Genomic DNA, 115,343 nt, shown 5'->3' on the forward strand with positions numbered 1-115,343 from the left:
GCAAGATAATATTGCATAAAGTGAAATGTATATGGATTTTCGCAGTCTACAGCTCTTCAATCACTTGGCTACCAGTCTACACTTCGGCGTTACCGCTGAGGCCATGTATGTATCGCCATCTACGTTAAGCCGTGTAATTCAGCGCCTTGAAGACGAGTTAGGCTGTACTTTGTTCAAACGAGATAACCGTAAAGTCGCGCTCACCCATAGCGGGCACAAGCTACTGTCCTTCTCAAAACAAGCGCTAGCTGATTGGCAGCAATTAAAAATTGATTTAAAAGAAGATAGCGATGCACTTCAGGGGGAATTAAGCGTATTTTGCTCGGTAACGGCTAGTCAAAGCCATTTGCCCGCCATGCTAAGGCAGTTTAGGCAGCAACACCCTGGGGTTGATATACGCCTAATAACCGGTGACCCTGCCCTCGCTATTGAAAAAGTCAAAAGCAAGCAATGCGACCTATCTATTGCTATTTACACCCCTGACATGCCAACAGACCTGCATTTCACCGCCCTAGATAACGTACCTTTGGTTCTTATTGCGCCAAGGGAATGGCGACTGACTCAACTAAGTCAGCTAGATTGGACCAAGCATCAGGTGATAATGCCTGAAACAGGGCCGACGCGACGTACCGCTTATCACTGGTTTGCCGAGCACGGTATTCGCCCTAACGTGTATGCCTATGTAGGTGGTAACGAAGCTATTGTAAGTATGGTTGCGCTAGAATGCGGCGTGGGCTTTGTGCCAAAGGTGGTGCTCGATCACTCCAGTATGGCCAATGCGGTAACCCAAATTCAGGTTGAAGATATCGAGCCTTACGCGCTTGGTCTGTGCTGCTTGCAAGATAAGCAAAACGAGCCGCTTATTAACGCCTTTATGCAGCTAAATTTGCAGTCTCACGCTTAAGTTATATTATTAGTTGCACCTAGCTAGCGCTGAGCTGCTTTATAAGGTTATCGAGGGCACGGTAGCCCAGCGCTTCTGCGATATGAGCCCTAGATACGGCTTTTTCCTCTTCAAGATCGGCAATGGTTCTCGCCACTTTTAGCGTGCGGTGAAATACGCGCATGGATAAATTGAGTTGTTTCGCTGCTGCCTGCAAAAAATTAAGGTCTGCGTCATCTAGCAAACAAATGTCGGCAAGTTCACCTGCATGTAGTGCACCATTTGGTTTGCCTTGCCGAAGCCCTTGTTTATGACGTGCCGCAATGACTCTCTCTCGCGTTGCATGTAACGAGTCGTCAGGCCTATTACCCCGCTCTGGTAAGTCGTAGTCTGGAAGTCGAGGCACCTCGACTTGTATATCTATTCTATCTAACAGCGGGCCAGATAAACGGTTTAAGTAGTTAAGCTGCTGCTGAGGTGTTAGACGGTTGTCGTCAATATCCCCAGTAGGGCTTGGGTTCATGGCGGCTACGAGCTGAAAATTTGCGGGGTAGGTTGCACTTCCTGATGCACGGGATAAATGCACGTCGCCAGTTTCAAGTGGTTCGCGCAATACATCAAGCGCTTTTCGGCCAAATTCGGGGAGTTCGTCTAAAAACAAAATACCGTTGTGGGCCAGCGAAATTTCACCTGGCACAGGGTTAGAACCACCGCCGGTAAGCGCCACAGCAGAGCTGGTATGATGGGGCGAGCGCAAGTGACGTGTTAGAAACCGTTCAGCATTTAGTTTTTCGCCTTTCACCGAGTGAATGGCAGCAACTTCCAAGGCTTCTTCTTCACTCATATCCGGTAATAGCGACAGCATTCGGCTGGCAAGCAAGCTTTTACCTGTGCCGGGCGGGCCTACCATCAATAAATTGTGAGCCCCACTAGCTGCAATAATTAAGGCCCGTTTTGCTTGTTCTTGACCGATAATATCATCCCAACCAGTTGGAGAGTTGCGTGATGAATGCGAAGTAAAAGGCTGACCTTTGGCGAGCTTTTTGTTACCTGTAAGGTGTTCGTAAACAGATAAAAGATCAAAGGCGGGAAAGCGTGTGGCGTGGGAAACCAAGGCAGCCTCTACGTCATTGTCCCCCGGATACACTAGAGCAATATCTTCGTTCGCTGCCGTCATCACCACCGGAATCAGCCCGTTAACCGGTTTAATCTCACCGTTTAGCGCTAACTCGCCCACAAAGGCAATATTAAGTAAGCTAATATCAGATATATAGCCCGAGGCTGCTAATATACCAACGGCAATAGGAAGGTCGAACCGGCCGCCAAACTTTGGGATATCCGCCGGCGCTAAATTAACCGTTATACGTTTGGCAGGAAACTCAAAACCACTGTTAATTAGCGCGCTGCGTACCCGCTCACGGGCTTCTTTAACACTGGTTTCCGCCATACCGACCAGTTGAAAGGCAGGTAGGCCATTAGCCAAGTGAATTTCTACACTTACCTCTGGTGCAGACACCCCCTGCCCTGCAAAGGTTTTAACAACAGCCATTCCCATATTGTGAACACCCTCCCTTCTTACGTACTCATTATTCGCCTAATTGAAATTTCAAAACTCAGGTGCGGCCAAACAGTTAACGCACTAGGCATAAACTCTAGAGAGAGTGGCATGAAGATGTAACTGTACTAACGACGGGATTTATCGCCAATACTCACCGAGCTAGGCCATTGATTACCTTGCTCGGCAATGAAGGTTAGATGCTAATGATGATCGTTGTAAAATACAGGTAGCTGCCAATGCCAGCGCATGGCGCCTAGCCTAAACAATACGGTGGTTGCAAGGGCTGCAATACCGCACCATTGGGTAGCAAGGTCAAATTCAAGCGCAATGCCATATACAATTCCACCAGCAATACAGGTCATCGCATAAAGCTCGCCATTTAGTACTAACGGTACCTCGCGGCAGATAACGTCTCGTAATAACCCACCAAATACGCCTGTAATGGTTCCCATTGCAACCGCCACTGCCATGCTGGTGTCGTTGGCTAGGGCTTTCTCTATGCCTACTACATTAAAAAGCGCAAGCCCAAAAGCATCGGCAATTAACAGATAGTGAAAAGGAAAACGTGGGCTTATTCGCAGCCAAATAATGGGGATAAAAGCGGCAATTAGCGTGGTGTACAAGTAATCGGTATCGGCAATCCAAAACACGGGTACATCTAGCATCACATCTCGAAGCGTACCGCCGCCAATGGCTGTAGCACTGGCAAGTACTACCACGCCAAATCCATCCATGCGTTTTTGATAAGCCATAAGGGTGCCTGAAATTGCACACACGGCAACGCCTGCTAGGTTTAACCAGTGAAACCAATCGAACATGCTTTCTACCCTTCTACTGCTCTTAATAACTCGCTATTTCTACCGCAAAAAACTTGATCAAACTGTGTGTTTCATGCTATTTCTTTGCGCAATACCAATTCGCGATTTGCCGCGCATTGCGTTAAGGGGTAAAGCCATAACCCCTAACGAACAACATTTCATTTTTATAATGCCAAAGGAATACGGCATTGTAAGTCAAAGATATCATATAAAACAAAGCGCTACTGGTCTGTGAGCAGTTAGGCTTTGTCGCCCTTCGCTTGAACGACCTAAGATGATTTAATACATCATCAGTATGACATGCAATTTTGAGTAAAACAGCGCGTATTGGAATACAAGCCAAAGCATTACTGGTTTACCATTGTTTTTAAGTTTCACATAAAGGTCTAGCATTACACCCTAGCACCTAAAATTAACGGGAAGGATTTATGCCCAAGTTACGTTCTGCAACTACCACACAAGGTAGAAATATGGCCGGCGCTCGTGCGCTATGGCGTGCAACAGGAATGAAAGATTCTGATTTCGGCAAGCCTATTATTGCTATTGCTAACTCATTTACGCAGTTTGTACCTGGGCACGTTCACCTTAAAGACCTCGGTCAACTAGTGGCGCGCAGCGTGGAAGAAGCCGGCGGTGTCGCCAAAGAGTTCAATACTATTGCGGTAGATGATGGTATCGCTATGGGTCACAGCGGTATGCTTTACAGCCTTCCGTCTCGCGAAATCATCGCGGATGCAGTGGAGTACATGGTGAACGCACACTGTGCTGATGCCATTGTATGTATCTCTAACTGCGACAAGATCACCCCAGGAATGTTGATGGCGTCTATGCGCCTAAACGTGCCGGTTATTTTCGTATCTGGCGGCCCAATGGAAGCGGGTAAAACCAAGCTTTCAGACCAGCTGATTAAACTTGATTTGGTCGACGCCATGGTAGCGGCTGCTGATGACAAAGTGAGCGATGCAGATACTGATGAGATTGAGCGCTCTGCCTGCCCAACCTGTGGGTCGTGTTCGGGTATGTTTACTGCAAACTCAATGAACTGTTTAACCGAAGCGTTAGGTTTATCACTGCCTGGCAACGGCTCTATGCTAGCCACTCACGCCGACCGTGAAGGCTTGTTTAAGCAAGCCGGCAGGCAAATTGTTGAGCTTTGTAAGCGCTATTACGGCGATGATGATGAAAGTGTATTGCCGCGTAACATTGCTAACTTTAAAGCGTTTGAAAACGCCATGAGCCTAGACATTGCCATGGGTGGTTCAACCAATACCATTTTGCACTTGTTAGCGGCAGCAATGGAAGGTGAAGTGCCTTTTACTATGGATGATATCGACCGTTTGTCTCGCAAAGTGCCTCACTTATGTAAAGTGGCACCGTCTACACCTAAATATCATATGGAAGATGTTCACCGTGCCGGTGGCGTACTGGGTATTTTGAACGAGCTAAATAAAGCGGGCTTACTAAATACCGATGTTAATCACGTCTTAGGCAAGCAGCTTACTGACGTAATCAGCGACTGGGACATCACTAACCCTGAAAACAAAGACGCCATAACCTTTTTCCGCGCAGGCCCTGCGGGTATTCGTACTACTAAAGCCTTTAGCCAAGACTGCCGTTGGGATGACGCGGACGATGACCGTGAAAACGGCTGTATTCGCTCTATCGAGAATGCGTTTAGCCAAGAAGGCGGCTTAGCGGTGCTTTACGGTAATTTGGCCGAAGATGGCTGTATTGTAAAAACCGCTGGCGTGGATGAATCTATTCTAAAATTCAACGGTACTGCCCGTATCTACGAGAGCCAAGATGATGCAGTGGCAGGCATATTGGGCGATGAAGTAAAAGCCGGTGACGTCGTGTTTATTCGCTATGAAGGCCCTCGCGGTGGTCCAGGTATGCAAGAAATGCTGTACCCAACGTCGTATTTGAAATCTAAAGGTTTAGGCAAGCACTGCGCGCTAGTCACCGACGGACGTTTCAGTGGTGGGACAAGCGGCTTGTCTATCGGACACTGTTCCCCGGAGGCTGCCAGCGGTGGCGGTATCGGTTTAGTTGAAGACGGGGACAAGATTGAAATAGATATCCCTAACCGAAGCATCAACATCGTTATTTCTGATGAAGCACTTGCCGAGCGCCGTGCAAAAATGGAAGCAAGCGATAAGCCTTGGAAACCGAAAAATCGCGTGCGCGAAGTGTCTACATCACTTAAGACCTTTGCCGCGCTGGCAACCAGTGCCGACAAAGGTGCAGTGCGCGATGTCAGTAAGTTGGAAGACTTGTAATGGAAAACGAGCACGTTAGCGACCACGAGTATCTGAAAAAGATATTACTCGCTCCCGTTTACGATGTGGCGGTGGCCAGTGAACTGTCTTATATGTCTTTGCTTTCAGCGGAGCTTGGCAACGAGATCTTTTTGAAACGAGAAGATCAGCAGCCGGTAAAAAGCTTTAAGCTACGCGGTGCCTACAACCGTATTTGTTCGTTAAGTGAAGCACAGCTGCAAGCGGGCGTAATTGGCGCATCGGCGGGTAATCATGCCCAAGGCTTAGCATACAGTGCAAAAATGAAGGGCATTCAAGCAACTATCGTGATGCCCGAAACCACCCCTGACATTAAAGTGGACGCTGTACGTCGTTTCGGTGGTGATAACGTAAATGTAGTCTTGCATGGCACGAGCTTCGACCAGGCAAGCAACCATGCCAAAGCATTGTGTGATACCCACGGGTATACCTTTGTTCCGCCCTTCGATAACCCCGATGTAATCGCCGGACAAGGTACTGTTGCACGAGAACTGTTAGAGCAAAACCCAAACCTTGATATTTTGTTCATAGCTGTAGGCGGTGGTGGTTTAGCCGCAGGTATTGCGGTTTACCTAAAGCAGTTAAAACCGAGCATAAAAATTGTTGCGGTTGAGTCGGAAGAATCGGCCTGTTTTATTAAAGCAAGAGCGCAAGGCGAACCTACCGAGCTTGAGAGTGTAGGCATTTTTGCAGATGGCGTTGCCGTTAAAATCATGGGTCAGGAAACCTTCCGCCTGTGTAACCGTTTAGTTGATGAAACCATTACGGTTACCAATGATGAAATTTGCGGGGCAATTAAGGATATTTTCGATGATACCCGTGTTATCGCTGAACCTGCCGGTGCATTATCTGTAGCGGCAATTCGTAAATATGCCAAGCAACACGATCTTAAAGGTAAAAAGCTTGGCGGTATTTTATGTGGCGCAAACATCAATTTTCATACCCTGCGCTATGTTTCTGAACGCTGTGAATTAGGCGAGCAGAAAGAAGCCGTTTTTGCCGTTAAAATTCCTGAAACTAAAGGTGCGTTTAAACAGTTTTGCGAGTGCGTTGGGGCAAAAGCGATTACTGAATTCAACTATCGCTACGCAAGTGAGAGCGAAGCGCATATTTTTGTTGGGGTTAAGCTAAAAGGCGGTCAACAAGAATTTGCGACGCTTCAAAGCGATCTTGAAAGTAAAGGATATGATTGCGTTAACCTAACTGACAACGAGTTAGCAAAGCTTCATGTTCGGCATATGGTAGGTGGCCGTCCGCCGACCATTTTGAACGAGCAAGTGTTCAGCTTTGAATTTCCGGAACGCCCAGGTGCACTACTGAACTTCTTGAACACGTTAGGTGAACAGTGGAACATTACTTTGTTCCACTATCGTAACCATGGGGCTGCGGAAGGCTTGGTACTGGCTGGCTTTGATATTGCGCCAGAAAGCCGGGATGACTTTAACCAGCACGTTGCCGAGCTTGGCTACAAGGTAGAAGAAGTAACGGATAATCCGGCATATCGTTTTTTCTTGTCGCAACCCGTCAAAAAATAAAGCTGAGCAAGCGCGCTTGGCAAACCAGTTATCGCTTTGTATTGTTTCTCGTTAAGCTAAGGTTTACCGGGGAGCGCTGCAAAGCGGCATTTCTTCAAGCTTGATAGTTACTAACTCAATCAAAGCGTACGCTGACTTTTTATCGTGACTTTGAAAAATTAAGCTGTATAAAAAAGCCCATGCAACAGCATGGGCTTTTTGTTCTTTAAAAGAAAAACTAGCGATACAAAGAAGCTAATCGGCTGCTCTGTTGAGCGCAACGTTCTCAAGATGCTGCATCATTTCAGGCCATATTAATGCCATAACATCTTGGCGCAGAGCCTCGCACTCTTCGGAATACTTAAGGCTGCCATCCTTTTCAGAATCTAACCAGTGGTTTTCCTTAAGCGCACTAATAAAGCTAGATAGTACGTTTTTGTCGTAAAACTCGGGTGAGCTTAGCCCGTAAAGAACCGACAAACGCTCTGCAACTTGCTTACTTTCTCGCTCTAGTGCCCCGCGGCTGATAACCTTTTCTTTATCGAGGATAGTTAGCACCACGGCATAGCGCTGCAATGTTTCCTGCATACAGCGGCTTAATAGCCATGCTGAGTGGAATTGCTTGCAGTGCGCATCTGGCGGAAGCAGTTCCCCATCTTTTTGACGCAGTAGACCATTATCTAGCAAGGCGGTAATTAAAGCATCGGTATGGGCAAGCGCTTCATCTTGGGTTAAATGTAAAAAAAGCTCTTTTTGCAGCAATGGATAAAGTGCCGCAATGAGTTGAAGCATTTCGTTTTTCGTTGTGCCTTTTTTTGCGAATACAGAGGCCATTATCAAACCTGGAATCGCAAATAAGTGTAAAATATTATTTCGATAGTAAGTAAGGTAAACAGCCGACTTAGGTTGAGGGCCAATCAGCCTCCCGTAGTCGTCTTCTTTAACATCGAAACGATCAAGTTTAAGCGTATCACGCAATAATTCTTCAGCCGAGGAGTCCGGAATGGTGGCATCTTCACTAAACGGAACAGCTTTAAATAGGTCTATAAAGTCACCAATTGCTTGTTTTAGCTCAGCTTCGCTCATGGTTTGAGTTTTTGAAGATAGTAAACACAATGACGTTAGCGCCATACCATTTAATGCCGCGGCACGATTAATACGAGTCATCACATTGTTGGCAAGTTCATTAACCGCAGGTGTCAGCCACGCAGGCTTTTTCTCCGGTTCTGCATCGCGACAGTCACGCCAGTTCGGTACATGGGTCTCTAGGAACTGGTTAAGCGCAATAGGCTCTCCAAAGTTCACATAGCCGTGGCCGTAATTTTTAAGCTTACGAATAGCCGAGAAAACCTGAAGGTTTGACTCTTTTTTCTTTTTAGAACCTTTAAGCTCATTCAAATAGCTTTTAACTTCCATCACGTTTTCATAACCAATGTAAACCGGCACAATACTTACAGGGCGATTGACCCCTTTAAGCATGGCTTGAATGGTCATGGCTAGCATACCCGTTTTCGGAGGAATCAAACGACCGGTTCGGCTTCTGCCACCTTCTGGGTAATATTTCACTGAGTAGCCTTTGTTAAACAGCAACTCTAAGTATTCTCTGAAAACTGCGGTGTATAGTTTGTTTCCAGCAAAACTTCGACGGAGGAAAAATGCGCCTCCGCGGCGGAATAATTTACCTACGGGCCAGAAGTTTAAGTTGATACCTGCGGCAATGTGGGGCGTTACCATACCTTCGTGGTAAATCACGTAGGTCAATAAAAGGTAATCCATGTGACTGCGGTGGCAAGGCACATAAATAATTTCATGACCATTGGCAGCCAGTTCCCGAATGCGGTCGGCGTGACCTACGCTAATGCCGTTATAAATTTTGTTCCAAATACGTGTTAGCAGTCTGTCGCCAAAACGAATTAGACCCTCACGGTAATCTGCCGCGATCTCGGTGATGTAGGTTTGAGCCCGCTCTTTTGCTTTTTCGTGTGTGACTTTTTTGCTGCGCGACTCTTCTGCAATAGCGCGACGCACTGCATCAGACCCCAACACACTGTTATTCAGCTCTTGGCGTTCCAATAACGTAGGGCCCGTCATGCTTTGGCGTTTACGTTGAAAGTGAGTGCTTGCTACGCGTACTAGCTTATGTGCAATACTTTGATCGCTACCATGTTGATTAGACATGGCGCGTGCAGAGACCGCTTTAGAGTAGTTAATAAAGTTATCTCGGCCTAAAAACAGTACGATAAGGAGCTTGCGTAGCCAACTCGGCGCTGCGGCTTCAGTAATAAGGTCGCTCAATCCTGGGTTTCCGCGCCCTGGAGCTCGGCCCCACGTTACGTAAACCGGAACTACCTGTAGGTCGAGGTTTTCATGGTCTCTGTGTAAGTGAAAAAGGTCCGTGAAAACGTCTTCAATTCCCGTATCTTTGGCTGACGAACGAAAAAGAGGCTGGGTTTTACGTAAAAACAGCGTCGAAGAATATTCTCGCCCCGCCAATGTAAGCGTATCCGTCGGGCTTGGTAAACCTAGGGATTTGGTCGACATTCTCAGTGCAAGCTGGTCCGTCACTGAGTTTGTGGGAAGTAGATAAACAATAGGTTTACTTTTATCTATTCCTAATTCGGTTTCAACGTTAACTGGGATACTGTGGGCTTTAACCAGTAACTTAACAGGATAATGAAATACCGACAAAAGGGCTTTTCGCATCCACGACATGAATTATGTAATCCTATGAAATAAAAACGGGTGAAGTGTAACACAATCGCATCACAATCTCGCGACAACCCAATATCATCGCTTTTCATGTTGTACTGACTCGTTGCTACGAAGGAAGTTCAACAGCGTCTGGGTTTCTTGGACTGAGCTAGAGCTTTTTAGATTAAGGCTCGCCAAAGGTATTGGCAATGCAACATTAGCATTACTCAATTAGTTTTTTGCATTCGCTTTCGTTTAAGCTTCTATGGGAATTAAGGCAATACACTTGTCGCGAGGGCATTGCCTATAGTAAAAGACGCGGCAAGTGCTTGTTATTTGTTTTTAGGTGTATATACTTACAGGAACTGTATGAACAGACAGGTCTTTTATGCGCCCACTCACAGCTCGACAAACTGAAGTTCTTGAACTTATTAAAACAACTATGCAGGAAACGGGAATGCCGCCTACCCGTGCGGAAATTGCCCGTGAACTTGGTTTTCGTTCTGCTAATGCCGCAGAAGAACATTTGAAAGCGTTGGCGAGAAAAGGCGTAATTGAAATTTTGCCTGGTACGTCGCGCGGCATTAAGCTTAACATCCCTCTCGATAACGATGTACAAGAAGAAGATGGGCTGCCTTTGATTGGGCGTGTTGCGGCTGGAGAGCCAATTCTGGCGCAAGAGCACGTAGAGTCGCACTACAAAGTCGACCCCGCCTTATTCCAACCTCAAGCCGACTTTCTATTGCGTGTTAGCGGTATGAGTATGAAGGACATCGGTATTTTAGATGGCGATCTTCTGGCTGTGCATCGCACGACTGATGTTCACAACGGTCAGGTAGTTGTGGCGCGGGTGGATGAAGACGTTACGGTTAAGCGTTTAGAAAAACGCGGTCGTGAAGTCCTACTTCATGCTGAAAACGAAGAGTTTTCGCCAATTAAAGTAGATCTTGCCAACGAGCCTTTTGCTATAGAAGGTATTGCCGTGGGTGTTATAAGAAACGCCGACTGGATGTAAGGTTTTAGCATCTTCAATCAAAAGCGGCGCATTAGCCGCTTTTTTTGTGTCTTTTAGTACCAAATTTTAGTTAATTTTCTTAGGTTAGCGTTTGTTGGTATGTTTTAAAATTATGAAATCTGGCATCACCATTGTACGAAAGATATACGCTATTTAGCCCGAAAGTAGAGTGGCTAATGCACATTTATTATATGAAAGTTTGTTTGAAAAACACGACGAGTGATGTGTTAACTGTTGATTTTATGACCGAATAAAGCTTCCTCCTCAACAACACCTCGTTCAAAATGCGCGTTTGATTTTTCAAGCGCCGCCAGCACGCCTTATACCCACTCTACCAAAATTGTAACGTAACCCTGCCACATAAAATGGTTAAAAATTAACCGCTTCGTTAAATTTTTAACAGAAAAGACTAGACGGGGCGACATTATTGCGCAATTCTTATACAGAGATTAACAAAATAATAACAATGACTCTATGCTTTGTTTACAAGCTGATGTTAAGGGTCAATCGTTCGCAAACCATTTGGTAGGGCTCCGCGCAAACTAACTCGCGTTTTTGGCCTTGTCATTCCGGAGGTGCTGAGTGAAACAATTAACGACCGTTTTTGCAAAGTGGTGCTCTACTATACCAATTTTGCTTTTTACACCTTTGCTTTTCGCGCAAGAAGCGAGTGAGGAAGCCTCTTCACTCAATTTAAGACGCGGTGCAACCGACATCAGTGGGCAGGTTTACGATCTTCACATGCTGATGTTCTTTATATGCGTTGGCATTGCGGTAGCTGTATTTGGGGTCATGTTTGCCTCGATGTACTTGCATAGAAAGTCTCGTGGTGCAAAGCCAGCTAATTTTCACGAGAACGTGAAAGTAGAAATTGCTTGGACCGTAATACCTTTTCTTATTCTTATCTTCATGGCAGTGCCTGCTGCAAACACTCTTATCGCAATGGAAGATACATCTAAGCCTGATATGACTGTGGTAGTTACAGGTTCACAGTGGAAGTGGCATTACAAGTATATGGACAGCGACGTAGAGTTTTATTCCTTACTCGCTACTCAGCGGGAACAAATAGAGAACAAATTTCAGAAAACAGACAACTACCTGTTGGAAGTTGATCGTCCGTTAGTTATTCCTACCGGGAAAAAAGTGCGCTTTCTTATTACTTCCGACGACGTTATTCATTCTTGGTGGGTGCCAGACTTTGCAGTGAAAAAAGATGCTAACCCAGGGTTCATTAACGAGTCTTGGGCGAAGGTCAATGAGCCTGGAGTCTACCGCGGTCAATGTGCAGAGCTTTGTGGAAAAGATCATGGCTATATGCCGGTTGTAGTTATTGCAAAAGAGCCCGCCGAATTTGACAAATGGATGGGCGAACAAGAAGAGATGGTGCGCAAAGCAAAAGAAGAAGAACAGCGTCTTCTTTCCATGAATATGTCGATGGATGAGTTAATGAAAGAAGGCGAGCGTGTTTACAACGCAACTTGTGCGGCGTGCCATATGCCAAATGGTGAAGGTCTACCCGGCGTATTCCCAGCACTAAAAGGCAGCAAGATGGCGCTAGAAGATCAGCAAGGCCATATTGATATCGTGCTTAACGGCAAATCAGGAACGGCTATGCAAGCGTTTGGAAAAATGCTTAGCCTTAAGGAACTTGCAGCAGTAGTAACTTACGAGCGCAATGCATGGGGCAACAGTACTGGTGATATGGTCCAAGCCAAAGACGTCAATGCAGTGGCAAACGGAAACTAGGAGCAGACAAATGAGCAAAGCAACTGAAGTTATTTCGCCAGATACCTCTGCGCCTCACAGTGGTCAAGTAAATGGTGGTCATGTACATGGCGATCACCTGCATGATGACCATGAACACCACGACCATATCCCTAAAGGAATAACGCGCTGGTTGTTTACCACTAACCATAAAGACATTGGCACACTTTACCTGTGGTTTGCCTTTATTATGTTTTTAGTTGGTGGCGCGATGGCCATGGTGATCCGCGCTGAACTATTCCAACCTGGTCTACAAATTGTAGAGCCAAACTTCTTTAACCAAATGACTACGGTACACGGACTTATCATGGTATTTGGTGCAGTAATGCCCGCTTTTACGGGGCTCGCGAACTGGCTTATTCCAATGATGATCGGCGCCCCTGACATGGCGTTACCGCGCATGAATAACTGGAGCTTCTGGATTTTACCTGGCGCTTTTTTGATTCTGCTTAGCTCGCTCTTTATGGAAGGTGGTGGCCCTGCCTTCGGTTGGACTTTCTACGCACCCCTTTCTACGACTTACAGTGGTGATTCGACAGCATTGTTTGTGTTCTCTGTTCACATCATGGGTATTTCATCCATTATGGGTGCGATTAACGTGATTGTGACCATCTTCAATATGCGTGCGCCAGGCATGACTTGGATGAAAATGCCGCTGTTTGTATGGACGTGGCTTATCACTGCATTCTTACTGATTGCGGTAATGCCAGTGCTTGCTGGCGCGGTCACCATGGTTTTAACAGACAAGTTCTTTGGCACCAGCTTTTTTGATGCTGCTGGTGGCGGCGACCCGGTCATGTTCCAGCATATTTTCTGGTTCTTCGGTCATCCGGAAGTGTACATTATGATTTTGCCCGCTTTTGGCATTATCTCCCAAATTGTTCCTACCTTTTCTAGAAAACAGCTGTTTGGGTACGCGTCTATGGTCTATGCCACGGCATCCATTGCGCTACTTTCTTTTGTTGTGTGGGCCCACCACATGTTCACCACAGGTATGCCGGTTTACATGGAAATGTTCTTCATGTTTGCCACCATGCTTATATCAGTGCCCACTGGCGTTAAGGTATTTAATTGGGTGGCAACTATGTGGCGAGGTTCGCTGAGCTTTGAAATGCCAATGATGTTCGCAATTGCCTTTATTGTGTTGTTCACCATTGGGGGGTTGTCAGGGCTAATGTTGGCGATCACGCCCGTGGACTTTCAGTACCACGACACCTACTTTGTTGTGGCTCACTTCCACTATGTTCTGGTAACTGGCGCGGTCTTTTCTATTATGGCGGCGGTGTATTACTGGTTGCCTAAGTGGACCGGCAAAATGTACGACACAACTTTAGCTAAATGGCATTTCTGGTGCTCTTTGGTGTCGGTGAATGTGTTGTTCTTCCCTATGCACTTTGTTGGTTTGGCCGGTATGCCGCGTCGTATTCCAGACTATGCATTGCAGTTCGCTGATTTCAATAAATGGATAAGCTTAGGCGGTTTTGCATTTGGTTTATCTCAGCTCATCTTTTTAGCCTTGCTTATTAAGGCATGTAAAAAGCAAGGTGAAGCCGTATCAGCTCAAGTTTGGGATGGCGCCGAAGGGTTGGAATGGGAAATCCCATCACCTGCCCCATACCATACGTTTGAAACACCACCTGTCGTTAAGTAACGATAGGTGGAACTGTGAGTAGGTCATTCTTTTCAACTGTTTAGCAATTTTGATTGGAATAACACTCACACATTGCAGATGGTGGGGTAAATAGGCGGTTATAGAAACGTTTAACAACCTTTACCTTTGAATTTGCCCGGAGGTCGCGAGATGTCAAAGCAAAGTGCAAATAACAAGATGGTTATCAAGCTTGTTGCTATTGTCATCGGCATGTTTGGCTTTGGCTTCGCTCTTGTTCCCTTATATGACGTATTTTGTGACGTTACGGGAATCAATGGCAAAACTGAGGGCACCGCCGCAGTTTATCAATCGGTTGAGATTGACGAGTCGCGAGAAGTGACCGTGGAGTTTATTACTCGCACAAATACCGGTATGCCGTGGGAGTTTCGCGCTGAAACCAAGCGTGTAAAAGTACACCCTGGCGAATTGAACACCGTATCGTTTTATGTGAGAAACCCTGCATCAAGCAATATTGTTGCCCAAGCCATTCCATCTGTCTCCCCAGGTATGGCGGCGCTCTACCTTAATAAGACTGAGTGCTTTTGCTTCAATCAACAGCCATTGGATGCGGGAAGTGAGGCTTATATGCCTATGCAGTTTTACGTAGACCCACAGCTACCCGAAGACATAACGTTTTTTACCTTGCAGTACACACTCTATGACGTCACAGCGCGAGCGAGTGACCTAACGACAACACCGAATCCCTTTATGGCCTCAACACCATCAACTGGCGAATAGACCGAAGGGGTAAGGAGATGAAAATGCAATCTGAAGTACAGAATCACGAATACCAAAAATATTATGTACCCGCACAAAGTCCATGGCCCATTGTAGGGGCTGTTGCACTATTTCTTATCGCTGTTGGGGCGGGCAATTTTGTTGTGCAGGAAACTAAAGGCGAAACCGGCTACGGTGGTTATATTCTTCTAGCTGGGATAGCAGTATTACTCGTTATGCTTGTAGGCTGGTTTAAAAACCAAATTGATGAGTCTATGGCGGGGCTCTATAGCGATCAACTTGGGCGCTCCTACCGGCAAGGCATGAGCTGGTTTATCTTTTCAGAGGTAATGTTTTTTGGCGCGTTTTTCGGTGCGCTTTACTACGCAAGGTTTATCTCTGTCCCGTGGCTTGGCGGTGCGTCGAATAATGCCATGACCAATGAAGTACTGTGGCCTGCTTTTGAGGCCATGTGGCCGCTGGTGTCAACGCCAGGCGGCACTACCACTCAAGAAATGAGTGCTGCGGGCTTGCCGACAATCAACACGGTTATCTTGCTTATCTCATCCATTACACTGCATTTCGCCCATGTAGGATTAGAACAAAACAAGCGCAAGCAATTAACGCTAATGCTGGGCATAACAATCTTACTTGGGTGCGGGTTCTTGTTTTTACAAGTTGAGGAATATATCCACGCCTATCGCGACTTGGGGCTAACGCTTCAGTCTGGCATTTATGGCAACACCTTCTTTATGCTCACCGGCTTTCACGGCATGCATGTAACCCTTGGCACTATTATTCTAATAGTTCTGTTTTTTAGAGTATTAAAGGGGCATTTTACGCCGGAAAACCACTTCGCATTTCAGGCGGGGAGCTGGTATTGGCACTTTGTAGATGTAGTGTGGGTCATGCTCTACCTCTTTGTTTACGTGCTTTAACTATATAGCCCACAAACTTAAAAGGGCCTAGGGTTTGGGGTTATTAAGCCTGTACCAATTGCGATAAGAATAATAATAACAATGACGGCGGAGGTGAGCACACGTCGGCCAATATATTTACTCATAGGCCCTTTTGAAGTGTCGTTTTTTATCATGATGCGCATAGCCATGAATAAATTCACAATCATATACAGCACAAGAGCAACAAGGACTATTTTTATCAACATACTCACCTCTGTTTTTATTTTAACTTTGCATGGTACGAGATAGCTATGTTCTCTCGCACTCGCCACGTTATTCCTTGGTTACTCACGGGTTTTAGTGTGGCGATTATGTGCGGTTTAGGGTATTGGCAACTTGATCGCATGGTCCAAAAGCAACAACGCTTAGCTAGCATAGCGCAAAAGCAAAGTAATGGAACCTTGAGTTTAGAAGAGGCGTTGTCTCATGATGATCTTCGGGATATCACTGTGTCGTTCAGTGGTGCAATAGATTCCAATTACGTGCTGCTGTTAGATAATCAGATTTACAAGCAACGGGTGGGGTTCGACGTTTTAGCACCGGTGTATACGAATGTTGGATGGCTTTTAGTGAACTTTGGCTGGGTGCCTGCGCCAGACTTAACCCGTACTTTACCGGATATAAGTTTTACAAGCGAAATGCGTGCTTTCACAGGCGTTATCAGTGTGCCGGGTAACAATCCCTTGGTTAAGGAAACTAACATGGCATTGTCACAAAGCCCTGCGCTTGTACAACACATCGAGTTCTCTGCACTAAGCAACGCCTTAGAGCGCAAATTTCTACCTTTTATTCTTCAACTTACTACGCCTGATCCTGCGTTTATTCGCGAACATCAGGCCGTTGTTATGTCTCCCGAAAAGCATCTTGGCTATGCAATTCAATGGTTTGGTTTAGCCATTGCCGCCGCTGCCATTGGTGGCTTTGCTATTAGTAAGAAAGGACGTGGTTATGAGTAATCCAGCTTCGAAAAAAACATTAATAATTATGGTAGCCGTGTTTGTTTTGCCTGTTGTCATGGCGAAGCTTGCACTTGATAACGACTGGTTTACCAAAGGCGCTACCAATAAAGGTCAACTGCTTGAACCAACAATCGACATGAGAGCACTTTTGAAAGATGCAGAACCTAAATGGCGGTTAATTTATGTGATGCCAAATGAATGCGACGCGGTGTGTGAAAACGCTCTTTTTAGTATTAACCAAGTTTGGCTTGCGCTGGGCAAAGAGTCTGACCGCGCTCAGGCAGTGGTTATTACTACTGCGTCAAGCGACCAAGCTGCGATAGCCGCGCTTGAAGATTACCCATTTGTAGAGACTTTACCCATTACAACGCCAACCACGCTCGCTTCTAGCAGTGTTTACGTAGTCGATACCCAAAATAACGCCATGCTCTTTTACAAAATTCAAGACGATAGAAAAGACGCGGTGATGGAAAGCCGCAACATGCTAGCGGACATGAGAAAACTATTAAAGCTATCACGCATAGGATAAGCGCTATGAAAAAGTTAACCCTATTCAGTATATTCTTAGCGGCTGTTGTTATTATTTTAGGTGCCTATACCCGTTTGACCGATGCTGGGTTAGGCTGCCCCGATTGGCCAGGGTGCTACGGTAATTTAACCGTGCCCTTAAGTGAAGAAAAGGTGGCACAAGCCAATGCCGCCTATCCTGAGCGTCCAGTTGAAGCATTTAAGGCGTGGAATGAAATGATTCACCGCTACTTTGCAGGAACATTAGGACTATGTGTTCTGGCTATCGCGGTTATCGCCCTTCGGCAGCGCGATAAAGGCACGCCTGTTAAATTACCGCTATTGCTTTTGGGGCTCATTATATTTCAGGCGGCCCTTGGTATGTGGACAGTGACGCTCAACCTGCTTCCCGTTGTCGTAATGGGGCATTTGCTTGGGGGCTTCTCTGTACTCTCCTGCTTGTTTATTCTCTATCTTCGCTTGCGCCACATTGCCGGCGATGCACCGGAAACTAAGCCGTCGCCATTGACGTCAGCTATGCATGACCAGGGCATTGCCGACTTACCTCGGGCTAGAGCATTTCAGCGAAACCTTAAACTTTTCGCCTTTATTGGGCTTGGCGTGCTTGTTACGCAGATTGCACTGGGCGGGTGGACTTCCGCAAATTATGCTGCGTTAGCCTGTACGGATATGCCGGTTTGTGAAAGCGGGTGGCCGGACAGAATTGACATTGCGGGCGCGTTTAGCGTGCCTGATGCAGACAACTATGAGTTTGGCGCTCACGACTATGGCGAGCGAGTCACCATGCATATTGCGCATAGATTCGGCGCAGCCATCACTTTTTTATATTTTCTGGTACTAGGAATTAGCGTGTTGGTAAGCCGCCACACCACAAATAAACAAAAATATGTGGGTGCTTTTATGTTGGTAGCATTATGTACGCAAGTGGCATTAGGGCTTAGCAATATTATCTTTATGCTGCCATTGTCTGTAGCCGTAATGCATAACGCGGTAGCAGCCGTATTACTCCTTTCCTCACTCAACCTTATTTTTACTGTGTTTCTGACGCTAAAAAGCGCCAACGCTCTTAGCACTGAAACACAAAACACAGCTTCATTTTTAGGTTCTAAATCACTGCAGGGTGCAGGTGCTTATAGCATTCAAGAGGAGCCCTTGCACAATTCTATGCATGACCCTTTTACCGGGTCTACGTCTTCTCATATTCTCCCTAAAGCTCCAGGAGGTTTCCATGGCTAAATCGGTCTCTTTACATGCGCGCTCTTCTCGTCAGCACAATCTAGTCACGTGGCATGATTACTATGAAATGACTAAGCCCAATGTGGTCATGCTGCTGTTGTTAACCGCGTTAGTAGGAATGTGTTTAGCCACGCCTACATGGGTTAATGCAACAGTACTCATCTGCGGCTTATTGGGTATTGGTATGTTATCCGCATCTGCAGCTGTTATTAATCACGTCGTCGACCACAAAATAGATAGCGTAATGGCTCGTACGTTTAATCGGCCCGTCGCGAAAGGCAAAGTTAGTGTGAACAACGCGCTGTGGTTTGCCGGAGCGCTAGGCGTGGTAGGGTTTGTGGTGCTGGCCCTTTTTGTAAATATGCTCACTGCGTGGTTAACCCTAGCAAGTTTAGTAGGCTACGCTTTTGTCTACACTATGTACTTAAAGCGGGCGACCCCGCAAAACATCGTGATTGGCGGTTTGGCAGGGGCTGCGCCACCACTTCTAGGCTGGACGGCGGTAACCGGTGAAATACATGCCCATGCGCTGCTGTTGGTACTTATTATTTTTACTTGGACCCCACCTCATTTTTGGGCGCTCGCCATTCATAGGGAAAAAGACTATGCCAAAGCGAAGGTGCCTATGTTACCGGTAACACATGGTGTTTCATTTACGAAAACTTCGGTGTTGTTGTATACGGTGTTGCTGGGGCTTGTGTGTTTGCTTCCCTATCTCACGGGCATGAGTGACCTTATTTATTTAATTGGCTCTAGCGTGCTAAATATTGGCTTTTTATATTATGCATTAAAGCTAAAATTTGATGCGCAGCCACAAACGGCAATGAAAACTTTTAGGTTTTCTATTATTCATCTCATGGTATTGTTTGTAGTATTACTCTTAGATCACTACATTCCATTGAGTTTATGAACCAACGAACTATTGTCGGCCTTGTTGCATTTTTAGCGTTGTGTGCGGGCATTGTCGGGGCGCTTTACATCGCGCCTCCAAGTGTTGAAAGTCAACCTGAATACTTTCAAGCGTATCCTGAACCAAGAGCAATATCACCGTTTTCACTAACGTCTCACGAAGGTGACGTGTTCGATAATTCCTCGCTAAAAGGCCAGTGGAGCTTATTGTTTGTGGGCTATACATTTTGCCCGGATATCTGCCCAACAACTATGGCCGAGCTGAACGGAATATACCCTGAACTTAAAGCATTAAATAGTGTCAAACCAATTCGAGTTGTATTTGTATCCGTTGATCCGAATCGCGATTCAATAGAAAGACTCTCAGAGTATGTGAGCTATTTTAATAAAGAGTTCATTGCTGTTACTGGTGAACACAAGGTTCTATTCCCTTTCGTACGTAATTTAGGAATGATGTATGCCATTGCTGAAAGTACCGAGAACCCTAACTATTTAATTGATCACAGCGCATCTGTCGTACTTGTTGACCCTGAAGCTAGGGTGATAGGGAGATTTAAACCAAAAAGAGAGCCAGGAAAGCTATCAATAAGTGATTCCCAGCAAATATTGGCAGATATGCCGATAATTATCTCAAAGCAGTAATATGGAAATAGAAATTAGGCAAGGTGTGGCGTCTGATGCCGCGCATACTACGCCGCTTATATTAAGTGCGGCGCAAACGTTATTAACGTCGATTTTTGGACACAATAAAAATAAAACAGCCGATGGCTACCTTTCTCACGCTTGGGAATTGGGTGGTGGTCAGTATGGCTTCAACAATCATTGGGTAGCTCAAGCAGGAAATGAAGTACTTGGGGTCGTTACCTCTTGGCATAGCAAACTAGGTGCCGCGTTTGATAGGGCAACACTAGATAGCATAACCTCATACTTCACCCTCGATGAGGCAATGACGGTGCTCATGCGAAACCAGACAGTGGCTATAAACCTTACACCGCCTACTAACACGGAACTTATGATTGGTCATCTTTCAGTTGAAGAGAGTGCTCGACGTACCGGTATCGGCTCAATGTTGATAGATTCCATGCAAGAGCGAGCGGAACAACTGAAGAAACGTAAGCTTGTGCTTGATGTTGAAGTGTCAAACGTGCCAGCTATCCGTTTTTATCAACGTCATGATTTCGTTGAAGAGTCTATAAATAAAGGCTTTATTCGCTTTGCTCGGCCTGTTTAAGTAAACGTTTTCTTATGTAAGCGCGAGTTTTATCTCTAAAAAACTCGCGCGTGACCCACGCTAGACTAATACCAAACCTACATTTCTGATTTGCTTAGTCAGGATAATTGCCACTTTCATCTGCCACAAAAAAAGGCGTTGAGTACCAATAATACCGCCCTGCTTGTGAATTGGATGGCGCAGTGCAATTAACCCGTGAACGCCCCACAGGAAGTGTTTTATTTAAGGTAAATGAAAGTACATTGCCTTCAATACTTGTTTCAATTGTTTCGCCCCCGAAAAAGCAATTTACTTGGGTAAGACGAACATCTTCACTGTCTATTGTTAAGCTTACAGGCGATGACAGAGCTCGCGTCATCATACGAGGGTTTTCATGTGAGCTATGCGTCACTGGCATGGCAAGGCTATTTAATTTGGTCTTCAGCGTCGCCAAATTAGCGTAAGGGCCTGCTGCTGGAAAACGTGGGAGTGCTTGCATATCGCTAGTTGGGCCTACAGCCCCTGAGTGTTGGCCAAGGCCAATGTAACCTTCAGCTTTAAGCTTGTTAGCGAGCGCCGTATTGTACTCCCCAAATGGGTACGCTAAATATTTAAGGTTGATATCCAGCTTGTCTTCTATCTTCTTTTCAGCGCTTTCTACGTTTTGCCATACTTTTTCAAGCCATACGTGCTCACCCATTTCTTGCTCACCATTTAGCATATGCAGGTGGTCTAACGTATGATTGGCAAAAACCACCCCGTCGTTATGCATAGCAATTACTTGTTCCCATGTTAGCTGTCGCGGGCCTACGCCAATTTCATCAGGGTTGATAAATACCGTGTACGGGAAACCTAGGTCTGCCAGTATAGGGTGAGCATTGTGTAAGATATTCGCGTAACCATCGTCAAACGTTATAGCAACTGCCTTTTCTGGTAGTGCCGTGTCGTGTTGTATCGCTGAAACAACGTCTTGGAGCGACACAACAGTGTGGTGTGCGTCTAGGTACTCCATGTGAGATTTAAATGCCTCTGGGGAGATACTAGTGCTAGCTGGTGTGGAAGAAGACACATGATGATAAAGTAAAATGGCGGCATTGGGTGTGGCGCTTACATTAGTCTTGGTGCTTTTTTCACTCAGGCCCTTCGTACTGGTGCTGGTCTTTTCAGTTAAAGTGGAAGCAAAACTAGCCGAGAGAAACAGCATACTAAAAGCCCCAAAAAGCATTGAAGATAAGACCTTCAAATGCTTACGATGCTTGATTCTATTTTGCATTAAATTGTTGGTTTTCATATCATCATCCACTGAGTGCCTGATCAAATTCAATAGCATGGTAAACTCCCAAACAAACGCGACTTGCCCAATGTTATGCTTAAGCAAGCAAGTGCGCTTTTTACTTATGCTGCTGCATAGGCTGCATAGTATATAGCGAAACTTACCCTTTTTGAGATCATTTATGTCCCGTGCCCAAGTAACTCAGCGCTCCTTTTTTGACGATCATACTCGTCTGTTGGCGTTAGCGCTTCCCATGATCTTAGCGAATATTACCACGCCACTTTTAGGCTTAGTGGATACCGCGGTTTTGGGCCATATGTCGTTACCTGCAATGCTTGCTGGGGCATCAGTAGGCGCACTTATCTTAACGCAAATATACTGGGTGTGTGGGTTTCTTCGCATGTCCTCAACAGGTTTGAGTGCACAAGCGAAAGGTTCACCCAATAATATGTTAGAATCTGCCAAAGTATTGTGGCAAACGGTGGCTGTGGCCTTACTGTTGGGTGCAGTAGTACTTGTTCTGCAATCACCAATTCTTTCTTTAGGATTAACCTTAACGCAGCCTAATAATGAAGTAGCCCTTCACCTTCAAGACTACTTTTCGACGCGGGTTTGGGGCGCTCCTGCTGCCATGCTTAACCTTGCATTGGTTGGGTGGTTAGTGGGGCAGCAAAAAACACGCAGCGTCATGATTATTCAAATAGTGGGAAATTTATTGAATGCCGGACTCGATGTTGTGTTTGTATTCGGGCTTGGCTTGTCTGTAGCTGGCGTGGCGCTAGCCAGCGTTATTGCTGAATATACCATGGCTATAATGGCGCTCGTGGTGGCGTTTAAGCGCGTTGGCGGTGTAGCGGTGAGTTCATCATGGTTTAACCGCGCAGCTCGAAAGGTATTGATGAAACTTAACGGTGACATGTTACTACGTAATTTAGCACTACAAGGCTGCTTAGCGTTTCTCACAATTCAAGGTGCCCGCTACGGCGAAACGTCGGCGGCAGTTAATGCCATACTTATGCAGTTTTTTGTTTTAATTGCATTGGGGCTCGATGGTATTGCCTATGGCGTAGAAGCTCTGGTAGGGGAAGCGAAAGGAGCGTCTGATAACGGTGAGGTTAAACGCCGTACTTATCAAGGGCTAGTCTGGTCGAGTGTTTTTGCTCTTGTCTATAGCCTGATATTTTTCGCTGGCGGCGAAGCCATTATTGCGCTGCTTACCGAGCATAATGACATAGTAAAGGCTGCGCTACCTTACCTTAGCCTAATGGTATTACTGCCCTTACTAGCGCATTGGTGCTTTTTGTACGATGGCGTATTTGTTGGCCTCACGCGAGCTAGTGCAATGAGAAATACTATGATAATAAGCGCGCTAGGGGTGTATTTCCCTGTGTGGTACCTCGCGCAAGACTTGGGCAATGTGAGCCTTTGGTATGCCCTACTTGCCTTTTTGTTAGCCCGCGGTGTGACATTGGCCTGGAGCTTTTATCGTTTAGATAAGCGCGGTGAGCTAGCAACAACGCAAAACTAGTGTTTTAAGACTGCTTCGCTGACCTTATTGAAAGGGAAAGGGGGCGGAGTATACTGCCTCTCTGAGTATTTCCTGATGCATCAATTTGCTGTACTTTTGTCACTTTTTTGTTGTACGGCTCGCTTTTGTCCAGCTTTCTTCTGCACGATGATAATAGTATGTAGTTCTGGGTGCTGATCGAATTCAACGTGACGAACAAACCCCCCTGCCTCCATTAATATTTCTATGTATCTATGTAGTCCAAGCGAGGCGTAGTAGACTTCTGGGCCCATCACATTGTTTGTGTGTTGACCACTACCATCTGTACCTCCGCAGCTAAAAAGCAGTACTCCGTCGTCAGTTAGGTGATTCATTAGCTTCTTAAGCAAGTGCTCTTGCTGTGCTAAGGGAATATGCCAAAAGCTATCCCAAGCACTTATAAGCGAATAATGCTTAGGTAATGTAAAGGTACATACGTCGGTGCAATAGAAGGTATGAGACGGTAAATGCGACGTCGCAATGGCCAGCATATCTTTGGAAATATCAATGCCTTCGTAAGTTAACCCTGCGCTTTCTATAATTGGAACAAAACGATTGGTGCAGCCGCAACCTATGTCCAGCGCGTAGCCTCCATCAACCGACTCACTTGAGGCTGTATCGCAATTTTTAGGTGTTGCGTCAGGCAAAAATGACAGTGCTTTTTGATAAGCACTAATGCCGTTTTCACTATTAAATTCGGCGCGAGTCCAAAGGTGTGTAATGGTATCGTAGGCCTTGCCAGTTTCTTCAGGTGTCATATGCCCTCTGTCAGCTGAGCTTTCACTACTTCAAGGTTAATTCATTTAGCAAGTATGTATAGTGCAGGAGGGGAAAAGACGTTACTTGTAATTGTATAAATAGCTGCCAGACAGTAACGCCTTTGCTTTTTCGCTTCTTTTTGACCTAATTAATTACAACCTTAACAGATCGCTCAAAGCGGGTAGCCTGCACAAAGAGTTCGGTTGGTAGAGCAGGCTTCATATCGGTTATTTCCTTACTATGTGCGTGGCGCAAAGCTTGTTGCCTGCAGGGTCTCGCAAGTAAGCAAGGTATAACTGGCGTTCACCATTCCCTCGAATACCTGGAGGATCTTCACATGGAACACCCCCATTCTCGCTTCCTACCTTATGCCATTCATCTACAAGGTCTGGTGTAGCTGCAGCAAGGCCTAACGTAGTGCCGTTGCCGTGTGTAGCTTCCTCGCCGTTAATGGGCTTTGTTAGGGCTAAAATACCTTTGGGCGTGTAGTAAAACACGCGGCCGTATTCATCAAAAACGCCTGGCTCGTATCCCAGTACTCCTAAAATAGCATCATAGAATTTCTTTGAAGCTTCAAGATCATTTGCACCAATCATAACGTGGCTGAACATAGCTGTGTCCTCTGAAAATAGTGGGGCCAATACCCGTTTATCAAAATTAGTTTACTCGCGTTTTTTATCAACGCTCTGTTGTTATTACTTTATTGGCCTAAAGCAAAATCTACCGCAGCAGAAGCATGGATAGCGGTAGTGTCGTATAACCTAACTTCTGTGTGGTTTTGTTGCACTAATAACGCAATTTCTGTGCAGCCTAAAATGATGCCTTCAGCATCCTCGGCCGCTAGCGCGTTAATAATCTCAATATACGCCTTGCGAGAATCAACACAAATCACGCCCTTGCATAATTGTTCATAAATAATGTTATGAACCGTGTCTCGTTGTTGTGCATTTGGAATAACAACCTCAATGCCAAAAGTCTCTTCAAGGCGGGATGTATAAAAGGTTTGTTCCATAGTGAAGCGGGTACCTAGTAGGCCAACTTTTTTAACTGTGTCTTGCCGCAACATGTGCCCTGTGGCGTCGGCAATGTGAATTAGGGGAATAGTGATATTCTGCTCTATGTTAGCCGCGACTTTATGCATGGTATTGGTACAGATTAATATGGCTTTTGCGCCCGAGGCTTCTAAATGCTTTGCCTCGCGGATCAGTATATCGGCGGTTTTATCCCATTCGCCCTTATGCTGAAGCTGTTCTATGTGGGCAAAGTCAACACTGCTTATCATAAGTGGCGCACTGTGAAGACCGCCAAGTCGCGCGTTTACACCACGGTTTATCGCCTGATAATAACTTACTGTTGATTCCCAACTCATTCCACCGAGCAGGCCTAGCTTCTTTATTGTATCCACCACAGCTTCCTTTTATTTTGTATGACACATAGCACAGTCTCCAATCTACCTATAAAACGCATTTAGGACTACAGCCGTAACAAACGCTTGGCGAAAATAAATGAAGTGGGAAACAGCAGCGTGATGAAATATCAAGTTCGCAGAGAAAGTTTAGTACGAGCTAATTTGTTTAAACTAGGGGGGAAGCATGATGGTATGGAGTAGGGCCTGAAGTAATCAAAACTTAGGCGGCGGCTTCTTATTTTTCATAAACGAGAAACGTTGAATGAAAATGCCCCAGTAGCCCATCATGGCAATAGTAAAGCCAATAAACAAGATAAGAAGGCTGAGGTAATGCAGTGCGACATGAAGTTCGCTAAGGGTAAACAACAGCAAGACGCCAACAACGAAAATAGATAGACCTATTTTGAATCGTTGCCAGCTTTTGAATGAATCTTGCGTCAGCATAGGGACAGCATTGTAAAGTGCACCTAAATAAGCTCAGTGTCGCGCTTAGTAGTAAGAGTGCTCACCGGCTTGGTGTTCAGTTGCATCGCGAACGCCTTTAAGCTCGCCAGCGAACTGTTCAATCATTTGCTTCTCTATACCTTCTTTAAGGGTAACGTCTACCATCGAGCAGCCATTACAACCACCGCCGAACTGAAGAATAGCGTAGCCATCATCAGTCAACTCGGTAAGTACAACATTGCCCCCATGGCTTGCCAACTGCGGGTTAATTTCTGATTCAATCATGTAGTTGATTCGTTCAACTAAAGGGGCATCGTCGGCCACTTTACGCGCTTTAGCATTAGGTGCTTTAAGCGTTAACTGAGAGCCCATTTGATCGGTCACATAGTCAATTTCCGCTTCATCGAGATACGGCGCGCTTTCTTCGTCTACCACAGCATCGAAGCCATTAAACTGCAAACGAGTATCTGTCTCTTCTACCGCGTCTGGTGGGCAATAGGACACGCCACATTCAGCCGATGAAGTGCCTGGGTTTACGACGAATACACGAATATTCGTGCCAGACTCTTGTTTACTCAACAGTTTTACGAAGTGAGCCTGGGCTTCTTCTGATATAGTTATCATCAGCAAGTCCTACATATTTTGAAAATTTGGATTATTGTATCAAATTTACCTGAGTAAAACAGTCAGGTATTAATTAAATAAATTATTCCAGTGAATCGAATTTGTTGAGAGAGACGTACATCGCTATTACTCTCAACCATAACAACAAGACGGGAAGCGCTATGTTAGCGAAACTAAAAAACTCCGCCAAAAAGACCCCTCTATCACTCGCTACATTGTTGGCACTTGGCACTATCGGCTTTGGGACTACGAATAGTCAGCAAGTACTAGCACAGCCAGCCTTATCATCAGTGGTTACAGTTACCCCTGATACAGGCGGGCAGCCGGTCACAGCATATTTACCTGATACGGTATCCTACAACCCCGCTATTCCTAAGCCTGAATCGGTACTTGGCGCCAATATTGGTGAGTGGCATGCACGTCACGACCAAGTCGTTAACTATATGATGTTACTCGCTCAAAAGTCCGATCGTATTAGTATTGAAGAAACCGGACGCACTCACGAAAATCGTCCGCTTTTACTAATGACCATCACTGCGCCGTCAAATAGAAACAATGTTGAAGCCATGAGGCAGCAGCATATTGATGCCATGGAAAGTGGCAAAAAAGTAGGTGGCGACGTTCCTCTAATTTTTTACATGGGCTATAGTATTCACGGTAATGAGCCTTCCGGTACCAATGCTTCACTAGCGTTGGCTTATTATTTAGCCGCCGCTGAAGGCAAAGAAATTGATGCCTTGTTAAATAACAATATTGTGTTGTTTGATCCATCTTTCAACCCCGATGGACTTTCCCGATTTGCTCAGTGGGCAAATATGCACAAAGGTAAGCAGTTAGTTTCTGACAGCCGTCACCGTGAACATGACGAGGGTTGGCCATCAGGTCGTACAAATCACTACTGGTTCGATTTAAATCGCGACTGGCTACTGCTAGCGCACCCAGAGTCGCAGGCGCGTATTAAACAGTTTCACAAATGGCGGCCACATATTCTGACTGATTTTCATGAAATGGGCACAGACAGTACCTATTTCTTTCAGCCCGGCGTACGGTCGCGCAAAAACCCTTTAACGCCAGATGAGAACGTCACGTTAACGGAAGCGCTTGCACATTATCACGCGGCTGCATTTGATGAACAGGGCGAGCTGTATTTCACCGAAGAAGCCTTCGACGACTTCTATGCTGGTAAAGGGTCGACCTATCCAGACCTTCACGGCAGTGTGGGTATTCTATTCGAACAAGCCAGTTCACGAGGGCACCTTCAGGATTCTATTAACGGCAAGCTTGCTTTCAAAGACACCATAGCGAACCAAATTACTACGTCTCTCAGTACCTTTAGAGGCGCATTGGCCAATAAGGCTGCAATCCTTGATTATCAGTCGGGCTTTGTTAAGAGTACGCAGTCTTTGGCCAAACAAGATGCTCAGGCTGGGTTTGTAGTAAGCGCATCAAATGATATCGCTCGCTTCAACGCATTTGTTGCGTTACTTGAGCAGCATCACATTGAATACGAAGTGCTTACGAAAACTTTTGAAGCAAATAAAGTGCGCTACGGTGCTAAAGAGTCAATATACATTCCTACTGACCAACCTCAATATCGTCTAGTTAAGTCAATATTTTCTACGCAAACGTCTTTTGAAAACAACACCTTCTACGATGTTTCAACGTGGAATTTAGCCTTGGCTTTTAATTTGGATTACACGCCATTAGATAATGGAGATGCACGAAGCCTTAAGCTAAATGACAACACCGCACTATTACAAGTGGCACTTAATGATATTCAGCCTAACGCTTATGCCTATGCATTTTCATGGCAGCACTACTATGCGCCTGCCATGCTTCAAACCTTGCTGGAAGCTGGCGTAAAAGTGCGCAGCAGTGAAGAAACATTTTCTGCCATTAAATACGACGGCAAAAATGTCGAGCTTCAGCCGGGTAGTATTGTGGTGCCAAGAGGCTTGGGTCAACCAGAAAACTTGGCCTCCATCTTACGTGATGCACAGCAACAGCTTCAGGTTCCTGTGTTTAGTCTACGAAGCGGATTAACACCCACAGGCCACGACTTAGGTAGCCGAAGCATGGCTCCCGTTACCCCGCCGCAAGTGTTGATAGTGGGCGGTGAAGGCACCAGTGAATACGAAGCAGGTGAAATGTGGCACTACTTCGATACTAAGGTGGGGCTAGCTGCCAGTATTGTAGAGCAGCAACATCTGCTAAGGGCTCTTAACGATCCTAGTATCACTTACACACATCTTCTGTTTCCAAGCGGGAGTTACCGCTTTACAGAAAGCGACAGAGCAAAAATTGAAATGTGGGTAAAAGCTGGTGGTGTGATAGTGGGGCAAAAATCTGCACTGCGTTACTTCGCTAAACACAAGTGGCTAGATGCGGACATTGTCAGTAGAGAGACTATAGATAATGCTTTCGATGATAGCGATTTAAGCTACGAAGACGGCTCGACGCTCTATGCCAGAAAGTTGGTGGCAGGCGCTGTATTTGAAGCAGATATTGATAATACTCATCCACTTTTTTATGGCTATAGCGATGACACGCTACCTATGTTTAAAACGAACAATATGGTCGTGGAAGCAAGTAGCTCGCCGTTTGTCACACCTGCACGCTACACCGACGAGCCCCTCGTGGCAGGGTTTAGTGATAAAAGAATGGTTGCGCTAATGGCTGAATCAACCGCGGTGACAACTCAGAAAATGGGGCGCGGCGTTGTCATTGGCTTTACCGACAATACGCAGTTTAGAGGGTACTGGTATGGCACAAATAAAATGCTGGCCAATGCAATTTACCAGTCACACTTTATTCGCTAAATCAGTGTTTAAAGCGCGGTGCATACCGCGCTTTAAAAGCTAATCACGTCGTATCCTCCTTCACAATTCACGTTTTTTGTAAAAGGCTGCTTTTAGGTGGTGGCGTAAATGCCGCTGCCCACACTTGAATCTGAATCTTTGGGTAGCGCTGTTTGAGCCTTTTACTTAGGGTATTTACGGTCACGCCGGTGGTGAGCACATCATCGACAATAGCGACAGTAAAGCCGCTGCCGTTCAACTTACATTGCGCTGCTGTTATCTCACTATCAATACACCAATCCGATAGGCTAAATACACGGTGAGCGTTTTCTGCCCTCGCTATTTTGGATAAATGGTGCTGCACACTAAAGCCTTTGCGCTTAGCCCATGACTGGTTAACTGGAATGCCCAGTTCGTTGCTTATGCTTTCACACAGCAGCGTAGCCTGATTGTAGTGCCGCGTTGCGAGTCGCCATGCACTAATTGGAACCGGAAGTAGTACATTGGGCACTGATAAAGTGCACTGTCGCTTTTTATGGACAAACCAGTTACTTAATACTTTTCCTGCCGTAAGGGAATGCGTAAACTTTAACTGGTGAACCAGCGATGACATTGGCCACGTATGAAGACCTAGAACGCTTAGCGTATCATACTGATTATGCTTGACGTGGCCTGCCACAGGTCCATATTGAAGCAGGTTGCTTCCGTGCAACGTGGCATCAAAAAAAAATATGTCATCTTCACACCAGTGACATACTGGCGTAGGACTTGCCTGATAACATAGCAAGCATGAAAGGTTCATAATGTTGATTCCATCAACTTCCTTGAATTGTCGAACGTCGACCTATTTTCATCATTTCGTGGTTTTTCAAAAACCATGTGTCTGCCTAAGGAGGTGTAAATGGAAATTTTGCATACAAACGGCGAGCTTGTCACCCGTACTCAGGGTACAGGCGTAGATGTAGTATTTCTTCATGGATGGGGTATGAACAGCGGGGCGTTCACATCCTTTATTCCTTACCTTAGTGATAATTTTCGCGTTACTACCATCGACCTTCCCGGATTTGGGGAAAACGCAAAGATCATCCCATCACCTTACAATGTAGAAACCCTTGCCCAATCTATTGTGGGTAAATTGCCAGAACAGTGTGTATTAGTAGGGTGGTCATTAGGCGGCTTGGTAGCCCAAAAACTCGCGTTGCTAGCACCGGAAAAGCTCAGTGGACTGGTTACTATTGCTTCCACGCCTCGTTTTATAGCAGGGCCTTGCTGGCCGGGGATTGCAGCCGATTTACTTGCTATGTTTGAAGCCCAGCTAGAGAAAAATTACCAAAAAACACTGGAACGTTTTTTGGCAATTCAAGCAATGGGCAGTGAAACGGCAAAGCAAGATATTAAAGCAATTAGAGAACAGGTCACCCAGTTCCCTGAGCCTGCTGAGGAAGCGCTTAAAAAAGGTTTACGTATATTGTCTACCGAAGATATGCGCCAAGAGGTGGGGCGTATTACCACGCCTACTTTACGCTTGTATGGCAGATTAGATAGCTTAGTGCCGACCAGTGGGATAGACCGAATTTGCGAGCTGCATCCGCAAGCCGACAATGTTGTTCTTCCTCACGCGTCCCATGCGCCGTTTATTTCACACCCCCAGCAAACCGCCGACATTCTATTTCGCTTTGTTGCTGGTGTTTACCAGCAAAAAGCGTCTTGACTAGTGGATAAAGCTTCAAACTGGACATTTGCCATGGTTTGAAGCTTTTTATTCTTACAAGTTTTATAAATATCGCCTGCTTACAATAAGTTAATGGCAAGGTGTGATACATGTCTTTCCATTTGTGTGAAATTGGTTAATAATTACACATGAGAGGTTAGGGGAAGTGTATGACAAGTATTGATGGGTTAGGTGCCAGCTCTGCGTTTGCAGCGGCCCAATATGGTTTACAAAGTGCAAGCGATGGCATTTCGCAGGCATCTGCGAATATTGCTCAGCGCACAGCTGAAGATGCGATTGCGCCCGCTCAACCCATTACTGCCAATACCGACACAAACAACACCTCTTCTAATTCAACCTCTACAACTACGCGTTTAACAGACGATTTAATTGCGCTTAATGTGAACGAGCGAAATGCTCAAGCTTCTGCCAGAGTGTTAGGCGTTGCCGATGAGATGCTCGGCACCATTATTGACGTGCTGGCCTAGAGTTGAGCCATTACGGTGAATATAGTCACGCCAATCCTTAACGCCATTGCTTATCCCACGGCGAACATAAATACAGAATCTGCACGTAGAGATAACGTGCAAAGAGAAACTATTCCTCAAGCGTCAGACTCCCAGCAAGGCGCCTCTCAAAAAGGTTTAGGTTCAGAAACAGACAAGGCTAAAAATCCAGGTCAGCCGCCAGCCCCTGTCACCTACGAACGCCCTCAAATACAAACCGAGCTTCAAGCGGCTTTTCAAAACGTTTTTGGGCAAGAAAAAGACAATGCGCAGGACGAGAGTGCAGGTAAGCAAGACGCGAAAGACAGGCAACAAGAGCAGCAAGAAAAGCAAGAAGCGACGGAAATTGAACAGCTAAAAGCTCGCGATCAGGAAGTAAGAGTTCACGAGCAGGCGCATGCGGCAACAGGTGGACAGTACGCAGGTGCTCCGCAATATGAATACACCACAGGGCCTGATAATAAGCGCTATGTTACCGACGGTCAGGTGTCTATTGATGTTTCAGAAGAAAAGACGCCTGAAGAAACGCTGCAAAAAATGGAACAAGTGCGCGCAGCCGCCCTTGCGCCAGCTGAACCTTCATCACAAGATTTAAAAGTAGCCGCTGAGGCGTCTCAAAAAGCCACAGAGGCCCGAAGCGAGATAGCTAAAGGCCAAGCTGAAAGTCTTTCAGCAGAGCAAGCTTCAACAGATAGTTCTAATCGCGTTTCAGATACTCAATCCATCGTACAGCCTGAAGCTAATGCAGATTCAACGACAGGTGTGGTTGTAGATGAGGTACTAGATACCCAGTCTACCCTCGCAAGTGAGACTTCTGTACAAGGCTCTGAGGTTAACGAGGCTGAATTTATGCAGGCACGAATTGGCCGTATTCAAAACGCTTATTTACAAGCATACACTCCATCCAGAGAAGGCCTATCATTTCAAGCATAACGTTTGAAGTAATAGGCCAGTAGGTTCTAATAGTTTAAAATTGCCTTATAAAAGGGTATTTAGGTGAACCGCCAGTAATATCTGAAAGCACCGAGTTCATGGTGTCTATGTCGTTATCAAAACCACCATGAGAAGTGGCTGCAGTGGCGCCACCCTCTTTCCCTTCGCTGTATTTAAACGTTACATTAGAAAGCTGCTGATTAAACACGGCCATACCTAACAAAGGCATCTCCGATTTAGATTCAAACGCGTTTGAGACCAAATACAGCAATGATTTTTGGTAAATGCGTGCCACGTTATCATCTTTTTCCAATGCCTCAGATAAGTTGTAAATCGTGGTCGACTCGATATGTTTATCTTCTATAAGTTTAGAGAGCTTTTCGTCAAATAAGGGGTAGCTAATGGCAGGGGCCAGTAAATGCAAACTCTTAATGCTTATACTTTCATCAACTTTAAACAATCGAGACAGACTGTGGGCGTGAAAAATAGAACCTGCCGAATGGCCCACGATGTGCAGTTTAATGTTTGAATTCTCTTTCAAATAGGCGGCTAACTGCGTTAAAAAATACGTACCGTCGGAAGTAGTGCGGGTAAAAGGTGTGCAAGCATCCGATTTCATTTCACGCCATAGCGCACCGCCTACTTTACGAGTTGCCCATTCAAGAATGCGGTCGGTATAATCGGTGAAGGCCCCTACTTTGTTGCTAATTTCCTTATTCTTAAAGCCTAGAATATCCCTTAATTCTTCTAGCATGCCCGTGTCATACATGAAGTGAATGGGGTAAACATCGTTTTTAAGGAAGGTGTCTTTCATGGCGGCAATGCGTTTAGCCGAGGCCTTTATACTATTTAAACCGCCATGGGCATATAGCATCACATGGCGATGGTTGCTTTCAGAAAGTTTCTCAACAATGGCGTCTACATGGTTCTTGTTACTCCAGTATTTGCTTCTTGTATCAAAGTGTCCGTCGTCAAAATGAACGAAGTGATCTTGAATACTCACTCGCGGCGTGGAGCGAGAGAACAATCCTTGCGCGATAGAACGCGTAGCTTGATGGTAGGTACCCGTACCTGAAATAGGGAGCGCGAGTTGAACAACCCAAGCATCCATAACATTTAACGCCCAGTCATCGTAGCGCCAAAGTGCTAGCCCTGACTTTTTCCAATCCGTACCCCAAGAATTTTGTATCCAAAAGCCTTCATCGTTGTAGCCGACAATGGCAAAGGCGTGTCCACCCATGGGCTCAGGTCTTAGGCTTATTGCATCCCCTTCGCTGTCTTTCCAGCCTTCATGAATTCTAGCTGACACAAAAATAACGCCCACTTCGTTAAGCGCGGCATGAAAATCACTGATTTCTCGTTCGATACGGTAGTACGCCCCTAATCTGTGATTACTTGCGTTGTCAGCAATGGCAAGGGTCATTTCAAACTCGTTGCTGTGCTTTATATCTTCAGTGAATGAATAGTTACATACACCGCTGTTGTACCAGCCTTTAATAGCACCGCGACAGCTAGAGCCTTCGTAAGCTTCGCCTAGCCACTCGTCGTGACGTTTTGCCATGGCATAAAGCATCCACGGACTAACGGTATGCTTTCGACCTTGCTGGCGATAAATAAAATTTATGGCGGCGGCCAACGCAAAGCCTGTACAAGCACCGTCTTTACCTTGATCTAATATGACCAAGTTACCCGGCGGGTCGATAAAAGGTTTCAGTGGGGTGAGGTTGGGTTGGTAATAGCGATCGCGAAGGTCGGGGTAGTCGGCGCTGACATTCAGCATGTTGTTTGAGACAGGCGAGTTCATAAAATCATCCTTTGATGAGGGCAGATGATCTTTGCTGTACAGAGTAGATTAAGCATTCGTACACCAAAGGTCGGTAACCCTTAGCTCATTATTGTCGTCCGAAAGTGCTGCCTTGAAAAAAGGCCGTGGTCAAATGAGCGGCATTACCTTCGTTAAACGTTAAGACATTATAAAAACGTGAACTGTCTCGCTAAACGTTAACAACATACGAACTTCGGTTTCGGTGTGACCAATACCTTTTCACTAATTCGGTGTTTTTTGTTTCGTTGCTCTTTATTTCAGAGTATCTGTGCGCATGAATGCACTAAGACTAATGTAACAAACATAGCAGGTTAAATGGAAGCAAGATTAAAAAGGCCTGTCTTTTTGTGACAGGCCCTTTTAAAGCATGAGTAAGTGATAACAAATCGCTAGATTTTACTTTTTTGCCTTCGCAAACGCATCGGCAAAAGCATTGCCCATAGCACTGTTTTGTGGCTGACTGTTGCGATTGCCACCACCCTGACTTGAACGCTGATTTGTTTTAGCGCGTCCTGGCCCTTTTTGTTGCCCTTTACCTGCTCCTTGGTTAGTAGAGCCCTTGCTTGAAGCGCTATGGCCGCCAGCGTTGTTGCTTTGATTTGGTGTATCGTCTAAGCGCATAGTGAAGGAAATACGTTTGCGCTGTACGTCCACTTCCAGCACTTTTACTTTAACGATATCACCGGCTTTAACCACTTCTCGAGGGTCTGAGATAAACTTGTTAGTCAGTGCTGAAATATGCACTAGGCCATCTTGGTGCACGCCGACATCAACAAACGCACCGAAATTCGCTACGTTGCTAACTACTCCCTCTAAAATCATACCCGGCTTAAGGTCATTTATGGTTTCAACGCCTTCTTTAAAGGTCGCTGTTTTAAACTCAGGGCGAGGATCTCGCCCTGGTTTATCTAACTCTTTAAGAATGTCCTTAACGGTAGGTAAGCCGAATGCATCGCTGATAAAGGTATCTGGCGACAAGCTTTTTAATAACTCGGTGTTACCGATAATGTCGTTAACTGCAACCGCAGTGGTATCTACAATTTTATCGACTACTGGATATGCTTCGGGGTGAACCGCAGAGGCATCCAGCGGGTTGCTGCCATTTACTATACGAAGAAAGCCCGCCGCTTGCTCAAATGCTTTTGGTCCTAAGCGTTCTACTTTCAACAGTGCTTTACGGTTAGGGAAGGCACCATTAGTGTCTCTGAAGTTAACAATATTGTGCGCTAAGGTTCTGTTTAAGCCCGATACGTAGCTTAATAACGCTGGCGATGCTGTGTTTAAATCAACGCCTACAGCGTTTACACAGTCTTCAATAACGCGGTCAAGCGACTTGCCTAGCTGGCTTTGACTCACGTCATGCTGATACTGGCCAACACCAATGGCTTTAGGCTCAATTTTCACTAACTCTGCTAGTGGGTCTTGCAGGCGACGTGCGATAGACACCGCGCCGCGAATTGAAACATCAAGATCAGGCAGCTCTTTTGACGCAAGCTCAGACGCTGAATATACCGATGCGCCAGCTTCACTTACCATAATTTTCTGTGCTGCAAGTTCGCTATTATTCTTTAGCATTTCGCCAACGAGTTTGTCGGTTTCACGGGAACCTGTACCGTTGCCAATGCTGATCAAATCAACTTTGTATTGCTTGCACAGGGTATTAAGCGTGCGAATAGATTTATCCCACTGGTTTTGTGGGGCGTGGGGAAATATGGTGTTGGTCGCGACCACTTTACCTGTGCTATCGACAACGGCCACTTTTACCCCTGTTCTCAAGCCTGGATCTAGGCCCATAGTGGTTTTCGCACCAGCAGGTGCTGCCATAAGCAGGTCGTTTAGGTTTTTAGCAAAAACCTCAATAGCTTCTTCTTCAGCACGCTCTCTTAGGGCGCTGAATAGCTCGGTTTCCATGTGTAAACCAATCTTGATTTTCCATGTCCACTGTACAACTTGTGCCAAGAAGTCATCTGCGCCACGCCCGCGATGCATAATGTCGTAGTGGCTTGCAATAATGTGCTCACAATGAGATGGGCCTTTTTCTTCTGACTGCGGGTCGGCATCCAATTGAATATGAAGCATGCCTTCGTTGCGACCTCTGAACATGGCCAATGCGCGATGCGACGGCACGTTTTTGTACTTTTCGCTGTGTTCGAAGTAATCTTTGTATTTAGCCGCTTCTTTTTCTTTACCGGGTACAACCGTGCTCTTTACGTGTGCATTATCAGTAAGGTAGTGACGTACTTTTGCTAGCAAAGAGGCATCTTCTGCAAAGCGTTCCATAAGGATGTAGCGAGCACCCTCTAGCGCGGCTTTAGTATCGGCAACGCCGTTGCCTGTATTTACATACTCTTGCGCTGCACTTTCAGCGTCTGTGTCAGGGTTGCCAAATAGGGCATCTGCCAGTGGTTCGAGACCGGCTTCAATAGCAATTTGTCCCTTAGTGCGACGGCGGGGCTTGTACGGCAAGTACAAATCTTCAAGTGTTGTTTTGCTATCGGCTCTGGTGATACTGCTTTTAAGCTCGTCGGTAAGTTTGCCCTGTTCTTCAATAGATTTAAGAATAACATCGCGGCGCTCTTCCAGTTCTCGTAAGTAGGTTAAGCGCTGCTCTAGCGTACGCAGTTGCGTATCATCAAGACCTTGGGTTACTTCTTTGCGATATCGGGCAATGAAAGGTACGGTTGACCCTTCATCGAGAAGTTTTACGGCTGCAGTTACTTGCGAAGGTTGAACGCTAAGTTCATCTGCTATTTTATTGATAATCATAAGTCGCTCTAAGATACTTAAAATTCGCGTTAGGCAATGGCGAATAAACGATGTGTGACAGGCTTACATACACAGCGTTGGTAGTGAAAATAAGAGCGGTGAGTATATCACCGCGGTGTAGGGAAAGTCGTCTGATCATTGTGCTTAAAAAGCTAAATAAAAGGCGTTATTCATTGTCTATAGTTTGTCGGTTGCGTCATACCAAATTCGATTTATCCACCACTCTTTAGTCCCTGATTCGGTCTTAACAACAAATTCATCATCTTCCTCTTTACCAAGAAGAGCACGAGCCATGGGGGAATCGATAGAAATGTAATCCTTACGGCCAAATATTTCATCATAGCCAACTAAGCGAAGCTCCATTACTGCGCCCGATTCGTTTTCAATCTCTACCCAAGCTCCGAAGAATACTTTGCCTTCTTGCTGTGAATCGTAATCCACAACTTTGAGATTTTCTAAGCATTTACGTAGGTAGCGAACGCGACGGTCAATTTCACGAAGCTTCTTTTTGTTGTATTGGTAATCGGCGTTCTCACTTCTATCGCCTAGGCTGGCAGCCCAAGTCACCTTGCGAGTAATTTCTGGTCTTTCTTCACGCCACAAGACGTCAAGCTCTTGTTTAAGCTTAAGGTAGCCCTTTCGAGTGATAAGCGGTGTTTTCACAATGTCCTATAAATATTCCAACAAATTACCCTTACTTTATGTGGGTAATAAGGTAAAACGCAATCTTTGCTAGTGTGAAAAAGTGACAAAACGGGCAAATTGGATAATTATTGAACATAAACCTTTCATGCAGTGTCACAGTATAAATAATAGCCAAACAATTAGGGGAAACAAATGCATAACAGGATACCTGTGTTGAACCGCCGAAGGTCGGGAAATGAACCTCTTCAAATAAGTGGTACTATCATTGGGTTTATGCTGTTTTTAAGCGGCGCGCTGCTATTGTTGTATGCCTTGCTTGATATTGTTGTTCGCTTGAACAGCGTACGAACTGTGCTCTATCTCATTTTAGGCTGCACCATGTACAAAGTGGGGCAGACACTACTAAATCACTTTGCCACTTTCAAAGTGCATACTGAGAGACGGCGCGCACCTCAGCGTTAAAATTTTTAGTTTTAAGCCGCGCATTTTAAGATTAAATTGTTACAAGAAAATGGCAGTTTGGACGTGAATTTTTTTAGCTTTGTACTAAGCTTATAAGTGTAATTCGAGGCACCAAGCATATTGAATAACCCACTTTACTATTTGGGTACGCGCGTGGTGAAAATCCACTGGCTCGTAGGGAAAAGGTAAGCAAGGATCACGCTGACTCACTAAAACTAAAAAGCCGACGCTAAGCGTCGGCTTTCTCTTTTTTAAAGCGGTTGCTTATTCAGCAGGAGCTTCAGCTTCAGGCTTAACCACTTCTAATAGCTCAACATCGAAAACAAGCGTTGAATTAGGTGTAATTGCACCTGTTGAACGCGCGCCGTAAGCGAGCTCTGATGGAATGTGGAAGCGATATTTCGCGCCTTCTTTCATCAACTGTACGCCTTCAGTCCAGCCCGAAATTACACGGTTAAGTGGGAATTCTGCTGGCTCGCCACGCTTATAAGATGAGTCAAACTCTGTACCATCAAGCAAAGTACCGCGATAGTGTACTTTTACCATGTCTGTCGCTTCAGGGCTTGCACCTTCGCCTTCTTCAAGTACTTCGTACTGAAGACCAGACTCTGTAGTAACCACGCCTTCCTTCTTACCGTTTTCTTCTAGGTAAGCAAGGCCTGCTTCAATATTTTTCTCAGCGGCTTGTTCCGCCATTTCTTGCTGCTTAGTGCGTAGCACTTCTTCACCTTCTTGAGCGATTTGTTGAATTTGCTCAGGCGTGAACTTAAGGGTGTCGTTTAAACCGTCTTTAAAGCCTTGTTGTAGCGCATCCTGGTCTAACGTTAAACCAAGCTGCTCTTGCTGTTCGGCACGGTTGCTAACGAACAGACCCATGCTTGCGCCCATGGCGTAAGCTTGCTTTTGCGTATCTGTCATTTCTTCTGCTGTTACAGCAGATGTTTTTGCACTATCAGCGCTTGTAGAAGCGGCCTCATCAGATGTATTTGGCTGGCAAGCGAAAAGGCCTAGCGCAGCGATAGTAGATAAGGCAACGAGCGACTTCTGCATAAAAACGTCTCCATAAATTATTATCATCATGCGTCTATGTCTATACTGCTGCATCTAAGGCAGTTTGCACGATAGTTAAAGATGCGTGATCCATGCTATGTTAAACGTAGCGTTTACAAAGCGAAACCCATTTGATTATGTTTAGGCCTCAAATGTTCCATAGAATAGTGTTACTCACCTTACTTATTGGCAATTCCATGGGATGCACTGTCCCTGATACTACGCCAATACAGCAGTGGCGTCATGTAGAAGAAGGCGCATACGCGGCAGATATATCGACTGACGGCACGTTAGCGGTTGTGTCTGGTGTGAATAACGGTGTAAATGTATGGCGAATCGGACAAAGCGAGCCCCTTTACCACTGGAGTCATCAAGGCGAAGGTAACAATTTAGTCATGTCGGTGCACATTAGCGCAGATAAACGTTATGTGGTAACTGCCGATCGTGAAGCTTTCGCTTTGTGGAGCCTAGAAACCGGCGAGCCAGAAGGGTTTTGGCGAATAGATGAGTCCTCTATTCGCGATGTGGTCGTCACCAATAATGGTAATGGCATACTCGTCGCTCGCTCAAATGGTAAGGTGATGTATTTTGAGCCGCGCACCTCTCGCCGCCTCGAATTCTTCGGGCATCAGGAGAAAGTTAATTCCATTGATATTTCGCCCAACGGCAAGTTCGCTCTTACCGGTGGTAACGATTATATAGCGTATTTGTGGAGTACAGACACTGGGCAAATCATCCACACTTTCACTCACCCTACTCGGGTGACCAAAGTTGCGCTAGATGATGAAGGTCGGTTTGCCTTTACCGCCGACAGTCAAAGTAAGTCGCAAGTATGGAGTGCGCAAACTGGGCAGCCTGTGACTTCACTCAAGTTTGCCTCTCGTCAAAAGATCTTCACAGATGTCGAGTTTTCAAAAGATGGCCAGCATTTACTTACAGGCTCCCCAGCCAGGAAGGTTTATCTTTGGAATTTGCAGAGCGGTGAGCAAGAGCAATCGATTCAAGTTGCTTCTAGAGAGTCTATTTCACCGCCAACGGCAGTTGTTTATGGCGTAGCCTTCCTTCCCAATGATAATATATTGTCTATTAGTAGCAGTGGCCTTGCCGAAGAATGGCACCGAGAGAAATAGAGAATTTACATGACAGAGAAAAGCGCTGAGCATTTACAACAGCAAGTAGATAGCGCCAATAGTTATATTGAAGAGCTACAAATGAAAGTAGCCTTTCAAGAGCACACTATCGAAGCGCTTAATGAAGCGCTAGCTTCACAACAAAAGCAACTCGATGATTTAGCGTTTAAAGTAAGTCACGTAATAGATCGTGTTAAAAGCATAGAACCGTCTAACATTGCTAAGCAATCAGAAGAGACCCCGCCTCCGCACTATTGATTTGAGTCATCCTTGAATGGCTTAGGCGCCACTTTGGTTTAGAGGGGCGTCTTATAGACAGTACACTCACTTAAAAATCAAGAGTTTATAACCCAAGCTGTAAAAGGCTTCGCGTAGGCACTAGTTTATCTTGTTATGAGTTAGGCTAAGACTGCATTTATCCTGGCAATTTAATTGAATTACACTTGCGCCCCGATACAAAGGCTTCAGTTAGAGAAGCCTTTTTACTATTTAAGAGAGAACATTATGAGTGATTTTGATATGGATGCGTTTGACAGCATCGATTTTAACTCAGTTGAGCAGTCAGTAGCCGAAAAGCAGGCTGAAAAAGACAAGCAAGAAAGCCAGGAAATTGAAGGCATGCGCGACGGTGCCAACGATTGTGGTGATAGCTGTACCATATAAAACTCAGCTAAACCGGTAGGGCTCTTGCAGAGCCCTTAGCGGTTAAGTTAGCCCTCAGCGGCTAAAAAAGCCCTTAGCCGTGTAAATAACTCGACGCTTTTTAGTTGGCCCCTTCAGGGGTTTCCAGTCTGTCTAACTCCAATCTGTCAAGCTCTACACTTTCCTCTACATCACCTTGAAATGCTTTAATAAATGCGTTTTTTAATATCGCCGTAAATGCATCCCAAGTCTGTGTTTCTGGGCTAGATAAATCGCCCTCAATAGGAATACGTGTGGCAATTTGGTCTTGGCTTTGGTTTTCAAACAGTTCAGTGACAAACGCGGAAATCGCTTCAATACTGCCTTCAATAAAACCGTCTCCGTCACGTTCAATGTCGCCTTTCCAAGAAAATACTTCAACGTTATGCAAAATGGGTTTTACATAACCTTTTACTTGTCCTTCGTTAGACGCGACTTCGGCCGCAAGCGTGAGGGTTCCTGCTTCTAAGTCAAAGGGGGCATAGGTATCAAGCAAATTTTTAAAATTCACCAGACCAACGTTGTCAGCTTGAATGTCTAGGTCAAAGGTAGGGGCTTTGGTTGCAGGGTTAAGTTTAGCGTTTAACGAAATAGTACCTTGCTCTGCGGTTTGGCCTTTCGCTGTCGCTGTCGCTACGCGCGTATCTGATAAATCGTCACTATTAACCAAATTATTCAATTCAAGCTGAATATCGTGTAGCGCAATGTCGATAGCCGGAGAGGTATCAGGGTTGTGAAAAGCAATTTTCCCTTCGTTAATGGTGAGTTTGTCTATGCGTAACGGGAACAATTGGTCAGCAATAGACAACCAATTTTCGTTCTTACCTGACTGACTTTTCTCTTCTGTATTTCCGTCTACAAAATTGATTTCGGGAGAATTTACCACCACCCTGCCAACGGCTGCACCTTTAAAAAGCTGTGACCAGGAAAGCGTAAACTCTACATAGTCAGCTTTAAACAATGGCTTATCTATTTGTCCATTCGCTTTGTATAGCAATACAGATTCTAAGCTGTAGGCACCTCGCCACAGCATTAAATCGACATCGCCCACTCGACCATTGTATTGGTCCGATTGACTTAATGTGTTGTTAATGTATGTGGCTGCGGCATAAGGAAGGTACAACCTAAATGCGACGAGCATGATCAATAGCCCTGCTACCACATAGCAAAATCGTTTTTTAGCGTGCTTCATATTTCACTCCTTAAGAGAAGGAAATACAAAAAACATGCCTTGATGAGCGCTGTTGTTCGTTACGAGTAATGAACAAGGCTGGCGCGGAGTGCAGAGGAGGTTTTAAAAAGCCTGAGTACAGTGTGGTGAGGCACTACACAGGCTTAACAGTAAGATTTACTTAACAGTGAGTAGGAATGCTAGTGAGGTTTGAAGATACCAATCACATTTTCGTTAGAACGAGTGGCGGCACTGACGTTTTCGTCGGTTTGCGCTTCATTGTAACCACACGCTACGCATTCCAGCTTTTCCACGTTGTTTTCATAATACAACGAAATCGTATCTAGCTCTTGGCATTTTGGGCACGTAGCACCTGCTACAAAGCGGCGTTTTACACGTTTTGACATACATACACCTTTGGGGAATTTCGCCGTTATTATACCTTGAATTGGCAAGTGTTGATCAGCTTTTACCTTAAGTTTTTGATACTATACGCGCCTTAGATTGTTCCATCACAGGTTACTCATGATTAAGCTTTCAAATGTTTCGCTACTTCGCGGCCGCAAAATGCTGCTAGAAGAGGCGTCGGCACAGGTTTTTCCAGGTCACAAAGTGGCGCTTATTGGCAGCAATGGCTGCGGAAAGTCCACGCTTTTTGCATTGCTGCGCAGTGAGTTGAGCGTCGATGCTGGAGATTGCAGCGTACCCAGTGATTGGCGAATTGTGAGCGTGGCCCAGGAAACGCCAGCAACTAATCGAACTGCGATAGAGTATGTGATAGACGGTGACAAACACTTACGTGATTTACAGGCTAAGCTAGACGCGGCTGAAAAAAGCGGCGACGGTGTAAAGATCGGCCAAATTCACGGGCAGCTAGAGCAAGCCGGTGCTTACGATGTGGAATCCCGTGCAGCGACCATTCTGTCGGGTCTTGGATTCACTAACGTGCAGTTAAGCGCGCCAGTGAGTGACTTTTCAGGTGGTTGGCGTATGCGCTTGAATCTTGCCCAAGCACTGCTTTGCCCATCAGACCTGCTGCTGCTCGATGAACCCACTAACCACTTAGACTTAGATGCCGTTATTTGGCTAGAGAAATGGTTACAACGCTATGCAGGCACGTTGTTGCTGATCTCTCACGATAAAGCCTTTATCGACAATACCGTTGCGCAAATTATCAGTGTTGAGCAACAAAAACTTGTTACTTATACAGGTAACTATTCGTCTTACGAAACCCAGCGTGCTGAGCGCATGCGCCTGCAAAATATTGAATATGAAAAGCAGCAGCAAAAGGTAGCGCACCTCAACTCGTTTATTACGCGGTTTAAAGCCAAGGCTAGTAAAGCAAAACAAGCGCAAAGTCGTATTAAGCAGCTAGAGAAAATGGAAACGTTAATGCCAGCTCACATGGCTAGCCCGTTTAGTTTTTCCTTTGCTCCGCCATCAGCGCTTCCTAACCCATTGGTTCAAATGGAAAAGATACAGCTGGGGTACGATGACCATATTGTTCTTCAACAGGTAAAGCTAAATTTAGTACCCGGTAGTCGAATTGGACTTCTGGGAAGAAACGGTCAAGGTAAGTCAACGTTAATCAAGCTATTAGCGGGCGTACATGCGCCCAAGCAAGGTATTTTTAATACGGCTAAGGGTCTTAAAATTGGCTATTTCGCGCAGCACCAGTTAGAAACACTAGACGCTAACGCCACACCCCTTTTACATTTGCAGCGCATTGACGAAAAAGCCACTGAGCAGCAGCTTCGCGATTATCTGGGCGGATTTGGCTTCAACGGTGATGAAGCGCTTGCTCCGGTAGCACCTATGTCAGGTGGCGAAAAAGCACGCTTGGTATTGGCATTGATTGTTTATCAGAAACCTAATTTATTGCTGCTGGATGAGCCTACCAACCATCTAGATTTAGAAATGCGCCATGCGCTGAATATTGCCCTACAAGGTTTTGAAGGGGCTATGGTACTGGTATCGCATGACCGCTTCTTACTTTCCTCGGTTTGTGAAGATTTCTATTTGGTAGATAGCGGTGAAGTAGAGCCATTTAAAGGCGACCTAGACGATTATCGCGACTGGATTTTAAAACAGCAGGCGGCGGAAAAAGCCAGGGCCAACAGCGATGCTAAAAACGAAGCGCAGCAAGAGGCAGGAGCGCACAGTAAGCCGGAACGTAAGTTAGATCGTAAAGAAGAAAAGCGCCGTGAAGCCGAGTTCAGACAAAGCGTTGCGCCGCTTAAAAAAGCCATCGAAAAACACGAAAAAGCTATGGAAAAATGCAGCACTGCATTGGGTGAAGTGGAATCATCTCTTTCTGATACTTCCCTTTACAGCGACGACAAAAAAGCGGAGTTGATGAGCTTGCTCGATAAGCAAACTCAGCTTAAGCAACAGCTTGAAGAGGAAGAGATGGCATGGCTAGAAGCCCAAGAGCAAATAGAGTTAAAACGAGAAGAGTATGACAATGCCAGCGCCTAATATTGAAAGCAGTGTGTTTTGGGAGTACAGCGTGTCTCGCTACACGAAAGGCGATATGGCACCACTAGCGCTTTTACTCCAAGACAACCACAAGGTGAATGTAAACGTTCTCTTGCTGATTTGTTGGTGTTTAGAGAATAATGTCATTATAAATTTGCCTCAGCTTAAAGCGGTTATAGCGGCATCAACGCCAAGTGATGAAAAGTTAAAGCTGCATCGTGAGAAGCGCAAAGCAGCAAGCCCTGACAAAGGTGGTGAGCAAGCGGCCTACGATGCGCTTAAAGAGCAAGAATTAGCGCTTGAAAGGCAGCAGCAGCAAGACATCGTTGCGTCTTTTAATGAGCAGGCGGTTACGCACTTGGGTCAGCAAACGCCGTCGGCGAACGTGTTTAACGCGTCTATCGCTGCGTTTATAAATGCGTATGGACTGCGCGACGACAACGATGCGCGCCAGTTAGTGAGCCTTGTGGTTAATCAATTATCGTAAAAACACAATAAGAAAATATAATGAGCAAATCAGCGCTATCACATGGAAAGATAATAAAAAGTAGCTTTAAGGTGCCGGGATGGGCAAAGAACCGTCACGTGCAAACTATATGGCCGCGTTTTATTCAAAAGCGTTTGCCTTTGTCTTACGACATGGAGCGACTAACCTTACCGGACGAGGATTTCGTTGATGTTGCGTGGGGCCCTAAACCCCAAGAAACGTCAGGGATAGTGGTAATGTTTCACGGCTTAGAAGGCAGCATTAAGTCGCACTACGCGAATGATATGATGGCCCAATTGTCTGTGAATGGTTGGCAGGTGGTGATGATGCACTATCGCGGCTGTAGTGGCGTTCCAAACCTTAAAGCTCGTGCATACCATAGCGGTGAAACAGAAGATCCCAGCTTTTTTTTAGAGTGGCTACACAATAAATTTCCACGTATTCCCAAGGTCGCCATTGGCTTTTCACTTGGCGGTAATATGCTGTTGAAACTATTGGGTGAAAACCCTGCACAAAAGTGGCTGAAGGCGGCGGTTGCCATTTCTTCTCCACTTAAACTATCCGAGTGCGCAAAGTCAATTAATCAGGGTTTTTCGCGAGTATATCAAAAGTATTTACTTACTAGCATGAAAGACACTTTGCGCAAGAAGATGGAATACATTGATTACCGCAAGCTTATTCAGCTTACAAAAAGTGATGTGGAAGGCATTACAAGCTTTACCCAATTTGATGAAAAAATCACAGCTCCCCTTCACGGTTTTGTAGACGCGCAAGATTACTATGAAAAGTGCAGCGCGTATCACTTTTTAAGCGCGATTCACTGCCCCACGCTTATATTGCATAGCATCGACGACCCTTTTATGAATCACTTAATTGTGCCAAAAGAAGAGGAGCTTGCGCGCAACGTCACCGTAGAATTGAGCGAACGGGGCGGCCACGTTGGCTTCATGCAGGGCTCGATATTAAACCCGAAAGTTTGGCTGCACGAGCGCGTAAAGCGCTTTGTTAGTGAAGCGTTACCGGTAAACTCAACCTGTGGTTATGTCAGTCGCTAATACCGCGGTGACATTGGTGCCATTTAAGTTTTATAGAACGTTTTCCAGGAGTGTGAATGATAATTCCCATCGACGCGCTAGAAGCCGACACGCTTTATAGTTTGGCTGAATCTTTTGTATTGCGTGAAGGCACCGATTATGGCGCTGAGGAAGTTGAGCTAGAAGTAAAAGTGCAGCAAGTGCTAGACAGGCTAAAGTCAGGTGAGGCAGTACTGGTATACTCAGAGCTTCACGAAAGTGTGGATATAAAAAGAAAAGAAGATATTGAGCCCAGCGACACGGCTGAATAGAAATTGAAGCGAAAGAATAACAGTCTTCTTAAAATGTAGACACAAAAAAGCCGGGTCGAGCAACCCGGCTACCTACCTGAGGAGAGGAAGGCTTAAAACGCGTAGCGTGCAGTTACCTGCATAATGTCTAGATCATCAATGATTCTGTAGTTTGCACCTACAGCCCATTGTGGTGTGATGTAGTAGTTAGCGCCCACTCTAAATGTTGCTTCACCGTCATCTACGTCGTAGTAACCCACCTCACCAGCAAGTTCTACCTGCTCTGTAATCATTGAGCGAAGACCTGCATTAATGCTGTAACCAGTCTCGTCATCTACGTCACCATCAATACGCTCTAGGTTCGCACCGAAGTAGGCATCTGTAGTGGCATTTACAGGTAAACGGTAACCTGCACCTAGTGTCAGCATATCAAAGTCGAAGTTGCCTTCTTCAAAAAAGCTGTACTCACCGTTTAGGTACCAGTTGCTGTTTAAGAGGTACTTACCATTAACCGTTAAGCCGTCTGGTTCGAAAGACTCGTTGTCGTCAAAGTCCATTTTGGTGTAACCACCTTCTACGTAACGCCAGTCTGGCTTGTCGGCCATTGCTGTAAGAGGAAGTGTTGCCGCAGTAAGTGCCGCTGCAATAAGTGTGAATGATTTACGCATGTGATAACTCCTTAGTATGTTCAGTAACCCACCTTCTGCAACGCGAACATTTAATATGTTTGCAAAGCGTGTCGGAAGTCAGCGCTTTGAAAGCGCGCCGCTTTTTTTCTACAGCGCGCTGCCCTTATCCATCGCGCTGCAGTGGGTTACTTAGTTGATGAACACAAAGCCAAAAACGTCTTCATGTCATCTCAATTATTTCTTTTCAGAAATCGTGTCCGATGTATTTATCAAAATGAAGAAGTGCAAAGCGTCTGCCAACTTCGAAAAATCTTCAGTTAAAAATCAAATGAAAAGTCACTATCTATCTAATAAATATAGATAAATTAAAAGTGTGAAGAGGGGCTGTGCGAATGCCGAAATCGTTAAAGTCTGAGTGAAGTTTAAAAAATAAACATGTTGGCATGGGAAACTGTCTCTAAAAAACAACAGTTAACCTTTTGGCTAACTCATCGGACAAATTTACAACAAAGAAATTGCCTACTACCTTCAATGTCGATGTTTTTAAGTTGTTGTAAATAAATGTAAATATAATAAATAAGCCCGCCTTCTTAGTGTTGGAACAGCTTTTGCTGAAGTACTAGTGTGTTATCCAGCATTCACTTTTGCCAACAGGCACGGAATTCGGTTTTTTTGCGATACCAGTGAATAAGGAAAGGAATAGAGCGCCTTTCTTGAATGGTTTCAATGAATACTTTTTCTCATCATCGCTTTTAAAGCAGCAGATACTCTGTTGCTAGCTATACATAGCTAAGCGATAAAGTTAAGAGATTGACGACCATCTGGATAACCATTGTTTTCATAAGGAGAGGACAAATGGCTAAGCCAGTTTCAATTTTCGGAAAAGATTTACAAACTAATGCGTTTCAGCACCGAAAGCTGTCGCGCATTCTTTTAGCGATGACCAGCGTAATTGCCCTATTTGCATTTAACCAAGCTGGCGCTGTCGAGGTTAATGACAACAATCAGCCTCAAAAAGCATCACCCGTTCTTCAATCTATTATTGATGCTGCTCGCAAATCAGCAACAGAAAGCTATGAACAAGACGATCACGGATTAAACAGCAAGTTAAAAGAAATTGACTACACCACCTATCGTTCTATTCGCTTTAAGCCTGAGCAAAGCCTTTGGCACGGTGAGAATGACTATGAACTTCAGTTTTTTCATCCAGGTTTTCTATACGAATATCCGGTCACTATCCACACCATTGGTGAAAACAATCAACCTGAGCGCCTAGCATTTAATAGTGACATGTTTAACTACGATGGTTCTGCTGCGGGTTTGGCAGGCATGACGGATGAAAAGTCTGGGTTTGCAGGCTTTCGCGTTCATTACCCTATTAAAAGTGAAGAGTACAAAGATGAATTTGCCGTATTCCTTGGCGCTTCATATTTTCGTTTGGTAGGTAAAAATCAAGTTTATGGTATTTCAGCTCGTGGCCTGGCAATTGATACCGCATTAGCAAAAGGCGAAGAGTTCCCTCACTTCACTGAGTTCTGGGTTATCGAGCCGGGTGAAGGTAAGCCAATTACTATTTATGCCCGTCTCGAGAGTCCTTCGGTGGCTGGCGCTTATAAGTTTGTTATCCAGCCCGATATTGATACCAGCGTAAAAGTGGAAAGCTGGTTATTTGCGCGAGACGACGTGAGTAAGCTAGGCATTGCACCGTTCACCAGTATGTTCTTGTATGGCGAGAACACCGAGAAGCGTCACGATGACTATCGCCCAGAAGTGCATGACAGCGATGGCGTGCTAATGGTAACTCACGCTGGTGAAGAGATTTGGCGTCCACTGACCAACCCAGCACGCCTTCAGGTAACGTCACTGAGCGATACTAACCCCAAAGGTTTTGGCATGCTTCAGCGCGACGGCGAATGGGATAATTACCTTGATGCAGAGGCTAACTATCATATACGTCCAGGGCTATGGGTTACCCCAGAAGCTGGCTTTGAGAAAGGACGTTTGGAAGTAGTAGAAATTCCAACTAAGTCTGAGATTCATGACAACATTGTGGCTTTCTGGACACCTGAAAAACCATTCAAATCTGGTGAGTCTCTGTACTTCTCTTACGACCTTAAAACCGTAGAGCAAAACCCCTTTGTAAGTGAATTTGCTTCTGTAGTACGAACACGTCAGGGAAAGGCCGTGTTACCAGGCGATGAATTTAAAGACGATAGCTTGAACACTACTCGCCAGTTCAATGTAGATTTCAGTGCACCGTCTGCCATTTCTTTTGATAACGAGACTATGAAGCTTGTGGTACAGGGTGCCAACGGCACGATTTCGCAACAGCGCCTTTACCCAGTAGCTGACGGGCAGGAGTGGCGTGCTTCCTTCTTTGTGAAGCCGAATGAAAGTCAAACAGTAGATATGCGCGCTTACATTGAAAAAGACGGTGAGCGAGTTAGCGAGGTTTGGAATTATGTCTACCAGCCAAAATAGTCGTACTCATACATCAGTATCGAACGAGGCTAAAGCCGTGCCTCAGGTTAAACGTGACAGCACAGCACGTGCTTCACACTTCATCTTAAAAGGAGAGCATATGCGTTTGTTTATCATGGCAATGCTAGTAATTCCAAGCACGGCACTGGCCGGTTGGAGCTTATACGAGATATTTTTACCGAATGGCCTTACGAACTTAGAAATTGCGCAGTTAGGTTTAGGATTAACCCTATTCGCTTGGCTGTGCATGGCGTTTTGGACAGGTATCATTGGTTTCTTTTTACAGCTTTTCAATATAGATCCATTGAGCTTGCGAAAAAACCAAGTAAAGCCTGATGTTTCATCGCCGTTAAAGCAAAAGCACGCTGTAGTGATGCCGGTTTATAACGAAGATACCCGCCGCATTATGGTGGGCTTTGAAGCCTGTATTCGCGAGTTAATGGAAAGCAAGAACAGTTCGAATTTCGATTTTTTCATGCTCAGCGATACCAGAGATATGGAAAAAGCAGAAGCAGAGCTGCGTGCTTTTACGCGATTGAAAAAGCGTTTAGGCGCTTTTTCTAACCAAGTGTTTTATCGCCGTCGCGAACAAAATCTGCATAGAAAGGTGGGTAACCTTAAAGAGTTTTGCGAACGCTGGGGCGCAAATTACGAGTCGATGATTGTACTAGATGCCGACAGCGTAATGACCGGAGAGCGGATGCAGGACCTAGCCAGTCGCATTGAGCAGAACCCTGATACCGCTTTAGTGCAGACTATTCCTATGCCGGTACGTCAAAACACTTTCTTTGGTCGTTTCGTGCAGTTTGCGGCTCATCTGTATAGCCCAATGTTGGCAACAGGCTTATCGTTTTGGCAAACGGATAGTGCGAACTATTGGGGCCATAATGCCATTATTCGTATTGCACCTTTCATGCAGCATTGCGGTCTGCCCACCCTTGAAGGGCGTGCGCCCTTTGGTGGCGAAATACTAAGTCACGACTTTGTTGAGGCTGCGCTGCTGCGCCGTGCAGGTTGGCAGGCTTACTTACTTACCGATACAACAGGTAGTTATGAAGAAGTGCCTAGCAACATTGTTGACTATGCCATTCGCGACCGTCGTTGGGTGCAGGGCAACATACAGCATTTAGGGCTTTTGAAGGTGAAAGGTCTTAAAATGGCGAACCGTCTGCACTTCTTATTTGGCGCGTTTGCTTACATCTCTTCATTAATACTGTTTTGTATGTTGGCGCTAGGTACCGCAGATGCATTAATTCGCGCCACCTCGGTGCCAGAGTTCTTCGTATCTGAATATCAGCTTTTTCCTAGTTGGCAGGTAGCCCGTCAAGACATGATGATGGTTACGATGTGGGGTACCGCAGCCCTTCTATTTTTACCTAAGTTACTAGGCATTGCATTGGCTCTGATGAAGCGCCGTAGTGAATTCGGCGGTGCATGGTCTTTGCTTAAAGGCGCGGCAATTGAATTAGTTATGGCTGTGCTTATTGCGCCACTTATGATGTTTTATCACAGTTATTTTGTAATAAGCGTTTTTATTGGCCACTCGGTCAAGTGGGAAGCGCAAGAGCGTGAAGGTCGCAAAGTACCTTGGACTGTTGCAATTAAACATACGCAAATTATGAGTTGTTTAGCTGTAGCGTGGGGCGTAACTACCTTTTACTTCACACCGTCGCTATTTATGTGGTTGTTACCTGTATTGGTAGGTATGGTGTTAGCGGCGCCGGTTATACGCCTAACAAGTAGTGATAAGTTGGGTGTAGCAATGCGTAAGTGGGGAGTATTTGTTATCGACCAAGAAGTAAATGAATGCAAGGCACTCAAGCGTTTACGTGTGGCAATGGAGCATTTTGCTATTTCGCAACACAAGGCAGATGCACCTGCACTACCTGATAACGTATGGCAAAGCATGCCAGAGCAATTGTTAAGCCAAAAGCCACTGCCTATGCGTTATAGATTACCTAACAGACTGCATCAGTCTTAGAGAGTGGCTTTTAAAACAAAAAAACCGCACGTTCGTGCGGTTTTTTAATGCTTTTTATCTACTTACCACCGCCAAGCTCTTATCGATAGACGCTAGCAATAGCAGTATTCTATTGCGTAAAGGTAACGGAAAACGTTACTGGCACTGTCGTTGTTATACTCTTAAGTCCTGCAATTTTTTGAAGCGCGGCTACGCCTTCAGCAAGACCGAAAGACTCTGCTTTAACAAGTGTAGGAGCAGTAGTAGATACAGTTAGTGTATCGTCATCTACCTTGCTTGCCTTAACAGAAAACGATGTGGGAACGGCTTTTCCGTGCAACATCAAAATGCCATCCACTTTCCCGCTAATAACTTGACCCGCTTTCAGGTTCATCATCGACTCAGGTAAGTTAGCTTCAAACTTAGCCTCTGCAAACTTACTCACGTTAAACAGCATCTCTTGCATTCGCTGATTGCGAATATCAATGGCTGTATTCACTGACGACAAGTCTACCGCCACAGCAAGTTTACCACTGTCAGACAGCGAACCATCAAAGCTATCAAACTTATGTACTTCAGTAACTTGTGCATTCTTAGTTGATAAGAAATGTAGTGCACTTGTCTCGCCGTCTATTGTCCAGTCGGCTGCGGCAGGGAATGCTAGCCCACATGCGAGCAATGCTGCAGATAACGTGCGAATACGTGTAGTCATCATAGGTTACTCCTTTTACTTTTTGGTTCCATCTGGCTTGATTTAACCAATACCAGAGTAATGTGGCCCAGCAACATTACTACGCTATTATACGTAGGTTTATTGCACTGCGCTAAGTAAATAATACGCGCTAGTGCTGATGTGGGTTTACAAAGTCATCATACTGGACTACATCTTGCCATGGCACCCTTTGATCGCCCATTACCACAAAATCTGGGTTCTCTAGCGAATGACGCTGATTGTAGGTAAGTGGTTCGAAGTTGGCCGCGGCGATACTCCCGCCGGCTTCAGAGACAATGCACTGAGATGCGCCTGTGTCCCATTCACCTGTGATACCTATGCGCATGAATACATCGGCTTTGCCTTCGGCAATAAAACACGCTTTTAATGAGCAACTTCCTAAAGGAAGAGTTTGATAAACGCGCTTAGCGCACATTCTGCTGAGCACTTTTTCTCTAGATTGACGGCGACTAATGGCTATCATTACCACACTATTTTTAGGGTCGTCTAGCTTGCGCACGCTAATAGGGTGATCGCCATCAGGCGATGACTTAAACGCGCCTTTGCCTTTCTGCGCATAATACAACGACTGCCCCGGAGGCCAAAAAATAACGCCTATAGTCGGCTCATTGTTTTCTATAAGGGCGATGTTTACCGCAAAGTCACCGCTTCTGGCAATAAACTCTTGGGTACCGTCAATAGGGTCAATAAGCCAGTATCGAGGCCAATGCTTTCGCTCATCTAAACTTGCGTGTTTGTTTTCTTCTGAGAGAATTGGGATATCAGGTGTTGCGGCTAGTAAACGCTTATTAATGATATCGTTTGCCAAATAATCTGCGCTGGTAACAGGAGAGTCATCGTCTTTTTGAAAGGCATCAAACTCTCCTTTATCGTATACTTCTAATACGGCTTGTCCAGCTTCAATGGCAATTTCTTTTGCAAGTTCTAATAGGTCGGCATGGGCGTCATCGGGCATTGTTTATTGTTCCTTAAACCACTTTTGAGCTAAAAACAGCGCGGCTATGCAGCGTGCTTCTACAAAGTCTTCTCGTGCAAGTAAAGCATCTGCTTCATCTAAAGGCCAGTGAATCACCTCAAGAGGCTCGGGTTCATCGCCTTCAAGCTGTTTGGGATACAAGTCGCGGGCCAATACGATGGTCATATTGGCATTGAAAAAGGTAGGGGCCATGCTGACCTTATGAAGCTCTAAAAGGTCGTTAGCCGCAAAGCCTGCTTCTTCTTGTAGCTCGCGATTAGCGGCTTCAATAGCAGTTTCGCCTGGGTCTATTAAGCCTTTTGGAAAGCCTAGTTGATACGAATGCGTGCCGGCTGCATATTCGCGAATTAACACCATGGTATTTTCATCAAGCATAGGCACTATCATTACAGCGCCCCGGTTTCCCCCCGCCATCCTCTCGAATTCACGGGTAGCGCCGTTCGAAAACTCAAGGTCTAAGCGTTCTACCCTAAAGAGTTTGCTTTGCGCAACAATTTCACGAGAATGAATGTGTGGTAACGGTTTGTTTGGATCAATTTTTGGCATGTCTATCGCTACAACTTTGTTATCATACTTGTATACAATTTCTTAGCTTACTTCATTATAAGGAAAATCGCTTGCCCTTTCTGCCCTGGAATGAAATAGAAACTGTACTGCTAGATATGGACGGTACTTTGCTGGATCTTCGTTACGATAACCAGTTCTGGCTGCACCATTTACCAAAACGGTTAGCTCAAATAAAAGGTATTTCTGAGGCCGAGAGTCAACAGGAAATGAGCGCGCGGTATGAGTCAGTATTTGGGCAAATTCAGTGGTACTGCTTAGACTACTGGGCTGAAACCCTTGCATTAGACTTGGAAAATGAGTTTATGCCGCTGAAACGAGAGTTAGCACATTTACTCGCCCTTCGCGACGACACTATTCCGTTCCTCAACGCGCTTCATGAATCAGGCCGGCAGGTGGTGTTAGTGACCAATGCGCACCCAAACAGTCTGGCGCTTAAAATAGAGCATACCCAACTTGACTCGCACATCGACAACCTTATTTCTACCCATGAATTTGGCGTAACTAAAGAATCTCAGCTTTTGTGGGAGCGGCTACAAGAGAGGGTGCAATTTGATAATAGCCGCACCTTGTTTGTCGATGACTCACTGCCTATTTTGAAAGCAGCACAGACGTACGGTATTAAACATTTACTTGCTGTAGACAACCCTGATAGTACCTTACCCAATCGCAATATTAGCGAATTTCCAGCAGTACGGGATTACCGTTTAATGCTAGACGATATTAAGCGCAGCCCAGTGGGTGATGCTGCAAAAGGACGTTTTTAGAGGACGAAAGCAAATGGTTTCTGACACAATTTTTGTAGGGTCGCTGAATCCGGTAAAAATTAATGCGGCGCTCAATACACTTTCCGACACATTAGAGCACGACTTTGACGCCCAAGGTATGGCAGTACCAAGCGGCGTGCCCGAACAGCCAATGAATGAAGATGAAACGCGCTTGGGCGCTATTAATCGTGTGAAGGCTATGCTGGCTCATCATCAAGGTGGCCTTACAGACGCATGGTATGTAGCAATTGAAGGTGGTGTGGATGTATTTGAAGATGGTCCTGCCACCTTTGCCTATGTAGCGATTTATCATGAAGGTCATTGGTCTATTACAAGAAGCGCAAGCTTGCCCCTTCCTGTGAGCGTGTATCAAGCGCTACAACGCGGTGAAGAGCTTGGGCCGGTTATGGACAAGCTTTTTGATACGGTAAATATTAAGCAAAAAGGCGGCGCCATTGCGTTACTGACGTTAAATCACGCGTCGCGACAAAGTGTTTATGAAGTTGCTTTAACCCTTGCAATGGCGAAATTTCATTTTCCAGACTTATATACTGATTAGCGCGTACCAGCCTTACTTTCATCGAGATAGTTTTTACCATTCTCGCACAGCGTTATCAGCGCTATAGCAAGCTCATCGGGGCGTTCACTAAGCTCGCCCTGAAATCTTTACTCCGATAGGTAATCTTTTCTGGATCCTTTCTAAAACTTTCTGTCACTTTTGCTGTGGGTTACCTCTATTTTATTGAAAATAAAGTAAAAAATATTTTTTGTCGTTTTGGCTTTCTAGTTGCACCTCCACTTTAACAAACGGATTAAGGAGAGTGACAATGAGTGAGACAATTAATACCTACAACCCTGCTACAGGTGAAAAGATCGATCATTATCATTTGATGTCAGCTGAAGACGCAGAACAAGCGGTGACACGTTCACAAGAAGCTTATTTAAATTGGCGTCGTACGTCATTTGAAACTCGCGCAGATTTGCTTAATAACCTTGCAGATTTAATGGAAGAGCGTATTGACGATCTTGCTAGCCTAATGACCCGTGAAATGGGTAAGGTTACAGCGCAAGGTAAGCAAGAAGTGCAGTTATGTGCTCAAATTTGTCGCTACACTGCTGAGCATGGCGCATCATTCTTAGAAGACGAACATCGTATCTTTGAAGGTGGTCGTGCAATCATTACTTATCAACCTATTGGCGTTATTCTGGGTATACAGCCGTGGAATTTCCCTCTTTATCAAGTTATCCGCTACAGTGTGTCGAACGTAATGGCGGGTAACACAACAGTACTTAAACACGCTAAAAATGTATTTGGTATGGCACAAGCAATTCAGCAAATGTATGAAGATGCCGGCTTCCCGAAAAACGTGTACCAGTCGTTACTAATTGATGGCGGTACGGCAAGCGACCTAATCAAGCACAAATACGTACGCGGTGTTACCTTTACCGGTAGTGATGAGGTAGGTAAGCAAGTTGCGAAAGAAGCCGCGAGCTTGTCGAAGAAAACCGTAATGGAGCTTGGTAGTAATGATGCTTTCTTAGTACTCGAAGATGCTGATATCGACCAGGCAGTAGAAATGTGTATTCAAGGTCGCGTTATCAACAATGGTGAAACCTGTGTTGCGGCAAAACGCTTTGTAATTGTAGATAGCGTTTATGATGAGTTTAGAGATAAATTCGTAGCGCAGTGCAAAAAGCTTAAAGTGGGTGACCCAACCGACGAGAATACTGATTTAGGTCCGATGGCCAGAGAAGACTTGCGTGATGAACTTCACGAGCAAGTGAAAAAATCGGTAGAAGCTGGGGCGAAACTTACCTTGGGCGGTGAAACCCCTGACTCTGACGGCTACTTTTACCCAGTAACTGTACTTGAAGATGTTTCATCTGGCATGCCAGCCTATGATGATGAGTTGTTTGGCCCTGTTGCATCGTTAATTCGTGCCCGTGACGATAAACAAGCGATGGAAGTTGCAAACGATTCGCGCTATGGCTTAGGCGGCGGTATCTTTAGTACTGATACAGATAAAGCTGTTGAACTAGCGAAAAACGAATTTGATACCGGTATGGTAAATATTAACGGGTATTCACTAGCACAGCCTAACCTGCCCTTTGGTGGTGTAAAAGATAGCGGCTATGGCCGTGAGCACGGTGGTTATGGTATGCGTGAATTCGTAAATATCAAAACCATTATGGTAGCGGAGAACGCTGCCGAATAAATAGTAGTTGGTTAATATTGCTAAACGGAAGCGGGTACGTTCAACGTGCCCGCTTTTTTATTTGCTTTCGCTTTTAGTCTCTATTCATCTGGCCTACATCCCTCTGTTCATTGAACAATTTTACGCAGGTATCCGGTCTTTTACTGTGATATGAATGTACAAATCACTAGGAAACGACATAAGGCGATGGCGATGAAGGTCTCACATAGACAGATAAGCGGTGCTGATTTAAGCGTTAGGAATACGAAACACGTGAAACTTGAGAAGTGCGAGAAACGACGTAATAAAGTGCATGCAATCTCGTTAACCATGTTGATAACGACTTCCATTTTATCGATTTCTTCTGTAGCGCAGGCATCGTCTACATCGTTACTTCAGACCCCACCTAAACAGCAAAAACTAGCAAGCAAAGAGAATGAAAACACGGCCTCGATGACTTGTGACAAAGTCTCAGTGCAGGTGTTAGGGTCGGGTGGACCTGAATTGGATGATGGCAGAACATCTAGCGCCTATGTGGTCTGGGTAGATGACAAAGCGCGGGTGTTGGTAGACGCTGGCAGCGGCAGTAGTGTTCAGTTCGGTGCTGCAGGGGCTTCATTTGAATCACTAGATGTGATTTTACTTTCCCACTTACACACCGACCATTCAGCAGATTTACCGAGCTTTGTAAAAGGTGGCTATTTCACTAATCGCGAGAAAGATCTATGGGTTATGGGCCCGGACGGTAACCATACTATGCCCTCCACTAACGCCTACGTATCATCGTTAGTTGGCGAGGAAGGCGCGTTTAAATATCTGTCTTCTTACACTATCGAAGGTCAAGACGACTACACAATATCGGCAAAAAGCGTTGCAAACGCCACATTAGAGCAGCCCTTTGAATACACAGTGAATAGTGATATTAGTGTCGAAGCTATGTCGGTGAATCACGGTCCCATACCAACACTTGCGTGGAAAGTTAAAGCTAACGGGTGTGAAGCGGTATTCTCTGGCGATACGAACAACAAGCAGGGAAATCTGGCTCGCTTTGCTAAGAGCGCCGATCTTTTAGTGCTGCATAACGCGATTGACGACAACGCGGGGCGCGTAGCGAAGAATCTGCATATGACCCCGAAACAAATTATCGATATTGCTGAGCAGTCCAAAGCAAAACGAATTGTACTGTCTCATATTATGAAGCGCAGCGAATCGGGTTTAGACGCACTTGTCGAGGCAATTACGGTCGTAGCCGAAGGGCGTGTATATGCTGCTCAAGAATTGATGAATATCGAGCTGCTTGAGGAAAACTAGTCGCGTTTCAACTAGTAAACTTCTATACGGTACCCTGTAATAAGGATATTGGGTTTTGCAGGTTTAAAGTAAAGTAGTACAGGGTGATGTAAAAAATGCAGAGCGTTTGGGCTCTGCATTTTTGATTCAGGCGTGTTTAATTAATACTCAGTAAGTCAACGTTTCGCGCAATTAGCAGTTACCAATTAGTGTTAGCCGTACTTTGCCTGTCTGTTTTTAAAATACTGCCTTACTTATTACTGAGGCGCAAAAGGCAGCGGAATAGGAGTGCCGTTAACGCTGGCTTTGCCATCTTTAAGCTCCAGTTTTGTCTCATAACCCTTCTCGGTTTCTTTTATCAGACCTTGCTGGGCAAAGGTGCTTAACACCATAGGGGTTTGCTGCTCTACTGCGGCTTCGAGTTCTTCTGCTGTCATGTTTTGCGCTTGCGGCGTTGCCATTAATTGGCCCATCATGTAACCAGACGCAACGCTTTGCGCAAAAGCTTTATCAGCGGTTATTTCTGCATTGGCCAATAGGTGTGTTACCCAGAAAGCTACATCTTCCATTGTACCCGGTAGCGCATCAATGCCAACTAACTTGGTATTAGCGTAGGCGGTAAACGAACCCTCAGGTAACGTCGCTTTAAGCTTTGTAATATTGAGTTCAGGCTCAACCTTAAGCTGAGGAAGCAAGTTAGCCTCGACAAATTCCATCATCTTAGCGGGGACTTCTTCTGATGGGATCATTAGTGACGTGTTGCTAAAATCCTGATAAGCCTTGATAAAATCTATGTCCAGATTATTTAAGGCAATGCCCAACATCATGTCTGAGGCTTCAAGCTCAGGTCCCACTACCTTATCAATGGCGTATTCCACATAAACATTGGCGGTGTTAGTGCTTTCATCAATTTCGGTGTCTGTAACCAGGGCAATATTTTCTAGCTGTACTGTTTCACCCGCTTCAAGGCCGGACACTTCCATAGTTTCGATAAGCGCTTTGACTTTAGATTCAAACAATTCGCCCTTGAAAGCTTCTACCATGCTGCCGTCATAGGTTACATCCATAGATAAATTAGCCATATTCATCGAAAATTCATCAGCATTGATGCTTAGCGATTCACCTGACGAAGTATAGAGGGTTTGGCCTCCTTCAGGCTTAGCTTCACCGGTATAGCCTGAGAATAGCAGGGTAAAGCCTTCTTCCTCATTGGTTGCGCTAAGGGCTGGAATTACATCTTCATAGCTTAGACCGCCAAATAGCCCAACCACACCTTCATTGTGATAAATGGGCTGTTGCGCATCCCATTGAACGTACTCTCTTAATTCACCGCCATCAATCGACATCGTGTAATGAACGCGCCCTAATCCTACGCCGTCACCAAAGTACACAGGCCCGTGATGAGCAACCAAGGTAGCAGTTATGCTAGGGTTTTCTTCTAAAGGAACTTCAGCGGGATCGATATTCTGCGCGTTAAAAATCGCTTGAAAATCGAAGGCAAGTTTGACTTCTGCCGTTGTCGAAAACCAGCCTTTGTCGTACGAGAGTACTTCGGCTGAATAAACAGCTTGTTTATTGAGTTCGCTTACGGCTTCGTTAACATTATCTTGAACGCTAGAGCCAATAAAGTAAGGGGCGACACCAAGCGCAACCAAAGTAACGCCAGCGCCAGTTAAAAGAGGTTTGTTCATTTTACAATCCTTCGTTGAGTGTGTTCCAGTAGGCCCTGTCAGCAAATGGTCAGGGCTCGTTTTAAGTTGTTAATTTTACGTAGATCTTTAAAGCTTTATAGGAATGTACCCGCTGCTATTAGGCGTACCAAACAAGCGAGCCGCTTGGTGTACTTCGTTGGGCAAGCCATTGTCGGGTTTAAATTTACCGCTAACGCGGATATTTTTCATGTTGGTAGGAATAACCGCGTCCATAGACAAGCTTAACAAGTTAGGCTCGCTTACCATTATGCCAATGTCTTTCCCTTCGCAACGAAGTTTCGCTGAATAAGTACCGAAATCAATGGGCCCTTGTGTTCCCGCAACCGTGGCGTTTAACCAGTCTCCCGTGCCATCTAGCGACTCACACGCTGGACCAAAAGTAAGGTCATTTAGCGAGACCTTAAATCTTCCGCCTGCATTTACAGGTAAGGGTAAGCGAACTTGTGCAAGCACTCTATCTACAGGCAGGTATAGCGTAAAGTTCTCGGTATTAATTGTATTTTGGCTGAAAAGCCCTGTGGTAACAGGCCCTTCAAACGCGATGTCATTTTTATCGCGAATATTACCTGCTTTAAGGTCTAGCTTAATTTTACCCAGTAACATGTGAAGAGGGCTAAGTTCCCACTTAAGGTTGTTAACAGGCAAGCCGTTAACAACCACAGTCTGTGCTTTACCAGAAAATAAGGTTCCGCTTACTCCGCTTACTGAAACATTATTCGGTAGTGTTACACGACCAATAACCTGTACTGCGGGCATGTAAGCAATAGCAAACAATAGGAAGGCAAGAATTCCGCCTACAATCCAACTAACTTTCGACTTCATGCTTTACCTAACTGTAGTCGGCGAATTTTGATATAGCCCGGCGCATCTGCTTCAGCTATATCGGCTTGAAGAATAACCACACCCATGTTTTCCATGGCCTTAAGCCATTCTAAAACTGCGTTAAAGGGCGCTTGGTCTACCCATACTTGCAGTTCATCTCCTTGAGGCTGCATACGCGAAATAGCAATATCATGTTGGGCTGTGGTCCGGTTTACCGCTTGAGGTAACGACCCTGAAAACGCCCGCTTGCTACCCGAACTGCGACGTAACTGTTGTGCGCGTGCACCGCTGTCTTTCACCCAAACTAAAAGTGATTGCTGGTTATCAAGCAGTTGCTTTTGTTTGTCTAGCGCAGCATTAAGTGGCGACCAAACTGCAAAATAAAACAGTGCTATCACTATCACTACTGCTGAAATTAGTACTAACTTTTGCTCGCGTTCAGTGAGGGCTTTATATTTCTCTAAAAGTGCGTTCACAACGTACTCCTTACTGACACTGTGCCCACAACGCCATCGTCACGGTTATTAAAAGCGCCTTGTTCAACCACAAAACCCGCGTTTTCAGCACTGTGTTTAAACTGTTCCAAGGCTTCAAAGTTTTTGCCCTGCGCCTGAATACGAATTTCTGTGCGAGTGGCGTCAAAGCGCAATGTTTGTGGCTTAACGTCGGTGGCTGAAAAAGCTGGCGCAAGCTGATCTAACATAATAAGCATAGAAGCATCCCCTCCGCCCTGCTCTAACTTGGCCAGCTCGCTTTGAAGCTTTAATCGCACGTTGCGATAGCTACCAATATTGGGGAAGCCGGCTTTAACCGCACTACTTATTTCACTGCTAAGCGCCTGGTTTTGCGACTTTAGCTGATAAAGCGTAACGCCTTTATCTACTAAGCTAGTACACAGTGCAAGTACAGCAAGTACAGCGGCTACACGCCACTGGCTAAGCACACCGCTGCGCTTACGTTTAATTTTGTATTCGCCTTGGCACAAGTTAAAGCTGCTTTGCATGGCTTCTTTAGCCAAAACTTGCATAGGTAATTCAAGTGGTGCCTGTGCTTCTTCTATATTTGGCAGACTGCTTAAATCGATACCTGCGTAGTTCGTGATAGTCACCGGCGCTTCTTGCTGCGCAGTGAAGTGCACCAACGTAGGAAGTAACCAAGTTTGTTCGCCTTGAACCCCTTTAAATTCGTCTTGGCGAACCAGTAGCTGTTCACCTAAGGTCAGTACTGACCAGCCTTCGTGAGTAACAGGAACCGCTAGAACGTCAGGAATAAGGGTGTCGCAGAAAAGGCCAGCTTCGCTTAGCCAAGCTTGCCATTGCTCCATTTTTTCGTGGCTAACTACAGCGACAGCTTGATTGTCGCCGCGCTTAGGGCCAATTGCGAAAAACTGCTGGCTGATATCGGTAGCTAGCTCATCTTCCAGCATAAACGGAATGGCAGAAATAATTCTACGCCCAGCTTTAGGCGGTAGTTCTACCCATTTAAGCAATATCTCGCTGCTAGGGGCTAAAGCAATAACGCTTCGCTGGCCAGCGCGTTCAGTAAGTGTAGATAAGTCTTCTGCACTGGGAAGTTCGCCAGATGCAATAATCTCGTCTTCAGATTTTGAATATACGAGCCAGCTTATCGGGTCTGTGTAGTTGGCGCCTAAACGCACCAATAATTGTTCCATTAATAGGTTCCCCCAAACTCGCGATTCACAATGCTTACGCCACTATCGGCGCTTGCATGAAACACGGTGGAAAGCTTAAAGGTTGCTTTGTTGTATTGTGTTTTTGTATGCAACATAAAATATTCAGTTTTAACCGCAAACCATTCTTGTCGAGAGCTTGTTAAATTAAGCGCTTGAATAGATGGTTCACTCAAAAAGGCATTTGTATCATCCCATCCGTTTTGCGGACGGCTGTTGAGTAAACTTGAAGCTTGCTGGATATCAAGCCCCGTTAGGCCTGCTAAAAGTGGTGCATCTTCTTCTTCTAACGTATTAACGTTTATTTTTAGCTCACTGTAATCTGGGATCACGCAAATCAAAGGCATTAAGTCGCCCAGCCACGCTGGTGATACCCCGTTAATAATACGCAATTCACTTTTCGATGCCAGTGGTCCGTTAGCCGCAAGGTAAGGAAACTCTCTTGACTCATACTCGCTGTCTTCTGCGCCATAGGGGCGCATACTGTCATCTTCATCTACCCAATCAGCTAAACTGTCGCGCAGCGTATCGGCGGTAAAGTTGTCTAGCCCATCTACGCTTAGTGATAGCAGCATGGTATGAAAGGCTTCCATAGCTTCGGTGGTATTACTTGAGGCGCTGCTCGATGTGCTATTTGCGTTATTCGAAGCGCTACCGGATGTTATCGCGTTAAGATTAAAGCAAGCTTGAAGGTCTTCTAAATTAGCCGTTAAGCCACCGTTTTCTAACGGATAGCTAAATTCTTGTGCCCAAGGTTGATCAATAGAAATAGTATCTGGGCTTTCATCTATCAGCGTCTGAATAGACTTGCGTGCAAAAGCTTCAGCGCCCATGGCATACCAATACGCCTGATTATTGTCTTTTAAGTTCATAGTGCGCTGCACCTGCAGCTGCAATCGCGTACCCATTTCTGTAGCTAGCACGGCCACTAACGTCACAATCATAAGCACAATCATCAGTGCCACACCCTTTTGTTTAGCTGGTGGGCTAGACAGTTGGCGCGTGCACATCGCCGCCTTAGCACGCGTCCGGTTTTTTAAAAGGCGTATTTTGATATTTGACATTATGACGATTCACCCGTGGTTAAGGTGAATTCCCTTCGAATTTTGCCAAAGTCTTTACTTACAAATTCTATAGCCACTGCCCGCGGTAACGCTGCGCCTTTGAAGCTTTCACTCCACGAGATATCCTCGTCTTCATCTAACGAACTGCTGTTGGAGGTGGCGAGAAACTCAATTTTTAAACTTTCTATGTCTTCTAGCAGCACCCGTACTTTGGGTTCGTAGCCAATAACATTATCTACGTAATTACTGTAAAGGCGCTCAAGCTTGTTTTCTTGAAGTCTATAGGCAACAAACTGTAGGGTACTTCTCGGCAGCATCAGCTGCGGGTTGTGCCATCCGCCTCGCACAAAACCAATGCCATCATCATCGCTGTCGTCGGTTTCTCCGCCTGACATTACCACGTCTTGTTTTTCACCGTTTACACGAGAAGCGCGAGGCACCGCTTGCTGAAGATCTCGCTCAATTGTGATCATGGCCCGCTGTAGCAATTGAAGCTTGGCAAAACGCTCTTCTGAAATATTATTACTGTCGATAACAGTGGTAAGTAAGCCCGTTGATGCCAGCCCGATAAGGGTAAATATGGCCATGGCAATCAGTATTTCTATAAGCGTAAAACCGCGTTGCATACTAGTTCGCCACCGTTGGCTTAGCCACAAAAGTGGTAACCGATGTCACTGAACTTTCGTAGCTTTCGTCTTCGCCCACCGAAACGGTAACTGCGCGTAAGTCGTTATCATTGGTCTTCGCAACGGTTTGCTGCCAGTACCAAGTGCGGTCAGCCATCTCCATGGTGCCTTTTAGATTGTTTTTAGGTGGCCAAGTGGTATCTAGCTGAAGCTGGTTTAAGCGGTTGCTCGCCACCCAGTTGGCAAAAGTGACAGCTTCTATTTGACCAACGCTTGATAAATGCTCGCCAGCCGCTTTAAGTACCGCTGTACCTGTTAACGCGAAAATAAGAAGTGCCACCATAACTTCAAGTAGGGTTAACCCTCGTTGGTTATGGGGTTTGTTAGAGGCAATGCTTTTGCCAGATGCATTTACCGTGCTTGTTCTCATAGTGGACGCGTTCATAGTGGACGCTCCAGGGGACCTTCAAGCACTAAAGGCGGTAAGTCTTGGTTTTGCAGACTGTAATAAACAGGGTCGTCGCCGTCATCACCTTCATAATTAAACGATAGGGTAAAAGGTGTAATTTCGCCGCTCGACATAATCAGCACTTGCGGTGGCGGTAGCTTTTTCTCTTCTTCGTTACCTATTTCAACGCCTTCGTCAGAAACACTTAGGTTTTCGTCGAACAATTCTCTGTCAAAGAGTCTATCTTCAACGTCCCACGGTAGGTCGTCTAAATTTAAGGTGAAGGTAAAGGGTTCGGGTAACGTGTAAGGTTCGTAGGTTTTTTCGCCTTCAATCCGCTGCCACTCATCATCGTCGTCTAAGTAAACGAAGTAGTATTCGTTTTTGTCGGCTTCAAAACGCACGCCTAGCTGTTGTTGATTTAACACCGCGAAGTCGCTGGCCATATCAATCACTACCTGCAGGCGTTGGGCTTGGGTTTTTAATAGGTCTGACTTACTTGCGCCGAAGGCGTTAAACATAACGTAACCTGCCGCCAAGCCCATAAGCAGCAGTACCAGCATGACTTCTAATAAGGTAAAGCCTGCTTTATAAGCCGATGTACTGCCGCGGTAGCGCATATAGGTTAGTTCAAGTATTCGTTAATGTTCCAGTTACCAATGTCGTCATCAGTACCCGGTTCGCCGTCTGGACCGTTAGAGAAAATATCCACCACGCCAAGCTCTCCCGGACTAATTAACGCATATGGGTTGCCCCAAGGGTCTTCAGGTAGACGTTTAATGAACCCACCTTCAGGATAATTACGTGGAATCGGATCGATAGTCGGCGCTGCACCAAGGCATCTAGGCCTTGCTCAGAAGTTGGGAAACGGTTGTTACGCAACTTGTACATTTCAAGCGCACTTTCCATTTGTTGAATGTCTACCGCCGCCTTCTTAAGCTGGGCTTCTTCTTGGTTGCCCAAGATTTGAGGCGCTACCATAGAGGCCATAATACCGATAATTAGAAGTACGACCATGACTTCAATTAAACTGAAACCAGAGTTGCGATTAAGTGCTTTCATTAAATATTCACCATGTTGTTCAATGCTAAAATTGGTTGCAATATTGCCATAACGATAAACAGAACAATGCCTGCCATCGATACAATAAGTAAGGGTTCAAATACCTTAAGTGAGACACCAATAAGCGCTTCAAATTCCCTATCTTGATTATCTGCGGCGCGCGCTAGCATTTGCTGCAGCTCGCCGGACTTTTCACCTGATGCAATCATGTGCATCATCATTGGTGGAAACATTTTTGTGTTATCTAGCGCGGCGCGCAAGCTGGAGCCTTCTTTAACATTCACTGCTGCATCGGCTACTTGATTTTTAATATGCTGATTTTCCAATACATCGCCTGAAATACGCATAGCTTCAAGTAGCGGCACTGCGCTGGCGCTCAATATACTTAAGGTACGAGCAAAGCGGGCCGTATTTAAGCCTCTAGAAACTTTGCCTATTAAAGGCAGGGTTAAAAGTGCTCTGTGATAGCGCAGCTTCATGTGCTTTTGCTGCAGCACGCGCTGAATAATAACAATAAGTACGCCTATGCCAATTAGCATAAATAAACCGTAGTTCTGAAGCCATGTACTTACAGAAATAAGAAACTGTGTTATGCCCGGCAGGTCTTGCCCCATGTGATCGAACTGGCCAACAATTTTTGGCACTACTACGGTTAACAGCAGTAATACGATACCCATTGCAAAGAACAGCATTAACGATGGGTAAATCATTGCCTGTGTTATTTGGCTGCGGGTTTGTTGCCTGCGTTCAGTGTAGTCGGCCAATCGATTAAGCACGGTATCAAGGTGACCAGATTTTTCACCAGCTGCGACCATAGCACGGTATAGCTCATCAAAAACGCTGGGAAACTGTGCAAGCGCATCGGCAAGCCCGTGACCTTCTACCACTTTACTGCGCACCGCCATCATCATGTTCTTCTGACGAGGTTTTTCACACTGCTCAGCAACGGCAAGTAGTGCTTCTTCAACAGGAAGTGCTGATTCTACAAGCGTGGCCAGTTGGCGTGTAAGAAGCGCTAAATCTGATGCTGAAATACGTGGCTTAAACAACGAAAATGAAAGCCCTTTGCCTTCATTTTGCGAACGCTCTGCAACTTGCTCTACTTCTAATGGAATTAAGCTTTTTTCGCGCAGTTGTTGGCGAACCTGACGGGCGTTATCGCCCTCAAGTACGCCATTTGTGTTTTTACCGCGGGCATTAACCGCTTTATAAGCGAATGCCGCCATTTAGTCTTCCCTCGTTACTCGAAGCACTTCTTCAAGTGAGGTTCTGCCTGCGAGCACTTTGCTGCAGCCGTCTTCACGGATGCTTGGGGTAGAGGTTCTGATATAACGTTCAATAGCTTGTTCGCCCACACCTTCGTGCATCATTTCACGAACTTTTTCATCAACTAGCAACAGTTCGTGAATACCGGTACGGCCGCGATAGCCGGTTTGGTTACACGCTGCGCAGCCGTGCGGTTTGTAGATGGTAGTGTCGCTGGTCGCGCTCTGCCCTAGTACTTCAAGTTCAGAAGCGTCTGGCGTATGTGGTTTTTTGCAATCTGGGCAAAGGGTACGTACAAGACGCTGTGATAGTACGGCCAATAAGCTCGACGACAGCAAAAATGGCTCAATACCCATGTCTTCTAGACGGGTGATGGCACCTGCTGCAGTATTGGTATGTAATGTAGACAGTACTAAGTGACCGGTTAAACTTGCTTGCACCGCAATTTGTGCGGTTTCAATGTCGCGAATCTCACCTACCATTACTACATCAGGGTCTTGACGCAAAATAGCGCGAAGCCCGCGGGCAAAGGTCATATCTACACGGGGGTTAACCTGTGTTTGTCCGATGCCTGGAAGATCAAATTCGATGGGGTCTTCAACTGTTAAAATGTTTCTGTCTCGAGAGTTTATTTCGGTTAACCCTGCGTATAGGGTGGTACTTTTACCTGAGCCTGTTGGGCCGGTAACCAAAATAATGCCGTGAGGTTTTCTGATAAGAGACGAAAAATGGTTTCGGTTTTGAAGCGTCATGCCCAAATCTTCTAGATTCAGGCGTGCATTATTTTTATCTAAAAGACGCAGCACTACACGTTCGCCATGACTTGATGGCATGGTAGAAACACGAACATCCACAGCGCGACCGGCAATGCGAAGCGTAATACGACCATCTTGAGGTACGCGTTTTTCGGCAATGTCTAATTTCGCCATTACCTTGATACGCGACACCAACATAGAAGAAAGCTTGCGGTTAGGACGTAAAATTTCGCGCAATACACCGTCTACTCGAAAACGAACGACAAGCTGGTTCTCAAAGGTTTCGATGTGAATATCCGATGCACCTTCTTTTATCGCTTCACCTAACATGGCGTTGATAAGCTTGATAATAGGCGCATCGTCTTCGCTATCTAACAGGTCTTCAGTGTCTGGCAAATCTTCAGCAAGTGCGAACAAGTCACTTTCGTTGCCAAGGTCTTCCATTAGTTGCTTCGCTGCAGAACTATCGCGCTGAAACGCACTCGTTAATAGGCTTTCAAACTCGTCAGCGGGTATAGTTTTAGGGACAAACGGTTCCCCGTAGAAGCGCCTAACTTCGGCAAATACGTCAAAAGGCGTATTTTCTGTAAAGTACAGAACAGCTGGCGTCTCGTTGGTTTCAAGTAACACTTGGTTGCGCTTTGCAAAGCTAAAAGATAACTGCTTAGGGCCAGCCTCTTCTTCGGGTAGACCGGCCTCTTCACCCATGGCTTCTAGGGCTTCTTCTTGGGCCTCTAGTGCTTGAGTAAGTTGTTCATCCGCCATACTACTCGTTACCTTCTTTTTGCTTCTCTTTCTCTGAAAGGTACTCTTCAAACGAAGGTGGTAGGGCTAGGGCATCATTCCACTCAGGCATGCTCGGCGTTTCAGCAGATGGCATTAAAGATACACCCTCTTGCTGACGTTTAAGCTGTAGCGCACGAATATAGTTGTACTTACGGTGACTGATTGAATTCATAGTCGCGCCATCACGAACAATCGTAGGCTTTAAAAACACCATTAGATTACGCTTACGCTTGCTGGTCGACGTAGTTTTGAAAAGATGACCGAGAATAGGGATATCGCCTAAAAGTGGCACTTTAGAAACACTTTCTTGTACGTCTTCGTCAATCAAGCCACCTAGTACGATAGTGCCGCCATCATCAACGATGACTGTGGTTTTAATTTCACGTTTGTTAATCGAAATATCTACCGAGGTTGCACCGCTTACGCTCGACACTTCTTGCTCGATAAGTAGCTGAACGGCGTCGCCTTCGTTAATTTGCGGTGTTACTTTAAGTTTAATGCCCACTTCTTGACGGTCGACCGTTTGGAATGGGTTAGAGTTATTAGAACCTGTTGTGGTACCGGTAATAATAGGTACTTCCTGACCAACGATGAAAAAGGCTTCTTCATTGTCCATGGTGGTTAGGTGAGGCGTGGCAAGGATATTTGAATTGGTGTCGGTACTTACCGCTTGGACAACTGCGCCCCAGCCATTTTCAATTACGCCGGCAATTAAGCCATTTGCACCGCCTAATAGGCTTGCTAATGCGGTGTAGTCACCTTCATCGGTGGTATTAACCGTTACCACTTCACCGTCGTCGGTGACATAGGCTTCGGTGTCGGTATCATCTTCTGCTTGCTTAAGGGCAACAGCTAATGAACCTACGGGAACTACACCGTTGCTAAATTGCGTGCCGCCACCTTGTTCTGAAACCCATTGAACACCTAGCGTTGTGCCATCGCCTTCAAACACTTCAACGATAATAGCTTCAACTTGTACCTGCGCACGGCGAATATCCAGCTGTCGAACGACTTCTTCAAGCGAACGCATCATATCCGGCTCTGCGGTGATTACGATGGCGTTAGAGTCTTCATGTGCGTCAATGCTGATTTCGCGGTTTGAACTCGCTCGGCGTGACGTGGTGCCGCTGCCTTGCTCTTCTGCTTGAATGCTGGCTGATACGCCTTGAAGTACCTTAACTAGGTCTTCCGCTTTTGCATAGTTAAGGAACAGTACGCGAGTGTTGCCGTTAGACTCAAGCTCTTGGTCCATGCGCTGAATAAGGTTGATAAGGCGCTGACGTGCTTTAACATCGCCACTGACGATAACCGAGTTTGTTCTATCGTCAGCCACTACGCGGGGTTCTGATTTAGTCCCAGTGTTCGCTTTGCCTTGAGACTTATTGATGCTTTCTATGATACGCACCATTTCAGATGCTGACGCGTACCGAAGCTTTACAATTTCTACTTCTTCATCGCCTGCGCGGTCTACGCGTTCAATAATTTCTACAAGGCGATTCACTACCGCTGCGCGGCCGGTTAGCATCATAACGTTTGATGGGTCGTGGCTTACTACGTTACCGCCGCCCGCTTGGTCGTTAAGCTGTCGTAAAATGGGAGCAAGTTCACGCACAGGAACGTTATATACTGGCACCACTCGGGTAATAAACTCATCGCCATCTTGTTGTGCGCCTTCCACTACTGGAATATTAGAGGTTTTCGCGTCTTTAGAGCGTACAACTTTTAAAATACCGCTTGGCATTTCTACAACGGCAAAGTCGTAAACTTGCAGTACGTTTAGAAAAAACTGGTAGTACTGATCTTCATTAAGCATGTCGTAACTGCGTACGCTAATTTTGCCGCGTACATTAGGGTCGACAATAATGGTTCGCTCAAGGTTTTTGCCGACAATATTAATGAATTCATTGATGTCAGTATCTTTGAAATTAGGCATGTATTCAGCGGCGGTCACCGAGAAACACAGAAGCGCAGTACACATAGCTGTGCCTAAGCGAGATAATAGTTTATGGCTAGTGCGCCTTTTCATTCTAACTTCCTTTATTTCCTAACATGTCGATGGCTGAATTGCTTGTCAGTTACAGTGCTGACCTCTTCACAAACGCTTACCTAGTAAAAAACGAGCCGTTACCGTTTTAGTTGTTGTTACGCCTCGGGTAAATCTAAGTAGACGGTGGTTAAACTGCCATCTCGAATAATCGTTAATTCTATATTTTGTGCATTGCGTAGCTCAGACAGTGCCTCTTGCGATTGTTGCAGGTCGGTAAGGTCTAGCCCGTTAATTTGTGTAATGACATCGCCAGCCTGAAGCCCTGCCGATTTGAATAACTCAGGCTCTTTACCAGGGCTAACCTGATAACCAATAAGCTGGCCTTCTTCGGTTTTTGGCGATATCGAAATAAAGTCTGTAAAGCTAGCAGGGCGTTCTCGAAGTGCAGCGGTCGCCTCTAATGCCTCTTTGCTTAATTGTGGTTCATCGTCTTGTACTTCTTGCCTTGGGGCTGGACGCTGTCGCGCCTGCGTTTCACGGCGGCGATTCGCTTCGTCGTAGTCGATTCCGTCCAACATCAGGGTTTCATTTCTAACCCCGTTTTTAATAATAACGCGATCGTTATACACTTTTTGTAGCGTGGCGTTAGTGCCTTCAATCTTTTCACCTAAACCGTATACCGCTTGACTGCCGCGATTTTCGATAATAGCAGTGCCTGCTTCTTGATCAGAGCTAGCCACAACGCCAGTTAAGGTTAGGTTTAGGCGTGTCTCTGGCGCGTCAGTGACCTCGGCTACCGGTTCAACAGGTTTAGCCGCAGCATTACCAAATAAATTCAGCTGTTGTATTTTCGCAATGTTGACCCCATTTTTGCCTGATGACGATGAAATAACTGGAGCACGGCTTACTGTGGTTGTCGCAGATAGTTGAGGTTCAGGTATAATTCGCCACACGAGTTTGGCAGCAAATGCAATTAAATACAGGCTAAGCACAACCACTACTATGGTATGTAGCTGTTTTTGGTGCTGGCTTAGATAAACAACCAGAGATTGTGGATTGGGTTTATTGAATGTCATGCTGCCACTGATGGTACTGCTTTATTATAATATAGTGAATTTTTGGTTAACCGCGCTTTAGCAAACCCATAATAGCCTAGTAAAGGTGAGGGTCAAACACTAAAGCCGCACCATTACGAAATTATTACATGAGCCAATTGGAAAGTAACAATACACCACAAAATATCAGGCTGGACAAGTGGCTATGGGCTGCAAGGTTCTTTAAGACTCGCGCCATCGCTAGAGATATGGTGCAGTCGGGAAAGGTCCAGTACAACGGGCAACGAGCCAAACCTGGTAAGCATGTAGAGCTTGGGGCGATGATTAAAGTTCCCGCGGGATGGGATATTCGTGAAATAAAGGTGCTAGGCTTAAGCGACAAGCGTTTGAGCGCCCCTTTGGCACAAGCACTTTTTGAAGAAACGGTTGAAAGTGTAACAAAACGTGAAGAAAACCAAGCTGCCCGAAAAATGAGCGCTTTTCATAGCCCTAAACCAGATCATAGACCTGATAAAAAGCAGCGACGACAGATTATTAAATTTAAGCAGCAATAGTGTGCTGCTCAACAGGATCATTTATGAGCGATTTCGATAAATTACACCGCTTCCTATTTACTCAAGCTAATGTTCGTGGCGAATTAGTTCGTCTTGATGAGAGCTTAAAGCAAATTGTGCACAGCTATGAATACCCTTTGCAAATTCAAACCTTGTTAAGTGAAATGGCGGCGGCGACGTCACTTTTAACGGCAACGCTTAAATTTAAAGGTGAAATTTCACTGCAAATTCAAAGCAAAGGCCCGGTGAGTTACGCGGTATTAAACGCCACTCATGAGCAAACGCTTCGCGGTGTGGCGCGCTGGGATGAAACGCTCGAAACCCTACCTGAAACGTTTTCAGAGCTATTGTCTCAAGCGGTGTTAGTCATCACAATTACACCAGATGAAGGCGAGCGTTATCAGGGTGTAGTAGCTTTAGATAAACCGTCTCTTGCTGAATGTATCGAAGGCTACTTTGCACAGTCAGAACAGCTTGCAACCAGCGTTCATCTAATGACAGACATGAGCGACTCTAAAAACGCGAAAGCGTCGGGTGTGCTGTTGCAAGTATTGCCTACCGATGCCAGCGCGACTGACGTGTCTCAAGCCAATGAGTTTGCTCACATCTCAAAACTTACCGAAACACTAACCAAAGAAGAGATGTTTTCTTTGCCAGTTGAGGACATTTTATACCGTCTTTATCACCAAGAAGACGTGGAAATGTACCCAGCAAAAGACGTATCGTTTGCGTGTTCATGTTCAAAAGAGCGCAGCGCAGAAGCACTTCGTCATGTTGAGAAGTCTGAACTTCACGCAATTATTGCTGAAGAAGGCGCGATAAAAATGAACTGTCAGTACTGCCACACAGAATACCGCTTTGACAGCATCGACGTGGAAGCTATTCACAGCGGTAACTTCGACGTACCGTCTTCAAATCAATAGCTTATTTGTTTTTTGAATGGTTTTAGAGGTTAGTCACAAAGCGAGTCATTACCCCTACACGACCACTATAGAAAAGGCACTTCTTATGAAGTGCTTTTTCTTTTTACGCTAAAGATGCGCTAGAAGACCCCCAAAATAACCTTCATACTTCACCTGTGGTGAAAAAGTAGTCACTAGTAAGTGTTTAAGTTCTCAACGACCTGTTGTCGTTTCATCTTTTTAAGTTTATTGAAAGCTTTCACTTCGACTTTCTAAAAATCTAACCATTTTTTATTTTGAAATTCATCGATCATTCAAGCCTTGCTACTCATATTTTCTGCATTTATATTCAGGGAAAACGCTTTTATTGTAATTAATTTACAATATTTATGAAATTTAAGTGTTTTGAATAGTGATTATATGTCTTATAAATGCGTCTAAGCCCTTATTTACTTTACACTCGAAGAGGTGATACTTTTTTGAAAGTGCTTTTGAAAAATTACATATAGGGTAACAGCCATGACCGCAGCAGCCTCAATTCAAACGGAACTGAAAGTAACGCCACTCACCGATCTGCCAAATGCAGAGCTTATCGAACGCGCCGTATTGCGCGGCGAAGGTGTACTAGACAAAAACGGCGCGCTTGTCGTTGAAACCGGCAAACGTACGGGGCGCTCTCCAAACGATCGATTTATCGTTAAAGAGCCAACAACAGAGAACCACATCGACTGGGGCAAGGTTAACAAGCCTTTTGACGCTGACAAATTCGATGCGCTGTGGGATAGAGTTGAAGCTTATCTTTCTACCCAAGAACATTTTCTATCACACCTTCAAGTGGGCTCGGACCCTGAGCATGCATTATCCCTTGAAGTAAGAACGCAAACTGCTTGGCAGCATGTTTTTGCCCGTAATCTATTTATCATTCCTGAACAATGGAATGTTAAGGGTGACCAGCCATGGCAAATCTTAAACGTACCTGGCTTCACTTGTGAACCAGAGCGTGACGGCACAAACAGCGACGGCACAGTTATCATTAACTTCGCTAAAAAGCGTGTCTTGCTTGCGGGCATGCGTTACGCAGGTGAAATGAAAAAAGCCATGTTTTCAGTGCAAAACTTCTTGCTTCCAGCAAAAGACGTACTGCCTATGCACTGTTCAGCCAATGTGGGTGAAGAAGGCGATGTGACCTTGTTCTTTGGTCTTTCAGGGACAGGTAAAACAACGCTTTCTGCGGATCCTAAGCGTTTCTTAATTGGTGACGATGAGCACGGCTGGGCGCCAGGTAGCGTATTTAATATTGAAGGTGGTTGCTACGCTAAATGTATCGACCTATCTCAAAAGAATGAGCCGGTTATTTGGAATGCAATTAAGTTTGGCACTATTTTAGAGAACGTAGTACTAGATGAAACGCGCACGCCAGATTATACCGATACATCTTTGACCCAAAACTCGCGTGCGGCTTACCCGCTTTCACACATTGAAAAGCGCGTATCTGAAAACCGTGGCGGCGAACCTCGCTCAGTCGTATTTCTAACGTGTGACGTAAGTGGCGTGTTGCCTCCTGTTTCGGTACTAAGCGAAGAAGCTGCGGCATACCACTTCTTAAGCGGCTACACAGCGAAAGTAGGCTCTACTGAAATTGGTTCTACTAGCGATATTGAATCGACCTTCTCAACCTGTTTTGGTGCGCCTTTCTTCCCGCGTCCAGCAGGTGTTTACGCAGAGCTTCTTATTAAGCGCGTGAAAGCGTTTGGTGCAAAGGTTTACTTGGTTAATACCGGTTGGACAGGCGGCCCTTACGGCACAGGTAGCCGTTTTGATATTCCTACCACGCGCGCCATTATTGATGCCATTGTGTCGGGCAATTTGGCTGACGTTGAAACTCAGCACATCGACGCGTTAAACCTAGATGTCCCAGTGGCCATTGAAGGCGTAGACAGTAACTTGCTTGTGCCGCAAAACACGTGGGCAGACAAGGAAAAATACAACGAATACGCTGCTAACTTAGTTAGCGACTTTAAACAGAACTTTGAAAAATATGACGTTAGCGACGCTATCGTTAAAGCCGGGCCGGGTAACTAATACTCGGTTCGCCCCTTCCCAACGTTCATCACACTCAACGTGATTGATGTTTTGCCCGCACCGTGTTGCGGGCTTTTTTATGCCTTCATACTCGTTTCTGCCGACCTATTAACATTTTTCACACAATGAATACGTATGTTTATTTAAGTCACTACTGCCTGCCGTTATCATTTAGTTAACATAAAAAGGTTTTCAGTGTCTGCAGCACCGAAATAAAATGAAGGGTTTTAGCATGTCGAAAAGACACGAGCGTTCGGTTTTATCTTCCACAATTAGCACAGCGTTCACACGCAGCCTGTTGGCGACTTTGCCTGTTCTTGCATTGTTATCAGGTAATGCAGTAGCCGACGTTGAGCAATTCTCTTTAGATGGTCACTCCCTTCACGTTGATACAGACACTAACGACTTCGTTGTAACCGCACTAGGTAATCAGAGCTTCCAAGTTACATTTCTAACAGACGATAACGGTAAGCCCTATGAAAACCTGCCGTCTATGGCTCTACCCGAAGATAAAAACACAAGCCCGCTTGCTGTGAATCTCTCTGAAACCCCCGCTACTATCTCGTTAACCTACGACGGTGTTGCAGCACGTATAGATAAGCAAAGCCACTCAATAAGCTATGTGCTAAACGGTGAAGTCGTCGCCAACGAGCGGGACGGGCTGTCCATTACCGAGGGTAGCGTCAGACTGTCTTTCTCGCTAGATGAAAACGAAAAACTTTATGGTGGCGGTCAGCGCGTTTTAGGTATGGACCGTCGTGGAAACGCCATGCCGCTGTACAACAAAGCACACTATGGTTACACCACGTCTTCAAACCAAATGTACTTTGGTTTGTCGGCGGTGATGTCGTCAAAAAATTATAGCGTATTGTTTGATAACACCGCTTCTGGCGAGCTAGATATTGGCAAAACGAACAGCGACGAGTTGCTATTTAAGGTGCAAGGTGGGCGCGCCAGCTACATCATGGTGTTGGGTGAAAACCTAGAAGATACGGTAACGTCTACTGTAGCAGTAACGGGAAAACAGCCGCTTCCACCGCGTTGGTTGTTAGGTAACTTTGCTTCTCGCTTTGGTTATAAGTCGCAGCAGCAGGTAATGGATGTTGTCGATGCCTTTAACACGCAAGATATTCCTGTTGATGCTGTAGTACTAGACCTTTATTGGTTTGGTAAAGACATAAAAGGGCACATGGGGAACTTAAGCTGGGACACTGCCACTTTCCCTGAGCCTGAAAAAATGATTAGCGAGCTACGCGCTCAAGACGTGAAAACCGTGCTTATAACCGAGCCTTTTATTCTCACGACTTCAAAGCAATGGGAAAGCGCGGTTGCCAATAATGCACTTGCACAAAACGATAATGGCACGCCTTACACCTTCGATTTTTATTTTGGCAATACCGGCCTGGTTGATGTGTTCAGTGAAAGCGGTCAAAATTGGTTTTGGCAGTATTATGAAAAGCTTGCTGCGCAAGGTGTTGCAGGCTGGTGGGGCGACTTGGGCGAGCCTGAAGTACACCCTGATGATATACAGCACATGTGGCAGTCGAAAAAAGTAAGCGGTGCAGAGGTTCATAATGGTTATGGCCACCAGTGGGCGAAAACCGTTTATAACAATTTAAATGAGCTTCAGCCTGACACACGCCCGTTCGTACTCATGCGCTCAGGCTTTTTGGGCAGCCAACGCTACGGTATGGTGCCTTGGACTGGGGACGTAAGTCGAAGTTGGGGCGGGCTAAAGCCACAGGTAGAACTCGCACTTCAAATGAGTGTTTTTGGTATGGCGTATACTCATTCCGATTTAGGTGGGTTTGCTGGCGGCGAAACCTTTGATGCTGAACTTTATACCCGCTGGCTACAATTTGGTACTTTTTCGCCGGTGTTTAGGCCTCACGCTCAGGATAATATTGCCCCAGAGCCTGTTTTCCATGCCGACCCGGTGAAGTCTATTGCGCGCAAGTTTATTCAGCTTCGTTACGACATGCTGCCGTACAACTATTCGTTGGCGTTTGAAAATGCACTGAACGGCACACCGCTAATGCGCCCACTGGCCATGGAGTACAGTGAAAGCTCATGGTTTGAAAATGCTGACAGCTATTTATGGGGCGACGCGCTGTTGGTATCGCCCGTGACCAGTCCTGATCAGAGCCAATGGACGACAGCCCTTCCAAAAGGCGTTTGGTTCGACTTTTTCTCAAACACCAAATACCAAGGTGAGCAAACGGTAGATTACCCGTTAACTCAAGAAAATTTCCCTGTATGGGTTAAGGCAGGAAGCTTTATGCCAATGTCAAAAGGGCTTGATCGTACAGAGCAGTTTAATGCTCGCGAGCTAGAGATACATTACTGGCACGACAGCTCTGTAACTTCCTCTTCTTACACCTATTACGAAGATGACGGTAAGAATCCAGCGTCTGTCGAAAAAGGTTTGTACACCACTTTACAGCTACACTCATCAGTTAATGATAACGCCGAATTGACCCTTTCTCTTGGCAGCGAAGGCAGCTACATAGGTATGCCTAAGCAGCGCAACATCACCTACGTGTTGCATGGGTTTAGCCAAAAACCTTCGCGTGTTTTGATTGATGGCCATAGCGTACCAGTAGCATGGGATGAAAAAGGGAAAACGCTTTCGCTTGCATTTTCGTGCGACTATCAGCAATCTGTAAAGGTAGTGATTATGCGATAATTAAGGGCAGCTGTTCTTTATTGCACAGTAAAGTTCAGCGTCCTCTGAAGGTTCACTTTGTGATTAAGGGGCATATCAACGCTGTGCCCTCGAGCCCGTATCCGATGTCATCGAACTGACGTTAACCGTGGAGCCTTAATGAGTCGACTTCCCGCTACCATTGTTATCTTTGCCGGTTTTTTCTTAATTGGTAAGTTATTTCTTCTATGGGGAATACTGCTGCCTGATATTGCCGCTGATTTGCAGATGTCTGAGGTCGTCAGTGGTGCTTTATTCTCGCTGTTTTCGGTAGGCATGATGTTAGGTGCCGTAATTGGTGGTAAATATGCCAGCCGCTTCGAGTACATGCCCCTGCTAGCCACGTTGTTCAGCCTGAATACAGGGCTTTTGCTTTTGGTGTCCGTACTATCATCTTGGCAGTGGTTTCTAGTGTTAGCCGTATTAATTGGTGTGGTGAGTTCAACAATATTTACCATTGGGCATACGCTTATCGCGCGCATGTACGCGGAAAAGCGCTTTACTATGATGGGCTTAATGGACTTTATGTTCAGCTTAGGTACGTTTGCCGCGTCGTTCTTTGTAACACTGTTATATCTTATTGAACAAAACTGGCGATTGCCTATTCAAGTGGTGGCGGGCGTGATGATTATTCTATCGTGCTATACGTTTATTGCCGCTCGGTCACAGGCAAAAGTACTTAAAGGTCAACCAAAACTGCCTAAGAAAACCTTGGCATTCGGCACCATTATTAAACAACCTGTTTTTATATTTCTAGCTCTGCTTACTTTTGGCTATGGTGCGGTAGAGTTTGGTAACGCGAACTGGTTTGTAAGCTACGCACAAAAAGGCTTAGGCTTTAGCGGCGAGCAGTCGCGTAATTTACTCGCGTGTTTTACCGCTGGTATGGTGATTAGTCGCCTGACCTTTCCATTTCTGCTTCGCTTTGTGTCAGTCCATCGCATGATAGTACTTATGGCCACCGCTTCACTTGCTGGTGTATTTGCGCTTAAATTAATGCCGACTTTCTACGGCATAGGCGCGGGTAATTTGCTGCTAGGTTTAGGGTTAGGTGGGCTTTTCCCGCTTGCACTGTCTGCGGCAATGAATATTGACAGCGACAATGGCCCTGTACTTTCTGGTATTGCTATTATCGGCAATTCTACGGGTGTGCAAGTGGCTTCTTTTTCTACCGGGCTTTGGGCTAACTTTGTACCCCTTACCACGGCATTTTGGGTGATCCCATTGGGTGGATGTGTGCTGTGGCTAGCTTCTTACGGTTACAGCAGAAAGATAAAGTACCACAAAGACCCCGTAGGCTGAGCGCTCTGATAAAGCCGAGAAACCTAAGAAAGCAGAGCGGACTGGCTTTGCGTGCACAAACATTTCTAGCCGGTATGCATAGCGCTACAAATTGACAGCGTAACGCAGGCTATTTCTTTGTAGGAAGCTCAGAAAGATAAGGTAAGTAAAACTCTGCCACTAACCCTTGCTGCGGGTGGTTTCTTAGTGACACTTCTCCATCGTGGGCCTCTACTATTCTTCGAATAATGGCAAGCCCTAGGCCAGAACCAGATGAATTGCGCGCTTTATCACCTTGTGCAAACGGCATGAAAACACTGTTTAATTCCTCTTCTGGAATACCTCGCCCGAAATCACGCACTTTGCAGTACACACGCTTTTCGTGACGGTTATAGAAACTGCTAATGGCAATTTCATCAGAGCCGTATTTAAAGGCATTTTCAATGAGGTTGTCGATGACTCGCTTCATTGCAATACGCCGCAGTGATAGTGGCGGAATGGCGTTAAGCTTTAATTCAATATGATGTTTATCATCTAAGTGCCTTGCTTGCACCAGCTCTGCAATAATAGTGTTTAAATCGGTTTCTTGGGTCACTTCTTCGGTGTCGTAACGTGCATAGTCAATGAATTGGTCAATGATAGCGTTCATGTCCTCTATATCGTTCACAATGCCGTCTTTTATCCAATCCTGATCTTCTGGCAGCATTTCTGATGCAAGGCGAATACGAGTAAGCGGCGTGCGCAAGTCGTGGGAAATACCTGCGGTCATGATATTACGGTCGTTCTCAAGCTGCTTTATGCCCTGATTCATACGGTTAAAAGCGCGAGTAACCTGAATCATTTCGGTGCTGCCTTGTTCGCGAAGCGGCGCTGGATGCTCACCTTTGCCCACGGCAATTGCTGCTTTTTGTAAGGCTGATAGGGGCCGCGTCATGCGCCTTACAAACAGCCAGCCACCGGCTACGCTCAATATCCCAATCACCATTAAATACATAGTCAGTGGGGAGATATTCGCTTCGTTTAAACCCGAAATGGGAATAGAAATCCAGGTGTCTGGGTAGCGATTAAGAGATATCCATACGATGTAAGGCGCGTTCTCGTCGCTAGCTTGTGTGGTTGTGCTAATGCGTACATCGGCAAGCTGCCTAAGCTGTTCACTAACCTGCGTTGATATATAGCTGTAATAAACCGCGCTTTCTAGGCCGTTCTTTCTCGCTACGCTTTCATCAAATACTTGTACCTGCGTTTGCTGAAAGTAGCGGTCCCGTGTTTCTTGGTTAGTCACCAGTAAATCGTTAGCCAGCACAGACTTAACTTGGGTTGCCAATAAGCTGTTAATTTGCTGGTAGCTGGGGTGAATAAAGTAATAGGTGACCGAGATGTAGGACACAATTTGGTTTATGAGCAACAACACGCCAATAAGCATGACGGTTTGACCAAATGCGCTTTTGGGAATTAAACGCATAGCTTGCCGTCGCTTTGTGTCATGAACCAGTGCTTGCAATGGCAGCATGTAAAAACATAATTAGGTTTCATGAGTAAACATACTTCATTAGCGAATAGGTTATGGCAGAGGTACCCGCCGTATCCGTCATAGTTACTATACTTGCTCGCCATCAGGCACAAATACGTAGCCTAAACCCCAAACGGTTTGAATGTAGCGAGGGTTGGCTGGGTCGTCTTCAAGCATTCTACGCAGTCGTGATACTTGAACATCAATACTGCGTTCTAGGGCGCTGTAGTCTCGGCCTCGCGCTAAGTTCATCAGTTTGTCTCGCGACAAAGGCTCGCGGGGGTGGGTAACCAAAGACTTTAATACCGCAAACTCGCCGCTTGTCAGAGTCAACGGCGTATCGCCCGCTGTCATCTCGCGGGTGGCGAGATTAAGTTTGTAATTGCCAAACTCTACAATTTGTAGGTCTTTAGACGGTGCGCCAGGTGCTTCGCTGCTGCGCCTGCGCAATACTGCTTTAGCGCGGGCTAAAAGCTCGCGCGGGTTAAATGGCTTTGGTAAATAATCATCCGCACCCATTTCAAGGCCTATAATGCGGTCAACTTCATCGCCCTTTGCGGTAAGCATAATAATGGGCATGTCGTTTTCTTGCTGGCGCAGGCGGCGACAAATAGATAAACCATCTTCGCCTGGTAGCATAAGGTCCAAAACCATAAGATGAAAATTCTCGCGCTCTAGCAGTCTATCCATCTGCTCTGCATTAGCGGCACTGCGAACTTGGTAGCCTTGTTCTAGCAAGTAGCGCTCCAGTAGGCTTCGCAGACGCATGTCATCATCAACAACGAGAATTTTAGAGGTTTCCTGACCCATACTCATACCTTTTGTTTTACGTTTGTTTCACTATAACCACAAGATGTGAAATACAAAAGCGAGAAAAGCGTAAAAGGCAGAGCATGTTTGTTACAAATAGTGTCTAAAACAGACAAGAACCCGTGTTGCTTATGTAATGCTAATCAAAGGTGGCGACATTAAGGGCTTTGGTATTGGCCGAACCGTTAAGTGTTTCTAAATATAACTGTATTATGGCATCAGCGCCCTGATGCGACTGTTCGAAGAACTGGTCGCTGATTTTTAAGGCGAAGCGCTGCCATGCACCCGCGTATTTCGTTAAAAAGGCCTCATGCCCCCATTCGCTTTGGCGCAGTTTTACGCGAGCTGGTGCGAAGAAAATCTCTGCGTTAAGCAGTTTGGGGTTGGGCTTTTCTTCGGCTTTCCAATCTGTAGCACCTATTAAGGTTACTTCGCTTAAGCTATCGCCAAGCAGCTCGCTAAGATTATTGATTAGCGTGCCGTTAGCTGCAAAATCAAGAAGCCAGTAACGCGAATCGCTACTGTCACTCGTAAGCGCAGATAGGTCATCATAGCTATACACTGCATCGTAGCAGCCAGTTGTTTTTACCATATCCACATTAGATTGAGAGGTTAACCCAACCACTTGGTAGCTGGCGTTTCGAACCGCTTTTTGATCTTTTAGTAGTTGCGCTGTACCCAACGCGGTTTTACTTGAAGCGCTAGATAGCAGTAAGGTTTCCCCCTTTGTTTTCTCAGCAACATAGTCATCAAGTACAAACGACGTCATATAGAGGGGTCTAAAATTTAGCTGCCATGCTTCACGGTTTTTGTCGTAGCCAGGGTCTGCCGCACAGCGCAAATATTGGTCGTAAACTGGGCTGATGCTTTTACGCATTTCATGTACGTCTGAAAATCCGTGTGGGGCGACTTTTCCCGCCTTTATTACCCAGTGGCTCGCCATGGGCAGGTAGCCGAATACCTTCTCGCCTTCTTTGATGTCAGGATGACAAGACGCTTTGACGGTAGCAAAGCCCCAAACGGGCACTATGCCAAAGCCGTTTGGGTTATCACAATTGTCACCACTTTGTGGTGGAAAAAAGCCCCAATAGCCCATTTTAAAACCCAATGCCGCGTAGGTAATGTTATTGGCAGAAAAGCCGAAGCTGTCGGTTTCAAGCAATACTTCGTCTTGCTGTAAATCGCTTACGTTAATATCGCAGTGAACAACTTTAGTGTTGGCAAGGTTCTGCTGATCTATCCAAATTTGCTGGCTTTGAATTGTAGTCATAATAGGTGCCCGACGGTCATAGAACTGGGTTAAAAGGCCCAGTTAAAAAGCTTAGTCAAAAAAAGCTTAGTCAAAAAAGCTAAGCAATAATAAACCTAGATTGACGCAGGGAATGAGCCATTACGACTTAATGTTTTAAATACATGCCTATAGAAGCGGTGTATATAGCCTACGGCTATTCGCTGGTGCTGAGCCAATCCATTTGATGACCAGCTCTTCGCTTTTTATTCAAAATATCTTCAAGCAGAGGTGTAAGAATAAGTTCCATTGCCAGTGCAATTTTGCCTCCCGGTACAACTAATGTATTGATACGAGACATGAATGAACCGTCGATCATTTTTAGCAAATAAGGATAATCGACATTCTTCATTTCACGCCTGAACCGCACTACAACAAAGCTTTCATCTTGGGTTGGGATTTCCCTGGCACTGAACGGATTCGAGGTATCAACTGTCGGCACGCGCTGAAAGTTAACATGGGTACGCGAAAACTGCGGCGTAATATAGTGGAAGTAATCGTCTAGGCCGCGAACAATACTGCTCATTACCGCTTCACGAGAATGACCGCGGTCAGTGGTATCACGCACAATTTTTTGAATCCACTCTAAATTTACAATCGGCACCATGCCTACCAGTAAGTCTACGTGCTTCGCTACATCGTTTTCTTCAGTTTTGACGCCGCCGTGCAAGCCTTCATAAAACAGTAAGTCGGTGTTTTGAGGCAAATCTTGCCAAGGGGTAAAGGTACCCGGCATCTGGTTAAAAGGAACGGCTTCATCAAAGGTGTGAAGGTATTGCCTAAACTGACCTGTACCCGAACTGCCATATTCTCTAAAAAGCGTCTCCAGCAGTTCAAAGTCGTTGGCTTTAGGGCCAAAATAGCTGATATGTCTGCCTTGTTCTTGGGCTTTACGAATTTCTACTTCCATTTCTGGGCGAGTGAAACGATGGAAACTATCACCACCAACTACTGCAGCATTAACATTTAAGTTCCTGAAAATATGGCGAATAGCATTGGTCGTGGTAGTAGTACCCGCGCCAGAAGAACCTGTTATAGCAATAATAGGATGTTTGACAGACATAGGAATTCTTTTTGGAAATGACGGGTACTAGTTATAAGCTGATGAGCGACAAGAATCAAGGGGGCGAAAACGTGCACGCGGTCAAATTTCAGGTAAGTATTTGCGATTAGACCACTTCGCAATCAATTGTCTGGCCTTTTATGATGGTGCTGTAATAGGCGCACAATTAATTTTGCTTCTTCTTCATCTAAATCAAGCAATGCTCGCACGTGTTCTAAATGGTGTATATCGTGCTCACTTAGCTTTCCATCGTCTAAAACACTTCTTACTGTATCTTTAAACCGAGCGCGTTTAAGCTGCATTTGGGTGGTATAGCTTGACGATAAAATGCCCGCGGGCAAGGCATAAAAGCAAATGCCCATAATCGTTATTAGCCCCCCAAATACCTTGCCTAACGCTGTAACGGGAACGGCGTCGCCATACCCTACCGTAGTAAGTGTAACCAGCGCCCACCATAATGAGGCGGGAATACTGCTGAAGACGTCGGGTTGTGCAGTGTGTTCGATATAGTAAATACACGTGGCGGCAATAACAGTGAACAGTAAAAGTACGCTTATAGCAGCAATCAGGCTATGCGATTCGTTGCGCAACACCGTGATAAGGGTTTGCACTGAACGGGAATAGCGCCCAATTTTCAAAATTCGCAACACCCTAAATACTCGCAATATGCGAAGATCAAATGCCACGAAAACACTTAAGTAAAAAGGTAGAATCGCCATTAAATCCACCAGCGCCATAGGGCTTTTTATATAAGCCCAACGTTTTTGCCAAGCGGTTGTTTTTTCTTGGTGAGTGCGGTTAGCTTGGGAAGTACGGTTAGGCGCTGATGCACTGCTGTAAACGCGAAGTATGAATTCAACAGTGAAAATAAGTACCGAAACGACCTCAATGATATGCAGCTCATGCTGCCAAAGGGCGGGAATGCCCGGTACGGTTTCTAGCATCATGGCTGCTACATTTACGATAATCAGCGCGATAAGGAGTAGGTCAAACAACTTACTGAGTTTTTTGTATTCGTGAGCGTCGCTAGCAGGAGCGAGGATGTGATAGCACGCGTTTTGAAAGGACATAGCCAAGATTGTGATAGAACGAATATCCTTTTTATACCAATAACAGCGCGAAATTGGTAATGCTTCTGATAAACAGAAAATTTTGTTATGCAGCTTTTCAAACGCAGTAGGGCTCAAAACATGTTAGTTTAAACGTCAAGAAGGCAAACTAAGAGCGTATTCAATTGAAAAGTACTAAACCCCTAGTATCAGCATTCACCTCTACATTACTTGTCGCTATGCTTGCCCCAGCAGCACAGGCGAAGCCGGACAGTGTTATATTTACCGCGAATGCACCCGTTATAGATGGCGTAGCAAGTGATGCCACTTGGAAAGAAGGTGAATGGCACGAAATGACCTCGCTGATGTGGGGCACCAGTCCCGAGCCCAGTGACTTTTCTGGTAGATATAAATTACGCTGGGATAAAAAGGCGTTGTACCTATTAGCAGAAATAGAAGACGACCACCTCTCAGATACCTATGCCAATCCGCTAGAGCGATATTGGGATGATGATTGCCTAGAAATTTTTATTGATGCGGATGCCTCTGGTGGCGATCACTTTAATAATTACAACGCGTTTGCTTATCACTTGGCGCTAGATAATCAAGTTGTTGATATTGGCCCGAATAAAGCGGGTGAAGCGGTGCCGCAACTGTATAACAATCATGTTGAAAACAAATGGCAGCGAGATATATCGGCGCCTCATAAGATTTATTGGGAAGCGGCCGTGCGTGTATTTGACGATAGTTATCAGCATGGAAAAGACAACTCACCATTAACCTTAAAAGAAGGTATGGCTCTGGGCTTTATGCTGGCCTACTGTGACGCCGATGGCGGCGACAGAGAGCACTTTATGGGCTCTCACGAAATTACCCCCGTGAACGGCGACAAAAACCTAGGGTTTAAGGATGCGTCTGTGTTTGGGAAAGTGATTTTAGCGAAGTAGTGAAGACCTTAATCGAGGCTTTTGGGTCTTAAAAAGGAGTTCGCGCGCCCTCTTCCGTCAGTGTATTTCTATAAGATAAGGTTAATGCACTGGCTGTGGGTACTCGCCTATTTGATAATCGAATTGCTAACGGTCAAAGCCCAAGGTAGCTACTGTTCTCCAAATAAAACAACAAGGCCTTCGGGCACTTCGGCGGTTGATAAAATATACGTTATTGAGTTTTTATTGCTAAGTACATAGCTCAACGCTTCCTCTTGAGAGCTAAATTCCTTTGGTGGGGTCTTTCTTCCACTAAAGCGCATTTGCGCCCAATATCCTTGGATGCGAGACTCGGTTAAAGCGATGAACTTGGTGTTGAATATTGTTCTGGCGGTATTGGGTGGTCGCAATCCTACAGGCTCTATGTCCCAGTCAGAGGATTTTCCCATAAAGATATCTCGAATTTGCCATTTTTCAGTTGGTGCGTCTTGTACCTGCAAGTTAGCAACAATCATTATTTCTTCGCACTTTGCGAAGGATGCAAACATTGCAACAAGAATGGCAAACAACAGCGTGTGTATTTTCATTAAAACACCCACTCTAGTGCAAATTGGGTGAGTACCGCATTTCTATCGAAGGTTGGGTCTTTGATTTCTGAATAGAATGAGTTTTGCCCCTCCTCACCTCTTAACCAAGTCACCTCAGCTTTGGCAGACATATTGTGTCTAAAGTCCCAGCGAAGTCCTACCGAGAGTGAGTCAAGGTTATAGCGTGGAAGATTATCTACTATTGCGTCATAGGCAAAAGACAATGAAGTGAGTTGTGGAGATTGGCCCTTCGGAATTTGATTGGTTGGGACATCGTTGCTGCTATTCGCTGACGCAATAGTAGTAAAAACTTGAAAGTTATCAAAATAATGACCAATGGTAATGTAATATGCATTAACTTCAGGGACACTGATTAAATCTGATTCAATTTTGATAATTTCAGAGTAAACAAAATAGTCGAGAGAGTCATATTGCAGGCTTGCTTGATAAGCGATTGCATCTGAATCAAATCGAAAAACGTTGGCGTTTTCTGTATAGCCCGCAAGTTCCAAAAGTGTAGCAAAGTCTTGAAAGCCTGGGATGTCTGCAAAGAAGTCAGACGACACTATGGCGGAAGCCCGTGCGCGAAAGCCGCCCTTAGATATGCCTAAAATGAGCCCCCGAATATCGTTTACTTCAATGGCTGTTTCTTCACCTGCACGGTCAAAAGTACCATCATAAGTGCCGTAATAAGCTTCAATTTCTACGTTTAACTTATCAAAGTGGATGCGGTACGTTGTGCTGAGTCCTTCATAGTTTGAAAATAAGAAACCGCCGTAAACCTGTTCGGGAGGCGTAATCCAGGGGTAAGCGAAGCCCACATCAATGACATCACTGTAGCGAAAAAATGGGGTTCTCAATTTGCCTAATTTGAAGCTCCAATTCGAGCTTGCCTCATAGGTTAGATAGAGCCATTCAAGGCCAGAGTCTCTATCGTCGTTAGAATGACCAAGTAATTGCCCAGATAATTTAAGCTTTTCACTAATGCTTATGTCCGCTTGTAACGCAAATAATGACTGTTCAGAAAAACTAAAATCATTTGAGTAGCCCTGAAATTCAGCTTTGCTCGTGTCTAGCTGTCCTCCAACCACCCTAGCAAAGCCACTGATACCTATCGAGTCAGAGAGTGTTTCGCTGCTCTTCGCCGCACAGGTAAAGCATGCTAGACATATTGCCAGTATGTTAAGGGTTTTCATTCACCGCGAATTCTTTTGTACTTTGATTTCATTCAAGTATAGACGCTCAAAGAAAAAAGTTGCGTGTTTTAAGTTCTTTATGTGGAAGTTAAGTGAAATAGCTGAAAGCTTTGTGATATAAAAAACGCGGCTTAGGCCGCGTCTTTATTGTTTGTGTTATATGCGTCGCTTATTAAGCCTCAGCTTCACGGGCAATTGCACGGTGTGCAATGTCAGTGCGATAGTAGACATCTTTAAACTGAATGGTCTTAAGTAGCTCATAGGCTTTTTGTTGCGCTTCAGTTACGTTATTACCTAACGCTGTTGCGCAAAGCACGCGGCCTCCAGCGGTAACAACATCACCGTCTTGAAGTGCGGTACCTGCGTGGAAAACCTTTCCATCTAACTTAGCTGCTTCTTCAAAACCGGTAATCACGTCGCCCTTGTCGTAGCTGCCTGGATAGCCGCCCGCGGCAAGCACAACACCTACCGATGCGCGCTCGTCAAACTCAATGGTTTTGCCTGCAAGCTCGCCTTTACACGCTGCTTGGCAAAGTGGAACCAAATCAGATTTTAAGCGAAGCATAATAGGCTGGGTTTCTGGGTCGCCAAAGCGGCAGTTGTACTCAATGACCTTTGGTGTGCCGTCGGCCATAATCATAAGGCCCGCATATAAAAAGCCAACATAGTCGTTGCCTTCAGCGGCCATGCCATCAACCGTCGGCATGATCACTTCCTGCATAATGCGGTCGTGAATGTCTTGCGTAACAACTGGAGCTGGAGAATAAGCGCCCATACCACCTGTGTTTGGGCCTTTATCGCCGTCAGCCGCACGTTTGTGATCTTGGCTGGTGGCAAAAGGCAGTACGTTCTTACCGTCTACCATAACGATAAACGACGCTTCTTCACCGTCTAAGAACTCTTCAATAACTACGCGGCTGCCAGCTTCGCCAAAGGCATTACCTGCTAGCATGTCGCGGATAGCATCTTCAGCTTCTTCAAGGGTCATCGCAACAATAACACCTTTACCAGCAGCAAGACCGTCGGCCTTTACTACGATAGGCGCACCTTTTTCACGAACATAGGCAATAGCCGGATCAATCTCGGTGAAGTTTTGATACTCAGCCGTAGGAATATTGTGGCGAGCCAAAAAATCTTTGGTGAAAGCTTTTGAGCCCTCAAGCTGGGCGGCAGCTTGTGTAGGGCCAAATATCATTAAACCAGCGTTAGTGAACGCATCTACTACACCTGCAACTAGCGGCGCTTCTGGGCCTACAATAGTAAGCGCTACATCGTTTCCTTGAGCAAAAGAAACTAAGCCGGCGATGTCGTTTACATCAATAGCTACGTTCTCAAGCTTAGGCTCTGTAGCAGTGCCGGCATTACCTGGCGCTACAAATACTGTTGAAACATCAGAAGACTGCGCTGCTTTAAACGCTAGCGCGTGTTCGCGGCCACCGCCGCCAATTACAAGTACGTTCATTAACTGTTCCGTTTTGAGTGTTTAATATTATGATTTTGGTTTGGTGAATTTTAGCGTCATGCGGTTGCTCTCGCCAATCGCCATGTATTTTTCACGATCTTGGTCGTCTAGCGCCAAACGTGGAGGTAGCGTCCACACACCTTTCGGGTGGTCAGCTGAATCCATCGGGTTTGCGTTTACATCGCTACTTGCTTCAAGCACAAAGCCTGCTTTTTCAGCGGCAGCAACAACGTAAGAACGCTTCATGTAGCCACTTTTCTTCATTGCTTCATCGTCTGCGCTTTCCGGTAACTCATGTTCCACTACGCCCATTACGCCACCTGGCTTAAGGGCTTTAAAGAAAGCGCCAAATGCGTTGTCGATGCCTTCATCCCCGTGACGCATGTACCAGTTGTGTACGTTGCGAAAAGTTAGCACCATATCAGCGCTGCCAGCTTCGCTAATATCTAGCGCTTTCATAGGGTCGAATGCGGTAAGTTCTGCACCTTCATACTTCATGCCCGGCTTCATTTTCTCTTTAAAGCCTTCTACCGACTTTTTGTAGTAGCCGCTGGTTTCATCGTCTACATAAAAGTGGGCTGCAACGTATTTTCCGTCTTGTTTTACAACAGAATGAAGAATGTCGGCATACCAGCCGCCGCCCGGCGAAATTTCAACGACGGTCATGTCTGGCTGTAGGCCAAAAAAGCGTAGTGTTTGCTGAGGGTTGCGATACTCGTCGCGAACTTTGGCTTTATCAGAGCGGATATCGCTCATCGCGGCGTCAGAGATAGCATCAGCACTGGCATAGGTTGCTGTTACGCCAAGTGTCGCGGCTAACACGAATTGGGCTAACTTTTTCATTCTTATTTCCTTTTTCTGTCGAGGGTAGGTAATTGTCTATGCGGACTAGTAAAACATAACATTTATTAGTAACACTATTACTACAAATTACCACGGGTCAGATCAAGCCTATCAGCTAACCCCTATTTGCACTTACGCCTTAGCAGAATAATTCGCACCTTTGTCGCTTCGATAAGGTTTCATTGCAACCAAGCAAATGATCTTGAGTTTGCGCATTAAAAAGGGTTAAGGAAAAATAACAAACACACAGTAAAGTAACAAAATGCCACTTTACTGCGTGTTTAACTTAGGTATTGGTTTCTCTCACTAAGCCTGCACTAAAAGATATAGCGTAGATACCTATTAGTGACGGAAGTGACGCATGCTCGTAAACACCATAGCAATGCCGTGTTCGTCAGCAGCATCAATTACTTCTTGGTCGCGCATAGAACCGCCAGGCTGAATTACTGCCTTAATGCCAGCTTCAGCTGCAGCGTCAATACCGTCACGGAATGGGAAGAAAGCGTCAGACGCCATGACAGAGCCAGCTACTTCAAGGCTCTCGTCAGCTGCTTTAATACCGGCAATTTTTGCAGAGTAAACGCGGCTCATTTGACCTGCGCCCACACCTACTGTCATGCCGTCTTTGCAATATACAATCGCGTTAGACTTCACGTATTTTGCTACCTTCCAGCAGAACATAAGGTCGCGCAGTTCTTCTTCACTTGGCTTACGTTTAGTCACAACTTCTAGGTCTTCCATTTCAACCATGCCGAAGTCGCGCTCTTGAACTAACAAACCGCCGTTTACACGTTTAAAGTCATAACCTTCAGTTAGCTGACCAGCCCAGTCGCCGCATGCTAGAAGGCGTACATTCTTTTTCGCACTTACGACTTCTTTTGCTTCATCGCTTACTGTTGGTGCAATAATGACTTCTACGAATTGACGGTCAACAATGGCTTGTGCTGTTTTCGCATCAAGCTCGCGGTTAAACGCGATAATGCCGCCAAATGCAGACGTAGGGTCAGTTTTAAATGCGCGATCGTAAGCACTTAGAATATCGTCGCCAATAGCAACACCGCACGGGTTAGCGTGTTTAACAATGACACATGCTGGCTCTTCGAATTCTTTTACGCACTCTAGCGCCGCATCGGTATCAGCAATGTTGTTAAACGATAGCTCTTTACCTTGAAGCTGAGTAGCAGTAGCAACAGACGCTTCTTGAATATCATTTTCTACATAGAAGGCCGCTTCTTGATGGCTATTTTCGCCATAGCGAAGGTCTTGCTTCTTAGTAAGCTGCATATTGTAAGTACGCGGGAATTCGCTGCTATCTTCACAACAACCTGTTTCGCATGCAGCACTATTTAAACGGGCACCGAAATAGTTCGCAATCATGCCGTCGTATTCAGCTGTGTGTTCAAATGCTTTAATGGCTAGGTCGAAGCGAGTGCTGTAAGACAAAGAGCCGTTATTCTCATTCATTTCAGCAAGTACGCGAGGATAGTCTGACGCATTAACCACAATAGTCACATCTTTATGGTTTTTTGCAGCAGCACGCACCATGGTTGGGCCACCGATATCAATATTTTCAATTGCATCTTCTAGCGTGCAATCTTCGTTTGCCACTGTTGCAGCAAATGGGTAGAGGTTAACCACCACAAGATCGATAGGTGCAATGCTATGCTCTTCCATCACCGCTTCATCGGTACCGCGACGACCAAGGATACCGCCATGAATTTTAGGATGAAGAGTTTTAACACGACCAGCCATGATTTCTGGGTGACCTGTGTGATCAGAGACTTCTTTCACAGGTAAGCCAGCGTCAGCGAGTAGTTTAGCAGTACCGCCCGTCGACAGAAGTTCTACGCCAGCGTTATGCAGCGCTGTCGCGAAATCGAGGATACCGGTTTTATCAGAGACACTAAGGAGAGCACGTTTAATTGGTTTTGGTGTTTGCATAAATTTTAAGTTTCTAATGTTGTAGTGTTGAAACAAAAAGAGCACCATTTGGTGCTCTTTGGTGGGCAAAGCCCTAGGAATCTTAGTTCATGCCGTATTGCTTAAGCTTCTTGCGAAGTGTGCCACGGTTGATGCCCATCATGATGGCAGCGCGGGTTTGATTGCCGCGCGTGTAAGTCATGACTTCTTCTAGCAGCGGCGCTTCAACTTCAGCCAGTACCATTTCGTACAGGTTGTCGATGTTTGCGTTATCCAATTGCTTAAGGTACTTATTAACCGCTTGCTTTACAGAGTCACGCAGTGGCTTTTGAGCTTGCGTTTGTGAAGGCGTAGTTACTGTAGTAGTAAAAGGTGAAGTCACGTTTTGATCGAACATAATACTGTGTTGCTCTTAAGTTAGTCATCACTATGCTGCGGGAGAAATCTGTCGGGTTTCTCGTGTCTGCAGCGCTTGAAAATATGCATTTAGTGCATCGAGTTGCTTATTCGCTTCATCGATAGCGTTAAACGTTTTACGAAACTGACGATCCGTATCGTGCTCCGCGAGATACCAGCCCACGTGCTTACGGGCAATTCTCACACCGGCTATGTCGCCATAAAAGTCCTGCACATTGGCTACGTGCTCATGCAAGAGCTTATATAGCTCTGACAGTGGTGGTGGTGCTAGGTTCTCGCCCGTTTCAAGATAATGTTGGATTTGCTTAAATATCCAAGGCTTACCTTGCGCGCCGCGACCTACCATTACGCCATCTGCACCGGTGTAATTCAGCACCTCTTGTGCTTTCTCTGGAGAAGTAATGTCACCATTTGCAATAACCGGAATTGAAATTGCCGCCTTTATTTGGCGTATGGTGTCGTATTCAGCTTCTCCTTTGTACATACAAGCTCGTGTTCTGCCGTGAACAGCAAGCGACTGTATGCCGTTTTGCTCTGCAATGCGGGCAATGTCTACCCCATTACGATTTTCTGGGTTCCAGCCGGTACGAATTTTCAGTGTTACGGGTACATCAACAGCATTAACTACTGCTTTTATAATCGCTTCCACTGTGTCTGGGTATTGAAGCAATGCAGAACCTGCAAGCTTCTTATTAACCTTCTTAGCAGGACAACCCATGTTGATGTCGATGATTTGCGCACCGTTATCTACATTAAATTGCGCCGCTTGAGCCATAAGCTCAGGGTCAGCCCCAGCTATCTGTACAGAGCGAATGCCTTCTTCACCCTCATGATTCATACGCGCTTGCGATTTTGCAGTGTTCCAAACCTTCGGATTACTCGAAAGCATTTCTGAAACAACAAGCCCTGCGCCTAAGCGTTTACAAAGTTGGCGGAACGGTCTGTCTGTTACGCCAGCCATGGGGGCCAACATCAAATTGTTTTCTAACTCGTAAGGTCCAATTCGCATTGTAAAATGTATAGCTCGCCATCTAAAACTGCACAGAAAATATACACCCGGCTAAAACGGGGCGCTAAGTGTACGTGTTTTCGCAAGGCTTGAAAAGGCTAAAAATCACACAAAATTTCACTTCGTGGTCTTGACAGTGAAAAAAATCTGTCACATTAGTAATCTAACGTCGATTTTTAGACTAAATATCGTACGAAAGTCTTACAGCCCCCGATTTGAAAGGGCTGTAATGTGAAAAAAATTAACAATTTATTAGATTACTGTGACCGTGTTAGTACGTTTTTATAGCGAGTTGCGAGCAGAAAATATCACTTTTACCAAACGAACATCTCATGTTGCAGTTTATTTAATACTCAAAACTAACGTTTTTGGCCAGAAACTCGTGCCCACTCGCCGTCGATGGCACTGGGTTCTAAGGTAATATTTATTGCATAGGCGTCTTCAATTCGTAAGACTTGCTCAGCCAATATGCCGGAAAGAACTAACAAGCCACTTGATTTGCAATAGTTAGTAATAACGCTTTGAAGCTCAAGCAATGGACCTGACAATATATTCGCCATAACCACATCGGCTTCTAGTTCAGGCTGGTCTTCAGGTAGATACACATCTAAGCGGTCTTCAACGCCATTGCGGCGCGCGTTTTCTTTTGTCGCTTGAAGGGCTTGCGGGTCAATATCAATACCAATAACGCGCTTAGCACCTAGTTTCAATGCAGCCAGCGCTAAAATGCCTGAACCACAGCCAAAATCGACCACAGTTTTATCTGTCATATCTATGCCGTCTAACCAACGTAGGCAAAGTGCAGTCGTAGGGTGCGTACCTGTTCCAAAGGCAAGACCTGGGTCCAACATCACATTAACGGCGTCAGGGTCTGGAACATCACGCCAGCTTGGGCAAATCCATAAACGTTCGCCAAACTGCATTGGGTGGAAGTTATCCATCCATTCCCGCTCCCAGTCTTTATCTTCAAGCGGCTCTAACTTGTATTTAAAGTCTGGGCCAAGCACTTTAGCCTTACCTAGGCGCTGCAGAATACCTTTCATATCGGCATCTGCTTCAAACAGTCCGACTACTTGTGTGTCTGGCCACAATAACACTTCACCCGGTTTGGGTTCGTACATTGGGGTGTCTTTCGCATCGACATAGGTAACCGCCTGCGAGCCATTTGCAGTTAGCATGTCGCCTATTGATTCCGCGTATTCAGAAGAAGTATTAATTCGAAGTTGTAGCCAAGCCATATTTATCGTTCGTTGGGACCTTTGCTAGTTATTGTACCTTTGCTTGGCGTTAAACAAAATGAAAGCAAGCGAAAAGCGGTAACAAGAGGCGTTATTTATATTTTCTTAGTAGAAAATAAAAAAACTTATCCTTTTGTCCACTGGTGAGAATTACAAACGAGCCTATAGTTATCAATGCGGTTTGATTCTAAAGTTAACCGGAGTTCTATGCGTTTTCTTATTCTGTTTGTGTTCATAATTACTACTGCTTTGCCTACTAAGGCCCGTGAACTAGACGTGGTGGTTGGCTGGAACAAGCCGCCCTATGTTATTTCACAAGAGCACAGCGGTTTTGAAATTAACCTCATAAGAGCCATTTTGTCAGAAATGGGGCATACGCTTTCGCCCATCTATGTTCCGTTTGGGCGAACTGCGCGGCTCTTGAAAGATAACGCTGTGGATATAGGCCTTACACAAAACGCAGCACATAATGTGGATGTTTCTGTCCTTTCCGACCCATATATCATTTATCAAAATGTTGTTGTGACAAAAGCGCGGAGTAACGTTGTTATCGGTGATGTCAGTGATCTCAAGGGCAAGCGCGTCATTGGGTTTCAAACTGCGCAATCGGTGTTAGGTGAAGAGTTCCAGCAAGCAATAGCGTTAGAGCCAATGTACATGGAAATGGCAAGGCAGGACCGTCAGGTCGATATGCTTATGCTCGACCATGCGGACGCTATTGTTTTAGATAGAAATATTTTCAATCATTTTAAATTCAAAAATAGCGCCTATATTGAAGAAAAAACACTGTTTCATGAGGTGTTCCCCATTTCGGTGTATTGCGCGGCTATACCGGACGCTGAAATGAGAGCAAGGTTTAATGCTACCCTTCATCGCTTTATTGAAGATGGTCGGTATCAATTACTACTTGATGAATATCAGCTTGATAATCTGCTTCACAAACTGCCTGCCACACTGTAGACACATACTTTGTAGTGTAAAGAGTGAACCATTTCTAGTTCAACGTATATCAAACTAACGATACAGTAATGCTTGTCACTTTCTACCTAGCCGTAGATAAGGCATGATGGCATGGGAACAATCTCATAAGATCAATGGCATAAAAACTATGCGTTAAGGAAAGCTCTATGTTGAAACAGTGGTATCTACTAGTTGCTGTCTTGCTGTGCACCGCCTGCGTGTCGCAATCAAACCATGAAAATTATGATAATAACAAGTGGCTAGATGAGCCAGCATACCTTCAGGCTCAAGCTATTGCTAAAGGCGATACTACATCGGCAGAGCTGGTCAGCGGTTATTTAGCTCGTATTAGTGAGTTAGATAAAAAGACAAATAGCGTTTTAGCGCTAAACCCCAATGCCTTAGCTGAGGCGAAAGCCATTGATAAACAAGTCGCTAATGGTGCCGCATTAGGCCCGTTAGCCGGTATTCCCATACTTTTGAAGGACAATATTGAAAGCGCAGAAATGCCCACAACGGCAGGTTCTATGGCGCTAATCAATAACGACACCGGACGAGACGCCTCTATTGTAGCGAAGCTAAAAGCGGCGGGTGCGATCATTCTAGGTAAAACGAATTTATCTGAGTGGGCAAATTTTCGCTCGGAATCATCGATAAGTGGTTGGAGTGCAGTAGGGGGCCTAACTCGAAACCCTCACATATTATCGAGAAGTGCTTGTGGTTCGTCGTCTGGCTCGGGCGCAGCGATGTCGCTTCGATTAGCGTCACTTGCCGTAGGTACTGAAACTAATGGCTCTATAATCTGCCCAGCATCTATTAACGGTGTAGTGGGTTTTAAGCCAACCGTTGGTTTACTTTCAAGAACGCATATTGTGCCCATTTCTTTCAGCCAAGATACGGCTGGACCAATGACCTCAAACGTTCAAGACGTATGGCTAATGACAGCGGTTATGGCTGGCGAAGATGCAAGCGATAGTGCTACTGAAAAAGCCGCTTCTTACCGCCCCGACATACCTTCATCAGAAATGCTTGCTACAGATTTAAAGGGCAAACGCATTGGTGTTGTCAGGTATCGCCAAGGCGACAACCCTCACGTACTAGAGGTCTACGAAAGTGCACTAAACCAGTTAAAAGCATCGGGTGCTACGCTGGTAGATATTAGCGACTTTTCTCAGCCTGATTCCTTTTGGGCCGACTCTTACAATGTTTTACTGAGTGAGTTCCATCATAGTATCAACGAATATTTGTCGGGGTCGCCGGCAGAGATCCCTGCAAGAAACTTATCTGAGCTTATTGCTTTCAACAACAAAACCGAGCGAGAGTTGGCGTTATTCAACCAAGATATTTTTGCAAAGTCGCTAGCGTCGGCGCCTATTGATAGTGAAGCGTATCAAAGCGCCCTTCGCCTTATTCAAGATACAGCGGGTAAAAATGGTATTGATGCATTATTAGCAAGGCATAACGTTGATGTGTTAGTTGCACCTTCTAATAGCCCTGCGTTTTTAATCGACGGTGTGTATGGCGATCATTCGCCAGCCGGTTTCATTGGTATCGGCTATTTGGCGGCTGTTGCAGGCTATCCGCACCTTACAGTACCAGCAGGCCAGGTAAGGAACCTCCCTGTGGGAATTAGCTTTATCGGAGGCAAGTGGCAGGATGAAAATGTGCTGAAAATAGGCAAAGTCTTTGAAGCAAAACATGGCTTCTTCATTAAGCCTGGTCTTTTACCAACTCGTTTTGCCAACCCAAGTTTAAAAGGTATTGATGAAGGGGTTCAAGTAACCGCTAAGTAATGATAATTACCTGTAATTTAAAACCTATTAAAAGATGTTTAAACGAGTAAGCCTTGATGATTAAAGTGACTCAAATTAATTGAACATTTCAGTTAATGAGAGTCATTTTATGTTCTGCCCACAATTTTTAAAAATAAGTTAAAAAAATGTGGTCAAATTTTGCTCAATGTGTAAAGCTGACGCTTGTTGACTTGAACGGTACGTCTTTTCAGACAGCCAAATTACGGACATTGTTCATTGCCTGAATTCGCTTGGCGAGAAGAAGTGTAGTGGAGAGGTCAACACATATAAATAATGACTGCGGTAAATGTCACTTCATTCTAGATTATCACTATGGAGGTGTATTATGTCTGGAACTTCTGAAGCAGTTACTCAGGCCACGAGACTAAGCGAAATTGGATTCCCTGAATTTACGACTAAACTCATAACCGATGTGTTTGACGCATTAATCTCTAGCAACATCCGCCAAACCGAAGCTTATATTGAGCTTCTCCAACAAACTAGCAAATCGCTTACTTCCTTTATCAATGACACCAAAGACGATATTAGTGGTGACATGATTTTAGATTTTTTAGCTCGTGCGTTACCCGCTGATGTGGACGATCAAGAGAAGGTTACCGCTGTTGAAAATAACGGAGGAAACGCCACATTAGATCAAGCTCAAGCTAATGCGTTAAATGAAGCACTCGAAACCCCTGCAGAAGCTGGAGTAGCCGACAATAATCAAGTTGCTGTAGATGGTCAAAACTCGTATGACGCTATTCTAGATGCGGTAGCGAGGCGAATATCGGTGAATAAATACGACATGCTCAAAGAAATGGTCAAGCAAGGAATCTTGCGCTTGGTCATTGAAAATGGCGACATAGAAACGCGTTTAACGTTTACAACCTATGGCTCGTCTTTTAGCCGAGAAACACAAAACAAATACAACCGCAAAGCGTTTTCTGCACAAGCTCGTGCTAAAACTGGCTCTATTTTATCTCGGTGGGTAAAAGCATCGGCATCAACTAAGTATTCGAATGTGACAGTAACGACAACGAGTAAAGTTGATCAAGATAGATCGGGCTCAAGAGTAAATATTTTGGTGGTGTGAAAATTAACTTCCGCACCGATTATTTACCGCTAGATCAGTAAGGAAACGCGCCATGTCAAACTCAGCTCTTAATGAGCTGGGTTTTGCCGAGTTTGTGGCAAAGCTCATCTCAGATACGTTTGGTGCGGTTCTCGCATCGCAAATCGAACAACAAGATAAAATATCAGAACTAAGCAGTTTATTGTCACTTTCAGACGACGAGTATGTTGCAATATGTATGCAAGACGATGAACTTGTTTTCCAATTAGAAGAGAACCTTAAACAGCGTTATCCGTTTGATAGCGATACAGAGCATGCGGTCTACAAGGGCGCACCGTATCAAGCACCGACGCAGCAAAAAGAAGAGTCCCCCCCATTTTTTAAAGACCTAGGAATTTCACTAGAGGAAAAACAGGACTTTTCAGGCAAAAAATTAACCGAAGAAGGAGCAAAGAAAGTAAAAATAGCTGTCATGCTAACCATTGCGCAAAAACAACGGCAATTACTCTCTGATGTGTTGGTAAACGGCATTCCTAAGCTATCTGTCGATCATGGTAAGATCAACGCTAAGCTCACTTTTAGCATGAAGGACGATGGCTCACAGGATGAGGGGGAAGAGAGCAACTCAGCACCAAGCAGAAACGCAATAATAACCAGAAACACCGCTCTGAGCAATTTGTCAGTAGCCAACCGATTTGCCGGGGTTATCGATACGTCAAAACTGACAAAAACAAGGCTTAACATTACACCTGCGAGTAATCGCGCACCGCAAGACGCACAAAGTAGTGCAAACATCTACAGCGAAGTAGAAATTCACTTCAAGTCAATTTTATGACCACTCATACTGACGTACAGAGCTTAATTTGGCTTATACATGCTGAAATGGCGACGGTGATGAATACCATAGCCGATCAGCAGTCTAGTTTCGGAGTAGATAGTATACGAGTAAGAATGGGCCAGCTAACTGATGATGAAAGTAATAGTGAAGCCGCACCTCAACTTGATCTCCAACGCTACCCGCTTGCACAAGATGGGTGGTTACTAGACGTCCATTATAATGTTCACTCTATGGACACACCATTGGTGCCAGCGAAGTGGAAAGGCTTAAAAAGCGATATTGAGGTCATTCGCCTTCAAGGCGTTGGTCCACAACTTACCAAGCGACTGCACAAGTTGCAGATCTTTACCATCGATGAACTTAGTCGTATGAAAGCTGAATTAGTCAAGGCTCACGAACTGAGGCCGTATCAAACGATAGCTGCATTAGCCTTATCGTTGCCGCCCATCGCATTAACTTCTGAAATCCTTAAAAACTCGCCGCTATGGTTAATTGACAATGAATCATGGTTAAGCACACAAGTGTCTTCAAAAAGTCATATCCGCGCACTTTCTACTTGGCTGCGGCAGTTAGAGGTCTGTTTGGATAATAAGTGGCTATCTCGTGTTTCGCTGAACGAAATTGTTGGTTGAATACGCCCAATGTTTTTAGTTCAGCGAAAAATAGTCATCATTTCATTTTGTTGGTCACCACACACGATAGATAGGCGGCCTTGGCTAGCGTAGGTGCTGATACTTACACAACTGTATATAACTTAACAAAACGCCCGACTAACAATAGACGGGCGCTAAGTGAAGTTGCAATGACTATGGTTGTTAACCTGGTTTTTTAACCCAAGCACTACACCAGCCATCAGCATTAACTAGCTTGTTAGGGAAAATGTTACAAGGGCGATATTGTTCGCCATCGGCTCCCTGCACATACATGCAGTTTGAACATTTTGCACCTTCAACGGTTGATGATGGTGTGTAATTTAATGCTTTCGCAGTTGGGTCATCAGCGCTCAATTGTTCTTGAGCTTGTGCACGTAGCGCTACACCACCTAATGTAAGACCGATAACTGTAGAGCCCGACAGTTTTAAAAAGTCACGGCGATTTACAGATTTCATAACATTCTCCTTAAGAGATAGAAACGATAATGATTCTTTTTTATTCAATGCCTTAAACGCAAAAACCTGCCCAAAGAGGCAGGTTTTGTGTAATGGTTAAATACTATCTCTTTTTGAAAAAAGATCGAATGAAATCTCGTATTTTCACTTGATCTAGATTAAATAAACTTCAGAGTGAGAACACTCTATTCTAGTTATAAGACCGTTTTATCAGTGGCAAGTTCACTTTTTAGCTAATTCAACACCGGGTTTTGCATAGGCGAATTGCGTAATACGCGTTGTGGTGTGATAGCTATCTAAACCAGAAATACAGGCAGTGTTTGCTTTTTCTATATCAGCGTAACCGTCTTCATTGATAATGCTTTCTGGCATATGAAGCTCTTGGATTTCGCCTATAACCATTTCGGTCTCGTTAAGCAATGTGAAGTGTTGCGCCACCTTCAGGCCCATCTTGATTTCACTTTCTCTAACAAACGGTGCATCAAAAGAATCACTAAACTGTGGCGTTAAACCCACTGCTTCAAATTCACTTTCATCAGGGGCATAGCGAGCAGACGTTTGGTGCGCTTTGTCTACCCAATCAGTCGACACGTGATTTAGCGTGTAAAAGCCCTGGCTTTTTATATTGCTAAGGGTATCTCGCGTCACCGTGTGTGGGCGCATTATCATGCCGATAAGCGGTGGATTCGCACCCACATGAACGATAGAGCTTACAATGGCTAAATTGTTAGTATTGCCGTTTGTGGTACCCACTAAAGTAGCCGACTTAAAGCCTGACAAACTATTGATTAAATTTGCGCGGTATCGCTGAGCTAGGGCATCAATATCACTGCGAACAAACTGCTTAGTCATTTTCTCGTTCTGCCTCTATCTGAATGTCGTCACCATGCTGATAAGTGCTCAGTTCTATGGGTTGGCAGCACACCTGACAGTCGAGTACTTGAACTTGTCCCACGTCGTTAATCTCATCTATCTCAACGTCGTTAGGCGCCATACAGTAAGGGCAGGAGAAGCCCATGGAACGGGTTAAGCTCATATTTCATTGCCTTATTAATCATGAATAGTGTTTATTACGTAATGCTAAGGCGAGTGGATTTTCTTTAGCAAAAACTCCGTTGCTTATGAGAAGAACGCGCTGAGGTAATCGCAATAGCTGTGGCCATTTTTAAATGAAAATCTTGATGATTAGCCCTAATAAACAGCAGCAAGGTGAATGAATAGAGGTGATGTTGTGGCAAATAAAGTAGGAAACTGCCCGTGTTGTAATAGAGAAACACGCCTGACCTATCATCATCTTATCCCGAAAAAAATGCACCGACGCACCTATTTCAAAAAGCACTTCAGCAAAGCCGAACTTCAAAACGGTATTTATATTTGCAGACAGTGCCATAGCGGCATACACCGCTTTTATGATGAGATGACATTGGCCAAGCACTACTTCAATTTACAACGTTTACTAGATGACGAGCAGCTTTCAACGTTCTTTCAGTGGGTGTCTAAACAGCGAGTACGTGTTTAGCAAAAGGCTTGGTTCAATAACGATCAGTAGACTTTAAATGCAATTGATATGGATTTAATTTGATTAACTTGGCTGTATAAATATACACTATTGGTGTTTTCATAGCCAAAGATACCTCATGCGAAAAGATTTACCGCCACGTTATTACCTTACACATTTTCACGAGTTTCTAGCATTTTTTGAAGGTGCTAATAGTATGCTTCTAAGCAATGAGGCTGCAGACTTTGTTGAGCGCTTTAAATCGTTAGATGATGACAAGCAATGTATTGTTGTGCGCGCTGCAAATCGCAAGTACGCGGTAATCGACAGAACACAGTTTAATTACCACGAAATTACCGAACCCCAAGCGCAAATAGACTGGCTTATAAAACACGGTTGGTTTGGAGATATAACACACGCTACGCTTAACGATATCGCTGGCGTGTTAACTAAAAACGCTCTGCTTACACTTCTTGCTGAATACGGCAGTATTCAAGGTCTCGCTTCGCTGACCAAGCCTAAACTCGTTACCTTACTTAATAAGCACATCACTGTAAAAGGCTGGCCTGAGGGCTTCTCGCTGAATAGCTATTTGGTGTGTTTATTTGACAATGCGCTTCGCTACTTGCTGTTTATCTACTTTGGCAATACCAAAAGCCGATTAAATCAGTTTTCTATGCGTGACTTGGGAGTAATGAGAACACGCTCTGATTCGGTAACCGATACCGCGCGTTTTGAAACTAAAAGCGACGCAGAAGCGTCTTGGTTTTACGCTAACCACTACAGCCAGTTAGCTTTTTATAACGACGATATGTTGTTCGCTATAGCAGAAGGCGAGCTACCTTCAACTGAAGGTGTGTCAGCCAGTTTTTATCGCGACCAGTTGCTTTACGCGTTAGGACTTAAAATGTTGGCGTTTAACAGGCCCAAAGGGCTAGAGATATTGAAGCTAGCGCAAAGCGACAAGGCAAAAGAAAAGTGGTTAAGGGAGCGCTATAAAGACGGAAATGGAGATGACGTTAAGCAAGTACTTGAAGACATTATCGATAATCCTCAGTCGGATACGTTACTAGCATTTGCAGAGGATTTTTATGCCCGTAAGTATAACAAAAAACGCACCAGTACCGTTACCGATATGCTTCGAAGTGCCAGTCGTACATTGGATATCGATGTAAGCCAAAATCAACAGGTAGAGCGCGGCGTTTTGGCGCATTATGCGCGGCATGGCATAGAGGGCTGGCGCACGGAAAACCGATTGTGGCGTAGTTTGTTTGGTCTTACTTTTTGGAAGCAACTTTACGAAGAAGATACGCTGGTTACGGAGTTTGATCGAAGGCCGTTATCGCTTAAACAGAATAACTTTTACGCAAAGTTTGAACAAAGTATTGAAGCATTGCTGCTTGCCCTTGATAGCAAAGAGAAACTGCGCTTTCACATACATAAAATGGCCACAATGCACTACGGCAAAGTGAACAGCCTGTTTATGTGGTCAAGCCATTTGCTTACGCCTTTAGAAGCCCTAATTGAGCACGGTTCACTAGATAGTATCTACGCTTTACTTCGCATGATGTGCAAAGACTTTGAAAGCCTTAGAGATGGTTTTCCTGACATTATGGTGTTCGACGGTACGCTTCGCTTTGAAGAGATTAAAGCGCCAGGCGATCAGCTTCGCCGCAACCAGCTGGTTTCTATTCAACGTCTGCAGCAAGCCGGGTTTGACGTTGCGGTGACAACAGTGAAATGGGTGCGGGACCCAGCCCAACCCTATGTGGTGGTAGATATTGAGACCACAGGCGGAAACAACAGTTATAACCGCATAACAGAAATAGGTATGGTTAAACTTATTGGCGGTAAAGAGGTAGACAGGTTTCAAACCTTATTAAATCCGCAGCGTAGAATTCCTAGCAATATTACCCGCCTTACCGGTATTTCGGATGACATGGTTGCGGACGCACCGCTTTTCGCAGAAATAGCAGAGCAGGTGGCAAGCTTCACCGACGACGCGGTGTTTGTAGCGCACAATGTGAATTTTGATTATGGGTTCATTAAGCAAGAGTTTGCTCGTTTAGAGCAAAACTTCAGACGCCCTAAAATGTGCACTGTTCGAGAAATGCGGCGCACTTATCCGGGGCTCCCGTCTTATTCATTAGCAAACCTAACAAAGCATTTTCACATTGAGATGGAGCAACATCACCGAGCGCTAAGTGATGCCAAGGCTGCTGCAGAACTATTGAAGCTAGCGTTTGAGAAAGATGATGAATTAACGGGTTTAGCTACCAATTAATAATATTGTTATTGTAACTTTTAGTGCCTGGGCACTGAACAAAATACGCCTAAGTTCAGTATTGAGTAGAGTTATTACGTGCATATTGAGATGTAGAACATGGCATTAACTGAAGAACAAGAATCTCGAATTATTGAAATGGCGTGGGAAGACCGTACGCCGTTTGAAGCAATTGAGCGTTTATACGGGCTACCAGAAAAGAACGTAATAAAGCTTATGCGGAAGAACCTTAAACAGAAAACGTTCAAAAACTGGCGAGAGCGTGTGTCGGGCAGAAAAACCAAACACGCGAGCTTGCGTCCTGAAGGTGTTGATAGAGGTTACTGCCCCTCGCAGTACAAATATAAAAGCGCCAATAAGTAGCGGCTTCTGTAGTTCTTTTTAGGAATTTAGAGCCCTAAAAATAGAGGTGTTTCGAACTATTTCTTCGGCGGTGAGATAGTCGTGATGGGTAAAAGAAACGCGGTTAACTGCTGACGTAAGGGCGTTGGGAAGACAACCGTGTTTCCTGATTGCAGAATGCTCTTTGCGTGTTGAACCTGATGTAAGAACTCTTTATAGGAGTCGTCATTTTTCTGTAAGTCCTCAACCTTGAGCATCATCAAATCGATAAATTCCGAATTTGATAAATTTTCGTGTTGCCTTATCTCAAGTGCTAACGCTTTAAGAACATAAGCTTCCCATTCTTTTCTATAACTATCTTTTAGGCGTTCTGGGTATAGCGCCAAATCTGCTATATCTTGCGCTAAATCTACAACATCAAGGGGAGTATCGAAAAGGACACGAAATGCTAGAAGCACTTCGTCAGAAAGTCGAGAAATGGGAAGTTTTTCTTTGAACTGAGCATAGCGGCTTGGCACAAGAACACCTTTCTTAACGAGCAACACATTTAGTCTTAGAAGCGGTATTACATAATTTCACTGACAAGACGCAGCAAAGTGTAATAAAACTCATAATGTGATGAAAGTATTTCAGGTTAAAAATACGTAATCTACGATAACTGAACTCTCTGGTAATCGCTCCCGTAACCTACTATGCACTGTTAAAGTGTGTACGCGTTCTTGCTGTTTGGCCCATCGTTTGATGGGCCTTTTTTTTGGGGGGCGAGCCATCTTTTGACCTTGATTAGCGTTCGAAAGAGAGTTTTACACCAGCGAGCAACCGACTAACGCTATCTACAACATCAGCCCTAATAAACCATTCAACATCATGCTTGTCAGATAATACGCCACTAAACTCTAGTGAGCCGCCGTGACCTGTCCCCAGAAAATCTTCAATAAGTTCAGCGCGTTCACCAAAGTTACGATCTATATATGAATAGTATGCGAAATATTCGATAGGATATGGCGTGTTGAACGCGCTTGCAGCAAACTCACCACTTGTTCCCACCACGATTTTCGCTGCGCTTTCATCGGTACGCTGCACCAGTTCAACAAATGCCGTATCTTCTTCATTTATCCTAAACCGATACTCTGCACGGGCAAATGTGCCGTCGAGCATTTTTTCAAAACTTGCCTCGTAGCTATGGCGCTGCCCCATCTTTGCCGAGTACTCAATCTCGAAGTACTCATCTTCTCCACCAATATTGAAAGCCTCGGAAGCTTTAGCATTACCTAGTTGGCCAACGACTATTTCAATGGCAGTATCGTTTTGCAATTGCCTCACGTGACGTACCCCCGTTATCCAACCATCTTTCGACAAGCCGGTGGAAGAAACACGCCCTTTGTAAGTTGGAATAATGCCTAACTCAGTTTTCCCTGAATCGGTTTCATGCCTTAAGTACAGTCGCCTTGCATAGAGATAGTCAGCGTTGTCGCCGCCAAATGTATTGTGGCTTGATGAAAAGTCATCGCCAGTCACTACAAAGCTGTTTATTGACCACGCTGAAGTGACGGCAATAGAGGGGTAGTAGCGCAGTCGATATTGTTCGCGGCTAGGGCGGTTGGAACGATTATCGTAACGAACTTGCACATCTAGTTTCTGTGAGAAAGCGGGCGCTATTTGATCTCCAAACGCATTGGTTCCCGAGATAGTGATGAGTGGTAAAATAAGCAAAACCGGATTTCGCACTTATCGAACCTTAAACAAAGCAACTACCTAGTTTATACATTAAATCTAATCAATTAGCGCATAAGAAAATCGATTCAACAAAAAAGTGTAAAAAAAAGCCGGCAGGGATGCCGGCGATAAGTGGAGTGGGACTCCAATGAGGGTAAAACACACAAAAGGTCTAAAACTCAGGGAGATGTCTTAAAACTTGTATGTAGTATAGAACTGGTTTTTGAATAATAAAATCGTTAAAAATTGATTGTGGTAATCGGAAAATTAGAATGCACTGAATAGCGAATAGCGAATAGCGAATAGCGAATAGCGAATAGCGAATAGCAAAGAAAGAAAATTGGGCTACACAAAAGAACTGCGTGTAGCCCAAAGGGGGGATTAGGCTAAACCTAGCTTCTTCTCTAAATAGTGGATATTGGTTCCACCTGCGAAGAAGTTTTCATCGGCCATAATGGCGCGCTGAAGAGGGATATTCGTTTTAATGCCATCTACCACAATCTCTTCAAGCGCATGGCGCATACGAGCAATGGCTTCGTCGCGACTTTCACCATAAGTAATAAGCTTACCAATCATTGAGTCGTAGTATGGTGGCACGTGGTAGCCAGCGTAAATATGCGACTCCCAGCGAATACCCAAACCACCAGGCGCATGGAACATGTTGATAGGACCAGGGCTAGGAATAAAGGTGTTTGGATCTTCTGCGTTAATTCGACATTCAATGGCGTGACCGCGAATTTGAATTTGCGATTGGTCAATAGACAATGGCTGCCCGGCTGCAATACGAAGTTGCTCTTTTATAAGGTCAACGCCTGTGATCATTTCAGATACTGGGTGTTCTACCTGAATACGGGTATTCATTTCAATGAAATAAAATTCACCGTTTTCATATAGGAACTCGAAGGTACCTGCGCCGCGATAGCCAATTTCAACACAGGCTCTACGGCAGCGATCGCCAATTTTTGCACGCATTTGCTCAGAAATACCAGGTGCTGGTGCTTCTTCAACTACTTTTTGGTGGCGGCGCTGCATTGAGCAGTCACGTTCACCCAAGTGAATAGCATTGCCTTGACCATCGGCCAATACCTGAATTTCTACGTGGCGAGGGTTTTCAAGGAACTTTTCCATGTAAACCGTTGCGTTACCAAAGGCCGCGCCTGCTTCCGCTTGCGTAGTTTCAATGGCCTTTACCAACTCACCTTCACTGCGAACTACGCGCATACCACGACCACCACCGCCGCCAGCGGCTTTAACAATGATTGGGTAACCAATGCGCTTTGCAATAGCTTTGTTGCGCTCGGCGTCGTCAGTTAGCGGTCCGTCTGAACCTGGTACACAAGGAACACCAGCTTTTTTCATGGCGTTAATGGCAGAAACTTTGTCGCCCATAAGGTTGATAGTTTCTGCTTTAGGGCCGATGAAAATAAAGCCGCTTTTCTCAACTGCTTCCGCAAAGTCAGCGTTTTCTGCAAGAAAACCGTAACCCGGGTGAATAGCAATAGAGTTTGTTACCTCTGCTGCCGCAATAATGCGAGGAATATTAAGGTAGCTTTCAGTTGCAGAGGCTTTGCCAATACAAATTGATTCGTCAGCCAACAATACATGCTTTAAGTTTTTATCCGCAGTAGAATGCACAGCTACGGTTTTGATGCCTAGCTCTTTACAGGCTCTCAAAATACGTAGGGCAATTTCGCCACGGTTAGCTATTAGTACTTTATCTAACATAGTGAAGTACTCGCTTATTCAATAATGAACATTGGCTGGTCGAATTCTACAGGGTCTTGGTTTTCTACCAAGATAGCCTTAACCACGCCTGCTTTATCTGCTTCAATTTGGTTCATCATCTTCATTGCTTCAATAATACAAAGCGTGTCACCCACCTTCACTTGCTGACCAACTTCTGCAAATGGTTTTGCTGTTGGTGAAGATGCACGGTAAAAAGTACCAACCATTGGAGACTTAACTGCGTGACCTTCTGGTTGTGCAGGTGCCGCTGGTGCTTCAGAAGCCGCTGTGGCTGCCGCTGCTGGCGCAGGGGCCATTTGTGGCGCTGCAGGTGCTGCGAAGCTATAGTTCATTGGCGCTTGAACACCTGTTGGACCACGGTGGATGCGTACTGATTCTTCACCTTCAGTGATTTCTAGCTCGGCAATGCCAGATTCTTCAACTAGCTCGATGAGTTTTTTAATCTTTCTAATATCCATGTTCTGTCTCTGCTTTATTTTTGCGATTTCGGTAAATTGATTGCTGCAGTTAACGCGAGCGAATAGCCCATGGCACCAAGGCCAACAATGACGCCGGCTGCAACATCAGAAAAATAAGAATGATGACGAAACGGCTCACGGGCGTGAACGTTCGACAAATGCACTTCAATAAACGGGATATTGACACTTAGCAATGCATCGCGAAGAGCAACGCTGGTGTGCGTGAAGGCAGCAGGGTTAATGATAATTGCGTCAACAGTACCCATAGCAGCGTGCACGCGCTCAATCAGTTCAAACTCTGCGTTTGACTGAAAATGCGTTAAGGTCACGTCGCTCGACGAAGCTTGCGCCTGCAAATCATCTACGATGTCTTGCAAGGTTTGCGTGCCGTATTTGTCGGGTTCTCTTTGGCCTAACATGTTTAGGTTAGGGCCGTTTAATAACAAAATGTTCATCTAATTTGCTGCTATCTTCGGGAAAATGTCACTGTTATTGCCATTTCAACAAACTTTTGTGACAGTTGCACGAAAAAAAGCCAATTTATTTGCTCGTTTATTGTGTTAACTGCTGATTATAGTGATAGATAAAGATTTCGCAGCAAAATACTGGTCTAATCAGGTGTTTTCGGTGCAAAGTCTACAGCAAAGTTTGCTTTGAATACTGTCGCGGCACCCCGCATGCTGCCTTTCAAAGAGAAGAGATTGAACGATGTTAGTACGAGGCCTTAGTGGGAGTGTTAGCGAGAGAAAAAGGCACACTTATGTACTTACCATGGAACTTAGCTACGTAGATACCGAAGTGCAGATGGGGTAAAGACGAAAAGCCTGTGTCGCCGGTATAACCGATAAGTTGCCCTTGTTGTACATTTTGACCACGGGTTACCGCAACACCCTTGTGTTTTAAGTGATAATACTCACCAGTGGTGCCGTCGCTATGCAAAATGACAACATAGTTGGCGTACTTAGCAAACTTAGGCGTTGGGCCGCCTTTATTGCCGTCATCCTTGGTGTCTACCACTATGCCTTCTCGCGCGGCTAGAATAGGGGTTCCTACGGGAGCAGCGAAATCAAGCGCATACCGTGACGCACCTGAATGACTAAATTTGCCGTTAAAACCTTGAACAATACGGTACTCGCTAGCTGGCTGTAGCGGTGACATGTAGGTGTAGTCGTTGTCATGTAAAGCGTCTACACGCCCTACCGTCCATTTAACGCGCATTGACTGCCAAAATGCATCGGTATTTTTTACTACGCCAAGCAGTACTTTGTTATTACTGTCTAAAAAGGCATTAACATGGGCTTTTGGTTTGGGCTCATTTTTGCCAGTAGGAATGTCATGCAAAACATTGGAATACAAGGTTAGCGCTACGGGCAATTTCACTTTTCTTTGTACTGAGACTAAATAGAGAGAAGAAGACGAAGGCGTAATCTCAAAACAAAAGCGTTTGTTATCAAAGCAGCCTGTGTTTTTTGCCGAAACAGTAAATGAAGAAAAGAGTGAAAAAAGCAATAAGCCCAGTAACCACCTAATCCCTTTTACTTTAAACCTGTAGTGGAACAAATTAAAGGAGGCAGCACTTGGTGCTGCCCGCCATGTTTCAAGATAAAAGGCTTCAGATGTAAACACCTTAGTCGGTTAAACCGTTTTGATCATCACTAGTGTTGGTCCCACTGTTTAGCCACTCGTTAACGTGACCGGCAAAGGCCTCTGCTTTCATAAATCCAGTCACACGGGCTTTAGTTAGCTCATCGCCTTTTACGTCAAAGAACAAGATTGTGGGCAAACCAAGCACGGTGAAGGTGTTAAAAACCTCCTGGCGTTCTGGCGTGTTGTCGGTAAGATCCATTTGCATCCATACCGTATTGCGAAGTGCAGATACAACGTTCTCGTCTGGGAACGTGTACTTTTCAAACTCCTTACACGCTACGCACCAGTCGGCATACAAGTCGACCATAACGGTTTTACCTTGTGCGTTAGCTGCAGCGATCTTACTGCGTAGATCTGTTAAATCGCGGGCAACAACAAAGTCTGGATGCCCTGCGTGGTTACTATCAGCATGTTCTCCCCAAAGCCCAGTGTTAAGCCCTGCTTGATAGGTAAGGCCAGCACTTCCCATAATGCCCATTGCAACTAATACAGCACGTACAAGCTTCATCAGCGAATTTTTACTTGCGCGGTTAAGTACCCAGTAATAGCCAAATAAACCAAAGCCTAGCAAGCCCCACAGGAACCCAGTGGAAGGGCTATTGTATAAACGTTCTATGAATACAATGGCAACCGCAAGCATCATAAAACCAAAGGTAACTTTAACCACATTCATCCAGTTACCCGCTTTAGGCAGTAGCTTTCCGCCTGTCATCCCGAACAGAATAAGCGGTACGCCCATTCCTATGCTTAGCAAATAAAGGGAAATAAAACCTAGGGACATGTCGCCCGTTTGAGCTATAAACAGCAGTATGCCGGTTAACGGCGCAGTAGTGCAGGGCGAAGCGATAAGGCCCGACAGCACACCCATAACAAACACACCAGCGAAACTACCGGGTGTTTGGTTGTTACTCATATGAGTGAGCTTCTCTTGATACTTTGCTGGCAGCTGAATTTCAAAACCGCCAAACAGGGCAATGGCCAGCGCCACAAATAGCACAATGAATACGCCGAGTACTACAGGATGTTGCAGTGCCGCTTGGAACTGCGCACCGGCTACCGCGACCACCAAGCCAAGCAGTGAGTAGGTAATCGCCATACCTTGAACATAAATAAAGGTTAGCCAGAAAGAGTGCGATGCGGTTTTAGGCTTGCCTCGACCAATGACAATGCCCGACACAATGGGGTACATGGGAAATACACAAGGTGTAAAAGCCAAGCCTACGCCTAATGCGAAAAATAGAGCAAGGGTAAGGGCAAGGTTATCTTTATCGATAAGCTGTTGGGCAAGATCAAACTGCTCGCTTTGCGAAGAGGTCGATGGGTTGTTTGATGCCGACTCCGTATCTGTATTGGTTGCTGCAATGCCTCCTACTTCGTTTAAGTACACGACTTTCACCGTAGGTGGGTAGCAAAGCCCTGCGTCAGCGCAGCCTTGATAGCGAATTTTAACTACACCGTCACTGCCCGCCGATTCGATAGGCAGGGTAATAGATACGCCGTTATAGAATACTTCAGACTCGCCAAAAAACTCATCTTCAATCATTATACCGCTAGGGTACTCGGGCTCGCCTACTTCGGCTTCTTTGGCCACAAATTTGAATTGTTTTAGGTACAGATAATAGCCGTCGGCAATGTCGAAGTTTAAGGTGAGCATATCGTCTTTCTGATTGAAATCGAACGCAAACGCTTGGTCTACATCTAAAAATTGAGGTTCATCTGCAAAGGGGTCGTCAAAGGCATTGGGGACCTGAGCGAAAGCAAACGCACTTAACAACGACATTAAACAAAACACTGAAAAAACGTATACAGTAAAGCGATGGAACAGCGAAGCTGATGCAGTGCCTGATAGGAAAGAAGGTAAAGTCATAAAGTTACGGTTCATTTTTATCTATTTTTACGTTGTAGTTATTCTTGTTACAAATGCGTGTTTAGTTAGCGCTGTAGTGTTGTTTGTAACCACTGGCCGTAAGCACTGCTAGCCTCAGCATTAAGCTCTAGCCATTCAGGTACATCGTACGGATGCAGTTCACTTACTCTATCAAAAGCCTGTAATACGTATTGTGTATTCGTTTTAATGAGCAGCTGGCATTCTGTGTCGGTTTCTATTTTACCCTGCCATTCATAGACAGACTCAATACCTTTGATAATGTTAACGCAGGCGGCAAGCTTATCTTTAACAAGCGTGCTGGCAATTAACCGCGCCGTTTTTTCATTGGGCGTAGTACACAATACAAGCTTTATAGTCATAAACTTTTCCTACTTACTTACTTTGCACTAAAGATTTCTTACTCGCGCTAACGGCCTATTATCCAGCGCTAAAGGCTTATTATCCTACGCTAAAGGCCTATTATCCTACGCTAAAGGCTTTTGTAAAAAACCGATACAGAAGAGACCTTGAACCAAACACTATTCTTTCACAGAGAAAGTGTATCACGCTCGTTATCGGTCGCTTTAAGTGGCTATTTAAGCGAAAGGGTGGGCACCTTTTCTTGTTATTACGTACAAAGACCCTATAACAGGTTATGAATACATGAAAGAGGAAGCATTTTGCGGGTTTTATTTATACTATTTGCCCTATTACCTATTTTAGAAATTGCGTTGCTAATTAATGTAGGCAGCGTGATCGGTGGCTGGAACACCGTTGGCTTGGTGATTCTTTCTGCCTTTATTGGTGCTTACTTTGTAAAACGCGAAGGCGTAAATACACTGCAAACAGCACAAGAAAAAATGCAACGAAATGAAGTGCCAGGAAAAGAGCTAGTTGAAGGTTTAATGCTGGTGGTAGCCGGTATTTTACTTGTGACACCTGGTTTTATTACCGATATCTTCGGTTTCCTATTGGCAATGCCGGGCTCTCGCCATTTCTTTGCCGCACAGGTCAGTAAGCATATGAAAATGCGCGTTGTTACACCTGGTATGGGTCCAGGAATGGGACCGGGCTTCGGAGAAGGCCAATCACCTTTCGGACAAAGTCCATTTGGCGAAAGGCCCAGATCAAGTCAAAGTGGTGACGATGTTATTGAAGGTGAGTACACCGACCACACCACCAACGACCCAGATAAGCGTTTGAAGTAACTAGTTTCGACACGCCCTCCCTCAGGTTATGAACGCCGTTTACCACAATAAACGGCGTTTACTTGCCCAATAAAAAGAAGTATTTAGCGAAAAAACCAAATTTTTTACATTTTTTTGCTTAAAAACCCTTGAAGTTATCTGGGTACTACCCCATCTATCCGTGCAGAAACGATTTTAACTGCTCAGTAATGAGCAACCCAGGCACACAACATTCAGACGTCTGAATGTTGGTAATCACATAAACTTGAATAGTGGAATTTTCAGGAGACTTGAAAATGGCAATTCGTCCTTTACACGACCGCGTAATCCTTAAGCGCGCAGAGCAAGAAAGCAAATCTGCAGGCGGTATCGTACTGACTGGTTCTGCAGCAGAAAAATCTACACGCGGTGAAGTTATCGCAGTAGGTAACGGTCGTATTCTTGAGAACGGTGAAGTAAAAGCGCTAGACGTTAAAGTTGGCGACACCGTTATTTTCAACGACGGTTACGGCGTTAAAACAGAAAAGCTGGATGGTGAAGAAGTACTAATCCTAAGCGAAAGCGACATTCTAGCGATTGTTGAGTAATTACAACTAACGTTAAACGAATTTTAGAGGAATTTAATCATGGCAGCTAAAGAAGTACGTTTTGGTGATGACGCTCGCAGTAAAATGCTAAAAGGCGTAAATACACTAGCTAACGCAGTAAAAGTAACACTAGGTCCAAAAGGCCGTAACGTTGTTCTAGACAAGTCTTTCGGTGCACCAACTATCACTAAAGATGGTGTGTCTGTAGCGAAAGAAATCGAGCTTGAAGACAAGTTCGAGAACATGGGCGCTCAGATGGTTAAAGAAGTAGCGTCTAAAGCGAACGACGAAGCAGGTGACGGTACTACTACTGCTACTGTACTTGCACAAGCAATCGTTACTGAAGGTCTTAAGAGCGTAGCAGCGGGTATGAACCCAATGGATCTTAAGCGCGGTATCGACAAAGCAGTTGCAGCGGCAGTTGAAGAGCTTAAAGCCCTTTCTACTGACTGTGCAGACAGCAAGTCTATTGCTCAAGTAGGTACTATCTCTGCAAACTCTGATGCAGAAGTTGGCGATATCATTGCTCAAGCAATGGAAAAAGTAGGCAAAGAAGGTGTAATCACTGTAGAAGAAGGTCAGGCACTTCAAAACGAACTAGACGTTGTTGAAGGTATGCAGTTTGACCGCGGTTACCTATCTCCATACTTCATCAACAACCAAGAAAACGGTACTGTTGAACTAGACAACCCGTTCATTCTATTGGTTGACAAAAAGATTTCTAACATCCGTGAACTACTTCCTACCCTTGAAGGCGTAGCGAAAGCAGGTAAGCCGCTAATGATCATCGCTGAAGATGTTGAAGGCGAAGCGCTTGCAACTCTAGTAGTTAACAACATGCGCGGTATTGTTAAAGTTGCAGCGGTTAAAGCGCCAGGTTTTGGTGACCGTCGTAAAGCAATGCTTCAAGACATCGCTATTCTAACTGGCGGTACTGTAATCTCTGAAGAGATTGGTCTAGACCTTGAAAAAGTTCAGCTTGAAGACCTAGGTACTGCTAAGCGCGTAGTTATCAACAAAGACAACACAACTGTTGTTGACGGTAACGGCGACCAAGAAGCGATTGAAGGCCGTTGTGCTCAAATCAAGGGTCAAATTGAAGAGTCTTCATCTGACTACGACAAAGAAAAACTTCAAGAGCGTCTTGCTAAGCTTTCAGGTGGTGTTGCAGTAATTAAAGTTGGTGCAGCAACCGAAGTTGAAATGAAAGAGAAGAAAGACCGCGTAGAAGATGCACTACACGCAACTCGCGCAGCGGTTGAAGAAGGTGTGGTACCTGGTGGTGGTGTAGCACTAGTTCGCGCAGCAGCTAAACTTGCTGAGCTAACTGGCGACAACGAAGACCAAACAGTAGGTATTAAGCTTGCACTACGTGCAATGGAAGCGCCTCTACGTCAAATCTCTATCAACTCGGGTGCAGAAGCATCTGTAGTAGTTAACGAAGTGAAGAACAGCGATGGTAACTACGGTTACAACGCAGGTAACGACACTTACGGCGACATGCTAGATATGGGTATTCTTGACCCAACTAAAGTAACGCGCTCTGCACTACAGTTCGCATCTTCAATTGCTTCACTAATGATCACGACTGAAGCAATGGTAGCAGAACTACCTAAAGAAGAAGCAGCGCCTGCAATGCCTGATATGGGCGGCATGGGCGGTATGGGCGGCATGATGTAATCATCCCCCAAGCTTAACGTTTAAAAGAAAAGCGCAGCTCTTAGAGCTGCGCTTTTTTGTTTTCGGTCTAAATACGCCTTTAAATGCCTTTCCATTTATCGCAGCTAAAAGAGAGTT

General features: G+C 45.2%; 107 protein-coding genes and 1 pseudogene. 51 read left to right on the plus strand and 57 right to left on the minus strand.

Features of this window, described 5'->3' with window-relative positions; genetic code table 11:
- Window positions 1–31 precede the first annotated feature (31 nt).
- The gene (ilvY, locus tag KL866_RS09245) at window positions 32–904 is read left to right on the plus strand and encodes an HTH-type transcriptional activator IlvY (RefSeq protein ID WP_025257223.1); all 873 of its coding nucleotides are present in this window, start codon (window positions 32–34) and stop codon (window positions 902–904) included.
- A gap of 19 nt (window positions 905–923) precedes the next feature.
- On the opposite strand, the gene KL866_RS09250 is transcribed toward ilvY, so the two are convergent.
- Together KL866_RS09250 and KL866_RS09255 are read right to left on the minus strand one after the other, a co-directional pair.
- Window positions 924–2,438 carry a YifB family Mg chelatase-like AAA ATPase gene (locus tag KL866_RS09250; RefSeq protein ID WP_025257224.1) on the minus strand — a complete coding sequence of 505 codons (1,515 nt, stop codon included), beginning with the start codon at window positions 2,436–2,438 and terminating at the stop codon, window positions 924–926.
- A gap of 203 nt (window positions 2,439–2,641) precedes the next feature.
- On the minus strand, window positions 2,642–3,259 hold the full coding sequence (locus KL866_RS09255; protein WP_025257225.1) for a trimeric intracellular cation channel family protein: 618 nt from the start codon (window positions 3,257–3,259) through the stop codon (window positions 2,642–2,644).
- A 428-nt stretch (window positions 3,260–3,687) separates the two neighbouring features.
- Between KL866_RS09255 and ilvD the strand changes: the two genes are divergently transcribed.
- On the plus strand, window positions 3,688–5,538 hold the full coding sequence (gene ilvD / locus KL866_RS09260; RefSeq protein WP_214994764.1) for a dihydroxy-acid dehydratase: 1,851 nt from the start codon (window positions 3,688–3,690) through the stop codon (window positions 5,536–5,538).
- Window positions 5,538–7,091 carry a threonine ammonia-lyase, biosynthetic gene (gene ilvA / locus KL866_RS09265; RefSeq protein ID WP_214994767.1) on the plus strand — a complete coding sequence of 518 codons (1,554 nt, stop codon included), beginning with the start codon at window positions 5,538–5,540 and terminating at the stop codon, window positions 7,089–7,091. Before ilvD ends, ilvA begins: the two co-directional genes overlap by 1 nt.
- Window positions 7,092–7,325: 234 nt before the next feature.
- On the opposite strand, the gene plsB is transcribed toward ilvA, so the two are convergent.
- Entirely contained in the window at window positions 7,326–9,782 is a 2,457-nt protein-coding gene (gene plsB, locus KL866_RS09270; RefSeq protein WP_214994769.1) for a glycerol-3-phosphate 1-O-acyltransferase PlsB, read from the minus strand.
- A 367-nt stretch (window positions 9,783–10,149) separates the two neighbouring features.
- Between plsB and lexA the strand changes: the two genes are divergently transcribed.
- The 5 genes from lexA to KL866_RS09295 all read left to right on the plus strand — a co-directional run bounded on the left by lexA (window position 10,150) and on the right by KL866_RS09295 (window position 15,846).
- The gene (lexA, locus tag KL866_RS09275; RefSeq protein WP_025257230.1) at window positions 10,150–10,776 is read left to right on the plus strand and encodes a transcriptional repressor LexA; all 627 of its coding nucleotides are present in this window, start codon (window positions 10,150–10,152) and stop codon (window positions 10,774–10,776) included.
- 582 nt (window positions 10,777–11,358) lie between these two features.
- On the plus strand, window positions 11,359–12,522 hold the full coding sequence (coxB, locus tag KL866_RS09280; protein WP_025257231.1) for a cytochrome c oxidase subunit II: 1,164 nt from the start codon (window positions 11,359–11,361) through the stop codon (window positions 12,520–12,522).
- 10 nt (window positions 12,523–12,532) lie between these two features.
- Window positions 12,533–14,191 carry a cytochrome c oxidase subunit I gene (gene ctaD, locus KL866_RS09285; RefSeq protein ID WP_025257232.1) on the plus strand — a complete coding sequence of 553 codons (1,659 nt, stop codon included), beginning with the start codon at window positions 12,533–12,535 and terminating at the stop codon, window positions 14,189–14,191.
- Between the two features lie 150 nt (window positions 14,192–14,341).
- On the plus strand, window positions 14,342–14,929 hold the full coding sequence (locus KL866_RS09290; protein ID WP_025257233.1) for a cytochrome c oxidase assembly protein: 588 nt from the start codon (window positions 14,342–14,344) through the stop codon (window positions 14,927–14,929).
- Window positions 14,930–14,952: 23 nt separating this feature from the next.
- Window positions 14,953–15,846, plus strand: a complete 894-nt coding sequence (locus tag KL866_RS09295; protein WP_025257234.1) for a cytochrome c oxidase subunit 3 — start codon at window positions 14,953–14,955, stop codon at window positions 15,844–15,846.
- A 17-nt stretch (window positions 15,847–15,863) separates the two neighbouring features.
- Here KL866_RS09295 and KL866_RS09300 read toward each other — a convergent pair whose 3' ends face one another.
- Entirely contained in the window at window positions 15,864–16,073 is a 210-nt protein-coding gene (locus KL866_RS09300; RefSeq protein ID WP_025257235.1) for a DUF2909 domain-containing protein, read from the minus strand.
- A gap of 45 nt (window positions 16,074–16,118) precedes the next feature.
- On the opposite strand from KL866_RS09300, the gene KL866_RS09305 reads away from it, so the two are divergent.
- The 6 genes from KL866_RS09305 to KL866_RS09330 are packed head-to-tail and all read left to right on the plus strand — an operon-like array spanning window position 16,119 to window position 20,730.
- Window positions 16,119–16,823, plus strand: coding sequence for an SURF1 family protein (locus KL866_RS09305; protein ID WP_214994771.1), 705 nt, complete (start codon window positions 16,119–16,121; stop codon window positions 16,821–16,823).
- On the plus strand, window positions 16,816–17,355 hold the full coding sequence (locus KL866_RS09310) for a hypothetical protein (protein ID WP_025257237.1): 540 nt from the start codon (window positions 16,816–16,818) through the stop codon (window positions 17,353–17,355). The genes KL866_RS09305 and KL866_RS09310 overlap by 8 nt, the downstream gene beginning before the upstream one ends.
- A gap of 5 nt (window positions 17,356–17,360) precedes the next feature.
- Entirely contained in the window at window positions 17,361–18,590 is a 1,230-nt protein-coding gene (locus tag KL866_RS09315; protein ID WP_214994773.1) for a heme A synthase, read from the plus strand.
- Complete coding sequence (gene cyoE / locus KL866_RS09320) at window positions 18,583–19,500, plus strand: heme o synthase (RefSeq protein WP_025257239.1); 918 nt, start codon at window positions 18,583–18,585, stop codon at window positions 19,498–19,500. Before KL866_RS09315 ends, cyoE begins: the two co-directional genes overlap by 8 nt.
- The gene (locus KL866_RS09325; protein WP_025257240.1) at window positions 19,497–20,141 is read left to right on the plus strand and encodes an SCO family protein; all 645 of its coding nucleotides are present in this window, start codon (window positions 19,497–19,499) and stop codon (window positions 20,139–20,141) included. Before cyoE ends, KL866_RS09325 begins: the two co-directional genes overlap by 4 nt.
- Window position 20,142: 1 nt before the next feature.
- Complete coding sequence (locus tag KL866_RS09330; RefSeq protein WP_025257241.1) at window positions 20,143–20,730, plus strand: N-acetyltransferase; 588 nt, start codon at window positions 20,143–20,145, stop codon at window positions 20,728–20,730.
- A gap of 94 nt (window positions 20,731–20,824) precedes the next feature.
- On the opposite strand, the gene KL866_RS09335 is transcribed toward KL866_RS09330, so the two are convergent.
- Window positions 20,825–22,039 (minus strand): polysaccharide deacetylase family protein, encoded by a 1,215-nt coding sequence (locus KL866_RS09335; RefSeq protein ID WP_025257242.1) that lies wholly within the window; start codon window positions 22,037–22,039, stop codon window positions 20,825–20,827.
- 124 nt (window positions 22,040–22,163) lie between these two features.
- Here KL866_RS09335 and KL866_RS09340 point away from each other — a divergent pair, with 124 nt between their 5' ends.
- Window positions 22,164–23,510: an MATE family efflux transporter gene (locus KL866_RS09340; RefSeq protein WP_214994775.1), complete on the plus strand. Its 1,347-nt coding sequence runs from the start codon at window positions 22,164–22,166 to the stop codon at window positions 23,508–23,510.
- A gap of 80 nt (window positions 23,511–23,590) precedes the next feature.
- On the opposite strand, the gene KL866_RS09345 is transcribed toward KL866_RS09340, so the two are convergent.
- From KL866_RS09345 to KL866_RS09355, 3 genes are all read right to left on the minus strand, one after another.
- A complete protein-coding gene (locus KL866_RS09345; protein WP_214994777.1) occupies window positions 23,591–24,286 on the minus strand; it encodes a class I SAM-dependent methyltransferase in 696 nt (231 codons plus the stop codon).
- Between the two features lie 228 nt (window positions 24,287–24,514).
- Window positions 24,515–24,898: a VOC family protein gene (locus KL866_RS09350; protein WP_025257245.1), complete on the minus strand. Its 384-nt coding sequence runs from the start codon at window positions 24,896–24,898 to the stop codon at window positions 24,515–24,517.
- A gap of 89 nt (window positions 24,899–24,987) precedes the next feature.
- Window positions 24,988–25,692, minus strand: a complete 705-nt coding sequence (locus KL866_RS09355; RefSeq protein WP_081765861.1) for an aspartate/glutamate racemase family protein — start codon at window positions 25,690–25,692, stop codon at window positions 24,988–24,990.
- A 261-nt stretch (window positions 25,693–25,953) separates the two neighbouring features.
- On the opposite strand from KL866_RS09355, the gene KL866_RS09360 reads away from it, so the two are divergent.
- Window positions 25,954–26,091, plus strand: coding sequence for a hypothetical protein (locus KL866_RS09360; protein ID WP_214994779.1), 138 nt, complete (start codon window positions 25,954–25,956; stop codon window positions 26,089–26,091).
- Between the two features lie 93 nt (window positions 26,092–26,184).
- Here the strand turns inward: KL866_RS09360 and nfuA are convergent, their stop codons facing one another.
- Entirely contained in the window at window positions 26,185–26,763 is a 579-nt protein-coding gene (gene nfuA / locus KL866_RS09365) for a Fe-S biogenesis protein NfuA (RefSeq protein ID WP_025257248.1), read from the minus strand.
- A 161-nt stretch (window positions 26,764–26,924) separates the two neighbouring features.
- On the opposite strand from nfuA, the gene KL866_RS09370 reads away from it, so the two are divergent.
- Window positions 26,925–29,582 carry a M14 family zinc carboxypeptidase gene (locus KL866_RS09370; RefSeq protein ID WP_214994780.1) on the plus strand — a complete coding sequence of 886 codons (2,658 nt, stop codon included), beginning with the start codon at window positions 26,925–26,927 and terminating at the stop codon, window positions 29,580–29,582.
- Window positions 29,583–29,649: 67 nt separating this feature from the next.
- Here KL866_RS09370 and KL866_RS09375 read toward each other — a convergent pair whose 3' ends face one another.
- Window positions 29,650–30,363 carry a ComF family protein gene (locus tag KL866_RS09375; protein WP_025257250.1) on the minus strand — a complete coding sequence of 238 codons (714 nt, stop codon included), beginning with the start codon at window positions 30,361–30,363 and terminating at the stop codon, window positions 29,650–29,652.
- A 99-nt stretch (window positions 30,364–30,462) separates the two neighbouring features.
- On the opposite strand from KL866_RS09375, the gene bioH reads away from it, so the two are divergent.
- The 3 genes from bioH (at window position 30,463) to KL866_RS09390 (ending at window position 32,711) form a co-directional block, all read left to right on the plus strand.
- On the plus strand, window positions 30,463–31,272 hold the full coding sequence (gene bioH / locus KL866_RS09380; RefSeq protein WP_025257251.1) for a pimeloyl-ACP methyl ester esterase BioH: 810 nt from the start codon (window positions 30,463–30,465) through the stop codon (window positions 31,270–31,272).
- A gap of 170 nt (window positions 31,273–31,442) precedes the next feature.
- Window positions 31,443–31,760: a hypothetical protein gene (locus KL866_RS09385; RefSeq protein WP_025257252.1), complete on the plus strand. Its 318-nt coding sequence runs from the start codon at window positions 31,443–31,445 to the stop codon at window positions 31,758–31,760.
- 15 nt (window positions 31,761–31,775) lie between these two features.
- Window positions 31,776–32,711 (plus strand): putative metalloprotease CJM1_0395 family protein, encoded by a 936-nt coding sequence (locus KL866_RS09390; RefSeq protein ID WP_025257253.1) that lies wholly within the window; start codon window positions 31,776–31,778, stop codon window positions 32,709–32,711.
- Between the two features lie 34 nt (window positions 32,712–32,745).
- On the opposite strand, the gene KL866_RS09395 is transcribed toward KL866_RS09390, so the two are convergent.
- The 3 genes from KL866_RS09395 to greB form a co-directional block, all read right to left on the minus strand.
- Window positions 32,746–34,515 (minus strand): C1 family peptidase, encoded by a 1,770-nt coding sequence (locus tag KL866_RS09395; protein ID WP_214994781.1) that lies wholly within the window; start codon window positions 34,513–34,515, stop codon window positions 32,746–32,748.
- Window positions 34,516–34,932: 417 nt separating this feature from the next.
- Entirely contained in the window at window positions 34,933–37,302 is a 2,370-nt protein-coding gene (locus tag KL866_RS09400) for a Tex family protein (RefSeq protein ID WP_025257255.1), read from the minus strand.
- 177 nt (window positions 37,303–37,479) lie between these two features.
- The gene (gene greB / locus KL866_RS09405; protein WP_214994782.1) at window positions 37,480–37,965 is read right to left on the minus strand and encodes a transcription elongation factor GreB; all 486 of its coding nucleotides are present in this window, start codon (window positions 37,963–37,965) and stop codon (window positions 37,480–37,482) included.
- A 174-nt stretch (window positions 37,966–38,139) separates the two neighbouring features.
- Here greB and KL866_RS09410 point away from each other — a divergent pair, with 174 nt between their 5' ends.
- On the plus strand, window positions 38,140–38,409 hold the full coding sequence (locus KL866_RS09410) for a hypothetical protein (RefSeq protein ID WP_214994783.1): 270 nt from the start codon (window positions 38,140–38,142) through the stop codon (window positions 38,407–38,409).
- A 264-nt stretch (window positions 38,410–38,673) separates the two neighbouring features.
- On the opposite strand, the gene fkpA is transcribed toward KL866_RS09410, so the two are convergent.
- On the minus strand, window positions 38,674–39,459 hold the full coding sequence (gene fkpA, locus KL866_RS09415; protein WP_214994785.1) for an FKBP-type peptidyl-prolyl cis-trans isomerase: 786 nt from the start codon (window positions 39,457–39,459) through the stop codon (window positions 38,674–38,676).
- Between the two features lie 197 nt (window positions 39,460–39,656).
- On the opposite strand from fkpA, the gene KL866_RS09420 reads away from it, so the two are divergent.
- From KL866_RS09420 to KL866_RS09430, 3 genes are all read left to right on the plus strand, one after another.
- On the plus strand, window positions 39,657–40,589 hold the full coding sequence (locus KL866_RS09420; RefSeq protein ID WP_025257259.1) for a WD40 repeat domain-containing protein: 933 nt from the start codon (window positions 39,657–39,659) through the stop codon (window positions 40,587–40,589).
- A 9-nt stretch (window positions 40,590–40,598) separates the two neighbouring features.
- The gene (locus tag KL866_RS09425) at window positions 40,599–40,847 is read left to right on the plus strand and encodes a SlyX family protein (protein ID WP_025257260.1); all 249 of its coding nucleotides are present in this window, start codon (window positions 40,599–40,601) and stop codon (window positions 40,845–40,847) included.
- Window positions 40,848–41,093: 246 nt separating this feature from the next.
- Window positions 41,094–41,252 (plus strand): hypothetical protein, encoded by a 159-nt coding sequence (locus tag KL866_RS09430; RefSeq protein WP_197025467.1) that lies wholly within the window; start codon window positions 41,094–41,096, stop codon window positions 41,250–41,252.
- Window positions 41,253–41,352: 100 nt separating this feature from the next.
- On the opposite strand, the gene KL866_RS09435 is transcribed toward KL866_RS09430, so the two are convergent.
- Both KL866_RS09435 and KL866_RS09440 read right to left on the minus strand, forming a co-directional pair.
- Window positions 41,353–42,462: a DUF748 domain-containing protein gene (locus tag KL866_RS09435; RefSeq protein ID WP_214994787.1), complete on the minus strand. Its 1,110-nt coding sequence runs from the start codon at window positions 42,460–42,462 to the stop codon at window positions 41,353–41,355.
- Window positions 42,463–42,641: 179 nt separating this feature from the next.
- Window positions 42,642–42,848 carry a YheV family putative zinc ribbon protein gene (locus tag KL866_RS09440; RefSeq protein ID WP_214994789.1) on the minus strand — a complete coding sequence of 69 codons (207 nt, stop codon included), beginning with the start codon at window positions 42,846–42,848 and terminating at the stop codon, window positions 42,642–42,644.
- A 118-nt stretch (window positions 42,849–42,966) separates the two neighbouring features.
- On the opposite strand from KL866_RS09440, the gene KL866_RS09445 reads away from it, so the two are divergent.
- The 4 genes from KL866_RS09445 to KL866_RS09460 are packed head-to-tail and all read left to right on the plus strand — an operon-like array spanning window position 42,967 to window position 46,751.
- On the plus strand, window positions 42,967–44,919 hold the full coding sequence (locus KL866_RS09445) for an ATP-binding cassette domain-containing protein (protein WP_214994791.1): 1,953 nt from the start codon (window positions 42,967–42,969) through the stop codon (window positions 44,917–44,919).
- Complete coding sequence (locus KL866_RS09450; protein ID WP_251139940.1) at window positions 44,900–45,406, plus strand: TIGR02444 family protein; 507 nt, start codon at window positions 44,900–44,902, stop codon at window positions 45,404–45,406. The genes KL866_RS09445 and KL866_RS09450 overlap by 20 nt, the downstream gene beginning before the upstream one ends.
- A 20-nt stretch (window positions 45,407–45,426) precedes the next feature.
- The gene (locus KL866_RS09455; RefSeq protein ID WP_214994793.1) at window positions 45,427–46,461 is read left to right on the plus strand and encodes a hydrolase; all 1,035 of its coding nucleotides are present in this window, start codon (window positions 45,427–45,429) and stop codon (window positions 46,459–46,461) included.
- A gap of 56 nt (window positions 46,462–46,517) precedes the next feature.
- Entirely contained in the window at window positions 46,518–46,751 is a 234-nt protein-coding gene (locus tag KL866_RS09460; protein WP_025257266.1) for a YheU family protein, read from the plus strand.
- A 92-nt stretch (window positions 46,752–46,843) separates the two neighbouring features.
- Here the strand turns inward: KL866_RS09460 and KL866_RS09465 are convergent, their stop codons facing one another.
- The gene (locus KL866_RS09465; protein WP_025257267.1) at window positions 46,844–47,398 is read right to left on the minus strand and encodes an outer membrane beta-barrel protein; all 555 of its coding nucleotides are present in this window, start codon (window positions 47,396–47,398) and stop codon (window positions 46,844–46,846) included.
- A gap of 816 nt (window positions 47,399–48,214) precedes the next feature.
- On the opposite strand from KL866_RS09465, the gene KL866_RS09470 reads away from it, so the two are divergent.
- Together KL866_RS09470 and mdoH are read left to right on the plus strand one after the other, a co-directional pair.
- A complete protein-coding gene (locus KL866_RS09470) occupies window positions 48,215–49,840 on the plus strand; it encodes a glucan biosynthesis protein (RefSeq protein WP_025257268.1) in 1,626 nt (541 codons plus the stop codon).
- Complete coding sequence (gene mdoH, locus KL866_RS09475) at window positions 49,821–51,821, plus strand: glucans biosynthesis glucosyltransferase MdoH (RefSeq protein WP_025257269.1); 2,001 nt, start codon at window positions 49,821–49,823, stop codon at window positions 51,819–51,821. Before KL866_RS09470 ends, mdoH begins: the two co-directional genes overlap by 20 nt.
- Before the next feature lie 109 nt (window positions 51,822–51,930).
- Here mdoH and KL866_RS09480 read toward each other — a convergent pair whose 3' ends face one another.
- From KL866_RS09480 to nudE, 3 genes are all read right to left on the minus strand, one after another.
- Window positions 51,931–52,515, minus strand: coding sequence for a YceI family protein (locus tag KL866_RS09480; protein WP_025257270.1), 585 nt, complete (start codon window positions 52,513–52,515; stop codon window positions 51,931–51,933).
- A gap of 127 nt (window positions 52,516–52,642) precedes the next feature.
- Window positions 52,643–53,488 (minus strand): 3'(2'),5'-bisphosphate nucleotidase CysQ, encoded by an 846-nt coding sequence (cysQ, locus tag KL866_RS09485; protein WP_025257271.1) that lies wholly within the window; start codon window positions 53,486–53,488, stop codon window positions 52,643–52,645.
- Window positions 53,489–53,491: 3 nt separating this feature from the next.
- Window positions 53,492–54,055 (minus strand): ADP compounds hydrolase NudE, encoded by a 564-nt coding sequence (nudE, locus tag KL866_RS09490; RefSeq protein ID WP_025257272.1) that lies wholly within the window; start codon window positions 54,053–54,055, stop codon window positions 53,492–53,494.
- Window positions 54,056–54,126: 71 nt separating this feature from the next.
- Between nudE and yrfG the strand changes: the two genes are divergently transcribed.
- The 4 genes from yrfG to KL866_RS09510 all read left to right on the plus strand — a co-directional run bounded on the left by yrfG (window position 54,127) and on the right by KL866_RS09510 (window position 58,346).
- Window positions 54,127–54,840: a GMP/IMP nucleotidase gene (gene yrfG / locus KL866_RS09495; protein WP_025257273.1), complete on the plus strand. Its 714-nt coding sequence runs from the start codon at window positions 54,127–54,129 to the stop codon at window positions 54,838–54,840.
- A 13-nt stretch (window positions 54,841–54,853) separates the two neighbouring features.
- Entirely contained in the window at window positions 54,854–55,399 is a 546-nt protein-coding gene (yjjX, locus tag KL866_RS09500) for an inosine/xanthosine triphosphatase (protein ID WP_025257274.1), read from the plus strand.
- A 268-nt stretch (window positions 55,400–55,667) separates the two neighbouring features.
- Window positions 55,668–57,056 (plus strand): NAD-dependent succinate-semialdehyde dehydrogenase, encoded by a 1,389-nt coding sequence (locus tag KL866_RS09505; protein ID WP_214994796.1) that lies wholly within the window; start codon window positions 55,668–55,670, stop codon window positions 57,054–57,056.
- Window positions 57,057–57,248: 192 nt separating this feature from the next.
- On the plus strand, window positions 57,249–58,346 hold the full coding sequence (locus KL866_RS09510; RefSeq protein ID WP_214994797.1) for an MBL fold metallo-hydrolase: 1,098 nt from the start codon (window positions 57,249–57,251) through the stop codon (window positions 58,344–58,346).
- A 236-nt stretch (window positions 58,347–58,582) separates the two neighbouring features.
- Here KL866_RS09510 and KL866_RS09515 read toward each other — a convergent pair whose 3' ends face one another.
- From KL866_RS09515 to gspC, 13 genes and pseudogenes are all read right to left on the minus strand, one after another.
- A complete protein-coding gene (locus KL866_RS09515; RefSeq protein WP_025257277.1) occupies window positions 58,583–60,016 on the minus strand; it encodes a YdgA family protein in 1,434 nt (477 codons plus the stop codon).
- 87 nt (window positions 60,017–60,103) lie between these two features.
- Window positions 60,104–60,859 (minus strand): type II secretion system protein N, encoded by a 756-nt coding sequence (locus tag KL866_RS09520; protein WP_214994799.1) that lies wholly within the window; start codon window positions 60,857–60,859, stop codon window positions 60,104–60,106.
- Window positions 60,856–61,335 carry a type II secretion system protein GspM gene (gene gspM / locus KL866_RS09525; protein WP_025257279.1) on the minus strand — a complete coding sequence of 160 codons (480 nt, stop codon included), beginning with the start codon at window positions 61,333–61,335 and terminating at the stop codon, window positions 60,856–60,858. Before gspM ends, KL866_RS09520 begins: the two co-directional genes overlap by 4 nt.
- Window positions 61,332–62,531 carry a type II secretion system protein GspL gene (gene gspL, locus KL866_RS09530; protein ID WP_025257280.1) on the minus strand — a complete coding sequence of 400 codons (1,200 nt, stop codon included), beginning with the start codon at window positions 62,529–62,531 and terminating at the stop codon, window positions 61,332–61,334. Before gspL ends, gspM begins: the two co-directional genes overlap by 4 nt.
- The gene (gene gspK / locus KL866_RS09535) at window positions 62,531–63,559 is read right to left on the minus strand and encodes a type II secretion system minor pseudopilin GspK (RefSeq protein ID WP_029661559.1); all 1,029 of its coding nucleotides are present in this window, start codon (window positions 63,557–63,559) and stop codon (window positions 62,531–62,533) included. The genes gspL and gspK overlap by 1 nt, the downstream gene beginning before the upstream one ends.
- 53 nt (window positions 63,560–63,612) lie before the next feature.
- Window positions 63,613–64,239 carry a type II secretion system minor pseudopilin GspJ gene (gene gspJ, locus KL866_RS09540; protein WP_025257282.1) on the minus strand — a complete coding sequence of 209 codons (627 nt, stop codon included), beginning with the start codon at window positions 64,237–64,239 and terminating at the stop codon, window positions 63,613–63,615.
- A gap of 1 nt (window position 64,240) precedes the next feature.
- Window positions 64,241–64,669, minus strand: coding sequence for a type II secretion system minor pseudopilin GspI (gene gspI, locus KL866_RS09545; protein ID WP_214994801.1), 429 nt, complete (start codon window positions 64,667–64,669; stop codon window positions 64,241–64,243).
- A gap of 11 nt (window positions 64,670–64,680) precedes the next feature.
- Complete coding sequence (gspH, locus tag KL866_RS09550) at window positions 64,681–65,307, minus strand: type II secretion system minor pseudopilin GspH (protein ID WP_025257284.1); 627 nt, start codon at window positions 65,305–65,307, stop codon at window positions 64,681–64,683.
- A gap of 5 nt (window positions 65,308–65,312) precedes the next feature.
- Window positions 65,313–65,749: pseudogene (gene gspG, locus KL866_RS09555) on the minus strand (type II secretion system major pseudopilin GspG).
- Window positions 65,749–66,975 (minus strand): type II secretion system inner membrane protein GspF, encoded by a 1,227-nt coding sequence (gene gspF, locus KL866_RS09560; RefSeq protein WP_214994803.1) that lies wholly within the window; start codon window positions 66,973–66,975, stop codon window positions 65,749–65,751. Before gspF ends, gspG begins: the two are co-directional and overlap by 1 nt.
- On the minus strand, window positions 66,976–68,535 hold the full coding sequence (gene gspE, locus KL866_RS09565) for a type II secretion system ATPase GspE (protein WP_025257287.1): 1,560 nt from the start codon (window positions 68,533–68,535) through the stop codon (window positions 66,976–66,978).
- Window position 68,536: 1 nt separating this feature from the next.
- Window positions 68,537–70,582 (minus strand): type II secretion system secretin GspD, encoded by a 2,046-nt coding sequence (gene gspD / locus KL866_RS09570; RefSeq protein WP_025257288.1) that lies wholly within the window; start codon window positions 70,580–70,582, stop codon window positions 68,537–68,539.
- Between the two features lie 116 nt (window positions 70,583–70,698).
- Window positions 70,699–71,619 carry a type II secretion system protein GspC gene (gene gspC, locus KL866_RS09575; RefSeq protein ID WP_025257289.1) on the minus strand — a complete coding sequence of 307 codons (921 nt, stop codon included), beginning with the start codon at window positions 71,617–71,619 and terminating at the stop codon, window positions 70,699–70,701.
- Between the two features lie 128 nt (window positions 71,620–71,747).
- On the opposite strand from gspC, the gene hslR reads away from it, so the two are divergent.
- The 5 genes from hslR (at window position 71,748) to KL866_RS09600 (ending at window position 79,142) form a co-directional block, all read left to right on the plus strand.
- Complete coding sequence (gene hslR, locus KL866_RS09580; protein WP_025257290.1) at window positions 71,748–72,152, plus strand: ribosome-associated heat shock protein Hsp15; 405 nt, start codon at window positions 71,748–71,750, stop codon at window positions 72,150–72,152.
- Window positions 72,153–72,175: 23 nt separating this feature from the next.
- Complete coding sequence (hslO, locus tag KL866_RS09585) at window positions 72,176–73,075, plus strand: Hsp33 family molecular chaperone HslO (protein WP_025257291.1); 900 nt, start codon at window positions 72,176–72,178, stop codon at window positions 73,073–73,075.
- Window positions 73,076–73,573: 498 nt separating this feature from the next.
- Entirely contained in the window at window positions 73,574–75,136 is a 1,563-nt protein-coding gene (locus KL866_RS09590; RefSeq protein ID WP_214994805.1) for a phosphoenolpyruvate carboxykinase, read from the plus strand.
- Window positions 75,137–75,368: 232 nt separating this feature from the next.
- Window positions 75,369–77,822 (plus strand): TIM-barrel domain-containing protein, encoded by a 2,454-nt coding sequence (locus KL866_RS09595; protein WP_214994807.1) that lies wholly within the window; start codon window positions 75,369–75,371, stop codon window positions 77,820–77,822.
- A gap of 138 nt (window positions 77,823–77,960) precedes the next feature.
- Window positions 77,961–79,142: a sugar MFS transporter gene (locus KL866_RS09600; RefSeq protein ID WP_025257294.1), complete on the plus strand. Its 1,182-nt coding sequence runs from the start codon at window positions 77,961–77,963 to the stop codon at window positions 79,140–79,142.
- Window positions 79,143–79,251: 109 nt separating this feature from the next.
- On the opposite strand, the gene envZ is transcribed toward KL866_RS09600, so the two are convergent.
- The 5 genes from envZ to KL866_RS09625 form a co-directional block, all read right to left on the minus strand.
- A complete protein-coding gene (gene envZ / locus KL866_RS09605) occupies window positions 79,252–80,586 on the minus strand; it encodes a two-component system sensor histidine kinase EnvZ (RefSeq protein ID WP_025257295.1) in 1,335 nt (444 codons plus the stop codon).
- Between the two features lie 135 nt (window positions 80,587–80,721).
- Window positions 80,722–81,444, minus strand: coding sequence for a two-component system response regulator OmpR (ompR, locus tag KL866_RS09610; protein ID WP_025257296.1), 723 nt, complete (start codon window positions 81,442–81,444; stop codon window positions 80,722–80,724).
- Window positions 81,445–81,583: 139 nt separating this feature from the next.
- Entirely contained in the window at window positions 81,584–82,714 is a 1,131-nt protein-coding gene (locus KL866_RS09615) for a DUF2855 family protein (protein ID WP_214994809.1), read from the minus strand.
- A gap of 175 nt (window positions 82,715–82,889) precedes the next feature.
- Entirely contained in the window at window positions 82,890–83,795 is a 906-nt protein-coding gene (locus tag KL866_RS09620) for a phosphoribulokinase (protein ID WP_025257298.1), read from the minus strand.
- Between the two features lie 122 nt (window positions 83,796–83,917).
- Window positions 83,918–84,871, minus strand: coding sequence for an ion transporter (locus KL866_RS09625; RefSeq protein WP_025257299.1), 954 nt, complete (start codon window positions 84,869–84,871; stop codon window positions 83,918–83,920).
- 158 nt (window positions 84,872–85,029) lie between these two features.
- Between KL866_RS09625 and KL866_RS09630 the strand changes: the two genes are divergently transcribed.
- Complete coding sequence (locus tag KL866_RS09630) at window positions 85,030–85,791, plus strand: CBM9 family sugar-binding protein (RefSeq protein ID WP_214994811.1); 762 nt, start codon at window positions 85,030–85,032, stop codon at window positions 85,789–85,791.
- A gap of 149 nt (window positions 85,792–85,940) precedes the next feature.
- Here the strand turns inward: KL866_RS09630 and KL866_RS09635 are convergent, their stop codons facing one another.
- The 8 genes from KL866_RS09635 to prmA all read right to left on the minus strand — a co-directional run bounded on the left by KL866_RS09635 (window position 85,941) and on the right by prmA (window position 94,442).
- Window positions 85,941–86,357: a hypothetical protein gene (locus KL866_RS09635; protein WP_025257301.1), complete on the minus strand. Its 417-nt coding sequence runs from the start codon at window positions 86,355–86,357 to the stop codon at window positions 85,941–85,943.
- Window positions 86,357–87,553, minus strand: coding sequence for a hypothetical protein (locus KL866_RS09640; RefSeq protein WP_214994813.1), 1,197 nt, complete (start codon window positions 87,551–87,553; stop codon window positions 86,357–86,359). Before KL866_RS09640 ends, KL866_RS09635 begins: the two co-directional genes overlap by 1 nt.
- A 172-nt stretch (window positions 87,554–87,725) precedes the next feature.
- Window positions 87,726–89,015, minus strand: coding sequence for a phosphoribosylamine--glycine ligase (gene purD / locus KL866_RS09645; RefSeq protein ID WP_025257303.1), 1,290 nt, complete (start codon window positions 89,013–89,015; stop codon window positions 87,726–87,728).
- Window positions 89,016–89,042: 27 nt separating this feature from the next.
- Window positions 89,043–89,858 carry a class I SAM-dependent methyltransferase gene (locus KL866_RS09650; protein WP_025257304.1) on the minus strand — a complete coding sequence of 272 codons (816 nt, stop codon included), beginning with the start codon at window positions 89,856–89,858 and terminating at the stop codon, window positions 89,043–89,045.
- A 342-nt stretch (window positions 89,859–90,200) separates the two neighbouring features.
- The gene (purH, locus tag KL866_RS09655) at window positions 90,201–91,799 is read right to left on the minus strand and encodes a bifunctional phosphoribosylaminoimidazolecarboxamide formyltransferase/IMP cyclohydrolase (RefSeq protein ID WP_214994815.1); all 1,599 of its coding nucleotides are present in this window, start codon (window positions 91,797–91,799) and stop codon (window positions 90,201–90,203) included.
- Window positions 91,800–91,881: 82 nt separating this feature from the next.
- Entirely contained in the window at window positions 91,882–92,175 is a 294-nt protein-coding gene (fis, locus tag KL866_RS09660) for a DNA-binding transcriptional regulator Fis (protein WP_012520109.1), read from the minus strand.
- 30 nt (window positions 92,176–92,205) lie between these two features.
- Window positions 92,206–93,204, minus strand: a complete 999-nt coding sequence (gene dusB, locus KL866_RS09665; RefSeq protein ID WP_025257306.1) for a tRNA dihydrouridine synthase DusB — start codon at window positions 93,202–93,204, stop codon at window positions 92,206–92,208.
- 359 nt (window positions 93,205–93,563) lie between these two features.
- Window positions 93,564–94,442 (minus strand): 50S ribosomal protein L11 methyltransferase, encoded by an 879-nt coding sequence (prmA, locus tag KL866_RS09670; protein ID WP_025257307.1) that lies wholly within the window; start codon window positions 94,440–94,442, stop codon window positions 93,564–93,566.
- Between the two features lie 207 nt (window positions 94,443–94,649).
- Here prmA and KL866_RS09675 point away from each other — a divergent pair, with 207 nt between their 5' ends.
- The 5 genes from KL866_RS09675 (at window position 94,650) to KL866_RS09695 (ending at window position 99,737) form a co-directional block, all read left to right on the plus strand.
- Window positions 94,650–95,402 (plus strand): ABC transporter substrate-binding protein, encoded by a 753-nt coding sequence (locus tag KL866_RS09675; RefSeq protein ID WP_025257308.1) that lies wholly within the window; start codon window positions 94,650–94,652, stop codon window positions 95,400–95,402.
- Between the two features lie 167 nt (window positions 95,403–95,569).
- Complete coding sequence (locus KL866_RS09680; RefSeq protein ID WP_214994817.1) at window positions 95,570–97,195, plus strand: amidase; 1,626 nt, start codon at window positions 95,570–95,572, stop codon at window positions 97,193–97,195.
- A 346-nt stretch (window positions 97,196–97,541) separates the two neighbouring features.
- A complete protein-coding gene (locus KL866_RS09685) occupies window positions 97,542–98,288 on the plus strand; it encodes a hypothetical protein (RefSeq protein WP_214994819.1) in 747 nt (248 codons plus the stop codon).
- Window positions 98,289–98,340: 52 nt separating this feature from the next.
- Entirely contained in the window at window positions 98,341–99,102 is a 762-nt protein-coding gene (locus KL866_RS09690) for a hypothetical protein (RefSeq protein WP_214994821.1), read from the plus strand.
- Window positions 99,099–99,737, plus strand: a complete 639-nt coding sequence (locus tag KL866_RS09695) for a hypothetical protein (RefSeq protein ID WP_214994823.1) — start codon at window positions 99,099–99,101, stop codon at window positions 99,735–99,737. Before KL866_RS09690 ends, KL866_RS09695 begins: the two co-directional genes overlap by 4 nt.
- Before the next feature lie 183 nt (window positions 99,738–99,920).
- On the opposite strand, the gene KL866_RS09700 is transcribed toward KL866_RS09695, so the two are convergent.
- The 3 genes from KL866_RS09700 to KL866_RS09710 all read right to left on the minus strand — a co-directional run bounded on the left by KL866_RS09700 (window position 99,921) and on the right by KL866_RS09710 (window position 101,250).
- Entirely contained in the window at window positions 99,921–100,214 is a 294-nt protein-coding gene (locus KL866_RS09700) for a high-potential iron-sulfur protein (RefSeq protein WP_025257313.1), read from the minus strand.
- A gap of 222 nt (window positions 100,215–100,436) precedes the next feature.
- Window positions 100,437–101,066 carry a flavin reductase family protein gene (locus tag KL866_RS09705; RefSeq protein ID WP_025257314.1) on the minus strand — a complete coding sequence of 210 codons (630 nt, stop codon included), beginning with the start codon at window positions 101,064–101,066 and terminating at the stop codon, window positions 100,437–100,439.
- A complete protein-coding gene (locus tag KL866_RS09710) occupies window positions 101,059–101,250 on the minus strand; it encodes a CPXCG motif-containing cysteine-rich protein (protein ID WP_025257315.1) in 192 nt (63 codons plus the stop codon). Before KL866_RS09710 ends, KL866_RS09705 begins: the two co-directional genes overlap by 8 nt.
- A 195-nt stretch (window positions 101,251–101,445) precedes the next feature.
- Here KL866_RS09710 and KL866_RS09715 point away from each other — a divergent pair, with 195 nt between their 5' ends.
- The 3 genes from KL866_RS09715 (at window position 101,446) to KL866_RS09725 (ending at window position 104,359) form a co-directional block, all read left to right on the plus strand.
- Window positions 101,446–101,733, plus strand: a complete 288-nt coding sequence (locus KL866_RS09715) for an HNH endonuclease (protein WP_311236139.1) — start codon at window positions 101,446–101,448, stop codon at window positions 101,731–101,733.
- 118 nt (window positions 101,734–101,851) lie between these two features.
- Window positions 101,852–103,996: an exonuclease domain-containing protein gene (locus tag KL866_RS09720; RefSeq protein ID WP_214994827.1), complete on the plus strand. Its 2,145-nt coding sequence runs from the start codon at window positions 101,852–101,854 to the stop codon at window positions 103,994–103,996.
- A 99-nt stretch (window positions 103,997–104,095) separates the two neighbouring features.
- Entirely contained in the window at window positions 104,096–104,359 is a 264-nt protein-coding gene (locus tag KL866_RS09725; protein WP_025257318.1) for a TIGR03643 family protein, read from the plus strand.
- 56 nt (window positions 104,360–104,415) lie between these two features.
- Here the strand turns inward: KL866_RS09725 and KL866_RS09730 are convergent, their stop codons facing one another.
- The 8 genes from KL866_RS09730 to cutA all read right to left on the minus strand — a co-directional run bounded on the left by KL866_RS09730 (window position 104,416) and on the right by cutA (window position 112,152).
- Complete coding sequence (locus KL866_RS09730) at window positions 104,416–104,856, minus strand: hypothetical protein (RefSeq protein ID WP_025257319.1); 441 nt, start codon at window positions 104,854–104,856, stop codon at window positions 104,416–104,418.
- A gap of 265 nt (window positions 104,857–105,121) precedes the next feature.
- Window positions 105,122–106,066 (minus strand): hypothetical protein, encoded by a 945-nt coding sequence (locus KL866_RS09735; RefSeq protein WP_214994829.1) that lies wholly within the window; start codon window positions 106,064–106,066, stop codon window positions 105,122–105,124.
- A 369-nt stretch (window positions 106,067–106,435) separates the two neighbouring features.
- Window positions 106,436–107,779, minus strand: coding sequence for an acetyl-CoA carboxylase biotin carboxylase subunit (gene accC, locus KL866_RS09740; RefSeq protein WP_025257321.1), 1,344 nt, complete (start codon window positions 107,777–107,779; stop codon window positions 106,436–106,438).
- 14 nt (window positions 107,780–107,793) lie between these two features.
- Complete coding sequence (gene accB / locus KL866_RS09745; protein WP_025257322.1) at window positions 107,794–108,258, minus strand: acetyl-CoA carboxylase biotin carboxyl carrier protein; 465 nt, start codon at window positions 108,256–108,258, stop codon at window positions 107,794–107,796.
- Window positions 108,259–108,272: 14 nt separating this feature from the next.
- Window positions 108,273–108,713: a type II 3-dehydroquinate dehydratase gene (aroQ, locus tag KL866_RS09750; RefSeq protein WP_025257323.1), complete on the minus strand. Its 441-nt coding sequence runs from the start codon at window positions 108,711–108,713 to the stop codon at window positions 108,273–108,275.
- A gap of 256 nt (window positions 108,714–108,969) precedes the next feature.
- The gene (locus KL866_RS09755; protein ID WP_409173981.1) at window positions 108,970–109,638 is read right to left on the minus strand and encodes a M23 family metallopeptidase; all 669 of its coding nucleotides are present in this window, start codon (window positions 109,636–109,638) and stop codon (window positions 108,970–108,972) included.
- Between the two features lie 247 nt (window positions 109,639–109,885).
- Window positions 109,886–111,787: a protein-disulfide reductase DsbD gene (locus tag KL866_RS09760; protein WP_409173982.1), complete on the minus strand. Its 1,902-nt coding sequence runs from the start codon at window positions 111,785–111,787 to the stop codon at window positions 109,886–109,888.
- A 50-nt stretch (window positions 111,788–111,837) separates the two neighbouring features.
- Window positions 111,838–112,152: a divalent-cation tolerance protein CutA gene (gene cutA, locus KL866_RS09765; protein WP_025257326.1), complete on the minus strand. Its 315-nt coding sequence runs from the start codon at window positions 112,150–112,152 to the stop codon at window positions 111,838–111,840.
- Between the two features lie 300 nt (window positions 112,153–112,452).
- Between cutA and KL866_RS09770 the strand changes: the two genes are divergently transcribed.
- From KL866_RS09770 to groL, 3 genes are all read left to right on the plus strand, one after another.
- On the plus strand, window positions 112,453–112,980 hold the full coding sequence (locus tag KL866_RS09770; RefSeq protein WP_214994831.1) for an FxsA family protein: 528 nt from the start codon (window positions 112,453–112,455) through the stop codon (window positions 112,978–112,980).
- Window positions 112,981–113,255: 275 nt separating this feature from the next.
- The gene (locus KL866_RS09775) at window positions 113,256–113,546 is read left to right on the plus strand and encodes a co-chaperone GroES (protein ID WP_012520088.1); all 291 of its coding nucleotides are present in this window, start codon (window positions 113,256–113,258) and stop codon (window positions 113,544–113,546) included.
- A gap of 39 nt (window positions 113,547–113,585) precedes the next feature.
- On the plus strand, window positions 113,586–115,226 hold the full coding sequence (gene groL, locus KL866_RS09780) for a chaperonin GroEL (RefSeq protein ID WP_025257328.1): 1,641 nt from the start codon (window positions 113,586–113,588) through the stop codon (window positions 115,224–115,226).
- Window positions 115,227–115,343 lie beyond the last annotated feature (117 nt).

Source organism: Alteromonas sp. ALT199 (genome assembly GCF_018619335.1).
In the GTDB taxonomy this organism is placed as follows: Bacteria; Pseudomonadota; Gammaproteobacteria; order Enterobacterales; family Alteromonadaceae; genus Alteromonas.

Coding starts and splice junctions, on each gene's coding strand:
- ilvY (WP_025257223.1), top strand. CDS start 32: ATGGATTTTCGCAGTCTACAGCTCTTCAATCACTTGGCTACCAGTCTA.
- KL866_RS09250 (WP_025257224.1), bottom strand. CDS start 2,438: ATGGGAATGGCTGTTGTTAAAACCTTTGCAGGGCAGGGGGTGTCTGCA.
- KL866_RS09255 (WP_025257225.1), bottom strand. CDS start 3,259: ATGTTCGATTGGTTTCACTGGTTAAACCTAGCAGGCGTTGCCGTGTGT.
- ilvD (WP_214994764.1), top strand. CDS start 3,688: ATGCCCAAGTTACGTTCTGCAACTACCACACAAGGTAGAAATATGGCC.
- ilvA (WP_214994767.1), top strand. CDS start 5,538: ATGGAAAACGAGCACGTTAGCGACCACGAGTATCTGAAAAAGATATTA.
- plsB (WP_214994769.1), bottom strand. CDS start 9,782: ATGTCGTGGATGCGAAAAGCCCTTTTGTCGGTATTTCATTATCCTGTT.
- lexA (WP_025257230.1), top strand. CDS start 10,150: ATGCGCCCACTCACAGCTCGACAAACTGAAGTTCTTGAACTTATTAAA.
- ctaD (WP_025257232.1), top strand. CDS start 12,533: ATGAGCAAAGCAACTGAAGTTATTTCGCCAGATACCTCTGCGCCTCAC.
- KL866_RS09290 (WP_025257233.1), top strand. CDS start 14,342: ATGTCAAAGCAAAGTGCAAATAACAAGATGGTTATCAAGCTTGTTGCT.
- KL866_RS09295 (WP_025257234.1), top strand. CDS start 14,953: ATGCAATCTGAAGTACAGAATCACGAATACCAAAAATATTATGTACCC.
- KL866_RS09300 (WP_025257235.1), bottom strand. CDS start 16,073: ATGTTGATAAAAATAGTCCTTGTTGCTCTTGTGCTGTATATGATTGTG.
- KL866_RS09305 (WP_214994771.1), top strand. CDS start 16,119: ATGTTCTCTCGCACTCGCCACGTTATTCCTTGGTTACTCACGGGTTTT.
- KL866_RS09310 (WP_025257237.1), top strand. CDS start 16,816: ATGAGTAATCCAGCTTCGAAAAAAACATTAATAATTATGGTAGCCGTG.
- KL866_RS09315 (WP_214994773.1), top strand. CDS start 17,361: ATGAAAAAGTTAACCCTATTCAGTATATTCTTAGCGGCTGTTGTTATT.
- cyoE (WP_025257239.1), top strand. CDS start 18,583: ATGGCTAAATCGGTCTCTTTACATGCGCGCTCTTCTCGTCAGCACAAT.
- KL866_RS09325 (WP_025257240.1), top strand. CDS start 19,497: ATGAACCAACGAACTATTGTCGGCCTTGTTGCATTTTTAGCGTTGTGT.
- KL866_RS09330 (WP_025257241.1), top strand. CDS start 20,143: ATGGAAATAGAAATTAGGCAAGGTGTGGCGTCTGATGCCGCGCATACT.
- KL866_RS09335 (WP_025257242.1), bottom strand. CDS start 22,039: ATGCTATTGAATTTGATCAGGCACTCAGTGGATGATGATATGAAAACC.
- KL866_RS09340 (WP_214994775.1), top strand. CDS start 22,164: ATGTCCCGTGCCCAAGTAACTCAGCGCTCCTTTTTTGACGATCATACT.
- KL866_RS09345 (WP_214994777.1), bottom strand. CDS start 24,286: ATGACACCTGAAGAAACTGGCAAGGCCTACGATACCATTACACACCTT.
- KL866_RS09350 (WP_025257245.1), bottom strand. CDS start 24,898: ATGTTCAGCCACGTTATGATTGGTGCAAATGATCTTGAAGCTTCAAAG.
- nfuA (WP_025257248.1), bottom strand. CDS start 26,763: ATGATAACTATATCAGAAGAAGCCCAGGCTCACTTCGTAAAACTGTTG.
- KL866_RS09370 (WP_214994780.1), top strand. CDS start 26,925: ATGTTAGCGAAACTAAAAAACTCCGCCAAAAAGACCCCTCTATCACTC.
- KL866_RS09375 (WP_025257250.1), bottom strand. CDS start 30,363: ATGAACCTTTCATGCTTGCTATGTTATCAGGCAAGTCCTACGCCAGTA.
- bioH (WP_025257251.1), top strand. CDS start 30,463: ATGGAAATTTTGCATACAAACGGCGAGCTTGTCACCCGTACTCAGGGT.
- KL866_RS09385 (WP_025257252.1), top strand. CDS start 31,443: ATGACAAGTATTGATGGGTTAGGTGCCAGCTCTGCGTTTGCAGCGGCC.
- KL866_RS09395 (WP_214994781.1), bottom strand. CDS start 34,515: ATGAACTCGCCTGTCTCAAACAACATGCTGAATGTCAGCGCCGACTAC.
- KL866_RS09400 (WP_025257255.1), bottom strand. CDS start 37,302: ATGATTATCAATAAAATAGCAGATGAACTTAGCGTTCAACCTTCGCAA.
- KL866_RS09410 (WP_214994783.1), top strand. CDS start 38,140: ATGCATAACAGGATACCTGTGTTGAACCGCCGAAGGTCGGGAAATGAA.
- fkpA (WP_214994785.1), bottom strand. CDS start 39,459: ATGCAGAAGTCGCTCGTTGCCTTATCTACTATCGCTGCGCTAGGCCTT.
- KL866_RS09420 (WP_025257259.1), top strand. CDS start 39,657: ATGGGATGCACTGTCCCTGATACTACGCCAATACAGCAGTGGCGTCAT.
- KL866_RS09425 (WP_025257260.1), top strand. CDS start 40,599: ATGACAGAGAAAAGCGCTGAGCATTTACAACAGCAAGTAGATAGCGCC.
- KL866_RS09430 (WP_197025467.1), top strand. CDS start 41,094: ATGAGTGATTTTGATATGGATGCGTTTGACAGCATCGATTTTAACTCA.
- KL866_RS09435 (WP_214994787.1), bottom strand. CDS start 42,462: ATGAAGCACGCTAAAAAACGATTTTGCTATGTGGTAGCAGGGCTATTG.
- KL866_RS09440 (WP_214994789.1), bottom strand. CDS start 42,848: ATGTCAAAACGTGTAAAACGCCGCTTTGTAGCAGGTGCTACGTGCCCA.
- KL866_RS09445 (WP_214994791.1), top strand. CDS start 42,967: ATGATTAAGCTTTCAAATGTTTCGCTACTTCGCGGCCGCAAAATGCTG.
- KL866_RS09450 (WP_251139940.1), top strand. CDS start 44,900: ATGACAATGCCAGCGCCTAATATTGAAAGCAGTGTGTTTTGGGAGTAC.
- KL866_RS09455 (WP_214994793.1), top strand. CDS start 45,427: ATGAGCAAATCAGCGCTATCACATGGAAAGATAATAAAAAGTAGCTTT.
- KL866_RS09460 (WP_025257266.1), top strand. CDS start 46,518: ATGATAATTCCCATCGACGCGCTAGAAGCCGACACGCTTTATAGTTTG.
- KL866_RS09465 (WP_025257267.1), bottom strand. CDS start 47,398: ATGCGTAAATCATTCACACTTATTGCAGCGGCACTTACTGCGGCAACA.
- KL866_RS09470 (WP_025257268.1), top strand. CDS start 48,215: ATGGCTAAGCCAGTTTCAATTTTCGGAAAAGATTTACAAACTAATGCG.
- mdoH (WP_025257269.1), top strand. CDS start 49,821: ATGTCTACCAGCCAAAATAGTCGTACTCATACATCAGTATCGAACGAG.
- KL866_RS09480 (WP_025257270.1), bottom strand. CDS start 52,515: ATGATGACTACACGTATTCGCACGTTATCTGCAGCATTGCTCGCATGT.
- cysQ (WP_025257271.1), bottom strand. CDS start 53,488: ATGCCCGATGACGCCCATGCCGACCTATTAGAACTTGCAAAAGAAATT.
- nudE (WP_025257272.1), bottom strand. CDS start 54,055: ATGCCAAAAATTGATCCAAACAAACCGTTACCACACATTCATTCTCGT.
- yjjX (WP_025257274.1), top strand. CDS start 54,854: ATGGTTTCTGACACAATTTTTGTAGGGTCGCTGAATCCGGTAAAAATT.
- KL866_RS09505 (WP_214994796.1), top strand. CDS start 55,668: ATGAGTGAGACAATTAATACCTACAACCCTGCTACAGGTGAAAAGATC.
- KL866_RS09510 (WP_214994797.1), top strand. CDS start 57,249: ATGAAGGTCTCACATAGACAGATAAGCGGTGCTGATTTAAGCGTTAGG.
- KL866_RS09515 (WP_025257277.1), bottom strand. CDS start 60,016: ATGAACAAACCTCTTTTAACTGGCGCTGGCGTTACTTTGGTTGCGCTT.
- KL866_RS09520 (WP_214994799.1), bottom strand. CDS start 60,859: ATGAAGTCGAAAGTTAGTTGGATTGTAGGCGGAATTCTTGCCTTCCTA.
- gspL (WP_025257280.1), bottom strand. CDS start 62,531: ATGGAACAATTATTGGTGCGTTTAGGCGCCAACTACACAGACCCGATA.
- gspK (WP_029661559.1), bottom strand. CDS start 63,559: ATGTGCACGCGCCAACTGTCTAGCCCACCAGCTAAACAAAAGGGTGTG.
- gspJ (WP_025257282.1), bottom strand. CDS start 64,239: ATGCAACGCGGTTTTACGCTTATAGAAATACTGATTGCCATGGCCATA.
- gspI (WP_214994801.1), bottom strand. CDS start 64,669: ATGAGAACAAGCACGGTAAATGCATCTGGCAAAAGCATTGCCTCTAAC.
- gspH (WP_025257284.1), bottom strand. CDS start 65,307: ATGCGCTACCGCGGCAGTACATCGGCTTATAAAGCAGGCTTTACCTTA.
- gspF (WP_214994803.1), bottom strand. CDS start 66,975: ATGGCGGCATTCGCTTATAAAGCGGTTAATGCCCGCGGTAAAAACACA.
- gspE (WP_025257287.1), bottom strand. CDS start 68,535: ATGGCGGATGAACAACTTACTCAAGCACTAGAGGCCCAAGAAGAAGCC.
- gspD (WP_025257288.1), bottom strand. CDS start 70,582: ATGAAAAGGCGCACTAGCCATAAACTATTATCTCGCTTAGGCACAGCT.
- gspC (WP_025257289.1), bottom strand. CDS start 71,619: ATGACATTCAATAAACCCAATCCACAATCTCTGGTTGTTTATCTAAGC.
- hslR (WP_025257290.1), top strand. CDS start 71,748: ATGAGCCAATTGGAAAGTAACAATACACCACAAAATATCAGGCTGGAC.
- hslO (WP_025257291.1), top strand. CDS start 72,176: ATGAGCGATTTCGATAAATTACACCGCTTCCTATTTACTCAAGCTAAT.
- KL866_RS09590 (WP_214994805.1), top strand. CDS start 73,574: ATGACCGCAGCAGCCTCAATTCAAACGGAACTGAAAGTAACGCCACTC.
- KL866_RS09595 (WP_214994807.1), top strand. CDS start 75,369: ATGTCGAAAAGACACGAGCGTTCGGTTTTATCTTCCACAATTAGCACA.
- KL866_RS09600 (WP_025257294.1), top strand. CDS start 77,961: ATGAGTCGACTTCCCGCTACCATTGTTATCTTTGCCGGTTTTTTCTTA.
- envZ (WP_025257295.1), bottom strand. CDS start 80,586: ATGCGTTTAATTCCCAAAAGCGCATTTGGTCAAACCGTCATGCTTATT.
- ompR (WP_025257296.1), bottom strand. CDS start 81,444: ATGGGTCAGGAAACCTCTAAAATTCTCGTTGTTGATGATGACATGCGT.
- KL866_RS09615 (WP_214994809.1), bottom strand. CDS start 82,714: ATGACTACAATTCAAAGCCAGCAAATTTGGATAGATCAGCAGAACCTT.
- KL866_RS09620 (WP_025257298.1), bottom strand. CDS start 83,795: ATGTCTGTCAAACATCCTATTATTGCTATAACAGGTTCTTCTGGCGCG.
- KL866_RS09635 (WP_025257301.1), bottom strand. CDS start 86,357: ATGAAAATACACACGCTGTTGTTTGCCATTCTTGTTGCAATGTTTGCA.
- KL866_RS09640 (WP_214994813.1), bottom strand. CDS start 87,553: ATGAAAACCCTTAACATACTGGCAATATGTCTAGCATGCTTTACCTGT.
- purD (WP_025257303.1), bottom strand. CDS start 89,015: ATGAACGTACTTGTAATTGGCGGCGGTGGCCGCGAACACGCGCTAGCG.
- KL866_RS09650 (WP_025257304.1), bottom strand. CDS start 89,858: ATGAAAAAGTTAGCCCAATTCGTGTTAGCCGCGACACTTGGCGTAACA.
- purH (WP_214994815.1), bottom strand. CDS start 91,799: ATGCAAACACCAAAACCAATTAAACGTGCTCTCCTTAGTGTCTCTGAT.
- fis (WP_012520109.1), bottom strand. CDS start 92,175: ATGTTCGATCAAAACGTGACTTCACCTTTTACTACTACAGTAACTACG.
- dusB (WP_025257306.1), bottom strand. CDS start 93,204: ATGCGAATTGGACCTTACGAGTTAGAAAACAATTTGATGTTGGCCCCC.
- prmA (WP_025257307.1), bottom strand. CDS start 94,442: ATGGCTTGGCTACAACTTCGAATTAATACTTCTTCTGAATACGCGGAA.
- KL866_RS09675 (WP_025257308.1), top strand. CDS start 94,650: ATGCGTTTTCTTATTCTGTTTGTGTTCATAATTACTACTGCTTTGCCT.
- KL866_RS09680 (WP_214994817.1), top strand. CDS start 95,570: ATGTTGAAACAGTGGTATCTACTAGTTGCTGTCTTGCTGTGCACCGCC.
- KL866_RS09685 (WP_214994819.1), top strand. CDS start 97,542: ATGTCTGGAACTTCTGAAGCAGTTACTCAGGCCACGAGACTAAGCGAA.
- KL866_RS09690 (WP_214994821.1), top strand. CDS start 98,341: ATGTCAAACTCAGCTCTTAATGAGCTGGGTTTTGCCGAGTTTGTGGCA.
- KL866_RS09695 (WP_214994823.1), top strand. CDS start 99,099: ATGACCACTCATACTGACGTACAGAGCTTAATTTGGCTTATACATGCT.
- KL866_RS09700 (WP_025257313.1), bottom strand. CDS start 100,214: ATGAAATCTGTAAATCGCCGTGACTTTTTAAAACTGTCGGGCTCTACA.
- KL866_RS09705 (WP_025257314.1), bottom strand. CDS start 101,066: ATGACTAAGCAGTTTGTTCGCAGTGATATTGATGCCCTAGCTCAGCGA.
- KL866_RS09710 (WP_025257315.1), bottom strand. CDS start 101,250: ATGAGCTTAACCCGTTCCATGGGCTTCTCCTGCCCTTACTGTATGGCG.
- KL866_RS09720 (WP_214994827.1), top strand. CDS start 101,852: ATGCGAAAAGATTTACCGCCACGTTATTACCTTACACATTTTCACGAG.
- KL866_RS09725 (WP_025257318.1), top strand. CDS start 104,096: ATGGCATTAACTGAAGAACAAGAATCTCGAATTATTGAAATGGCGTGG.
- accC (WP_025257321.1), bottom strand. CDS start 107,779: ATGTTAGATAAAGTACTAATAGCTAACCGTGGCGAAATTGCCCTACGT.
- accB (WP_025257322.1), bottom strand. CDS start 108,258: ATGGATATTAGAAAGATTAAAAAACTCATCGAGCTAGTTGAAGAATCT.
- aroQ (WP_025257323.1), bottom strand. CDS start 108,713: ATGAACATTTTGTTATTAAACGGCCCTAACCTAAACATGTTAGGCCAA.
- KL866_RS09760 (WP_409173982.1), bottom strand. CDS start 111,787: ATGAACCGTAACTTTATGACTTTACCTTCTTTCCTATCAGGCACTGCA.
- cutA (WP_025257326.1), bottom strand. CDS start 112,152: ATGACTATAAAGCTTGTATTGTGTACTACGCCCAATGAAAAAACGGCG.
- KL866_RS09775 (WP_012520088.1), top strand. CDS start 113,256: ATGGCAATTCGTCCTTTACACGACCGCGTAATCCTTAAGCGCGCAGAG.
- groL (WP_025257328.1), top strand. CDS start 113,586: ATGGCAGCTAAAGAAGTACGTTTTGGTGATGACGCTCGCAGTAAAATG.